At 35.7% G+C, this 115343-nt stretch carries 96 protein-coding genes and 10 tRNA genes (1 of these 106 running past the window's edge); 53 read left to right on the top strand and 53 right to left on the bottom strand.

Annotation, left to right across the window (positions count from 1 at the left end):
• Positions 1 to 208: 208 nt before the first annotated feature.
• Entirely contained in the window at positions 209 to 655 is a 447-nt protein-coding gene (locus tag LQV47_RS17575; protein WP_230039255.1) for a VOC family protein, read from the top strand.
• A 111-nt stretch (positions 656 to 766) separates the two neighbouring features.
• On the opposite strand, the gene LQV47_RS17580 is transcribed toward LQV47_RS17575, so the two are convergent.
• From LQV47_RS17580 to LQV47_RS17700, 25 genes are all read right to left on the bottom strand, one after another.
• A complete protein-coding gene (locus tag LQV47_RS17580) occupies positions 767 to 2116 on the bottom strand; it encodes an SWIM zinc finger family protein (RefSeq protein ID WP_230039257.1) in 1350 nt (449 codons plus the stop codon).
• A gap of 4 nt (positions 2117 to 2120) precedes the next feature.
• A complete protein-coding gene (locus LQV47_RS17585; protein WP_230039259.1) occupies positions 2121 to 4817 on the bottom strand; it encodes a DUF6493 family protein in 2697 nt (898 codons plus the stop codon).
• Positions 4798 to 7329, bottom strand: a complete 2532-nt coding sequence (locus LQV47_RS17590) for a DUF6493 family protein (RefSeq protein ID WP_230039261.1) — start codon at positions 7327 to 7329, stop codon at positions 4798 to 4800. The genes LQV47_RS17585 and LQV47_RS17590 overlap by 20 nt, the downstream gene beginning before the upstream one ends.
• A gap of 296 nt (positions 7330 to 7625) precedes the next feature.
• Positions 7626 to 9599: an AAA family ATPase gene (locus tag LQV47_RS17595; RefSeq protein ID WP_230039263.1), complete on the bottom strand. Its 1974-nt coding sequence runs from the start codon at positions 9597 to 9599 to the stop codon at positions 7626 to 7628.
• Between the two features lie 120 nt (positions 9600 to 9719).
• Positions 9720 to 10271: a 3'-5' exonuclease gene (locus LQV47_RS17600; RefSeq protein ID WP_230039760.1), complete on the bottom strand. Its 552-nt coding sequence runs from the start codon at positions 10269 to 10271 to the stop codon at positions 9720 to 9722.
• A 231-nt stretch (positions 10272 to 10502) separates the two neighbouring features.
• Entirely contained in the window at positions 10503 to 11516 is a 1014-nt protein-coding gene (locus LQV47_RS17605; protein WP_230039762.1) for an RNA ligase, Rnl2 family, read from the bottom strand.
• A gap of 4 nt (positions 11517 to 11520) precedes the next feature.
• A complete protein-coding gene (locus tag LQV47_RS17610; RefSeq protein WP_354961172.1) occupies positions 11521 to 11892 on the bottom strand; it encodes a cyclic-phosphate processing receiver domain-containing protein in 372 nt (123 codons plus the stop codon).
• Positions 11893 to 11952: 60 nt separating this feature from the next.
• Positions 11953 to 12438, bottom strand: a complete 486-nt coding sequence (locus LQV47_RS17615) for a ribonuclease H-like YkuK family protein (protein WP_230039765.1) — start codon at positions 12436 to 12438, stop codon at positions 11953 to 11955.
• A gap of 176 nt (positions 12439 to 12614) precedes the next feature.
• Positions 12615 to 12687: transfer RNA gene (locus LQV47_RS17620), tRNA-Gln, on the bottom strand.
• A gap of 45 nt (positions 12688 to 12732) precedes the next feature.
• Positions 12733 to 12805 (bottom strand) — tRNA-Phe (locus tag LQV47_RS17625).
• Positions 12806 to 13041: 236 nt separating this feature from the next.
• Positions 13042 to 13113, bottom strand: a tRNA-Glu gene (locus tag LQV47_RS17630).
• A 751-nt stretch (positions 13114 to 13864) separates the two neighbouring features.
• Positions 13865 to 13936 (bottom strand) — tRNA-Asn (locus tag LQV47_RS17635).
• Positions 13937 to 13941: 5 nt separating this feature from the next.
• A tRNA-Ile gene (locus LQV47_RS17640) sits at positions 13942 to 14015 on the bottom strand.
• A gap of 74 nt (positions 14016 to 14089) precedes the next feature.
• Positions 14090 to 14161, bottom strand: a tRNA-Pro gene (locus LQV47_RS17645).
• Between the two features lie 68 nt (positions 14162 to 14229).
• Positions 14230 to 14303 (bottom strand) — tRNA-Arg (locus tag LQV47_RS17650).
• A 4-nt stretch (positions 14304 to 14307) separates the two neighbouring features.
• Positions 14308 to 14384 (bottom strand) — tRNA-Lys (locus LQV47_RS17655).
• An 8-nt stretch (positions 14385 to 14392) separates the two neighbouring features.
• A tRNA-His gene (locus LQV47_RS17660) sits at positions 14393 to 14464 on the bottom strand.
• Between the two features lie 568 nt (positions 14465 to 15032).
• On the bottom strand, positions 15033 to 15161 hold the full coding sequence (locus LQV47_RS17665) for a penicillin-binding protein (RefSeq protein ID WP_167449355.1): 129 nt from the start codon (positions 15159 to 15161) through the stop codon (positions 15033 to 15035).
• A 246-nt stretch (positions 15162 to 15407) separates the two neighbouring features.
• The gene (locus LQV47_RS17670; protein ID WP_230039767.1) at positions 15408 to 16430 is read right to left on the bottom strand and encodes a soluble NSF attachment family protein; all 1023 of its coding nucleotides are present in this window, start codon (positions 16428 to 16430) and stop codon (positions 15408 to 15410) included.
• Positions 16420 to 18114: an APC family permease gene (locus LQV47_RS17675; protein WP_230039769.1), complete on the bottom strand. Its 1695-nt coding sequence runs from the start codon at positions 18112 to 18114 to the stop codon at positions 16420 to 16422. Before LQV47_RS17675 ends, LQV47_RS17670 begins: the two co-directional genes overlap by 11 nt.
• On the bottom strand, positions 18104 to 20482 hold the full coding sequence (locus tag LQV47_RS17680) for a hypothetical protein (protein WP_230039770.1): 2379 nt from the start codon (positions 20480 to 20482) through the stop codon (positions 18104 to 18106). Before LQV47_RS17680 ends, LQV47_RS17675 begins: the two co-directional genes overlap by 11 nt.
• Positions 20473 to 21216, bottom strand: a complete 744-nt coding sequence (locus tag LQV47_RS17685) for a hypothetical protein (protein WP_230039773.1) — start codon at positions 21214 to 21216, stop codon at positions 20473 to 20475. Before LQV47_RS17685 ends, LQV47_RS17680 begins: the two co-directional genes overlap by 10 nt.
• A complete protein-coding gene (locus LQV47_RS17690; RefSeq protein ID WP_230039783.1) occupies positions 21189 to 22322 on the bottom strand; it encodes an AAA family ATPase in 1134 nt (377 codons plus the stop codon). Before LQV47_RS17690 ends, LQV47_RS17685 begins: the two co-directional genes overlap by 28 nt.
• Complete coding sequence (locus LQV47_RS17695) at positions 22322 to 22969, bottom strand: hypothetical protein (RefSeq protein ID WP_230039785.1); 648 nt, start codon at positions 22967 to 22969, stop codon at positions 22322 to 22324. The genes LQV47_RS17690 and LQV47_RS17695 overlap by 1 nt, the downstream gene beginning before the upstream one ends.
• Before the next feature lie 211 nt (positions 22970 to 23180).
• Positions 23181 to 23570: a VOC family protein gene (locus LQV47_RS17700; protein ID WP_230039787.1), complete on the bottom strand. Its 390-nt coding sequence runs from the start codon at positions 23568 to 23570 to the stop codon at positions 23181 to 23183.
• A 317-nt stretch (positions 23571 to 23887) separates the two neighbouring features.
• Between LQV47_RS17700 and deoD the strand changes: the two genes are divergently transcribed.
• Entirely contained in the window at positions 23888 to 24598 is a 711-nt protein-coding gene (deoD, locus tag LQV47_RS17705) for a purine-nucleoside phosphorylase (RefSeq protein ID WP_230039789.1), read from the top strand.
• A 204-nt stretch (positions 24599 to 24802) separates the two neighbouring features.
• On the opposite strand, the gene LQV47_RS17710 is transcribed toward deoD, so the two are convergent.
• Both LQV47_RS17710 and LQV47_RS17715 read right to left on the bottom strand, forming a co-directional pair.
• Entirely contained in the window at positions 24803 to 25453 is a 651-nt protein-coding gene (locus LQV47_RS17710; RefSeq protein ID WP_230039791.1) for a hypothetical protein, read from the bottom strand.
• 3 nt (positions 25454 to 25456) lie between these two features.
• The gene (locus LQV47_RS17715; protein WP_230039793.1) at positions 25457 to 26170 is read right to left on the bottom strand and encodes a DUF434 domain-containing protein; all 714 of its coding nucleotides are present in this window, start codon (positions 26168 to 26170) and stop codon (positions 25457 to 25459) included.
• A gap of 190 nt (positions 26171 to 26360) precedes the next feature.
• Between LQV47_RS17715 and LQV47_RS17720 the strand changes: the two genes are divergently transcribed.
• The gene (locus tag LQV47_RS17720) at positions 26361 to 27221 is read left to right on the top strand and encodes a DUF4822 domain-containing protein (RefSeq protein WP_230039795.1); all 861 of its coding nucleotides are present in this window, start codon (positions 26361 to 26363) and stop codon (positions 27219 to 27221) included.
• A gap of 80 nt (positions 27222 to 27301) precedes the next feature.
• Here the strand turns inward: LQV47_RS17720 and LQV47_RS17725 are convergent, their stop codons facing one another.
• The 4 genes from LQV47_RS17725 to LQV47_RS17740 form a co-directional block, all read right to left on the bottom strand.
• The gene (locus LQV47_RS17725) at positions 27302 to 28348 is read right to left on the bottom strand and encodes an MBL fold metallo-hydrolase (protein WP_230039797.1); all 1047 of its coding nucleotides are present in this window, start codon (positions 28346 to 28348) and stop codon (positions 27302 to 27304) included.
• A gap of 11 nt (positions 28349 to 28359) precedes the next feature.
• Positions 28360 to 29940 carry a Na+/H+ antiporter gene (locus LQV47_RS17730; RefSeq protein WP_230039799.1) on the bottom strand — a complete coding sequence of 527 codons (1581 nt, stop codon included), beginning with the start codon at positions 29938 to 29940 and terminating at the stop codon, positions 28360 to 28362.
• Positions 29941 to 30283: 343 nt separating this feature from the next.
• Entirely contained in the window at positions 30284 to 32041 is a 1758-nt protein-coding gene (locus tag LQV47_RS17735) for an alkaline phosphatase D family protein (protein WP_230039801.1), read from the bottom strand.
• A 236-nt stretch (positions 32042 to 32277) separates the two neighbouring features.
• The gene (locus LQV47_RS17740; RefSeq protein ID WP_230039803.1) at positions 32278 to 34068 is read right to left on the bottom strand and encodes a helix-turn-helix domain-containing protein; all 1791 of its coding nucleotides are present in this window, start codon (positions 34066 to 34068) and stop codon (positions 32278 to 32280) included.
• Positions 34069 to 34264: 196 nt separating this feature from the next.
• On the opposite strand from LQV47_RS17740, the gene LQV47_RS17745 reads away from it, so the two are divergent.
• The 6 genes from LQV47_RS17745 (at position 34265) to LQV47_RS22605 (ending at position 40687) form a co-directional block, all read left to right on the top strand.
• Positions 34265 to 34462, top strand: coding sequence for a hypothetical protein (locus tag LQV47_RS17745; RefSeq protein ID WP_230039805.1), 198 nt, complete (start codon positions 34265 to 34267; stop codon positions 34460 to 34462).
• A 6-nt stretch (positions 34463 to 34468) separates the two neighbouring features.
• Positions 34469 to 36670, top strand: coding sequence for a prolyl oligopeptidase family serine peptidase (locus LQV47_RS17750; RefSeq protein WP_230039807.1), 2202 nt, complete (start codon positions 34469 to 34471; stop codon positions 36668 to 36670).
• The gene (locus LQV47_RS17755; RefSeq protein ID WP_230039809.1) at positions 36671 to 38914 is read left to right on the top strand and encodes a lantibiotic dehydratase family protein; all 2244 of its coding nucleotides are present in this window, start codon (positions 36671 to 36673) and stop codon (positions 38912 to 38914) included. It begins immediately after the preceding gene.
• 50 nt (positions 38915 to 38964) lie between these two features.
• Positions 38965 to 39813, top strand: coding sequence for a thiopeptide-type bacteriocin biosynthesis protein (locus LQV47_RS17760; RefSeq protein WP_230039811.1), 849 nt, complete (start codon positions 38965 to 38967; stop codon positions 39811 to 39813).
• A 356-nt stretch (positions 39814 to 40169) separates the two neighbouring features.
• Complete coding sequence (locus LQV47_RS17765; RefSeq protein WP_230039813.1) at positions 40170 to 40316, top strand: hypothetical protein; 147 nt, start codon at positions 40170 to 40172, stop codon at positions 40314 to 40316.
• Positions 40317 to 40477: 161 nt separating this feature from the next.
• Positions 40478 to 40687: an SIR2 family protein gene (locus tag LQV47_RS22605; protein WP_354961208.1), complete on the top strand. Its 210-nt coding sequence runs from the start codon at positions 40478 to 40480 to the stop codon at positions 40685 to 40687.
• Positions 40688 to 41138: 451 nt separating this feature from the next.
• Here the strand turns inward: LQV47_RS22605 and LQV47_RS17770 are convergent, their stop codons facing one another.
• The 7 genes from LQV47_RS17770 to mce all read right to left on the bottom strand — a co-directional run bounded on the left by LQV47_RS17770 (position 41139) and on the right by mce (position 52256).
• Positions 41139 to 41423, bottom strand: a complete 285-nt coding sequence (locus tag LQV47_RS17770) for a hypothetical protein (RefSeq protein ID WP_230039815.1) — start codon at positions 41421 to 41423, stop codon at positions 41139 to 41141.
• Between the two features lie 441 nt (positions 41424 to 41864).
• Positions 41865 to 48968 (bottom strand): RHS repeat-associated core domain-containing protein, encoded by a 7104-nt coding sequence (locus LQV47_RS17775; protein WP_230039816.1) that lies wholly within the window; start codon positions 48966 to 48968, stop codon positions 41865 to 41867.
• A 70-nt stretch (positions 48969 to 49038) separates the two neighbouring features.
• Positions 49039 to 49521 (bottom strand): hypothetical protein, encoded by a 483-nt coding sequence (locus LQV47_RS17780; protein WP_230039818.1) that lies wholly within the window; start codon positions 49519 to 49521, stop codon positions 49039 to 49041.
• A gap of 10 nt (positions 49522 to 49531) precedes the next feature.
• Positions 49532 to 50446: a hypothetical protein gene (locus LQV47_RS17785; RefSeq protein ID WP_230039820.1), complete on the bottom strand. Its 915-nt coding sequence runs from the start codon at positions 50444 to 50446 to the stop codon at positions 49532 to 49534.
• Positions 50430 to 51248: an FkbM family methyltransferase gene (locus tag LQV47_RS17790; RefSeq protein ID WP_230039822.1), complete on the bottom strand. Its 819-nt coding sequence runs from the start codon at positions 51246 to 51248 to the stop codon at positions 50430 to 50432. The genes LQV47_RS17785 and LQV47_RS17790 overlap by 17 nt, the downstream gene beginning before the upstream one ends.
• A 473-nt stretch (positions 51249 to 51721) precedes the next feature.
• Positions 51722 to 51795, bottom strand: a tRNA-Ile gene (locus LQV47_RS17795).
• Positions 51796 to 51857: 62 nt separating this feature from the next.
• Complete coding sequence (gene mce, locus LQV47_RS17800) at positions 51858 to 52256, bottom strand: methylmalonyl-CoA epimerase (protein ID WP_230039823.1); 399 nt, start codon at positions 52254 to 52256, stop codon at positions 51858 to 51860.
• A gap of 94 nt (positions 52257 to 52350) precedes the next feature.
• Here mce and rbfA point away from each other — a divergent pair, with 94 nt between their 5' ends.
• The 7 genes from rbfA to LQV47_RS17835 all read left to right on the top strand — a co-directional run bounded on the left by rbfA (position 52351) and on the right by LQV47_RS17835 (position 60511).
• On the top strand, positions 52351 to 52710 hold the full coding sequence (rbfA, locus tag LQV47_RS17805; protein ID WP_027373534.1) for a 30S ribosome-binding factor RbfA: 360 nt from the start codon (positions 52351 to 52353) through the stop codon (positions 52708 to 52710).
• 3 nt (positions 52711 to 52713) lie between these two features.
• Entirely contained in the window at positions 52714 to 53919 is a 1206-nt protein-coding gene (locus LQV47_RS17810) for an ABC transporter permease (protein ID WP_230039825.1), read from the top strand.
• An 80-nt stretch (positions 53920 to 53999) separates the two neighbouring features.
• Positions 54000 to 55784 carry an endonuclease gene (locus tag LQV47_RS17815; RefSeq protein ID WP_230039834.1) on the top strand — a complete coding sequence of 595 codons (1785 nt, stop codon included), beginning with the start codon at positions 54000 to 54002 and terminating at the stop codon, positions 55782 to 55784.
• A 61-nt stretch (positions 55785 to 55845) separates the two neighbouring features.
• The gene (gene aroE, locus LQV47_RS17820) at positions 55846 to 56583 is read left to right on the top strand and encodes a shikimate dehydrogenase (protein WP_230039836.1); all 738 of its coding nucleotides are present in this window, start codon (positions 55846 to 55848) and stop codon (positions 56581 to 56583) included.
• A gap of 77 nt (positions 56584 to 56660) precedes the next feature.
• Positions 56661 to 58463 carry a DUF349 domain-containing protein gene (locus tag LQV47_RS17825; protein WP_230039838.1) on the top strand — a complete coding sequence of 601 codons (1803 nt, stop codon included), beginning with the start codon at positions 56661 to 56663 and terminating at the stop codon, positions 58461 to 58463.
• 64 nt (positions 58464 to 58527) lie between these two features.
• Complete coding sequence (gene ribD / locus LQV47_RS17830; protein WP_230039840.1) at positions 58528 to 59553, top strand: bifunctional diaminohydroxyphosphoribosylaminopyrimidine deaminase/5-amino-6-(5-phosphoribosylamino)uracil reductase RibD; 1026 nt, start codon at positions 58528 to 58530, stop codon at positions 59551 to 59553.
• Positions 59554 to 59905: 352 nt separating this feature from the next.
• Entirely contained in the window at positions 59906 to 60511 is a 606-nt protein-coding gene (locus tag LQV47_RS17835; protein WP_230039842.1) for a YigZ family protein, read from the top strand.
• Here the strand turns inward: LQV47_RS17835 and LQV47_RS17840 are convergent.
• A complete protein-coding gene (locus LQV47_RS17840; protein ID WP_230039844.1) occupies positions 60508 to 61218 on the bottom strand; it encodes a zinc metallopeptidase in 711 nt (236 codons plus the stop codon). The genes LQV47_RS17835 and LQV47_RS17840 overlap by 4 nt on opposite strands.
• Positions 61219 to 61323: 105 nt before the next feature.
• Here LQV47_RS17840 and LQV47_RS17845 point away from each other — a divergent pair, with 105 nt between their 5' ends.
• From LQV47_RS17845 to LQV47_RS17985, 29 genes are all read left to right on the top strand, one after another.
• Entirely contained in the window at positions 61324 to 62457 is a 1134-nt protein-coding gene (locus LQV47_RS17845) for a GTP cyclohydrolase (protein WP_230039846.1), read from the top strand.
• 83 nt (positions 62458 to 62540) lie between these two features.
• Positions 62541 to 62717 carry a hypothetical protein gene (locus LQV47_RS17850; protein WP_230039848.1) on the top strand — a complete coding sequence of 59 codons (177 nt, stop codon included), beginning with the start codon at positions 62541 to 62543 and terminating at the stop codon, positions 62715 to 62717.
• 122 nt (positions 62718 to 62839) lie between these two features.
• Positions 62840 to 63211, top strand: coding sequence for an NADH-quinone oxidoreductase subunit A (locus LQV47_RS17855; RefSeq protein WP_230039849.1), 372 nt, complete (start codon positions 62840 to 62842; stop codon positions 63209 to 63211).
• A 99-nt stretch (positions 63212 to 63310) separates the two neighbouring features.
• The gene (locus tag LQV47_RS17860; protein WP_002983540.1) at positions 63311 to 63871 is read left to right on the top strand and encodes an NADH-quinone oxidoreductase subunit B; all 561 of its coding nucleotides are present in this window, start codon (positions 63311 to 63313) and stop codon (positions 63869 to 63871) included.
• Between the two features lie 5 nt (positions 63872 to 63876).
• Complete coding sequence (locus tag LQV47_RS17865) at positions 63877 to 64371, top strand: NADH-quinone oxidoreductase subunit C (protein WP_230039851.1); 495 nt, start codon at positions 63877 to 63879, stop codon at positions 64369 to 64371.
• A gap of 61 nt (positions 64372 to 64432) precedes the next feature.
• Positions 64433 to 65656 carry an NADH dehydrogenase (quinone) subunit D gene (gene nuoD, locus LQV47_RS17870; protein WP_047494369.1) on the top strand — a complete coding sequence of 408 codons (1224 nt, stop codon included), beginning with the start codon at positions 64433 to 64435 and terminating at the stop codon, positions 65654 to 65656.
• Between the two features lie 127 nt (positions 65657 to 65783).
• A complete protein-coding gene (locus LQV47_RS17875) occupies positions 65784 to 66293 on the top strand; it encodes an NAD(P)H-dependent oxidoreductase subunit E (RefSeq protein WP_230039853.1) in 510 nt (169 codons plus the stop codon).
• A gap of 78 nt (positions 66294 to 66371) precedes the next feature.
• A complete protein-coding gene (gene nuoF / locus LQV47_RS17880) occupies positions 66372 to 67730 on the top strand; it encodes an NADH-quinone oxidoreductase subunit NuoF (protein ID WP_230039856.1) in 1359 nt (452 codons plus the stop codon).
• 87 nt (positions 67731 to 67817) lie between these two features.
• Positions 67818 to 68609 carry a hypothetical protein gene (locus LQV47_RS17885; protein WP_306592650.1) on the top strand — a complete coding sequence of 264 codons (792 nt, stop codon included), beginning with the start codon at positions 67818 to 67820 and terminating at the stop codon, positions 68607 to 68609.
• A gap of 41 nt (positions 68610 to 68650) precedes the next feature.
• Positions 68651 to 69649 (top strand): 2Fe-2S iron-sulfur cluster-binding protein, encoded by a 999-nt coding sequence (locus tag LQV47_RS17890; RefSeq protein WP_230039860.1) that lies wholly within the window; start codon positions 68651 to 68653, stop codon positions 69647 to 69649.
• 87 nt (positions 69650 to 69736) lie between these two features.
• Positions 69737 to 70801 (top strand): NADH-quinone oxidoreductase subunit NuoH, encoded by a 1065-nt coding sequence (gene nuoH, locus LQV47_RS17895; protein WP_230039862.1) that lies wholly within the window; start codon positions 69737 to 69739, stop codon positions 70799 to 70801.
• Positions 70802 to 70952: 151 nt separating this feature from the next.
• A complete protein-coding gene (locus LQV47_RS17900) occupies positions 70953 to 71510 on the top strand; it encodes an NADH-quinone oxidoreductase subunit I (RefSeq protein ID WP_040996950.1) in 558 nt (185 codons plus the stop codon).
• Complete coding sequence (locus LQV47_RS17905) at positions 71510 to 72007, top strand: NADH-quinone oxidoreductase subunit J (RefSeq protein ID WP_047494349.1); 498 nt, start codon at positions 71510 to 71512, stop codon at positions 72005 to 72007. Before LQV47_RS17900 ends, LQV47_RS17905 begins: the two co-directional genes overlap by 1 nt.
• Before the next feature lie 3 nt (positions 72008 to 72010).
• A complete protein-coding gene (gene nuoK, locus LQV47_RS17910) occupies positions 72011 to 72340 on the top strand; it encodes an NADH-quinone oxidoreductase subunit NuoK (RefSeq protein ID WP_047494345.1) in 330 nt (109 codons plus the stop codon).
• Between the two features lie 2 nt (positions 72341 to 72342).
• The gene (gene nuoL, locus LQV47_RS17915) at positions 72343 to 74256 is read left to right on the top strand and encodes an NADH-quinone oxidoreductase subunit L (protein ID WP_230039864.1); all 1914 of its coding nucleotides are present in this window, start codon (positions 72343 to 72345) and stop codon (positions 74254 to 74256) included.
• 2 nt (positions 74257 to 74258) lie between these two features.
• Positions 74259 to 75752, top strand: a complete 1494-nt coding sequence (locus tag LQV47_RS17920) for an NADH-quinone oxidoreductase subunit M (protein ID WP_047494340.1) — start codon at positions 74259 to 74261, stop codon at positions 75750 to 75752.
• Positions 75753 to 75902: 150 nt separating this feature from the next.
• Complete coding sequence (locus LQV47_RS17925; protein ID WP_230039866.1) at positions 75903 to 77282, top strand: NADH-quinone oxidoreductase subunit N; 1380 nt, start codon at positions 75903 to 75905, stop codon at positions 77280 to 77282.
• Positions 77283 to 77425: 143 nt separating this feature from the next.
• A complete protein-coding gene (locus LQV47_RS17930) occupies positions 77426 to 78505 on the top strand; it encodes a hypothetical protein (protein ID WP_230039868.1) in 1080 nt (359 codons plus the stop codon).
• Positions 78506 to 78544: 39 nt separating this feature from the next.
• Entirely contained in the window at positions 78545 to 79048 is a 504-nt protein-coding gene (locus tag LQV47_RS17935; RefSeq protein WP_230039869.1) for a DUF4280 domain-containing protein, read from the top strand.
• 17 nt (positions 79049 to 79065) lie between these two features.
• Entirely contained in the window at positions 79066 to 82119 is a 3054-nt protein-coding gene (locus LQV47_RS17940; RefSeq protein ID WP_230039871.1) for a peptidoglycan DD-metalloendopeptidase family protein, read from the top strand.
• A complete protein-coding gene (locus LQV47_RS17945) occupies positions 82119 to 83138 on the top strand; it encodes a hypothetical protein (RefSeq protein WP_230039873.1) in 1020 nt (339 codons plus the stop codon). The genes LQV47_RS17940 and LQV47_RS17945 overlap by 1 nt, the downstream gene beginning before the upstream one ends.
• Positions 83139 to 83180: 42 nt before the next feature.
• Positions 83181 to 84152: a hypothetical protein gene (locus LQV47_RS17950; RefSeq protein ID WP_230039875.1), complete on the top strand. Its 972-nt coding sequence runs from the start codon at positions 83181 to 83183 to the stop codon at positions 84150 to 84152.
• A gap of 4 nt (positions 84153 to 84156) precedes the next feature.
• Entirely contained in the window at positions 84157 to 85998 is a 1842-nt protein-coding gene (locus LQV47_RS17955; RefSeq protein WP_230039877.1) for a M23 family metallopeptidase, read from the top strand.
• A 23-nt stretch (positions 85999 to 86021) separates the two neighbouring features.
• Positions 86022 to 86816 (top strand): hypothetical protein, encoded by a 795-nt coding sequence (locus LQV47_RS17960; protein WP_230039879.1) that lies wholly within the window; start codon positions 86022 to 86024, stop codon positions 86814 to 86816.
• A 213-nt stretch (positions 86817 to 87029) separates the two neighbouring features.
• Entirely contained in the window at positions 87030 to 88217 is a 1188-nt protein-coding gene (locus LQV47_RS17965; protein ID WP_230039881.1) for a hypothetical protein, read from the top strand.
• A 228-nt stretch (positions 88218 to 88445) separates the two neighbouring features.
• Complete coding sequence (locus LQV47_RS17970) at positions 88446 to 88859, top strand: hypothetical protein (protein WP_230039883.1); 414 nt, start codon at positions 88446 to 88448, stop codon at positions 88857 to 88859.
• Positions 88860 to 88862: 3 nt separating this feature from the next.
• Positions 88863 to 89369 (top strand): hypothetical protein, encoded by a 507-nt coding sequence (locus LQV47_RS17975; protein WP_230039885.1) that lies wholly within the window; start codon positions 88863 to 88865, stop codon positions 89367 to 89369.
• Positions 89344 to 89493: a hypothetical protein gene (locus LQV47_RS17980; protein WP_230039887.1), complete on the top strand. Its 150-nt coding sequence runs from the start codon at positions 89344 to 89346 to the stop codon at positions 89491 to 89493. The genes LQV47_RS17975 and LQV47_RS17980 overlap by 26 nt, the downstream gene beginning before the upstream one ends.
• A 122-nt stretch (positions 89494 to 89615) precedes the next feature.
• Positions 89616 to 91916 (top strand): GAF domain-containing protein, encoded by a 2301-nt coding sequence (locus LQV47_RS17985; RefSeq protein ID WP_230039889.1) that lies wholly within the window; start codon positions 89616 to 89618, stop codon positions 91914 to 91916.
• Between the two features lie 178 nt (positions 91917 to 92094).
• On the opposite strand, the gene LQV47_RS17990 is transcribed toward LQV47_RS17985, so the two are convergent.
• Positions 92095 to 93018 (bottom strand): bestrophin family ion channel, encoded by a 924-nt coding sequence (locus tag LQV47_RS17990; RefSeq protein ID WP_230039891.1) that lies wholly within the window; start codon positions 93016 to 93018, stop codon positions 92095 to 92097.
• A gap of 16 nt (positions 93019 to 93034) precedes the next feature.
• Positions 93035 to 94210 carry a Pycsar system effector family protein gene (locus LQV47_RS17995; RefSeq protein WP_230039893.1) on the bottom strand — a complete coding sequence of 392 codons (1176 nt, stop codon included), beginning with the start codon at positions 94208 to 94210 and terminating at the stop codon, positions 93035 to 93037.
• A 26-nt stretch (positions 94211 to 94236) separates the two neighbouring features.
• Between LQV47_RS17995 and LQV47_RS18000 the strand changes: the two genes are divergently transcribed.
• Complete coding sequence (locus LQV47_RS18000) at positions 94237 to 97956, top strand: BamA/TamA family outer membrane protein (protein ID WP_230039895.1); 3720 nt, start codon at positions 94237 to 94239, stop codon at positions 97954 to 97956.
• A 70-nt stretch (positions 97957 to 98026) separates the two neighbouring features.
• On the opposite strand, the gene LQV47_RS18005 is transcribed toward LQV47_RS18000, so the two are convergent.
• Positions 98027 to 100054 (bottom strand): M43 family zinc metalloprotease, encoded by a 2028-nt coding sequence (locus tag LQV47_RS18005; RefSeq protein WP_230039903.1) that lies wholly within the window; start codon positions 100052 to 100054, stop codon positions 98027 to 98029.
• A 92-nt stretch (positions 100055 to 100146) separates the two neighbouring features.
• Between LQV47_RS18005 and LQV47_RS18010 the strand changes: the two genes are divergently transcribed.
• On the top strand, positions 100147 to 100629 hold the full coding sequence (locus LQV47_RS18010; RefSeq protein ID WP_230039905.1) for a hypothetical protein: 483 nt from the start codon (positions 100147 to 100149) through the stop codon (positions 100627 to 100629).
• A 58-nt stretch (positions 100630 to 100687) separates the two neighbouring features.
• Here the strand turns inward: LQV47_RS18010 and LQV47_RS18015 are convergent, their stop codons facing one another.
• The 5 genes from LQV47_RS18015 to ruvX all read right to left on the bottom strand — a co-directional run bounded on the left by LQV47_RS18015 (position 100688) and on the right by ruvX (position 104728).
• Positions 100688 to 101560, bottom strand: coding sequence for a hypothetical protein (locus LQV47_RS18015; RefSeq protein ID WP_230039907.1), 873 nt, complete (start codon positions 101558 to 101560; stop codon positions 100688 to 100690).
• Between the two features lie 52 nt (positions 101561 to 101612).
• On the bottom strand, positions 101613 to 102380 hold the full coding sequence (gene mazG, locus LQV47_RS18020) for a nucleoside triphosphate pyrophosphohydrolase (protein WP_230039916.1): 768 nt from the start codon (positions 102378 to 102380) through the stop codon (positions 101613 to 101615).
• A 726-nt stretch (positions 102381 to 103106) separates the two neighbouring features.
• Positions 103107 to 103664, bottom strand: a complete 558-nt coding sequence (locus tag LQV47_RS18025; protein WP_230039918.1) for a DUF5606 domain-containing protein — start codon at positions 103662 to 103664, stop codon at positions 103107 to 103109.
• Between the two features lie 78 nt (positions 103665 to 103742).
• Positions 103743 to 104315: a peptide deformylase gene (def, locus tag LQV47_RS18030; RefSeq protein WP_230039919.1), complete on the bottom strand. Its 573-nt coding sequence runs from the start codon at positions 104313 to 104315 to the stop codon at positions 103743 to 103745.
• Entirely contained in the window at positions 104312 to 104728 is a 417-nt protein-coding gene (gene ruvX, locus LQV47_RS18035) for a Holliday junction resolvase RuvX (protein ID WP_230039930.1), read from the bottom strand. Before ruvX ends, def begins: the two co-directional genes overlap by 4 nt.
• Positions 104729 to 104843: 115 nt before the next feature.
• Here ruvX and LQV47_RS18040 point away from each other — a divergent pair, with 115 nt between their 5' ends.
• Positions 104844 to 105320: a histidine phosphatase family protein gene (locus LQV47_RS18040; RefSeq protein ID WP_230039932.1), complete on the top strand. Its 477-nt coding sequence runs from the start codon at positions 104844 to 104846 to the stop codon at positions 105318 to 105320.
• Positions 105321 to 105612: 292 nt separating this feature from the next.
• Here LQV47_RS18040 and LQV47_RS18045 read toward each other — a convergent pair whose 3' ends face one another.
• The gene (locus LQV47_RS18045; RefSeq protein WP_230039935.1) at positions 105613 to 107154 is read right to left on the bottom strand and encodes a serine hydrolase; all 1542 of its coding nucleotides are present in this window, start codon (positions 107152 to 107154) and stop codon (positions 105613 to 105615) included.
• 102 nt (positions 107155 to 107256) lie between these two features.
• Positions 107257 to 108531, bottom strand: coding sequence for a hypothetical protein (locus LQV47_RS18050; RefSeq protein ID WP_230039937.1), 1275 nt, complete (start codon positions 108529 to 108531; stop codon positions 107257 to 107259).
• A 149-nt stretch (positions 108532 to 108680) separates the two neighbouring features.
• On the opposite strand from LQV47_RS18050, the gene LQV47_RS18055 reads away from it, so the two are divergent.
• From LQV47_RS18055 to rsmD, 4 genes are all read left to right on the top strand, one after another.
• Complete coding sequence (locus tag LQV47_RS18055) at positions 108681 to 109178, top strand: metallophosphoesterase family protein (RefSeq protein ID WP_230039940.1); 498 nt, start codon at positions 108681 to 108683, stop codon at positions 109176 to 109178.
• 113 nt (positions 109179 to 109291) lie between these two features.
• Positions 109292 to 109786: a Smr/MutS family protein gene (locus tag LQV47_RS18060; RefSeq protein ID WP_230039941.1), complete on the top strand. Its 495-nt coding sequence runs from the start codon at positions 109292 to 109294 to the stop codon at positions 109784 to 109786.
• Positions 109787 to 109804: 18 nt separating this feature from the next.
• On the top strand, positions 109805 to 110521 hold the full coding sequence (locus tag LQV47_RS18065) for a DUF3822 family protein (protein ID WP_230039944.1): 717 nt from the start codon (positions 109805 to 109807) through the stop codon (positions 110519 to 110521).
• Between the two features lie 66 nt (positions 110522 to 110587).
• On the top strand, positions 110588 to 111163 hold the full coding sequence (gene rsmD, locus LQV47_RS18070; RefSeq protein ID WP_230039953.1) for a 16S rRNA (guanine(966)-N(2))-methyltransferase RsmD: 576 nt from the start codon (positions 110588 to 110590) through the stop codon (positions 111161 to 111163).
• Here rsmD and LQV47_RS18075 read toward each other — a convergent pair.
• A complete protein-coding gene (locus LQV47_RS18075) occupies positions 111160 to 111507 on the bottom strand; it encodes a helix-turn-helix domain-containing protein (protein WP_230039955.1) in 348 nt (115 codons plus the stop codon). The genes rsmD and LQV47_RS18075 overlap by 4 nt on opposite strands.
• A gap of 82 nt (positions 111508 to 111589) precedes the next feature.
• Between LQV47_RS18075 and LQV47_RS18080 the strand changes: the two genes are divergently transcribed.
• Complete coding sequence (locus LQV47_RS18080) at positions 111590 to 112192, top strand: nitroreductase family protein (RefSeq protein WP_230039966.1); 603 nt, start codon at positions 111590 to 111592, stop codon at positions 112190 to 112192.
• A gap of 94 nt (positions 112193 to 112286) precedes the next feature.
• Here the strand turns inward: LQV47_RS18080 and murI are convergent, their stop codons facing one another.
• The 3 genes in view from murI to hemW are tightly spaced (at most 47 nt apart) and all read right to left on the bottom strand, a layout consistent with a single transcriptional unit that may run on beyond the window.
• Positions 112287 to 113117 (bottom strand): glutamate racemase, encoded by an 831-nt coding sequence (gene murI, locus LQV47_RS18085; RefSeq protein WP_230039969.1) that lies wholly within the window; start codon positions 113115 to 113117, stop codon positions 112287 to 112289.
• 45 nt (positions 113118 to 113162) lie between these two features.
• Positions 113163 to 114755 carry a DUF4139 domain-containing protein gene (locus LQV47_RS18090; RefSeq protein WP_230039971.1) on the bottom strand — a complete coding sequence of 531 codons (1593 nt, stop codon included), beginning with the start codon at positions 114753 to 114755 and terminating at the stop codon, positions 113163 to 113165.
• Between the two features lie 47 nt (positions 114756 to 114802).
• Positions 114803 to 115343, bottom strand: the 3' portion of a protein-coding gene (gene hemW / locus LQV47_RS18095; RefSeq protein ID WP_230039983.1) for a radical SAM family heme chaperone HemW. The gene runs 584 nt beyond the window's last position; the window shows 541 of its 1125 coding nt (coding positions 585-1125); the start codon falls outside the window, past its right edge; it ends in the stop codon at positions 114803 to 114805.

Consider the following 115343-nt stretch of genomic DNA (forward strand, 5'->3'; position numbering starts at 1 on the left):
ACATTATACATTATACATTATACATTATACATTATACATTATACATTATACATTATACATTATACATTATACATTATACATTATACATTATACATTATACATTATACATTATAAAAACCTTCTATCATTCATTTCAAATTAAGAAATCACAGATACCGGCTTTTTAAATATCCGTTGTATAGCTTTGTGATGATTAAAAATGGGAACTATGATTACAGGATTATATGAAACGCATGTTCAGGTAAGTAATTTGGAAAACGCAGTAGAATTTTATACAACAATATTAGGATTACAATTAGCGCACAGAGATGAGACAAGACCTATCGCTTTTTTGTGGATTGGAGAGGAAAAGAAGTTCATGTTGGGATTATGGGAACAAAAAGAGAACCTTCAAACCAGACATTTTGCATTTACGGGCGATAAAGAAGATATCCTGAATTATTCTGTGGAATTTTTAGAAAACAAAGATTTACAACCCTATAATTTTTTAAAGAACGGCACCGTTCAGCCAATGGTTTTTGCATGGATGCCGGCACTGGCTATTTATTTTAATGATCCGGATGGCAACCAGCTTGAGTTTATTTCAATTCTGGAAGGTGAAGGAAAGCCAGAGCTGGGAGTACTTACCTATGAAGAATGGATGAATCTTCAATAAATCCGGTATAAATCCTGAAATCCTTTATATAAATATACTAATGATTTTCTGGCAGCTCTTCTAACGGACTCCGGCAAGCCCTTTGGGCTTGCCGGAACTATATAGTAAATCTTAATCGACCTGATTCACCATCTTTTTCACTGCCAGAACATGTTTACAGGGACCTCTCTCCCCCTGGTATTTACTGAACCATTCACAGGTACAGCGTTCTTTTTTATCTTCAATAATGACCGTGTGATGAACACCCGTTCCTTCCACTCTGGCCTCAGTTCTTTCTTGAGTATGATGTAAGATTTCAACTTTCCTTTCTTCAATGAGCTTTTCAGCATTTTTCAGACGGGGATTTAGTCCTGCAATACGGCTCAGTTTAAATGGCAATTTCCGGTAAAAAAATCCATTATCATCCAGATCATAGCCCAGCATTCCCATTGCGGCCAGCCTGCCTGTAAGATCAGCAACCTTTTTCAGGCTGACATTTTCTTCCAGTGCCAGAACTGTTGTATTAAAGGATTGATTGGCATAAGCATATTTATCCAATGCATCTATCCATTCATCAGCAACATCATTAATTAAATTCTCTAATACAGCTCCTTCTCCGGAAAACCCACGCCAGCTTTCTCTTGATAACGAAAAACTGAATTTTATATTCCCCATATAAAGCTGCCATGTGGTAGACTGCATATTGGGGTGGGCAAAAACCTTCATATGATCTATATAAGGAAGAAGAGGCTCAAGCAGCCGAAGCCTGTGAATACCTCCCACACAAACAGCGTCCATAGATTTCACAGGAGAAAACATGGGTTTATTTCCTCTTACGATAAGATAGTAGTCTGATTTCACTATTCCTTTCGGCATTCCTCTAAACAGCTGCTGTGTCTGAATTTTATTGAATGTATGCAGCCTTTCTGATTTGGATAAATAAACCTGAACGGTTCCCAATCCATTGATCCATTTTAAAGGCAGCGGAACTTTCCTTTCCACTACTTTTGTCTCTTCTTTATAGAGGCCAACTTCTTTTTCACCTACAGAAAGTACAATACTTTCATTAGGACGAATGCTTCCTAACGCATTAATCATAGGCTGGTTAAAATCCACATTTGTAGTACCACTTTCCAGAAACTCTCCATCCAATCCCTCAGGCAGAACATCTATACGTGCATACACTCCGGCACAGTGTGAAAATCCTTCAAAACGTAATCTTTCATTCCCGGCAGTCACAATAGGATCTTTAAGCAATGCCATTTGAAATGGAGAAAGATTAAAGCTGGACTTTACAATATTGGAAAGACTAATCAGACATCGGGCCAGGATAAATGGCTGTCTCACATTACCCCAGAAAAAACAGGGGGCATCAGTATTCTTCTGAATCTCGCTATATTTTGCAAGAAACAGTTCTTCCAGCGCTCCCTTTTTTACCAAAGATGATGATCTGGAATAGTTGTAAATAAGCGTATCTTCCATAAATTTATTTTTTAAGAAGAAGATTGCAGATTTTTTTCAGGCTTGAGTTTTCTTTCCAGTCGTTTAATTTTTGTTGTACCTCTTCATTAGCTTCCGACTGGTTTAAAGCTATGACTTCATGGTAAACCTCCAATAATTTTTTCAAATTAGTGACAGGCTCTTCCATTTGAAGTAATATATTTGATATTAATTCTTCTAATGCGTGATTGTGATTTTTACTGACATTCAGCATATGGTGCTGCATAAGATCAGTAAGCCTTTTAACAGGCGCCCATTCCAGTTTTTCATGCAGGCCGATTACTTTTCCTAACCGTGCATTATTGATCATTTGATGGGAAACATGTTCCAGCCATATTTCGGCAGCAATACCCCTGATTGTTTTATCGCCATCAAGGAAAATAGTTCCCAGAAAGAGATATCCCATTTCGTCCAAAGGTTTTTTGATCTGATAAAGGGTTTTGGCAGTATTCAGAACCAGATTTCTTTCATACACTTCTGCCAATCCTGAATAGAACAGGCATATTTTAATAACTCTGGCAAGAATATTGGCCTGGGCATTCGGGAAACTCCACATAAAAGCAGGGATTTCAGAAAAATCCTTTTGTTCCGCAATGAAATACTCCATAAGGAGCTGATCTTTTTTCTTTTCAAAGCGGTATTTGGGAATGCTGATGTTCAATTCAACAGGATAATATGAATTCTTATTACTGTCTATTGTTTTCCATTCATACATTCCGGAAAAAAACTCCTTAGGGATATTTTCATATCCGAATTTTTTAAATTCCTCAAAAGTAACATCCTGAGACCGTGTGATTCCGGCAGTCATCCACCAGGCAGGATGTTCAAATTTCCCTTTTGGAGTTTTATGTTTTCCAAACAAGAACAACAGAAGATCTTTATATTCTCCTTTCAGATTTTTCTCAGCCAGTGACACTGCTTCAGAAACATGGTCTAATCCACATCGTTGTAAAGCTAGCTGCACATCCAGCGGATTAGGCTCAATATTTTTATTTTGGTAGGTTTCAAATCTTTCCACCAGCTTCACCGGAGAAATCCAACAAGGTGTATGGGTTACCGTAGACAGCAACGGAGTTGTATCACCTGACCGGATTTTATGGTAAGCATCAATGGCAATTTCCTTGAACACTTTCATAGCAAGACCTCCTACTCCAACTCCTTCTATTGGGCCTATTTTTTTATAATAGCTTGAATAGGCTTCTCTTGAAACTTCATTCTCACGGGTTTTAGCATATATTTTTTCCAGGTTTTTCAGTTCGTCTGGGAATTTTTCCAATAAGCTTAATCCATAATTAATAACCAGGTTACAGAGGATCACATTAAAATAAGGGACCTCCCATTTCGCGATCGTTTTACAAGCTTTCAGAAATACAGGTTCTATTAATATTACAGATTCTGTATCCACCTCATCAGCAAAACGGATGAGCCCGGCCAATGCAATATCATAATAATAGCTTTCCGGATTTTCTATTGCCAAAGGAAGAAGGAACATTAAATCTTCAAAGCTTTGAGGCTCTTCAACCTCATTTTCTTTGGTAATTAATGTTAATCTTTCAGTCGTAATATTCTCCAGCTCGTGCGGTGTATCTTCAATATATTTTGCTAAAACAGGGCGTATATTAGCCAGTATATTATCTGAATAATGAGAAAGTGATTCTTTTATATTTTCAGAAACAGGAATATATTTTATAATAATCTTTGATGCTTTAGACTGTATCCCGTCATCCTTACTTACAAATGCTGTGCTTAAAGCCATTCCCAACATCTCCGGATTAATTCTTCTTCTCTGGAAAATTTTTTCCGTTAGGATAAGACTGGAGGCCACTACAGTTTTAACTTCAGAACTCAATAAATTAGGAAGATAATGGGAAAATTCATCTATTTTAAATTCAGGATTCTGAATAATTTTTTTCAAATGCACCAATATGGTGTTGATTGCTTTGGATTGGGCAGATGTTAACCCTGCCAATAATTCATTCTGAAGCTCTACAAGCTCTTCATCTGTTGGTTTTAATGCAGTAAATGCATCCATAAACCAACCCGTAACATTTTTATTAAAATTTCTGTTGGAAGCCAGAAGACATTCTCTCAAAAATCTTTTCCTGTCAATTTTCTTTTCTGCTACCAGCTTTTGAATGATAGGAAACCATTCCTTATGAAATGGTAATGATTTAGAAGGATATTCACACAAATACCAAAAATGGGTTTTCAATGTTTCAGGATGCTTATCCAGGTTTTTGGGATAATTACACAAATGATATCCCAGAAGTTCAGGCTTAGGCTGTATATATCCTTTCTCAGTCCATTCTAAAACATGCAGATAGTTAAATGTTGTAAATTCTGCCTCTACAGACTCATTGATAAAGTCTGAAAACCAGTCCGGGCATCCCCACTCCAGTATTTTCTCAGTCTGCTCTATATTTCGGAAAAGGTTCCAATAATTTTTACCGAAATTTTTCTGATCCATACAGGCAAGCGATGCAATATCTACAATAGAGTGCTGGTCTGCAGAGCCTGCAGTATGGTAGGAGTTTTTAGTCATGACGATCTTATTGATCTCCCTGTCCATTTTTTTTATCGTCGGTACAAGTGCTTTTCTTTCGTCAATAGAAAGCTGTTTCAAAAAAGGTACGATCTCATGTATTTTTCCCTCGTTAAGGATCTCATAAAGTCTTTCTTTCATGTGTTTTAATTTGATGAATAATTTTTTTCAGGTTATTTTCTCTTTCCCAATTCTGGAGCTTCTCAGCAATAGCTTCGTCCGCTTCAGATTGGTTCAGGTTTAGTAGTTCATAATAAAGCTCAAGGATTTTTTTCAGATTAAAAACAGGTTTTTCAATGGCTGCCAGGGTGGAAATCAGCAGTTTCTCAAAAAGCTGATTATGTCTGGAACTCAAATTGATACATCCAGCCAGTCCATCTGTCAGTCTTTTAACCGGAGCCAATTCAAAGTTGATATTTTTACCGATTAACATTCCCAGTTCCCGGGCATCAAAATCCTTTGAAAACGCCCTATTTATCAGTACTTCAAAAGCCATACCAGAGAATATTCTATCTTTATTCAGCAAGCCGGCAGATAGAAATAAATAATGTATGGGCTGAAAAGGTAAATTCAGCTTCATCCATGCATCAAGGAATTCTATATTTCCCTTAATATCATACTGATACACAGCATTGGACAAAGTTTCATTATATTTTTTGGCGAAAACAGAGCCTGAAAAATAGGGAGCTGTATATACAATACCAATCAGGTCATCATGATAAACGCCATGATAAGAATTGAATAAATAATCTAAAAGAGTTGAATCCTCCGTAATTTCTTTCCGGTTTTCAATACTTACCAATACTTGAGGAATTTCCTCTGTATTATTCCATTTATAGACTTTTCTGCGGCTTAGCTTCCAATCAAAATTACCATCAAGATAGGCATCCTCATACCTGTCTGTAAAATAATCCCCGTTGAAAACAGGTTTCAGAAAATTAAAATATTCTGCATCGAGCTGCTCTTTTGCATAGTGTTCAGCCTGTTTCAGGTTTTCTTTTTTCACCCTAAGGACAGCCATTTGCAGGTCGAAAGCCATAGGCCGTTCATCCTGATCCTGGTATATCTTTATTTTATCTATCAGCGTAAAAGCAGAAACCCAACAAGGGGTATGATCCGGAACTGAAAGAAGCGGAAGTTTCTTTCCTTCTTTTAACCCTTCGAAAATATCTAAAAAAAACTGTTGATAGGCCCTGAGAATTAAAGGAGTTCTTTTCTCACCCCAATTTTCCAATCGGGGAAACTCTAAACGGGCTTCCAGCAGAACATCAGAGGTTTTCTTTTGCTTTAGCAAGCCATAATTGATAAAAAACGTAGCTAATAAATGACGTAACCCTGATGTTCCTTTTAATTTATAGGCTGCTTTAAATGCGGGCTCAAGCTGATTAAAATGATCTTCTTCAAGTTCATTATTAAACCTCATCAAAGTTGCCAGAAACTGGTCGATGTGATAGGTTTCTTTATTATTGAACACCCGGGAAGCCAAAAATATAAAATCTTCGACTGTTTCTATAGTTGCTATTGGCTGTGGTACATACCACAAATTACTTATAAAATTCTGTTCTTCAGAATGTACAGGTTTTTCTTCATCAATCAGAAACTGTCCTAATAACGTATGGGTATCTGAAAGAAAATTCTCTTTATACCCTCTCAGTTCTTCTTTTATAGTATCAGATTCCGGGTTACCATATTTAGCAATAATTTTGGCTCCTCTCGTCTGTATCGCTTTATCTTTATTCAAAAATACGGGCATCATGAGAATACAGATCTTTTCTCTGAGCTCTTTATTGCTTTTTGCAATCTTTTCCAAGATCATCAGTACTCCATTTAAAACACTCTTTGTAGAAAGTGTTAACAGGCGTTCTACAGCATCTAAAAATGCTTCTGTTTTAAATTCTTTTTCTGTAATAACAGGATTTAAAGCCTTAAGTATTCCCGGAAATAATGAGTGTTGTGTAGAATGAAAAATTAGAAACAGCTCTTCCTGTAATTTCAAGATTTCGTTGTCTGCAGGCTCAAGATAAGCGAAAAGCTCCAAAAACCATGTGTTATGTTCTTTTGAAAAGTTAAAGTGAATAGCCTTCAGACTTGATTTTAAAACCCTGTTGCGGTCAATCTTATCTTTTTGAACAAGATTTTTTAGCAGGTCCTTCCAGTTTCTTTCGCCATAATGTTCCGTAATACAGGATTCATATTCAAATAAAAACCAGATATGCTTTTTCAGGGTAACAGGATAGGTGCATAGTTCGTCTTCTGAGAGAGATGATGTAAGCAGGGATGCGCATATTTCATTATCAACGGTAAGATAACCTTTTTGCTCCCATTCCAGCATTTTTAAATATCCAGTTTCTCTTAAAAATGAATAGCTTTCACCAATCCATTCGGGAACATAGGATTCAAATAATTCATCAATAAGTTCTACCGGCATAGAATAATATCCGGGACTTAGATTTTCGTATTCATTTTTGGTTTTACAGCACGCCAAAGCCGCCAACACAGAAATACTATTGTGCCCCCATTCTTTGTTTATAAATTTCTTTAAAAGAGCGGCAATTTCTTTTTTGTCTTTCGGTGTAAGCTTCTTCAGAAAAGGAACAATTTCCTTAATTTTATAGTTTAAGTATATGGCTTTAAACCCCTCCTCAATAAGCATAAATTCATTCTTGGCAGCTAAAATAACAAAAAATGCCTGACACGCAGTAAATTATCCCATAAAAGTGATTTTTTTAACAAAATATTAAGTTAATAAAAGCCATAGTATCACATATTTTAACTATTACACTAAAATCCCATAGTAAAGATATATGTTTAGAAAAGATCCATATATCTTACTTTTTCAACTTTAAATTAAACTACAGGGGATTTTATATAATACAGGGGATTTAAAAAACAGGCTTACATATATTTAAAAAGCAGAGTTCCGAAAGGATACTAATCTTGTCAGAGGCATTACATTTTAAAAGTTCTTTCAACTTCGGTTAAGCCAATTTTTGCCAGATGCCTGTATATTGTTGGCAGAGTAAGATTTCTTTTTTCAGCAATTTCAAAAGGAGGCATACCTTCATCAAATAATTGGAATGTAATCAGGTGGGTGGGCTTTTTTACAACAAGTACAGAGGTATCCATTTCATTTATTTTATCAAATAAAGGAACATCCAGTAAGCAGCATTCTTTCAGCCTTTGAATATAGTCTCCAAGATCAGACAGGAATATTTTAGTTTCTTCATTATAAGCTTTTAAGCCTTTGGTACCTATCGTTTCAGAGTAAAACTCTTTTAAAGGCAACAGGAAATCTTCAGCCACTCTTTTATAAAAAAAATCAACAGCTCCTTTGCATTTTTCTTCAATTTCGGACCATTGGCTATTTCCTCCCGTAAAGCTTCTGGCCATTTGCCGGATGACCCTTTTAAACCTTTCAGAAATCTTAAAAAGCTTTTCGCTTTCCGTTTTAAAATTTTTTGACAGCAATTCCAGTCTTTTCTGATCTGGTACATCTGCTGACCATGCAGTGCCTGTCCAAGTTATTACAGCATCTTTTATCCATTCTGCATCTATAGTCATCTGTACTTTATGAAGGCTATGGTCATATTTTTCCTGTTCCAGAAGCTCCTCTAAGATATCGTTAGCATTGGTAGATTCCTGAAAATCTTCAATCCTGAGATCTTTAAATATAGCTTTCTGCAGAATTTCAGACTTCAGAACAATTCCTTCCAGTGTACGGCAACGGCTTAATGCTACATACACCTGACCGCTGGCAAAAGATCTTCCGGCATCAATGATCACACGATCAAATGTCAGTCCCTGGCTTTTATGAATGGTAACAGCCCAAGCCAGACGGATGGGATATTGTTCAAAACTACCCACTATTTCTGTTTTGATATTCTTGTCAGCATCAAGACTGTATTTTTTATGTTCCCAAACCTCCCTGGTAAGCGTTATTTCTTCTTTGGTTTCGTGTAATATAGCTTTCACAATCTTATCATCCAGATAAGAGATTTCTGCAAGTTTACCGTTATAAAATTTTTTAGCAGGTGATGAATCATTCCTTATAAACATAATCTGGGCTCCTTCTTTTAACTCCAGAATTTCCTCATTGGGATATTGGGATTCTTTAAAATCACCAATCACCGTAGCTTTATACAAGTGTGAATCCTCAGCGAGCTCAGCCAGTTTTTTCTGATTAATATGATCTGCGATACGATTGTGTGAACACAAATGAATATAGGCTTCATTTTCAGGTTCAAATTCCGGGTTATACCTGGAATTCAGCTGAGCAAGTTTTTGACTGCTGATATCTGCATGCCGGACTGCGTTAAGAATATCGAGAAATTCTTCGTCCTGCTGACGGTAAACTTTCATGAGCTCTACTGTCACCAAAGAGAATTTCTGTAATGCTTTGGCAGAAAAGAAAAACGGAGTTTCATAGAATTGGGATAAGATTTGTGCCGCATCATCCCTCACTACCGGAGGCAGCTGGTATAAGTCCCCAATTAAGAGGAGCTGTATTCCTCCAAATGGTAGCTGATTTCTTCTGACCCGTCTCAGAGAATGATCCATCATATCCAAAAGATCTGCTCTTACCATGGATACTTCATCAATAACGATCAGTTCAATCTCGCGGAAAAGGTCCAGTTTATCTTTTCTGTATTTGAAATGTGGAAAAAGCTCATTGATATTCATTGCCAGGTTAGGATCAATGTGTTCTGTGGTGGGCACAAACGTTCGTGACGGGATAGCAAACAACGAATGAATGGTAACGCCACCGGCATTAATTGCAGCAATTCCCGTTGGGGCCACGATGATATGCTTTTTACGCGTTTTTTTTACAAAATCGTTGAGGAAAGTTGTCTTCCCTGTTCCTGCTTTGCCTGTCAAAAATACGCTTCTGCTGGTATGTTCGAGTAATTCGACGAGTGCCTCCACTGAATAAAAAGTTTTGATCAAAGTTAAATCATAAAAAACGATTCGCAATATTGTCCATAAAAAAACTCCCTTTTTCAAAGGAGCCAATGTTAATGGTATCGTCCGGTTGATGACTGTATTTTAATAGTTTTTCAGGCACCAATGGAGAATCTTTGCAATATTCTTAGCATCATCCACTCCCCGGTGATGGGTACCTTCCAATGTAAGTCCCAATTCACCTAAGGCCCTGTTCATTCCTACACTTTTTCTTATGGTAGGATGAATTTCTCCGAATAAGGTTTTCACATTGATGTGGTCATCACCCATGGGATAATCCAGATAAAATCTCCGTGCCTGATCTTTAAGCATATTCAGGTCGTAGTTTCCATAGCTGGCCCATGTCAATTCTTCGGAATCATACTCTGCTCTCAGGATATCGAATGCATCTTCCAACATGATTCCTTCGTTATCCAGCATGTTCTGGGTAAGGGTTGTAAGTTCCGTACAAAAGGGGCTTACTTTGGAGTATTGCGGCTTTACCAAAATACCTTCATTTTTGGAGATCTTTCCTGTCTTTGCATTCATAATACAAACCCCGATTTCGATGATCTCACTTTCCTGACCTCTTGGTGGACGGTCATTCCAACACGTCGCTTCAAGGTCTACAATTAATATATTTTCTGTTGTTTTCACTTGTTTAATTTTTTTAATTTGTTGTTTAACCACCAAAGGACTTCACAATAAATAGTCATCTGATCTTCTTTATTTGCTGTTGAGACTCCTACGGAATGACCAACTGGATGTATTTTCAAAACATGAGTGTTCTTCTCAACCGTTTCATCGTGACTAAAAAATAACTAAGTGCTTACCTTCTTTTGTGGTTTAGGTTTTATACATAAAAAGCTTCGGTAAAAAATACCGAAACTAGACTTTAACGGTCATCAATTCTTCTTTGATAAAATCAATGACTAATGCATTCAACTTTTTGTTGATTCTTTTCTGCTCTTCTTTTTCAATAGTTGTGAAAACTGCCGGAAAATCTTTTTCAAAATCTTCCAGAATATCCTGAGCAAAAAGACCGATAACTTTCCCTATGATTTTAGGTTCAAATTCACCAACCTTGCTCACTACATTATTCAGCCTGTTGACTGTTGCATACCTTTGTATTTCTTCCCAAATATTTTGAGCTGTTTCACTAAAATGGATTTGTTTTTGAACGGTTTTAGCCTGTTTTTTCACCATTTTAGATTTTTCAATCCATTTTTCATTCTTATTTTTTAGAATGACTCTTGCACCGTTTCCAAAATATTTCGTTTTCAAAGTCTTTACAATAGTTCCTTCACACATATTGTTCATTTCCGGCAATCCTAACCAGGCTGGGATTTTAGAATTGAAAACATTCGGGAACCTCAAAGCTTCTTCTAAAGTACCCTGAAACAACGTTTTAGCATAGAAAAATCCGGTTTCCTCAAAAATTGAATTGATCATTTCTGTATCCAGATAAGTGATTCCGTTTAACTTGATATCGAAAGCATAAAATTCATTGTAAGGGGCATACTCAATACCTTTTTGAACTTTTACAGCATCTTTTACCGGTTCTACATCTTTATGTTTGTAGCCACCACCGAATAATTCACCATAGATCACTATAGTTTCAACATCCGGATATATAGTTTTCACTTTCTGAAACACTTTAATTACATTTTTCCTGTAACGTTCCAACATCTGATGGGCATTGAAAAATTTTTCATCTTTTTCAATAAAAGCAGTTCTCTTCGCGATCTTAATTTCCTTTCCGTCGGTAAAGAATGAGAAATTGGCACCGTGAACTTTTTCCTGTACGATGAAAACCTCATCTCCAAAACCCTGCATCCTGATCTGTTCGATCACGCGGGCCTGGTAAGCATTTTCTATAGCGTTATATGTTTTGAAAATCATTTTTTTAGTTTTTAATAGTTTTAAAATTTTTTAAAAGGCTCATAATATTGTCCTTTCCTACAGGATTCATCGAGTGGCAGTAGAATTTGGGTAAGTCTAAAGAATTATCCATACAAAATTCTATCAGCCATTTAGCACACTCATATCCTGTTTTTTCAGCATATTCAGGCGAACCTGTTTTCAGATAATTTTCATCTGCAAGGTCGTGGTCAAAAGAGATCATTTCCGGAAGTCCTTTTTCCAAAATCCTATTGACAAACTGTTCGTAATTCCGAACGATATGCCAGTCTTTTCTGAGAAAAACATCCTGCTTGGTATAATGATATGCTTGAACAGGATACCTTATATCATCCAGAAATAATAATCTTTTTGTCATTTCCATAGTTTAATCTTTATAACCTCCATTTCCTGCTGCTTCAGTGGTCACAATATCTTCTTATACCATCATATCAGCACAGTTGGAACTTGCGAAAGCAAAAGGTTTTGCTTTGAATACATATCCCATCCCCAGAATATATCCCATCGCATCTTTTAATGCTACATTGGATTTAAAATCAGGATCGGTATTAATATCCGCGTGTACCTCCATTTCCACTCCATAGGTGTCCAATACAGAGCAAATTGTGTAGGCAATTTCCACAGATTTGTTGACTTCATTCAGCATTCTCTCTTTGATACTAATACTCTGTATTTCTCTTTCTTTTCTAATAAAGGTAAACGCTCCTTTTCCTTCACGAATAAATACTACTGCCGTAGCATAATTGACGGCTTCCCCATATACATGAGAATCTGATCCCACACATACTTTCAGACGGTGTCCGTTTGCCAATTCGCGAATGATGGCTTCTTCTACCAGCTGTGTGATAGACTGTTGGAAAATCTTTCCGTTCATATTCTGCCATGTTTGTTGTTGCGTTTCCATTTTTTCTACATATGTTTATTGATAATTAATAAATGATTACTGATTGATGAATAGCCAATAGTGAATTTTAAAACCGGATTGACTATCAGTTTTTTTGCACTCCGAACCAGACCCGAGCCTATACTGTCAGTTTTGGAGACTGAAATGCTGCCATTACAATATCGGAGTGGATGATGTTAATTCATTAGGATTCGAACCTAAACTACAAGAATCAAAATCTTGTGTGCTCAACCGTTACACTATGAATCAGGCTATGAGTAATAAGCAATACCATTACTTATCATTCATGTTTTGTGGAACAGACAGGAATTGAACCTGTACCTTTAGTTTTTCAGACTAACGTGCACACCTTGTACACCACTCTTCCGGCTTTTTATAAGTAATGATTTGTTTTTCAATGATTATTCATTACTTATTTAGGTTTGAGAAAGCTCTGTCTATTTAAAAACTATGCCTGTTAGTATTTGTAAAGATCAACTGCGCTTGACAAACCTTTCTCTTTTCCTAATTTCCATGTGCATGATGACTAGCCAAATGTATTTTCAAACTTGAATTTTCATGGTATTATTGTCATTCAATATTGACCAGTTCATGCATATCTTGTACTCTATAAGGGAATCGAACCCTTATTTTCTGCTCGAAAGGCAGGCGTCCTCACCATTAGACAAATAGAGCAATAAAACCAACTGATCAGGAATCGAACCTAAACAACAAGAGTATATTTCCTGCATGCTGCCATTACATTATCAGCGGTTGTGGAAGTAGTAGGATTCGAACCTACTCAGCAATGAAGCAACAGATTTTAACTCTGCCCTTTTCATTTTTTTAAGGAATCGTTCAATTCATTCCTCATGTCAGTCTACCCCGACTCTCCAACTTCGGCGTACTTCCATTTTCATGAGTAACCAGCAATGAGTTTCATTTTCCAAAGGAGGAAATAAAGTTTGTCTCTATTTTTTTGTTTGATATAAGAACTTCTACGCTCGACAAACTCTTATTTTTTCTCCTGAACTAATCTCATTTTAGTTATTTGAGATGGCTATGGGATTGTTCATAACATTCTTATTTTTTTATTTGAATTCACGAATGTTTCACATTTCAAAACCCACTCAGCATATGCAACGGTTTTGCAGACCGCCCCGACTCTTCCACTTCGGCGAACCATCAGATGATAAATGATGAATGGTAATGGATTGATTTTTACCACTATCATCTCGTTTAGATATTTAAAAACAAGAGCCTGTCATTATTTTTTATTTGATATAAGAACTTCTACGCTCGACAAACTCTTCTTTTTTTTATCAATGGCAATCAGTTTGTGGGAGAAGGAAAAAGTCTGTCTATAATTTTCGTGTTTGGCTTAAAGATCTTCTGCTCTCGACAAACTTTTACTTTTCTCCTGAAACAATTAACATTTTATTATCTGCGATTCTGGAAAGACTCGAACTTTCAACTTCCGGTTTAACAAACCGATGCTCTACCATTGAGCTACAAAATCTTTTGTAATTCCGGAAGGACTCGAACCTTCAACCTTCGGTGTATCAGACCGACACTCTAACCACTTGAGCTACGAAATCATTTTAATACGTGAATAGTAAATAATCAATTCACTTACACAGCAACATTTACCATTACCTTATTCACTTTTTTGTCTGGAAAGCAAGATTCGAACTTGCGACCTCCCACGTCCAAGACGGGTAAACAACCACCGTTATCTTTCCAGTTTTGCAGATTCACTTCAAAATTCTTTTCCGAGAGACAGTCGGAGCTGAAATTTTCCGTGAATCTTTGTGATCCCGAGAGGACTCGAACCTCTAACCCTGGGTTTAGAAAACCCATGCTCTATCCAGTTGAGCTACGGAACCGGTTTGGTAATCTCAGAAGGATTCGAACCTTCAACTCCCGGTTTAAAAGACCGGTGCTCTAACCACTTGAGCTATGAGATTTTATAATTTGGTATCTTCGGGATCGAACCATGTTCTCCGGTTCCACAGACCGGCGCTTTACCAAATAAGCTAAAGAAACCATAAAAAAAGCACCTCTTTTCGGGAGGTGCTTCATATATTCTAACGTAATAGATCATTCACTGACCCACGTATATAAGCACCTTTTATCCACAATTCCACGATCAATAATACACAGAGGAGATATCGGCTCTTGTCCGAATACTCTTGAATATAGATTGAATATGTTATGTAATTGTTTCATTTTATTTTTTGTTTGTTTTTAAATTATTTTTTGAAATCCTGAAAACCTGTTGCTTTCAATTTTCGGTTGCAAAGTAAATATGTTTTTTTGAAACCTGCAAATAAATTTCAAATACAACCCACTGTAAATCAAGTAATTAAGTTATTAATTAAGAATAAGAAATATCTGTCCGCAATGTTTTGCGGATATATTAATTACCTAAATGACTGTCTCTCACCGGGTTGCTTATCACTCTATTTTATCGTATTAAAGTTTCATTGTTAGTTATTAAATTTTCATGTTTATGGTTATTTTTTTTCATTCTAAATAATTTCTGACAAAAAAAACAAAAAACGCCTCGATTTTTCGAGGCGTTTTTGCAGTATTTTGATTAAATTTTTACGAGTTTACAGTAAATAATTTCCAAAGTCAGCACATTTTGCCTCATTCCATATCGTCCATTCATATCCGAACAACCCCTTTGTAGAAGGGCGTCCGCATAGTTCTGCATTGATATGTGCTCTTTGTATTGTCATAATTTTCTGGGGCAAAGATAAATATTTTTTGTAATTATTTTATAGTTTTCACAGGATGGAGTAATAAAACAATCGCTTTAAACACTCTTTTTTGCCACAACTGGCTTTAAAATTTCTACTATTTTTTCAATAGATTTTACATGGAATGTTTTAGGGCTAAAAGAGAATCAATTAAATTAATTCTGATGAAGCAGCCAGTCATTTTCAACCGTTTGTTTTTTTACCAATAGAGGTATTTCATTACTCTCAATTTCTAAACATCTTATTTCTGCCGGTTTTAAACCTGGAGATATCTTTCAGAATTATCTCATCATCAGGATTGAAATATTTTAGTTCGTTTACAATTTCTGAACGTATTCCTATTTTTTCTGCAATGATTTCATAGGCAATGTTTCTGGTTGTCGTTTGTAATTTCGGATCTTTTCTGAACTCATGTTTCATGGCATCCAGGTAGGTCATCTTTTTATAATCCGGAGTCTTTTCATATAAATTTCTAATTTCCGTTTCCAGTTTCTGAACATCATGGATATTGGCAAAATAGTTATTAAGGCAGTTAAAAGGATCTTTATTTTCTTCCCAACACTTTAACAACACTTTTTGTGCCTCTTCTCTATTTTCCATCTTTTTACGGTAGATCAGAGAAGCCTTTACCATCTGATTATTCGCAGTATAGTCATCTGCAACCATTTGGTAATAAGCGTGGGCATTTTTAAGATCATTAATTTCTTTATAAAGATCTCCTACCTTTTCCTTCTGCTCCATCTCTCTGTAAAGCTCAATTGATTTTTTATATTGTTTTGCCTTTTCATAACAGATGGCAGCATCGGATTTGTTGTTTAATTTCTTAAGATATACCGCAGCAGCTTCATTGTAAAATGCTCCATCTTCCAGGGTTTTTGCCCCTCTGTAATTGTCCTGAAGTAAATTCATGTAGACTTTTGCCGCTTTTTTATACTCTTTTTCGGCGATATATTTTTCTGCCAGTTCTTCATATTTACTTCTGATCCTGTCAAACAATGAACTTTCAAGATAAAAGCCCCCTCCTCCAGCACCTCTTTTCCCTGAGTTTTGTGCATTCTGTTCTTTATCTTTTAAAGCAGCGATGACGATAAGTATAATAAATGCTACCATTAAGAAAATCACCAATGTGCCCACCACACTCCAGAAACTTTCATGAAACAGCTGGGCTACGATTCCAATTACTTTAAACATTACTAAAAGGACAAAAGCAGCCATGAATTTGTCTGTAAATTTCTGTTTATTCATCATCTTCGGTGTTTAAAATGGTTTTATCTTCCCTGAACAAACGGTAAAGAAGCAGTATAACACAAATGATAAGAGCCCATACAAACCAGTTGTAACCGAACATTTTCACCAACGGATAAAACAGGTATATCAACATCGTCACAAGTATGGCAATTAAAAGAAATTTTATCCAGCCCGGCACATTATCACCTCCCAGATGTAAGGCTTTTTTCTTAAAGATAAAGAGATAGATTCCCACCGCACCGATCATAAAAATAATAAGATAAAGAATATCGGAAACCGCAGCCTTCTCTTCAGGCTTGCTTCCTCCTGGTTCCACACCTTTGATCTTAGATTTTCCAACGGGTGCTGAAGAAGCATCCACCAGATCTATGGTTCCATAAAGTCTTCCCAAAGAATCTGCCATCAGGACCTGTTTCTTTCTTACAAGGTATTTTACCACATCTCCATTGACAGGTTTCCCCCTGCTATATTGTTTCAGGGAATCCGAAAGCTTCCGTTTCAGCTTTTCAGTTCTCGCTTCAATATGTTTTTTGATTTTTCTGCTGTAGATTATTTTGAGGGAGTCCCTGCTTTGTTTCTCTTTGGCAACAAGCTTGTCTATATCCGGACTAATTTCATTAAGATTTCTTCCTCCTGATTTTCTGTACTGTTCCCTTTCTTTCTCTTTAGCTGATATCATTGTGCTTGCGACATGAACTTCTTTAGATAAAACGGCCCTTCTATCCTGATATATAGAATCAATCTTCTGATCAATTTCCGAGATTCCGGATTGGAAGGCAACCATATCTGAAGGGTCTTTTACTGCATCGGTGACAATACTTCCCGAAGAAGTACCAGTTTCTTCCTGTTCTTTTTTATCTTTATCTGAGGGTAATGCAAATCTTAAGATGACAGCAATCACCAACATTGCCCAAAATATCCGGCGGGAGTTTCTAGCCCTTTTAGTTTCAGGTTTTCCACCAGTGTTTCCAAATAAACCTTCAAACCAGGAAAATTTTTCAAAACCATTTCCTCTGGAAGTCCCCATAATATCCAAAGGAACTCCTAATTCGATTGCTCTTTCAGGATATTTTTCAATATATTTTAAATACTTTTCAATTTCTTTTTTATTTCCGGCCATTACCTTTTTAAGATCAAAGGGCAGGTTCTTCGTCCATTCTTCTTCAGTTTGCTTCGGCTGTAATGCTTCCAGGATTTTTTCATCATCCATTTCTACAGTATAACTCTCAATGTTCTGAGCAATGTGAACACCGTTTGCAGGTCTTCTGATTATTTCCTCTATTTTTCCGGGTTCCTGAATTAAAGCAATCCAATTGATTTCTTCCGATAGTTTGACCAATCCAAACTCAGGATGCATAATGATAAACCGGGAATCCAGATGTTCCCAGTCTTCCGGATTAATCTTAGGATAAAAGACTGTATGTTCCGGTATAAAAAATCTGTCATTTACCGACTGGAAGTAAGCATTTCTCCCAATCTCATGTGGAATTTGATCGTTAAAAATAAGAAAACACCCGTAGAGTATATTGGGGGTATCGGATGGAATAGCATAAGATTCTACCTGACTTAAGCTGATATCAAGATCTTCCATTTCCTGAAGCCATATGACCGGTGAAGAGCCTTTAATTAAAAGCCCTTTTTTAGGAAATTTATTTTTCGGAAAAGGTTTAATTCTAAGCTCCATAATCCAAGATCTGTTCTATAAATGCTTTTAAAAACCGGGAACACATTTCTTCCATTGTTTTCACCTTCAGCAAGGCATGTTCGGGAAGATAATATTCTGAACCTCCAAACTCTGTATACGTGGCCAGCGATAAAAATCCATAGGCAGTAGAGGGGATAAAAAACTCTTCAATTCCTTTATTACTGCTTCTGAAAGTCAATATTCCACGGGAATCCGTAATAATCTCGCTTCCATCAGGAAAGGTAAATTTATTTTTATGCTGTTCTGCAAAAATTATAATTTCCGATTTGTTTTTATAAAGATTTAATGAGTTTTCATAGAGACTGCTCAGTTCATTGGCTGAAACAACCAGGTTATGATTATCATTAATTCCGATTTTGTTAAAACTATTGATAATTTTCAATCCGCTTCTGTCAAGTTTAGCTACTTCGGCTTCCACTTTTGTTTTGTTTCTTTCGATTTCTTTTTCTTTACCGGAAACGGTTTCCAGCGAAATATTTCCATCAATGTTTATTTTGTAATGAACAGGATTTCCAGGATGGTACAGATAAAAGCTTTTACCAAAATACAGCAGCTCATAGGAATCCCCAATATTCATTCCGGTGAGATTCTGCTCAGAATATTCTTTGGTATTGATGTTAAGCTTGGAAATTAATTTTTTATCGGCCTGATATTGACACAGGATAAAATGCTGTTGTTTATTTTTTGCCAATGCAAACTGTCCTCTTGGTTTTATAGAGACCTTTTCGAATAAAACTTCACAGCCATGAAATGTTTTATAATAATCATAAGAATGTCTGTCATAATAATTATCTGACAGATACGTTTTCAGCAAATCCTTTTTTGAACTCAAAACAAAAAATTCTCCTTCATATAAAAACTGGGCAATTTTACCGGCAGGCATTGGAAATAAAATAGGATAGTTTTGGGGAAGATCTGTTTTCTTGCCGTTACTATTTTCTGAAGAATATTTTCTTCGTGGAGGATTGGCCCATAATTCCGGCAAAGGAAGTTTTATTTTCTGAATATGTTTTCTTGCCCCTTTATCATGTTTATAGAAATTGATCTCGCCATCTGATATGGTTGTTACCAGAAATTTGAGCCTTTCTCTATTTTCATGGATTACTTTCTGAACCTTTTCATCTTTTGTACTTTCCTGATGGGTAATAAAGAATACTTCAATATCTTTTTCAGAATGCGGCCCACTAAAAAAATTTTCCAGGGCTTCTGAAACTTCAAGAACAGAGCTCACTTTATTCAGGTTTTCAACAACTTCTTCTACCGTGTTAAGCGACATTGGAACACTATCCTGTCCTAAGGCAAAAACCCTGCATTCTGAATGGGCTTTGGGATGTTTAATAATGGCCAAAGCTGCAGCAAAAGCAAGCACTTTTGGAGTTCCCCAATTTCTAAGAGAGGTATCGATCAGGATCACCCGCTCAAAAATATTTTCTTCAGGTGGAATCTCTCTCTGAATATAAAGGGCTTCATTATTGGCCACACGGCTCATAAATATTTCATCCTCATTGGCAAATTCTGAAAGAAGCATCCTGTGAAAGTCGCCTTTATTGGTCATATCGGAAATTCCTCCAATGGGTTGCTCTCCCGGAGAAAGGTGACGCATCGGAATTTTCAGTCCGCTCCATATCCTTTTGATAAGGCTTCCTACCTGAAATGTTTTGGGCTCTTCCACCAATTCCCTAATGAAATCTTTATCGGTGTCTGAGGTTGTTTCTTCCTGTACAAGTTCATCATCCAGTTCGGGTTCTTCAACAAGTCCTTTCATTGCATCAATAATAGACTGAGCGGTAGGAAATTTTTCATTGAGATCTAATGCTTTTAAATCTCTGCTTAAAACAGATGGTCCGGCATATTTTTTTTCTGCACTTGAAGCCAGTTCGTGAGGCCTTTTATAATAGGCATTCAAATTAAGTTCTGCATTCACAGAAGACAGTCTGTGATGTACATCTTTAAAGAGAGTCTGCAAAAGTATAATTCTATTCTGCCCCTGTTTATAAGCTTTGGGAAGTGATTTTATTTTTTCAAGAAATTCAATTTCTCTTTCTGCATTAAACTCAAAATTCCCGACACTGTAAAATTCAGCTGTACGTTTCAAGGGACCTTCAAAATCGGTGTACCCTTCCTGCGTGGCATATAATACCATAAGCAATGCTCCAAAAGGTGGCCATCCCTGTGGCTGAAGCTCCTTCAGGATTTCCATTACATAAGGTCTGTAAGCAATGGCTCCCACTCCCGGGACAGAGAGCAGGTTATGATCATGATATCCGGAATCTCCGGGAACATCTTCATCGGTTTTCCATTCCCAGAAATAATTTTCATAGGACTGGAAGTATACCTTTAATTCCATTCTTTTGATTTTTCAGTAAGACGGAATGAGCTGACAGACAACTGACGGAAATCGGTATCCTTTAGGTAAAGATAATTTCCATTTTCATCCCATAAAAGCCACCCGTCTGATTCTTTATTATATTTCTGCTGTAAAAATATACTCATATTTTTAAACTCAAAATCCAATCCCGAAGGTAAAAGATGCTTGTCTTTTGTCCAATATGTTTTTCCCGGAAGGCCTAATAACGGTGTTCCTAAGAACAGTGCTTTATCCCCTATGATTGTCCAGTCTATTTTTTCAAGCTTAAATTTTGCTGTTCCGGCTATGCTTTCACTAATATCTGATATTAGGCTCAGTAAAGCAATTACCGGCTGTTCTTCATTGTTTTCCTTTAAACGGATCTGAATTTTTTCACTAATTCCGAAATAATTTTGATTGGAAGCCGGAAATGTAAGACGCAATGCCTTATCTATCGACGTCCAAAGTAAAGCAGAGCGCATTTTTTTACTCGGAACCAATGCATCTTTCCGGAATAAAAGACCATCATGCAGCTCATACAGTAAAAAATCTGGAAACTGATGAATTTCCGAAGCTATAATCTGTTCATCGGTAAAACCTTTGAGCCAAATCGTTTCGTCGTCCACTGCAATCAGTACATTTTTCCAGTCTCTGATTGACCCCAGGAAATCTTCATTCCTGCGGGGAAGTTCTGCCCAAAATTCTTTTATATACTTTGAAGGATCTTCTGCCATAAGCTTTCAATTTCTTGCCGGATATATTCTTTCTGTTCAGGATTCCTGATCCAGTCACAACGGGTCTGCAGGTATCTCAGTTTATCTTTAATCACATTCTGTTCTTCAAAACTCAGTGTTCCTCCATTCCATTTGTCTGTAAGGATCTTCACATCTTTCATTACTTCTTCAGGATTCGGCGTTTTGTTGTGCATCGCCTGTGGGTGGGAATTCGGGTGGTCATCTTTTTCAATGATCCTGTTGATGATTCCTTCCAGGATCTCAATCTGCTCTTCTGTATCCCAGATATGTTTCAGAACCCAGAGATCGGAGAGAATGGCTTCCTTTCTTCCACAGATCAGGGCACTAGCAGCAATCAGGTTTTGAAGTTTTACAGCTCTACGGTCTGAAATGGCAATTCCTGTATTTCGTAGATTTATAATAGTATTCAGATACACCTCATAAATAGGTTTAAGATCTATGGTTCTGCATAAATTCTGAAGCTCTCTGATCTCATGCACCTGAATTTCAGGAGTTTCAGTTTCTTCTTCATTTTCAAGTTTCCTTCCGGCTAAAAGAACCTGATGGAGTAACTCGGGATTTACATAATCTACATTGATTCTCACCAGGAAACGGTCAAATAATGCATTTAATGCTTCATCTTCGGGAAGAACATTACTTGCACCTACAAACATCAGCGCCGGCAACTGTTTAGTTTCTTTTCCTCTTTTGAATATTTTCTCGTTGAGAGCCATCAACAGTGAGTTCAGAATAGCGGAATTGGCATTGAAGATCTCATCCAGGAATACCATGGACGCTTCAGGCATCATTCCTTCTGTATTGGTAAGAAGTTCACCTTCTTTTAATTTTCTGATATCAAAAGGTCCGAAGATCTCATTGGGTTCTGTAAAACGGGTTAATAAATATTCAAAGTTTTTCCCATCTTTTACCGTTTTGGACAATGTTCTGACAATGGCTGATTTTGCAGTTCCCGGGGGACCGTATAAAAAAGCATTTTCTCTTGCCAAAAGACAGATTCCCAGTAGATCGACTACATCATTTTTACCTACAAAAGTATCTTTTACGTAGGTAAGGACTGTATTAAGTTTATTGATATTCTGAGTCATTAGTTTTCTTCAGTTATTATTTTTAGTTCTCTCCAGAATGCGTCTTTATGCATTCCCAATTCTGCAATAAGCATTGTATTGATCGCCGGAATTTCTGCCCGTTTATAATCTCTTTTTTCAAGAATTCTTTCGAGATATAGCTTCCGGTACGTACGGTCTTTTAATTCTTCTTCCCAGCTTATATGCTTCAGATCAAGATCATATCCTATTCCCGAATAATGAAATTCTGTCAGAATATCTTCAAGCATCCCAATCAAAACATCTTCCGGATCCAGTGTATTCAATGCTACCATGATCTGTGGAAGGAATCTTAAAGACATATCCGCAGATAGTACAGAAGAGACATCTTTTTTTCCTTTAAACCTGGAAATAAGGCGGTCTATATTTTTTGCTGTGTTTTCCCTGATCAGATAAAGCTGTGCACTGTGATACAGTATTTTTCCTGCCCACACTGCTGCTGCTCTGTCACATGGCATTCTTCCAGATAAAAATTCAAGCCTTTCCTTTTCAAATTCTGTTTCAAAATAGTCCTCTGCCTCTCCTTCTTCTTTGGGAGAAATCTCCTGTAAGTCTGAAAAAAGGGTAATGCATTCAGTTTTTCTGAGCAAAAAGATCGTATCTAAGAATGGTGATTTGGCTTCCATCATTTAACAAAAATAGAATTATTTCGTTGAGAATAAAATTTTTAACTCAAGGATTGATATCAGATACTGAATCTTTTTTTGTTTTGATGTAACAGTGAAGATGATCTAATTGATGTAATGAAACTCTACAGGTTGTACTTTGCAACTTTATATTTTCCAACATTCATGAAATTTCATGAGTGCGTTATTGCTAAAAGCTTTTGCAATGATCATATCAGGCTACTATTTCAACAATATTGTCTTCCGGATCAAGAATAACACTTTCATAATAGCCGTCACCTGTAGTTCTTGGCTCTCCGGCGATGGTATAGCCATCTTTTCTCAAGAGTTCTGTAAGTTCATTTACCTTTTCTTTAGTTTCGACAGCAAATGCCATATGGATAATTCCAAACTGTTGGGAATCATAAGATCCTGTATTTTCTTTAATATCGGGTCTTGTCATAATTTCAAGACGGCAGCCAGTCTCAAAACTCAGAAAATACGATTCAAAATTTTTGACAGGATTATGGTATTTTTCGTTGGAAACAGCTCCAAAATATTTCTGATAGAATTCTTTAGTTTTTTCAAGATCTTTTACCCAGACGGCAAGGTGTTCAATTTTCATTTTTCTATATTTTACTATTGTATGGCAAAATTAGCTGGCTCCACGTTGACATATCTGCTCTCTGTTATTCTATTCTTGTTCTGTATTTACAAAAGGCAAAAACTCATGTTGAAAATCATTAAAAGCTCATGTTCTAATGAATACAGGCTCACTCAATATGAAGTTTTCAACAGACGTTATACAAAACTGCATTCAAAAACACGTATATATACCATTTTATGCATTATTTTTTTCATGAGAAGGCTTCGTTGTTTCACTCATAGTAATATCACATACAATCTAAAAGTTATTATCTTTGCATCTGTCAAAATAAAATTATGAGTATTCACATCAGTGCCAACAAAGAAGAAATTGCTAAAGTAGTATTGCAGCCGGGGGATCCGCTTCGTGCACAGTATATTGCTGAAAATTATTTAGAAAATGCAAAACTGGTAAGTAAAACCAGAGGTATATTTTATTATACAGGTCTTTATAAGGGTAAAGAAATCACGGTAGGAGCAAGTGGAATGGGCTTTCCAAGTATTGGAATCTATTCTTTTGAGCTATTCACAGAGTATGAGGTAGATACTATAATCAGAATTGGAACTTGTGGTGCTTATACTACAGATCTTAAGCTTTTTGATATTTTAAATATTGAAAACGCAGCCAGCGAAAGTACGTATGCTAAATATGCATGGGGAATTGAAGATGAGATTCTTCCTCACCAGGGAAATATCTTCAACACCATTAATGAAACTTCTAAAGAATTATCCTTAAACGCAAAAGCAATCAATATACACAGTAGTGATATTTTCTACAGAAAAGATCCTGAGACTCCTGCTATTGCCACAAAATACAATTGTCCGGCAGTGGAAATGGAAGCTTTCGGATTGTTTGCAAATGCTCAGCATTTAGGAAAAAATGCAGCTACTATCCTTACGGTAACTGACATTATCCCAACGCATGAAAAAATTTCTGCTGACGAAAGAGAGAAAGCCCTGAATCCAATGATGGAACTGGCTTTGGAATCAGCATTGAAAAGCCTATAAAAGCGAATTCGCTTATAAAATAAAAAAAGAGCTTTACTGTATCTGTAGAGCTCTTTTTTATAGTTTAAAAAAATTCCTGGCAGCTTCTGTGGTTTCATCTGCAACTTCGGAAATACTTATTTTTTTTCAGATGGGCAATGGTTTGCGCCACATAGGGTAAAAATGAAGGTTCGTTCCGTCTGTTCTGAATTCTCGGCATATTCTTTATTCATTGATAAATTTTTCCAGAAAGCCTATCAGTTTTGTTCCGCCATGGCACCATCGTATTCCGTAGCCTTCTTTTTCCCTGACTTCAAAGACCAGACCGTGTTTATAATGAAAAAATACATTCCACCAGGCTTGGTTTTCGAGAATATAGCAGATTTTCTTCATTACATTCTCCTGCTTCTGTTGGTTGTTCCCTTTGACTTCGCCCCAAAAATGATCATCCATTCTTCCGGTGTGTTTTTCCCAGGCTCTCTGGGCAATGGTGATTTCACTGTTAAAAGGCTCTCTGCATGCTTTAATCAATACATCCTGAAAAGGAGGAATGGCATTTTCATCACGGATACTCGCCGGGGTAAGTCTTTGTCCTAAAACAATAAGCCAATCTTCAAAAGGAGTTTCTTCTAATTTTGTTGCTTTAACCTCAGCAGGATCACTGCTTTCTAATAAGTGAATAAACCTATCAAAAATTTTATGACGGTTAATTTTTATTTCTTCATTAAAATAAGGTAAATCCCAATCCAGCCTATTTTCTTTATAGGCCCGGATATTTTTTTCCAGGCTTTTCAAATGTTCTTCTCCTAAAATAACCTGATATTTTTCTTTCCAGGAATCTGAAATAAGGGGAATATATTTTTCAAACACATTCATTCTTTACGATGTTTTTATAAGATTGACGGAAAGAGACTCTTCTTGAATAAGATGTCCAATAAGATTAAACCATTGTTTACAGTGATCCAAAATCCATGCATCGGAAGAAATAATAATTTCTGAACTTTCTGCCAGAAATTTATCCGGATTGAACTGAAGTTCACACTCCCAATTCAGGTTGTTTTCGGAAGCAAAATCGAGGATCATCTGTTTTACTCTTCCACTGTTGGATACCGGCTGGTCAAAAACCCAGATCAGCTTTTGGATTTTATTTTTTTGAAAGAAAGAAGCTACCAATTCTACAGCTTTCAACGTCTGATTAACTCTTTTATAAGTTCCGTGAATTCCGGAAAGGTCTCGAAAACAACCGTCTGCGCCTTCGAAAATATAAGCTTCGGAAAGCAGGCTTTCCAACAAAATCAATACATTAAACCCATCAAGATAAATTATTCTGTCTTGTAATGCTGAAATCTTCAGTTGTTTTAAATTTCTGTCATGGATCTGCATATCGGAAGCTGATGCACCGCGTAAAGCCTGTATTTGTCTGGTCTTTAATCTATATCTGTTACCTACAAGTTCTGATCCTGCTTTTTCCGCATAACCTCTTGTCAGCAAATACTGCATATCCTGAACAGCCATTTTCAGCTTACTGAGTTGCTTTTCTGAACCGAACAGGTTATCATCACCTGTATTTTTGCCCCGGTTTCTGTTATTCATACTCAAAAATAGAATTTTTAAAGGTTTTTCACCTATAAACTTTTCCAAAAGAATCTTTAGCAGCACCACAATAATATCATTTTGTTCATTTTATCATTTATCTGTTATATTTCCTACAACAAAAGAGATACTTTATACAATGTTTTGGTGTTGATTAGGGATAAGTTTGCAAAGACTTAAAAATACCCTTATGAATACACTGAAAAAACTATGTTATCTGTGTGCAGCAATACTTTTAACAGCATCTTTTGTATCATGTTCTGATAACGATGACGAAATTATTATAGAACAGCAGACTCCCTCGCAGGTTCTGTCTTCTACTCCATGGGAAACTACAGGAGCTAAAGATAAAAATGGAAATAATATAGCATTAACTGATGCCAGCGTAGCCGGATATGTAGGTTTCGCTTACTTCAAAGCAGATGGCAAATTTGCTATTTACGGACTGGATGATATCCTGAGGTCAAGAGGGACCTGGTCTGTAGATGCACAGGGTAAAAAAAGAACTATTGCAGCGCTTAATCCTGACGGCTCTACTATTTTCACCCGCGATGTTGATATTCTTGTCCTTAATAAGAATGAATTCACCTACAGAATATATCCTAGTTCAGCAGATCCATCTCTTTATTATGACATCATCCATACAAGCACATCTCATGCAGAACCGGACAACGGACAGCTTACTTTAGCTTCTACTCCGTGGGAAACTACAGGTGCTAAAGATAAAGACGGAAATAATGTAGCATTAACCAATGCCAGTGTAGCCGGATATGTAGGATATTCTTATTTCAGAGCCAATGGAACATTCAAAATTGTAGGATTGGATGATGTTTTCAGATCCCAGGGAAAATGGTCTATTTCTGCTGACGGGAAGAAGAGAACACTTATTGGAATCAATCCCGCTACCGGAGCAGTTACTTTTACCAGGGTGGTAGATATTCTTACCCTGAATGAGACTACTTTCACCTACAGAATTATTCCTGATGCGGCCAATCCGGCAGTATTCTATGATATTATCCACACTAAGGTTACCCATAGTGAACCTCAGTAGTAGTTATTTTTTTGATAATTAAGGAAGAACCTGCTCCATATGGGCAAGTTTTTATTTTAATAAATGATGTACAGGAAATATCAGATATAGTCTTCCCACCATTTCTTCCAGTCTGTTGTGTCCAGCTTATCTAAGTTCACTTTTTCACCCATAACAGGCAATGTAATTGGCTGCTTATTTTCTTCGGCATATTTTGAAACCTGCTCAAGCGGTTCGTACCAGGCGTGCTGAGCTAATTTAAATTTTGAATTGTGTACAGGAATGAAATTTTTTGCTTTCAGCTCTTTCACTTCTGTAATGATCTGTTCGGGTAAGGAGTGAATATAGGGCCACTTTTCATTGTATTGTCCACATTCCATTACTGCTAAATCGAATGGTCCGTATTTTTCTCCAATTTCTGTAAAATGGCTGCCATAGCCACTGTCGCCACCTAGAAAAAGGTTCTTTGTAGGTGTTTTCAACACAAAGGAGGTCCAGAGTGAGATATTACGGTTCAGCAGCCTTCCTGAGAAATGCCTTGCCGGAGTGAGAGTAATTCTGAAACCTTCTGCAATATCCATACTTTCCCACCAGTTTTTTTCCACAATTTTCTCTGGTGACCAGCCCCAATATTCAAAGTGCTGGCCGGTTCCCAAGCCACAGATTACTTTTCCTGCTTTATTTTTTAAAGCCTGAACGGTTTTATAATCCAGGTGATCCCAATGATCGTGGGAAATAATAAGGAAGTCTATATCCGGCATATGTTCCGGTTTATAATAATCTGCTCCCGGAAATGCTTTTATAGACCCCGGCATGGGAGAGGCATTTCCACTGAAAACAGGATCTATCAAAAATTTTTTGCCATCAATCTGTATGAAATAAGAGCTGTGCCCAAACCAAACGAGAACATTTTCGTCAGGCTGCAGGTTTTTAAGATCTGTTACTACAAACGGAAGTGCAGTGCCGGGTGAGGTGTTTTCTATTTTACACAGACTTCCGAGAAGAGCTTTGGTCATACTTTCCCCTTCCAATAAAGCCGGTGTTATCAGTATATTTTGAAACTTTCCATTGTTATAATTGGAAAGTGTACTGAAATATTCTTTTCTTTTTTCATCGGGGAATTGCCCCAGTTGTTTTACTAAGTTCATTGTATTTTTTTTTACATCCTAAGTCTTTCTTCTTCCATATCCAATCTTGTCAGATAATGTCTTATATATTCTTCATCAATATTCGGGTTACGTCTGTTTTCTTCCCGAAGCCAGATTCTCTGTTGCTCCAAAGTTTCAAAATAGATTTCTTTAGCTTCATCAGACAGCTTATGAACAGAATCTTCCTTATCTTCCTGCTCCCAGCGATCCATCAGTTTATTGAAGTATTCATTTTCATTTCTCTTTTCTTTATAGTTTTCATCCAGATACCTGAAGGCAACTCCGCGCATTTCTTTTTTCAAAAAACGTTCTGATTCCTCTTCAGACATATATCCTCCATTGGAATCGGATAAATTCAGTTTCTTTATCAGTGCCGGTAAGGTCAGTCCCTGAAGGATTAAAGTAACCAAAATGACTACAAATGTAATGAACAGGATAAGGTCACGATGAAGAAAAGGCTGTCCATTTTCCATGACAACGGGAATAGATAATGCCGCGGCTAAAGAAACCACACCCCTCATACCGGTCCATCCCATTAGAACCGGGGCTTTCATTCCGGGATCTCTGTCTGCTACATTGATAAAATTCCGCATAATCAAAGTTATAAATACGGCACCAAAAGAAGCCAGGAAGCGGACAATAATCAGTACTGCTGTAACCAGCAATCCATAGCTTACTGCTTCGGACAGGCTTATTCCTTCTTTATTCAGGCCTACCATAATTTCGGGAAGATCCAGCCCTATCAGCAGAAAAACAATTCCGTTAATCAGGAATACAAAGCTTTCCCATACATTGGAGCCTCTCAGTCTGGATTCTGAAGTTCTGAAAACTTCATGTCTTCTTACAGAAAGAAACAGTCCGCCACTCACTACAGCCAGCACACCGGAGGAGTGCACTTCTTCAGCAGCAATATATATAACATAGGGTGCTACTAAACTGAGTATGGCATCCATATTGACATCGGTAGGGAATATTTTTTCAATTTTAAGAAAGATAAAAGCCAATACAACGCCTATTCCGAGGCCTCCAAATACCATCCATCCAAAACTGAGTACAGCATCCTGCCATATAAACTGCCCTGTAGCTACCGCTACCATGGCAAATCTAAAAATAATCAGTGAAGAGGCGTCATTGAACAGGCTTTCTCCTTCCAGCACAGTGGATACATTTTTAGGGACTTTTACAAATTTTAAAATAGCTCCTGCACTTACAGCGTCCGGTGGTGAAACAATTCCTCCCAAGACAAAACCCAAGGCTAATGAAAACCCCGGAATATATGAATTGGCCACAAAAGCCACAGATATTGCAGTAAGGAAAACGACAATAAAGGCAAAGCTGGTAATGATGCGCCTCAGTTTCCATATTTCTTTCCACGAAACCGCAAACGCTGCTTCATATAAAAGCGGAGGCAGAAAAATGATAAATATAAGCTCGGGATCAATCTTTATAGCGGGTAATCCGGGAATGAAACTGATCAGCAATCCTGCAATAACCAATATAATAGGATAGGCAACTTTTAAACGATTGGCCAGCATTATCGCACCGATAATCACCAGAACCAATCCTAAGTAATAAATAAAATCTTCCACCATTGTTTTTTAATTATTTGTAATCCAAATTATATCATTTTTGAGGAATATAATGTCTCTAATTTGATTTTAAAATAAATATAAGCATTCAATATGGAAATTTCATACTGCCATACCAAGAAATGTTCGAATATAAAATCTACAGGATTATACAGAATAAACCCGGGGGTCTATATGCAAGTTCGGTCTGAAGTTTAGAAATCAGGGGGTAAAAACTCTTCCATTATATCCTCTTGCATCTGTTCAGGATACAAAAAACATTAATATAAAAGAGCTACAGTAGCATGCTGCAGCTCTTAATACAAAATTGAAAATAAGATTTGTTCTACTAAAACTATGATTAAAATTATACGATTGTAAATGTTTTTTCGGTAACAGTATTGTAAGTATCGGAAATTATATTGTCTACAAATCTCCATTCTGCCAGAGAACTTCCGGAAGTAAATTTTACATGCAGATATCCTCTTTTATAAAGATTGGCATAATCCAGATCGTCTATCAACATTGAAAATGCCTGAGCCAATTCTACAGCTTTTGCAGGGTCAGATGAGATTCCCAGATATCCTTCAAGCCCCGGAGAAGAAACCGAACTGCAGGCCAGCTCTGTCCCAATGTGATTTCCCTGCACATCTTTCAGTGTTCCCAACCATGCATTATGAGTATCCCCTGCCAGTACCACTACTTTTTTCCCGGCAAGAAGAGAATATAATTGTTCTCTTTCCATAAAATATCCATCCCATGCATCTAAATTATAAGGTAGTGTAGTAGTAATTCTTGCAATTTCCTGCGGTGTAAGGGTTGGGTCCTGTTGTTTGTATCTTGTTTTCAAAACAATCAATTGGGTAATTGTAGTCTGAAGTGCCAGCATGGTTGCCGGCTGTGCACTTCCGTGCTGTTTTATTTCTGCAAGAATCTGGTTCAGTAACATCAGAAGTTCGGCAGGAACTATCATTTTTGTCATAAGGATCTGCTGCCCCAATACCTGCCATTTTGCAGTGTTACCATTGATCTGAGAACTCAGCCATGACATCTGTTCGCTTCCGATCAGTTTTCTGCCGGTGCTCAAAAAATCTGCTGTAAACTGGGCCTGATTAAAATTTCCGGCATTATCCAGATAATCCGAATATTCCATCTGTTTATCTCTTGCGATTACCCTTGTATCCATCATGTAAAGGGAAACAATATTTCCGAACTGGAAACTTCTGTAAATTTTCAGATCTTTTCCTGTTTTCAAAGGAATATACTCACTGTAAGCCTGGAAAGCTGCCATTTTTCTGGCCTGGAAATCCCCTTCATTAGGCTGATGATTTTCAGCTCCGGATTTGTAGGTGTCATTCGCAAATTCATGATCATCCCAGACGCAGATAAAGGGCTTTTTCTGATGAAGAAGCTGAAGATTTTTATCTCCCCTGTACTGTCTGTATCTTTCCCTGTAATCGTTAAGACTCAGGATTTCTCTGGCCGGTTTATGGGCTCTGTCAAGTTGGTTGGTATAAGGATTGGTACCATATTGTCCCGGAGCATATTCGTAAATATAGTCTCCAAGGTGTACCACTACATCGGCTTCTGATTGGGCAATAGCACCGTACACATTAAAAAGCCCTGCAGGAAAATTAGAACAGGATACCACCGCCATTTTCACTTCGTTTACAGTATCTGTTTTTGATGGTAACGTAAGGGTTTCTCCAACAGCAGAAGCTTCTTTGGTTGTAATATTATAAAATCTATAGTAAAACTTAGTATTTGACGGAATATTCTGTACGTCTACAGCTACAGTAAAATCATTAACAGATGTAGACATCGCCTTGCCTCTTCTCAATACTTCCGAGAAACTGCTGTTTTTACTTATTTCCCAGGTAATTTCAGCATCAATGCCTGTAGAGTATCTTGTCCAGATAATAATTCCTGCTGCAGTAGGATCGAAACTGGCTACTCCGGATTCAAAGCCTGCATTTTTAAGATCGGTGGGAGCATTTTCATTGGTATCGGTAAAATCATTATCTGTACAGCTTTCAATTAAAGGAGCGATAAAAATTCCTCCTGCTGCCAGTAATGAATTTTTAAGAAATCTCCTCCTGTTGATCAGGTTGTTGTTTTCCATCATTATTTTTTCTGCAAAACAACATTATCTGAGCAAGAAGGCTGTTAACTCAGTTTTAATTATTCTTTATGGTTTTTTAAACATACGTTTAATTCGAATTTTATCTGTTTCAAGGAATGATAACTCCATTAAAAAAATAACAAAGCACTCACATTTCTGTAAGTGCTTGTTTTTTTCGGGGTCATTTCTTCAAAAGTTGAATCTATGAATGCTGAATCGCATACATTCCAAAAGGTTTATTATACTACATCTGAATTATCCTTTGTTTCATTTACCGTCTTTTCAATTTCCTTTAAATAGATGGATAGCGGAGTTCCCGTTCTTTTTTTGAAAGCCAACGTGAAAGCCTGCTCATTGTTGTATCCTAATTCTTCGGCAATAAAAGGTATTTTATAAGACCGGAATCTTCTGTCCCTTGCCAATCTGCTGATCGCGTAATCAATACGGAGATCATTAAGATAAGCTGCGAAATTTTTCCCTTTATGGGTATTGATTACTTCTGACAAATATTTAGAATTTGTCTTTATTTTTTTTGCCAGCGTTCCCAACGTGATTCCCCTGTTTAAAAACTGTTCTTTCTTTTCAAAAATATCGAGCTCTTTCAGAATACTTTGTGTTATATCCTCGGAAATTGTTTTCGTTGTTCTATCTTCTGTATTTTCTACATTTTCTGTATTTTCTGTATTTTGTGGTAAGACAATATCCGGTACTACTTCTTCTTTTTGTATTTCTGCCTCTGGTTCTTTCTTATTTTCGTTAACGGACTGAATTAAATCCTGAGCAATCTTTCTGTATTTTTTTTCAGCATTTTTATATTTAAAATAAAAATTCACAAATAATAAAAGAACTATCACTAAGATTCCCAGCACTATATAAAGGAATATTTTTCTCTGTTTGAGTTCTTTGATAATACTCTCTTTTTCCTGTAACAGATTAGGGGTATCATACCGTCTTGGCAGCTCTCTTGAAATGTACCGGAAACGGGTATCCAACACCTTGTCGACATCTAAAAATCTTTCAACATAATAAAGCTGTTTCTCCTTATCTTTTTTCTCTTTATAATGATCAATAAGGTAGGTATACACTTCTCTGAGCTCAGGAAAAACATAGTTTGTTTTAAGCACCATAGAGTCTATTTTTGCAAAATTCTCTATTGCTTTATTGCTTTCCTGTAATCCCGCATAGGCCTTTCCTAAGTTTAAAAGTGTATAATTTTGATTTCTCTTGCTTGGATAGCTTGCAGTGAAAAAGAAGTTTTTACACTTCAATAAGTTTTCAATGGCTACGTTATATTTTTTTAATTTTAAATTATAATAGCCCAATAAACCCAAATTCTGATGATAAGCATATACGTTTTTGCTTTTCTTAGCGGCCAGTAATCCATCCTGTATCAACATATATGCAGAATCCATTTTATTGATTTCTATATAAGCATCTGCTAAATTTAGTCTGAGAATGGTATGCTCACTCTCATTCATATAATCAGCATTATACAGATAATATCTAAGGGTTTTAGCTGTTTCAGCATGCTTTCCAATATAATTTTTCAAATAGGCAATACTGATCTCAGCCATGGCAATCTGCCTTTTATATCCCTTTTCTTTCGCGTATTTCAGACCCAGGACGTAATTATTCAATGCAGCCTGCAGGTTATCAGATTTAAAATATAAATTCCCTCGTAATAAATACGTTCTGGCGGGATAATAAATTTCTTTGGATTTTTTGGTAACAGACTGCAGACTATCCAGATACTTTAATGCATTGGGTAAAGATTCATCAACATGTAACATGACATATGCCTCCGCAATCTGAACTTCATCTTTTTCTTCTTTGGCTTTTTGGAGATAGTATTTTGCTATATCTCTTTTACTTTTTACATCTTCAGGTTTAGTTTCATAGAATTTTTTTTCCAATTCCTGATAGGTATAATCTTTTAAAACACTCTTTTGAATATTCTCAGCATTACCCGTCTGTGCATACATTACATTACACACCACACTTAACAATAAAAGCAGCTTAATTTTCAACATCTGCATCCCATTTTTTACAAAAATATTATTTAAAAATGAGAGTCTTATAAAAATTTAAAAAAATCATCATAAAACACTATAAATCAAATAATTAAAATAAGTATAGAAATTATAAATTCATGAATTTATGCATACTTTTTCCCAACATAGAGAAAAAATAGCTTTATTTGTAAACAGCTACATAAACAATTTTAAAATGAAAAATAAGAAAGAAACAAAAAAGAAACTATCTTTAAAAAAATTACAGATGGCAAAAATTGACAATCTCAACAAAATACATGGCGGCTATGGTAACAACAGCCACCTGCAGCACATTGACGGTTGTGTGAATGGCGATGATGGAAGCATCATTGATGATAGCTTGGGGATACCACCACCTGTTCTTACAAAATAATTTCTTATGCAATATAAAATATTTCTCACTTCTATTCTTTTAACAACATCTTTCAAAGCACAATTAAGTAATCTGGCTCCGTCTGTTCCTGCTACAGACAATTATTTTGGCACAAAAATAATAGATGAATACAGGAATTTAGAAAATTTACAGGATCCTAAAGTAATTGGCTGGATGAAATCCCAGTCAGATTTTACAGCTTCAGTATTAAGCTCTATTCCTAATAGAAATTATTATCTAAATAAAAGGTTAGAGTTTGATAAGAGAGAAGGATATTCCTTATATGATTTAAAAGTAACGGAAAATGATAAATATTTTTATTTAAAAAGAAATGTTGGAGAAAAAACCGCTAAGGTTTATTACAGAAATGGATTTAACGGGCAAGAAAATTTACTTTATGACCCCGCCAATTTTGTTTCCTCCAGGAAAACGACAGACACCCCCAAGACGGGCAATTTTGTCATCAATCTTGCAAGTCCCAGTTGGGATGGAAGTAAAGTGGCCATTTCTTTAACCCAGGGAGGTAAAGAATTATCTGAAGTAATTGTGATGGATGTGGATAAAAAAACTATTTATCCACAAACCATCACTAATACAAATCCTGCCAGCATTGGAGGAATAAAATGGCTTGATGATAACAGTGGATTCTTCTATACCTATTATCCGGTGGTAGATCTGCAGTCTAAAGATTTCAGAAAAAACACCCAGGCTATACTTTATAGAATTGGCGAAGATCCTAAAAAGCTTAATGATGTATTTTCAAGTACCCATAATCCTGATCTGAAAATCAGCAGCACAGATTATCCTGCCATCCTTTCTTTCAACCGTGAAGATCAGCATTACATAGGAATATTGGTAGATGCAGAGAATTTCAGGAAAACATTTTTTATTGAAAAGAAAGAATTATTACAGGGAAAAAATAATTGGAAACCTTTGTATGATAAAGAAAGTAAAGCATTTTCAATAAGACTAGCAGGAAATGACATTTATTTTTTATCAGGATATAACTCATCCAATTATAAGTTGTGTAAAACCAATATGACCACCAGGGATTTTAAAAACCCTGAAATACTGGTTCCTGAAAAAAAAGATGAAGTCATAAAGCAGTACACTATTACAAAAGATGGTATTTATTATGTAACCACCAAAAATGGGGTGGAAGCTAAATTATATTTATATCAAAATGGAAAAGATATTGCCATCAAATTACCCTATGTTTCCGGCAGCATAGATCTACAATCCAAAGGAAAGAATTTTTCTGATATATGGATCAATTGTTCGGGATGGGCTAATGAAGAAGAGCGTTTTAAGTATACCTTATCTACCAACACTTTCACTCAGGAAAATCTTGTTCCTAACATAGATTTCCCGGAATTTAAAGATATTACTGTAGAGGAACTTTCTATAAAATCCTATGATGGAACGGAGGTTCCCTTATCCTTAATTTATAACAAAAACACTAGGAAGAACGGCAAAAATCCAGTGCTTATAGATTGCTATGGAGCTTTTGGAGAGTCTTCAAGACCCTTTTTTGCCAAGAGTTACTTATTGTGGGTTAATCAGGGAGGTATTGTTGCTATTCCCCATGTAAGAGGAGGTGGAGAAAAAGGAGCACAATGGCATACTGACGGACAGAAAGATAAAAAACCCAATACCTGGAAAGATCTGATTGCCAGTGCAGAATATCTTATTGACCAGAAATTCACGTCACCGGAAAAATTGGCAATCTGGGGAGCCAGTGCAGGAGGCATTGCAATAGGAAGAGCCATGACCGAAAGACCAGAGCTGTTTAAGGCTGCCATAATAGAATCCGGAGTATTAAATACGATCCGGTTCGAGAACAATGGAATTCAGGCAACCAGCATCAAAGAATATGGAAACCCAAGTGATCCGGCTGAGTTTAAAGGACTATTAGAAATGGACTCTTATGAACATATTAAAAAAGGTAAAAAATATCCTGCTGTTTTACTTTGTGCCGGAATTAATGATCCAAGAGTGTCACCGTGGCAATCTACAAAATTCGCATCTAAATTATTAGCAAGCAGTACTTCAAAAAGACCTGTGTTATTAAATATAGATTATGAAGGAGGCCATGGTGCAAATATTCCGGTAGCCCAGCGATATTCTAACCTGTCAGATATTTTTGCATTTGCATTCTGGCAACTGGGACATCCTGATTACCAGCCTCAAAAAGATAAAAAGAAGTAGATGTCTCGTTTTCCTTACCATTTTTTTGATGAGTATGTTTTTCGTACGCCCTTATTTTCACGGAAGCAATTCCTTGAAATGGCAGGTAATGATGAAATCCAAAAGAATGCATTGAAATCAATCTATGCGGATCCTGTTTTTCAGGAAGCCATTTATCTGGCATCTCCCTATCTTCATAAAAAACTGAATGACTGGCTCAGCTTCAATCAGCATAAATCACAGAAAGAAAATCAGAAACTGGAAAACAGTTTTCTAAAATATTACAGCCGGATGAGCACCCGTTCTATTCCTTTTGGTTTGTTTACAGAAGTGGGTGTAGGACAATTCGGTACAGGCCCCAACCCGTTTTATGGGAAAGATCAGTTCACAAGTGAGCATCTTGTGAGAGAAACTCAGCTGGACATGCACTTTCTGGTTGGCCTCGCCGGTCATTTGGTAAAAGCTCCGGAGATAAGAAATAAGTTATTATTTTATCCTAACAACAGCATTTATACAGTCAGGAATAGAATCCGCTATGTTGAATATGAATATACCCACGGAAAAAGAGAGTATATCATCTCATCAGCTCAGCTTTCTGATGAATTACAGGATGTATTAGATTGTGCAAAAAAAGGTAAAACAATACAGCAGCTTTCAGACATTCTGATCAATGAAGAAATCACATCGGAAGAAGCTACGGAATTCATCAATGAATTAATTGATAACCAGGTTCTGGTAAGTGAATTGGAACCTAATGTATCCGGAAAAGATTTCTTAGATATCATCATCGGAACTTTACAAAAAACAGGCATCAGTAATGAAGCTGAAATTCTGAGTTCTATACAAGCCAAACTGGATATCATAGATACCACTATCGGAAACCCTGTTTCTTTATATGCTGAAATTGAGGGTTTAATTACATTATTCAATACAGAATATGATCAGAAATACCTGTTTCAGACCGACCTTTATTTCAAAGAAAAATTCATTTTACCTCCATACTGGAAAAAGGAATTAAAAGAAGCAGTTAGTTTTTTAAATAAAATTAAGTTTCCCCAAAAGGACAGCCATCTGGAGAGGTTTAAAAAAGCATTTCATGAAAGGTTTGAAAAGCAGGAAATGCCATTGGCCTATGTATTAGATACAGAGATTGGAATCGGTTACAGGCAGGATATTGCTACAAAGGGATTACATCCTTATATTGAAAACCTGGATTATTCTTCGTCTCATCATCACTCAACCCTTAGAATTGAACTGGATCCTCTTCAGCAAATTCTCAATGAAAAAGTACAGGAAGCCCTGCTCAACAATCAATACAAAATTAATCTGTCTGATAAGGATTTCGAAGAATTTGAGGAAAACTGGAGTGATCTGCCGGATACAATTTCTTTTGTCACAGAAATTATCTCTGAAAACAATCAGGAAAAGCTCTCCCTAAGCAGCGGAGGCGGAGGCAGCGCAGCCAATCTTCTGGCAAGGTTTTGTTCTGAGAAATCTGAAGTTCAAAATTTAACAAAATGCATTGCACAAAAAGAACAGGAGCTTAATGCCGGTTATATCTCGGCAGAAATTATCCATCTTCCCGAAGCAAGAATAGGAAATGTAATCCGAAGGCCTACACTGCGCCCTTACGAAATCCCTTTTCTGGCACAATCCGTTTTGCCGGAAGAAAATCAGATAAGTGTTGATGATTTATACATTTCCCTGAAAAATAATAGAATTGTTTTGCGTTCCAAAAAACTGGATAAAGAAATTAAACCATACCTGACCAATTCACATAATTACTCCGCCAATCCATTGCCGGTTTATCATTTTTTATGTGATCTTAATCGTCAAAATATAAGATCTTCCATTAGTTTTAACTGGGGAGATTTAAAAAGTATCTATCAGTTTTTACCGAGAGTGGAATATAAAAATTCAATTCTCTCAAAAGCCTGGTGGAAAATTACCGAAAAAGAGCTTACTCAGTTTTCAATATTGAGCAGCTATGAAACAGGAAATAAAGAACAATTATTATCCGGCATAAAATCCTGGAGAAATAAAAGGCAAATACCCCAGTGGATTCAATGGGTACAGTCTGATAATAAGCTTACTATTAATCTTGATAATTATGATCTGGTGATCGTTTTTATTGATACCGTTAAAAAATTAAAATCAATCGTTATTGAGGAGTTCCTTTATAACGAGAATACTGACTTTGTGCACCAGTTTATTTTTTCAATGTATAGGGAGGGTGAGAGCCAAGAGTTGAGAGTTAAGAGTTAAGAGTTAAGAGTTAAGAGTTAAGAGCAAAGATAAAACATGTAAGATAAGGGATGATGGTAAAAAGAAAGTTTGTTCCCGGAAGTGAATGGCTGTATTTTAAAATATATACGGGAATAAAAACAGCAGACATTATTTTGGAGGAGTCTATTGAACCGCTAGTGGCCTGCTTCAAAGAAAATAATTTAATTTCACAATGGTTTTTTATCCGTTATAATGATCCACAGCCGCATCTGAGGCTCAGATTAAAGCTTACTCAAGCTGAAAATTATACTGAAGTTGTCCAAAAAATCAATAATGCTCTCACTGAATATATTAACAGCGGAGAAATTTCAAATATCCTTATCGATATTTATCACCGGGAAATGGAAAGGTATGGCAGCAATACGATAGAAGAAGCTGAAACCTTATTCTGGAAAAACAGTGAGTTTACGTTAGAATGCCTTCATTACAGCGATGAGGAAAAGCTTATGATCAGTCTCTTTTATATTGATGAACTCTTACATCAGCTCAACCTTCCGATCCAGGAAAAACTGAAATGGATAAAAGATTTCAATGAAGTATTTAAACAGGAATTTAAAGCCGATAAAAAACTTAACAGCCAGCTGGATAAGAAATACCGGGAATTTAATCCCCTATTCTTAGATTTTATCCAGTCTGAAGAATTTTCAGAGGAAAGAAGTACCATAATTTCCACCATCAGTGAAAGTACTTCCGCATTACAAACGATTCTCAACCATCATGAAAGTCAATCTCCAGAATCCTCATTGCAAACATTCTTTCAAAGTATTTTTCATATGAATGTCAACAGAATGTTTATTTCCAATCAACGCCTCTTTGAAATGATTGTTTATGATTATTTATTCAGGTATTACAAAACGGTTGCGTTCCGGGCTTTGTAGGAGAACTGATTTGTAGCTTGGCTCATACCATTTCAATACCTCTCTGAACTTCTAAAATATAGAATGCAGTACAATCTTTTTTTTCTCTTTTTTTAGTTGATAATTGTAACCATTGTTTCTTGATTTTTGAGTTAGATAAAGTACCAGGAACAAAAGAATTGTGAGCAATAGTACATTAGCTATCATCTTTTATATTACTGCCTGCGAAATTTTTGTTATCATATTGCTGGTGGGGGAATTTTTCTTTCCTAAGGATGGATGGGGGCTTTTACAAGGGGATTCGCTCTTGAATAATTTTTCTAAAATTTTTTTTTCAAAAAAAAATTATCAGTAAATTAGCAAAACACAAAGCCTTTATGAATAAAAAATTTTTAGCAGACGTACAAATAATTAAAAATGCAATCAATACAAATAAACTTGTAATTTTTGCCGGTGCTGGAATTTCAATTGATGCCAATGTTCCAAGTTGGAGTAGTTCAATTGATAAAATAAAAATGGATTAGATCTGCCAGAAAATGAAAAATATTTTCTAAAAATTGCCCAAATTTATTTCAATGATAGACGAGAAAAAGAATATATAGATAAAATAAGAAGTGCACTCGGTCATGAGAAATTAATATATAATGAAATACATGAAGAATTATTTGAACTAAATCCTGAACATATTTTAACTACAAATTTTGAAGATCTATTAGAACAAGTAATTACAAAAAATTCTTTACCGTATTCTATTATTAAGGAAGATAAAGACTTACCATATTCAAATAACACAAAGCTATTAGTAAAAATACATGGCGATTCAGAGACGGGTAATTTTGTTTTCAAAGAAGAAAAAACAGGGAAGTTTACCACAACAGCTAAACAATTTGTATGAATTTATGAAGTTTTGTATTTTTAGAGAAGAACATGATATTTCAAAATTTAAAGTAGAATGGCTTTATTTATTTGATCATGAAATATTTTATAATGAGTTCAAAAAAGATAAAAGCTCTTAAAAAATTATTGAAAATTCATTAAAAGAAAACTACGATGAAGAGCTTGGTAATTACACAAAATATTTCCTTTAGAACTGTATAAAATATTTTCATCAGTATAAAAGCACCATATGTACAAGATTTTGATCTATTTAAAACCGCTTTAAAAGATAAAGAGGCCGTCTCACAACTCGTGAAAACGGCCTTTTTTATGAAATTTTCCTGTACTCCTATATGAGAAGGGCTTTCGTTTAAACGATTCTCAACCCACATCGTTTAGTTGTGAGACGGCTTCTTTGTGATATTTTAGGTATTTACTTCAAAAAAAATGATTGTTATACTTTATTTATTTCATTTGGATCTAAAATGTTTTATAATCAAATAGCTCCCAGGGATACAAGCTATTAAAAAAAACAAATAGAAACCTATTCCAAGATCTAGAAAAATAGATACTATCAAGCTTAGAAAAGGAATAGTCAAAAATAAAATTCCAATTATTAAGCGATTAGGATTTTTAACAAAGAAAGGTGTTTTATTCCCGAATCTATAGTCATCACTATATTGGCGGGAATGCCAATCTTCAAATTCATCCATAAAATCATTTTCCTGATCTTCTTTACAATCTTTATTACCCATTTATAAGTGATTTTATTTTTTCTGCAATTATATCAGAAAATTGAAGTAACAAAAAAGAAATAATAATACTACTCAATTTTCCTATTATAATACTAAAGTCAATTCCATTAGTAAAAAAAATATTACTAACCAGAGAAAAACCTGTTGTAAAAATAATATAATATGCACAAATAATGATTGAAATTTTAATTATTGATAAATAATCTTTATTAATTAAATAGTTCTCTTTCTTCAGAAAAACTTTATCTACTACATAATTATTAAATCTAAGCAGTAGAAAAATAATTATAAAATTTAAAAGAAGGTAGAATATTACATTATTCATCCAGTTTCCTTTTAGAAAAGATTCATGAATCTTTTCAGGAACGATAGAAATGCAATCTACAAACAGTTTTATTGCAATAAAGTTTATGCTTATTTTAAATAAATTTTTATATATCATCATTGAAATATTGGATATTGATTAAGTCCCACTCCTTTGCCAAAATGATAGTTATAATCCGTTGTCTTTGGAAAAGGTGTTCCTACTCCATAACCAGGTAAATTAAAGATGTATCCAGCTTTAACTCTAACATCAACATTACTAGTTCCTTTCGGAAGGGTGTATTTTGCTGTTCCTACTTCTCTATAACCAGATTCTATAGCACTATAACCATAACTTCTGGATAAAGGTATTGTAACATTAAATGTAGATAACCCATATGGACTACTTCCGGTTATATTAATCTCTCCAAAAAAGTAAGGACTAATTTGTAAGTTTGTTGTAGCACCAATTGCTGTTACTGTTAATTCATTACCAAAAAGTGTCATAGTACCTTTAATAGTATACACATCCATGTCCAATACACTTCTACTATCTTTTTGAATAAATAGTGCCGCACCTTGTTCTACTTTAAAACTCACCGTTGTTCTAGGAATTTTATAGTTTGAACCTTTCTTTGGTTTATCATCTCCTGGACCGTCCATTTCATGCAAACCATGATTTAATCCCGCTACAATTCCTCCGATCACCGCACCTTGCCAGAAATTACCTCCGGCCAGTTCAGAACCGATACCTCCTGCTATTGCCCCAAAAGTAATTTTTCCTAATGCAGAGTTAGCCACATCTTTTGCAACTGCCCCAAATGCGCTAGCTCCTAAGCTTCCCAATGCTCCAGAAATAAGAGCTTGATGAAAAGATCCTCCTTGCATTAGAGATAATGTTCCTTGTGCAATACCATGGGCTGTAGCCTGTACGAAGATGGTACCTACTTTTCCTAAAGTATCTGCCAACGCAGTCGTCATCTGTACCCCTTCTTTGACGACAGAGAATATATTTCCTATCCCAAAGGTTACTGCTCCTGATATCGCTCCAAATATAGTGGATTTGAAAATCCCCAGCAAAGTAATACTTTGACCTGTAATTAAAGAACTTACAATATAAGCCACTGTTCCTATAAATGCCCCAATAATCACAGCTGACAATAATGGCACCAATCCGAAAATTTCTCCACTAGGATCATTGTATAGTAAGGGATTGTTCATTACATATCCATACTTATTATAATTTTGGGTATTATAAGGATCCTGAATATTCTCATCTGCATTTAAAAATCTTCTTAATAATGGATCATATAATCTTCCGTTCATGTGGATGATACCCACTTCCATAAAATGTTCATGAGAAGTATACCCTCTTTCCAATACTAATCCTCCGGCATTTACTATCTCTTTGATCCTGTTAACATCGGTTTCTATCGGTCCGTTTCCTAGCTTAAGATGGGTGAAGTTCCCCCATGCATCAAAATGCCTCTGTTCTAATTTATTTCCTGCTTCATCACTGATAGCTAAGATACTTCCTAAATAATCTTTATGTAAGAATTTATAAGAACCATTGCTTTCGGTATAGTTCTTAACAAAAATAATATTACTCTCATACGGAGTTCCACCAATATAAAGAACATGTTTCTCTTTACCTGTTGTATTATCTCTTACAACTTCAAAGCTTCCATCTTCATTATAGAATTTAGTGAATTTACCATCTGCATCAGTACTAAAATTACCTCCATAAGTAACCCTTTGTCTCATGGCTGTTAATCCGTACTGGAATGCTACATCTCCTTTTTCTCCATCAATAAATATAGGGTCATTATTTTCATTATAAACAATACTTTGAATTAGATCATTAGTATAATTCTGAGTTCCTGCTGCGTTAAGCGTCATTCCTGTCGGTTGATAAATCTTCGCAGAATTCCCGAATTTAATTTTTCCAACCTGATCATTTTCAAGAATTCTTCCTTTAGCATCATAAACGTTAAGCGTTGCGTTTTGTGTCTTAACTCCTGTCACAGGATTCGTCCAGTTGACCAATCTATTGTTGTCATCATAATCAAATGACTCAGTAATATTAAAGTCTCCTCCTGTAACTCTGCTTTTTAATTCATTTTTAATAGCATCAAATGAATAAGTTAATTGTAAAATGTTTTGTTTAACCTGTGAAGAATGATTAACGCTTGCTAAGAAATTATTATTATCATACATATTGGTAACATCTGCCGCTCCCAATTTAGATTGAAGAACTTGTCCTTTTGCATTAGTTCCCTTCAATTCCCATAATACCTTACCTGAGTTCTTATCTTTTACCTGATATAAATCTCCACTCCAAGCACTATAAGCATTTTCAAGATTTACTTTTGTAAGGACTCCTGAAGAATACAATTGCTTTTCATAAGACATCACTCTTCCTTTATCATCATATGTCATCCCTTTCTGAATGAAATATTTTTCATTATTGCTTTCTGATGATGACAGAACTCTTCCCTGAGGATCGTACGCTATATTCGAACTGTAAGCCTTTCCCTTGGAAGTTCCCGTTTTAGAAATTAACCTTCCTTTTTCATCATAAACAAAAGAAATTACTTTATTAGTAGCCTGCCCACCATCTATGGTAGAAATTTCCTTCTGAGAAATAAGTTGCCCTAAATTGTTATAAGTATACTCCTTGGTTCCTTTAGGACTGATAATCTTTTTTGTTTGACCAAAACCATTATACTCATATTTATATACACCATTAGATGGATCATTGAATTCTATTTTCCTGCCCCAATCGTCATACTTTGTTGTTACAAGGTTTTCCGCATACTGGGCTTTGATCTGCTTCCCGGACGCATTATAAGAGAATTTAATAACTCCACCTTTATCAGAAGTAGAAGCTACATTTCCAAGAGCATCCAGTGTTTTGGTTGCTGTTCTAGAATACCCATTATCCTCTTTAACGGTAGTTATTAATCCTGCAACAGTACTGATTACTTTTTTACCATTGAATGAAGTAACAGTAGTCTTAGCAGGAAATACAGAGTCATCGTATTCTATGGTATTCCATTGAGTAGGAGATTGTGCTTCAAAATACGGTTCTGTTTCTCCTACTTTTCTTCCCAGGATATCATATTGAATATCTTTAGCAACGTATTGTCCTTGCCCAAAAGCCTTTGTTACAATCTTAAAATCCTGTCCTAGTTTATTGGTTGTTTTCTTTGAAACATTTCCATTAGGATCATATTGGATAATCGTTGTATTTTCATACTCATCTTTAGTATACTGATAATTGGTTATACCATTCAAACTTGTTTTTGCAGTCAGTATTTTACCCCATTTGTCATAAGTGTTTACTGATGTATTTCCAAGTGGATCTGTTTGAGTAAGAATTTGCCCCCAATCGTTATAAGTTATATTGATTTCTAAGCCTAAGTTGTCTGTTTTCTTTATAACAAATCTTCCTAAAGCATCATATTGGGTTTTATTGGTTTGAACCAGGGCGTCATTCGATGTAGTCTTTTTCTCAACCACATTTCCAAAGGCATCATAAACATAATCCTCCAACATATAGTTATTGGAATCATTTCCAACACTCGTCTTTATAGTCCTAAGCTTATTATCTTCATATGCATATTGTTCAATATTCTTAGCTATACCGGAATAAGCTGCATTCTCCTCCGTTTTTTTAGATAAACGGCCAATGTAGTAATCTTTTCCTATTCCACTTGGATTGTGAGAATATTCAAGTTCTGCTGTTTTTGTTGCAAAACCGTTATTGATATTTGATACCGTTTGTGAAGCAAGATAATAATCTCCATAAGAAATAGCATTAGTTGTCAGCACATTGGTTAAAAAATCTTTAATTTTTGTAGCAATAGGGATAGTAGCCGTTACCACTTTAGATTTATCTGCTGAAGTCACAGCAGCTACCACCTGATTATTGATCAGCTGATCTGTTTTATACGTAGTAGATTTAAAACTTAGCAATTGTCCATTATTCTCCGAAAGATCATCCGGGAACACTTTTGAGTCTTCATTAGTTTGTATCGACCATTCTTTAACAGGTATTCCATCATTCAGTGGATCTATTTCTTCACCGGTCCATATTTTTGTATTTTCTTTACCAATCGCATACAAAGAAGAGCGAGCCGACTGGCGGAATCCAATAATTCCTTTTCCTGTAAAATGAGTTAGAAATCCTCTGTATCTGAAATCCTGAATCAATACTCCTGCAGTCGTGTATTGCTTCAGCTGTGATATCGCCAAGGACAACGGCATTTGTTCCAATTCATAATAAGGATACAACTCTTTTTTGATAGGTTTATAGAAATTAGCATCAGTTTTTGAATTCAATTCCTGATAAACCAGCTCTGTAGTGATTCCTCCTTGCTTGATATTTTTAACTCTGGCAAGAGCCGGAACATACGGATAATTGTATTGGATAACATGATTATAAGGACATCCTACCACACCGGCACAGTCATCCGGTCTTCCCATTAAGATAATCTGTTGATTATCCCTGTTTAATGAGAGATTACTAAATGGAATTACTTTTTCATTGAAGTTTTTCTTCCAGTCTCTGGTTCTGTAAAAATTAATATTACTATTCGTTTCAATTATAGCAGTATTCTCTACATTATCATTAGAAGGAAGTAAATTCCAAGGCCAGCTTGTTCCCACAGGTGGATTATAAACAATGCCCTTATTGGATGCTCCCGGCAGTTTATTTACTGAATAGACTGTAACATGAGTTTTAGTCCATTCCTGATCATGGTGTGCATTCCATTGATGATCGTTGATAAGAACATTAGAGACCAATACTTCAGATTTACCATCTCCATCTAAGTCAGCCGTATTGTATTGGAAATATCTGTTGACTCCGCTGGTACAACTTTTTTCAAACCACGTATTATGAGTATCCTTACTGATGGTTTCTGTGCCTGAATAATAAAAAATAAAATTATTAATATAGGACTGTTTCAACTGATTTCCATCAGAAACAAATAAATTCCAATTGTAGGATTTATTAGCCTGCGGAACCAATATGTCTACTTTACTATCCCCATTAAAGTCTCCATATAAAGCTCCATGGAAAAACCCTGCTAATGTCTGACCAGTAAAATTCCCAACATTAACGGTTGTATAAGCTCCTGTTTCCGTTTTCTGAACATTAAATACCCTGGTCATCTCTCCATTTGATAAATTAAGCCAGATGATATCCTGTATTCCATCTCCATTAAGATCAGCAAATTGTACTTTTCTGTTCACTGTACCGTACCTTTCTTCATATTTATAGATACTTTGATCTGAACTTAAATTCTCATCAAGATCAAATAAAATAGAAGAACCATATTGCGTCGTGGTAATTCCTCCTCCCGGATTTATGATCTTCACGTTGTCAGCATTCTCCGGTTGAACACTACTTGCAAACTCTGTATTCGTAGAGTCGATAGACGGTTCTAAAATATGAGCACCTACGTCCTCTGTTGAGATATTTCCTGCTTTTAGAGGATTAACAGGATTTAGTATATCTGGATCCGTACATGTCTTTGATCTTGAAAAACTAATCAGCAATTCTGATATTCCGTCTCCATTATAATCATAACTTGTAAATTCAGGCATCATGATTCCTGAATATTTGCACCAATATCCCGGATCATCTTCATCACCATCATTCATTGTATACTGGTCATAAGAAAGTACCTTTTTATACTCAAGGTTAAATTTAAAATTTTGCAAATCCACAGAATATACCTGTAGCTCATAATCAGGTTTGGTTGCACTTGGTGTATTTAGTTTATGCGGAATTACAATTCCCACACTATTTTTCACCATATTACTTTTCTTAAAAACAATAGGTGCACCTTTAGCAAATTCTGCTTCGGTAAAGCTTCCCAATGGATATTGTAAAGGAACCGGAGGTACAGATTTATATACGGAACTTCTAAAAATAAGCGATCCTACCGGTCCTGATGGTGTTGATCCTGGATTGGGTAGAAACTCTAAATAATCAGTAATCCCATCCATATTAAAATCCCCATATTTTTTTGTATTTGTGGTAGCTACATCACTTTCTTTACTATTCTCTTCATTTCCAGCAGCCGCCGGCTCGTACACAATTTCTACGGGATTAGCGGCTTCATCAGCTGCATTAAATTCAGTAATTTTACTAACAAACTGATAGATTGTACCATTATCAGTATACTCTACTCCATATTTCTTAAATGGATTTCCATTAGAAGTGACAATAATCTCTTTTAATATCTTATTCTGGGTATATTTATACCCTTGAAGATAATTCACTTCATTGAATCCTCTGTCACTATAGTTGAACTGAATTCCATTATAATGAGGTTTATTTAATGTTTCATTTCCTCCCCAAGCAATATAAGATATTCTTGATACGCCGCCTGTTAATTCTCTGAAGCCTCCATTACTAGTATGATATTCATAATTGTAGGTAATATAATTTCCCTGTGCATCTTTCCATTTGGTTATATTGTAGTCTAAAGTTGGAGTAGATCCTCCTCCTCTAAATCCATCTGAGAATGTTCTTTCATATTTGGCCTGCGAACCATCTTCAAAAGTTACCTCCCAGTAGTCCGGGCCGGATATTCCTAACGTATTTCCTACAGATCTGATTTTAGCATTAGAATATTTTTCTGTATAATATTCTGCTCCATCTTTTCCATATTCTCCAGACTTTAAAATTAATCTTTGCCCATTAAAACTATAGACATCCGAGTAATTCAGTTGGATTCCTTTACTAGCTCCATCTCTTTCAATATTCTTTGAAATTCTTGAAATTGCCGTAATTCCAGAAATATTCCAGCCATACCCCGCAATTCCATTTCCTGAACCACTGGTATACACCAAATTTACTTGTGGAGCTACACTTTTCACTCCCGGAGGCAAAGCAATAGGCAAAGTAAATTGTAGCTGCCCTGCTCCGGTAACCTCAATATTTCCTTTGGTATCATGGAAACTTTGTCCTGATGGTACTGTAGTACCAGAAGGATTACCTGCACCAGCTTCGGAATCTACTGGTCCTCCTCCCGGATTTTCTGTTGCAGGTCCAATCTTAGCTATAAAAGGATTAGAAACATCCGATTTAGCATAAAATCCCTGTGCAAGAACCACTGTCTGTGGGTCCTCAACTGTACGGGATGTACTTTCTGCTTGGTACAATATGGTCTGTGAAAAGCCCAATACTGAGCCTAACGACAATATAATTGATGAAATAAATTTCATATTTGTATTTTTTAATAAAGATTGATAAATAATATTCAAAATGACCTCAGCTATAAGCTGAAGCCTAATATTATCGTTTCGTAATATTTCGACCAAAAACTCTTCCGTCTTTCAAGGTAAAACGCAAAATATAAACACCCCAATCATATCCAGTCATATTGATCTTCAACTGCTTATTCAGATTGGGTAAATTTTGTTGCTGAAATTTCCAATGTACAGTACTATGCTGATAAAGAGAGACAGATTCTATTAATCCATCTGCTTGTTCTGTCCAGTCAATGGTTAGCACATCATTAACCGGAACAGGATATAGTCTTATTTGCTTCCAGAAAGTGGCTTCATCCATAATTTGAGATTGAGGATCAAGCTGACTTGGGGCTACAGAAACAATTTTAGCTTCTGTTTTTAAAGGTTCTTGTGCTGTTTTTCCTGCGGAATTTGTTCCCCTGTATCGTTGGTTTCCGGCTTCATCGTATTTGAAATACACTTCAGTTTGAGAAAAACCGAAGAAGCCTATAAATAAAGAGAATATCGAAAGTAATTTTGTTTTCATTGGTGTCTTTTTATTTCTTTGTTGATAATAATTGCTGAACTTGTTTCTTTAGCTCTTTTATGTCTTCGGATTGAGATTTCAGAGTTTTATTTTCTTCCTGCAAATGTCTAAGTTGTTCTTCCTGAAACTTTAGCTGCTTATTTTGTTCTATTGAATAGAGGGTAAGCTCTTCAATTTTTTGTAACAATTTAATCTGGAATTCGCCTATATTGACTCCTTCTTTTTCCATTTCTTTGGCAGAAGCAACTTCCGGAAGATGTTTCTTTTCTCTGATATGCTTTTCAATTTCCTCTAATTTTGGCAATTGATAGTCTTCTTCAAACACAAAATCAGCAGTTGGAATGGCAGTAACCTTTACTTCTTTAGCTTCTACTTTACCTCCCACTTTCATATTATCACTAAAAGAAGATTTTCCTAATACATCAAGTTTATATTGAGGATTATGTATTCCTACTCCAATGTTTCCATTCGCTCGTATGTTAAATAAAACTTCATATTTGGAAGGCTCGGTCAATCCAGATACTGTCATTACACTGGGATTGTTTGGCTGGTATTTTCCATATCTGAGAAATATAAGATCATTCCCGTTTCCAACATTATCAGAATCATTTCCAACAAAAAACACATCACTATCTGCATTCGATACTATTTGCGATCTCCCATGCACTTTTAAATTGATTTCAGGGTCTACCGCACCGCCTATTGCAATTTTACCGTCCGAATTTATCCTTACTCTTTCAGTATTGTTTGTTTTAATAATAAAATCTTTATTATCAGATGTTCCTAAAAAATTAGTGCCAGGATTCGTTGCAGAGTTTCCTGTCAAATTCCATGTTTGTCCGTAAATGGTTAACGATAATAAAAGACTTGTAATCAATAAACTTTTTTTCATAATTGTATATTTAATATTATTTTTTTGTTGCATAAATCATTTTTAACCCTTTAAAAGAATCGGAAGTTAAGACTGTAAAACCAAAAGACAATAAATCCTGTTTTAACTCATCTAAACTATATGGATCATGTAATTCTATTATTATATTATCCACCTTGTTAAGCCATTCATTATTATTTTTCAGGAGTGATTGCTCTAAGCCTTCAATATCTATTTTTAGCAAATCTATATGGTCAATTTCCAATAATTCCATGTAACTTTTCATGCTATACGCCTGAACTCTTTCTCCAGTTTCTGTTGCTATATCTGAAATTTTAAAATTATAGGATAAATCAGGAGAAGAAAGAAATACGATTCCATCTTTTGTATCAATAGCTCCATGTTTTGAGATAATATTCTTAGAGAAAGAGACATTTTTTTTAAGGATTTTGTAATTCTCTTCTTCTGCTTCTAAAGCATATATTTTTGCATTTGGATATTGTAAAGAGAAAAAGATAGATGTAAACCCAATATTTGCTCCTAAATCCATTATAACTTTATTCCCGGATGAAAAAAGCACTTCGGGAATATGATAAGTTTTCTTCCAGAAAATCTCATAAAATATGTCAAAATCACCCGAATAAGTTCTGATAGAAAGAGGAACTTTTTTTCTTGATAAAAGAAGATTATATTCTACAAGTTCTTTATTTTCCGTTCCTAAAAGTTTATTTTTTTTATATGTTGAACTATATCTTTTAGAATTTTTTATAAATAGAGCAGTTTGAAAAAAAGAAGAATTTATCTTAAAACAAAATAAAGCTTTAGAAAGGATTGTATTTAGTTTATTTATAAGCATAATATTAGCTGTTTTTGATTTAATTTGGTAAAGTCAAATCTGATCAAGAACCAATGCAAACCATTATTTTTTTTTAATTTTGCAAATATAAAATTTTATAATCACATAAGGGAGAGATATTAAGTTTATTATTATAAAGTAATCTCTTATTCTAAATTGTTACGTTGTAAAGATATTTTCCGCAAGCGTCAAAATTAGACGTATTAAAAGTAAATTTTATTTTTTCTATTCAAACCTCATCGCATCGTACAATAAAATCCGCTAGGATAAACCTCTAGCTCAAAATCCAACGATAATTTAAATTACAAAAAAACAGGTAACATTTTACTTTCAGGTTTAGATAAATACTAATATAACCTCGACCTGTCTATAAACTAGGTGAATGATAAAATATCTATTAAAAAAATGGCAGTATTGTTGCAGTCAAAAAATAAAAAAAGACACTCACATCTCTGTAAGTGTCTGATTTTATGTGGTCCCACCTGGGCTCGAACCAGGGACCACCTGATTATGAGTCAGGTGCTCTAACCAACTGAGCTATAGGACCTCAAAACTTGGTTAAAATTTGTGTTTGCAAAAATAGTAAAAATTCTTTCACCACAAAATTTTTTATTGCTTTTCTTGACAAAGTTCTACCAGCACGCCGTTTGTAGACTTTGGATGAAGGAATACAACTAATTTGTTATCAGCACCTTCTTTCGGTTCTTCGGAGATAAACTGAAATCCTTCTTTTTTTAATCTTTTTACTTCTTCCAGGATATTTTCAACACCAAATGCCAGATGATGGATGCCTTCGCCCTTTTTTTCGATGAATTTTGAGATGGGACTTTCAGGATTACTGGCTTCCAGCAGCTCAATTTTACTTTCTCCTGTTTCGTAGAAAGAAGTAACTACCCCTTCCCTTTCCACAGTTTCTTTTTTATAGGATTCCTTTCCTAATAGTTTAGTAAAAAGCTCGTCAGAGATTCCTAAAGATTGTACGGCAATACCGATATGTTCTAGCTTCATAAATACAAATAAAATATAATTAAATCGTAAATTTGATACTGTAGCTGAATTTGAAAGTATCAATTCAAACAAAAGTACTAAATTTGCATAAATTATGGAAAGTAACAGACAAAGAAAAGTAGCACAGATTATTCAGGAAGACTTCGCAGAGCTTTTCCGCAAACAGGCTTCAGAAAGTAAGCAAAGCATATTGGTATCCGTATCAGACGTAAAAGTAACTGCTGACTTAGGAATTGCTAAAATTTATTTAAGCATTTTCCCACAGGAATTCCGTACTGCAGTCATGAAGGAGATTGAAGAAAACAAACCTCAATACAGAAACTTCATTGGCCAGAAAATGGCAAAACAGGTACGTATCATCCCACAGCTTAACTTTTATCTGGACACCGCGCTGGATGATGTTGAAAAATTAGAAAGAGAATTAAGAGGCGAAGGCGACAATCCTGTTTTATAGATCTTGAAGAATATTGCATTTTACATAGCATCCAGATACCTTTTGGCTAAAAAGGGAAGTACTGCCGTTACGTTTATTACGTGGCTTTCGGCAGGGGCTATGACGGTTGCAGTAACTGCAATGTTCGTCATTATTTCTGTTTTTTCAGGTCTTGAAGATCTTAATAAAGACCTTATTTCCAATCTTCATGCAGATCTCACTGTACAGAGTACTGCCGGAAAGACGATCAAAGACCTGGATAAGGTTAATAAAATACTGACCAATCAAAAAGAAATCAGCAGCTTTTCCCGTGTTATTGAAGAAAAAATATACATCAGTTTCAATGGCAAAGGAGATATCGCTTACTTAAGAGGTGTTGATTCCGCTTATGTAAAGGTTAACCCAATCAATAAAGATGTATTCTACGGAACTTACCCAAGCTTCAAATATTCTAATGAAGTATTAATGGAAAACAGTCTGAATAACAGGCTTTCCATTCCGGTAGATTCGTCCAATCATTATGCAACGGTCTTTATGCCGAAACCGGGAACGGGTATCATCACTAAGGAAGAAGACATTTATAATAAAAAAGACATTCTGGTAACGGGAGTTTTTCCGGGAAAAGATCAACTGGACAATTACATTATTTCTCCTATTGAACTTGCTGAAGAACTGCTTAGCTTACCTAAAAAATCTGCATATCAAATTGTTATTAAACTAAAAAATCCTGAGAATGCAGATGCAGTAAAACAAAACCTGCTCTCTGCTCTCGGAAAAAATATTGAAATAAAAACCAAAGAAGAGGAAAATGCAGCTTTCTGGAAGATGATCAACACAGAGAAAATGTTCATTTATTTAATTTTCGCATTGGTTATTTTCATTACTACCTTTAATCTTGCAGGGGCCATTATTATCCTGCAGCTTGATAAAAAAGAACAGGCAAAATCATTGATATCACTGGGCTTTCCTTTAAGCCACTTAAGAAGAACCTATTTCTACACCGGAATTCTCATTGTTATTTCAGGAGTTATCACCGGATTGATTGCGGGAACAGCACTTTGCTATTTCCAGCTTTATACAGAATTTTTCAGAGCTAATGAAGTACTTCCTTTCCCGGTGAAAATTGTAGGAAAGAATTATTTCATCGTAGCCCTTACCGCTTCCCTGTTTGGAATTGCAATTTCATGGTTCTTCTCAAAAATCAGCAAAGAATATATTACTAAAAATTAATATACTAAGCTGCTAAATTTAACAACACCAATCTTTTCGGATTTCATTTTTTCATACCTTTACGCCCCAATTTAAAAAAAATGAAACGAATTCTATCTTTTTTGCTATTAAACCTGGTATTCATCAGCGCTCTAGCACAACCACCTGCCAATTATTATAATGCAGCTGCAGGTTTAACAAATGCACCTCTTAAATCGGCACTGAGACAAATCATTACCACCGGACATGCCTCCAATCTCTCTTATAATGATTTGTGGACAGCATATCAAACCACTGACCGTGATTATGACTACGATAACGATGGAACTATATTAGACATCTACTCGGAGTTCCCTATTGGTCCGGATAATTATAGCTATCCTTATGGATCTTCACAATGTAGTGGAACCAGTGGTCCTGAAGGGCATTGCTACAACAGAGAACACATCGTTCCTCAAAGTTTATTTAATCAAGGGTTACCTATGAGATCTGATGCTCACTTTGTAAGAGCTACAGACGGAAAAGTAAATGGAGATAGAGGAGATTTACCTTTTGGAAAAGTGGGAATTGCCAATTATAATTCACAGAATGGCTCTAAAAGAGGAAATTCTGCATCACCAGGCTTTACAGGAGTAGTATTTGAACCAATTGACGAGTTTAAAGGTGATGTAGCCCGAATGATTTTCTACTTTGTAACAAGATATGAAACTCAACTTTCCGGATTTGGTACAGGAAATATGCTGGGCGGCTCTGCTTATCCTGGACTTCAGGATTGGGAACTTAATCAACTTATCATATGGCATACACAAGACCCTGTATCATCTGCTGAAATCAGAAGAAACAATGCTACCTATGCATTTCAGGGAAATAGAAACCCATATATTGATCATCCGGAATATGTAAATATGGTTTGGGGAACTCCAGTTCTTGATACGGAAGCTCCTACCATTCCTACCAACTTAGCAGCCACAAATCCTACCTCAAGCACTGTTGCATTGAACTGGACGGCTTCTACAGACAATATCGGAGTAATCGATTATGATATTTATGCCAATGGAGTTCTTAAAACAACTGTATCTGGCACATCTGCCACCGTTACGGGATTGTCTCCGCTTACAGCATACAATTTCTATGTAATTGCTAAAGATGCTTCCGGAAATGCTTCTACACAAAGTAATATAGCATCAGCAACTACCCTTGACGGACCTGTAGGTGGAAGCTGTGGAACTGAAGACTTCACCAACATTCCAACTTCTACGACTCCAGCCTATGATACAAGAGTATGGACTAATAATAGTATAACATGGACTGCAACAGACGCCAGAATTGATCAAACCATTAATGGTAAAGCAATTACAATAAGAAATGGGACTTTAACCAGCTCTATTGTTTCTGGAGGAATCCAAAGCTTAACTTTAACAACTCAGTTAAAGTTCTCAGGAAATGCTGGTACTATAAATGTTTTTGTAAACGACGTTAACGTAGGAGCAATTCCTTACAGCTCAACAGCTACAACCACTACGATAAACAATATTAATGTAAGTGGGAATGTTACCATTAAATTTACAAACTCCTCTACAACTGACAGACCTGCTTTAGATGACTTAAGCTGGACATGCTTCAATACTTTGGCAACTTCTGAAATCAAAAAAGATAAGTCAGAATTTACCATCTACCCTAACCCGGTAAGAAATAATGAAGTGTTTGTAAAAGGAGAAAACCTTAACAAAATTTCAAAAGCTGAAATTTATGATCTTTCAGGAAAACTGATAGAAACGATTTCAAGTCCTTTCAAAAATTCAAACAAGATCAATCTTAAAGGATTGACAAAAGGAAATTACATTCTGAAAACAGATCATTTTACTACTAAATTCATTGTAGAATAAATATTAAAAATATTTCAAATCAAAGGCCGGATTTATCCGGTCTTTTTTTTATTTTTGATCAATGGATTCCAATAAAAAATTAGGATTGATAGGACGGAATATTTCCTATTCTTTTTCTAAAAAATTCTTCGAAAATAAGTTTCAAAAGCTTATGCTTAAAGGCTTTACTTATGACATATTTGACCTGAACGAAATTGATGAAGTGGAAAACCTTTTTTCTTCTCCCGAGCTTTTAGGATTCAATGTTACGATTCCCTATAAAGAAAAAATCATCAACTATCTGGATGAGCTTAGTGATGAAGCTGAAAAAATTGGAGCAGTGAACTGTGTTCTTATTCGGGACGGAAAAAAAACAGGTTATAATACGGATGCTTTTGGTTTTGAAAAAACTCTTTTTCTACACAAACAACCTTCCCAGAATAAAGCTTTAATTTTAGGAAACGGAGGAGCTGCCAAAGCTGTACAATATATTCTGAATAAAAATAATATTCCTTGCCAAATAATCTCCCGAAACACAGAAATTAATTTTGAAAATCTGGACCATAAAACGGTTAAGGAACACAAAATCATCATTCAATGTACTCCTGTGGGTACATTTCCAAATGTTGAAGACTGCCTGAGTTTTCCGTTCGAAGCAATCTCTTCGGATCACCTGGTAATCGATTTAATATATAATCCGAATTATACGAAGTTTATTATCAATGCCGCAGAAAAAGGAGCGAAAACAGTAAACGGTTATTATATGCTTGAACAACAAGCAGAAAAAGCCTGGGAAATTTGGAATTTTCAAAAAAAATAACATAAATTAGTGCTTTAATTGGCTTTATAGCTATATTCAAAGGATATTATTAACGCCACTCACATAAAAGATTTGCTATGACTACAGAAAACAATCTTTCTGAAAACGAAGAAAAGAAAAATCCGAACGAAGTATCTCAGGAAACATCAGAAAATAAAGATTCTCATGATGTGATTCCCCATGAGGATGATGCTGAGCACCTGGAGGACCATGAAGCTGTTGAAATTTCCCTGACAGACGCTCTGAAGGAAATGGAAAAAATCATCAACACTCCCAATGCCGGTGAAAACTTCAAAAGATTCAATCTGCTGAAGGAAAAAGCAAGTCATTACATTCATGATGAAGTGGAAGATAAAAAACATGAATATACAGAAGGTGGAAATGCCTCTGAAAATTTCAGTTATGAACACCCTTTACAAGCTAAGTTTTCTGCTTTAGTTAATATATTCAGAGAAAAGCACGATGATTTTCAAAAAGGACAAGAAGAAGAACAGAAAAACAATCTTGAACACCGTCAGAATATTATTGAAAGACTTAAAAATCTCTACACCAATTCTGAACCGGGAGTTAATCTTTTCAAATCCATCCGTGAGATCAAAGAAGAATGGACGAAAGCAGGGCAAGTTGCAAAATCTGAGTTTAAAATCCTTAACAACAATTATTTCCACCATTTGAACCAGTTTTATCAAATGCTGGATCTTAACAAAGAATTTTTGGAGCAGGAATACAGCCATAACTTAGAAAAGAGGCAACACATTATTGCCCGTGCCAAGGAGCTGGAAAATGAGCCCGTAATCCAGAAAGCTTTAAATGAGCTGCAGTATCTTCATAAACTTTGGAAAGAAGAAGCAGAACCGGTAGCAGAAGAATTCCGTGAAAAGACATGGGAAGAATTCAAAGAAATATCCAATAAAATTCACGAAAGAAAATCTGAACTTTCCGCAGTGATCGAACAGGAACAAAATGTTAATCTTGAAAAGAAAAATCAGATCATTGCTGAGATCAAGAAACTGTCTGAACCTGCTGAAACTCCCAATCACAACTATTGGCAAAATGCTATCAAAAGGGTGGAAGATCTTCGTTCCGAGTTCTTAAAAACAGGAAGTGTTCCAAGGAAACTTTCGAATCAGAACTGGAATGATTTTAAAACTATACTGAGAGGTTTCAATACAACAAAAAACAACTATTATAAGTCTTTAAAAGGTTCTCAACAGGCTAATCTTGAAGAAAAGTTAAAACTGATTCAGACAGCCAAAGACAATATGAATAATGAAGAATGGGATATTGTAGTTCCGTTATTCAAAAAACTTCAGGAAGACTGGAAAAAAGTGGGCCATGTTCCTAAAAGCATGACCAATAAGATCTGGGACGAATTCCGTGATGCATGTAATGCTTTCTTCAATAATTACAGAGAAAAAAGCAATACGTCTACCGACAACTGGAAGGAAAACTATAAAAACAAGAAAGCCCTTCTTGATGAACTGAAAATGGTGACTGATGAAGAAGGCAGTATTGAAAAAATAGAGCAGATCAAAACTTCTTGGAATAATATTGGAAAAGTTCCCAGAGATAAAATTTCAATTAATTCTGAATTCAATAAGACCTTAAGAGAGAAATTAAAAATCAATAAGATCAATGAGCTTGAGTTGAAAGAAGAAGGACTATCTGAAAACCAGCTTACCGACAAGGCAAGAAAGATCAAAAATCAAATTTCAGATCTTGAAGGCGAAATCGTTAAACTTGAAAATAACCTGGCCTTCTTTACTAAGCCATCAAGAGAAAATCCTCTTTTAAGAGATACTTATAATACTATTGATGAAAAGAAAGCTCATCTGGAAACATTAAAACAAAATCTCCACAATATCATTACCGGAGATTAAATTGTAATACAATAAATAAAGGCGGAGCAAAGCAATTTGTCTTCGCTTTTTCTTTTCTACACCTATGAATAACGACGAATTTTATATTAAAAGATGCATTGAACTGGCCCAAAAAGCATTAGGCAAAACCTACCCTAACCCTCTGGTGGGAAGTGTAATTGTTCATAATGGAGAAATTATTGGGGAAGGCTACCATCATAAAGCTGGAGAAAACCACGCTGAAATTAATGCCATCAATTCCGTTAAAAACAAAGACCTTATTCCGGAATCTACCATTTATGTTTCCCTGGAACCTTGTGCCCATTACGGAAAAACACCTCCATGTGCTTTAAAGATTAAAGAATTGGGTTTTAAAAAGGTAGTTATCGGAGCTATGGATTCCCATGATAAAGTTAATGGAAAAGGAAAAAAAATCATTCAGGATGCCGGCATCGAAGCCATTTCAGGAATTCTGGAAAAAAAATGCATTGAGCTGAATAAAAGGTTTTTCACGTATCATGAAAAGAAAAGGCCTTACATTATTTTAAAATGGGCAGAATCCGGCGACGGTTTTCTGGATAAAGACTTTAAACCTACGGCTGTTTCAAATCTTTTAGTAAATCAGTTTGTCCATCAGCTGAGAGCTGACGAACATGCCATCCTGGTAGGAACCCAAACCGCTTTAAATGACAATCCCAGCCTTACCGTAAGAAATGCAGAAGGGATAAATCCTGTAAGAATATTAATTGATTTTGATCTGAAAATTCCGGAGAACTTTAAAATACACAATAAGGAAGCCAGAACATTGGTTTTGAATTCTAGTAAAGAAGGAACTGAAGACCATATTCAGTTTATCATGATTAAGAAAGAAAATTTTCTGCAGAAACTCATGGAGACACTTTATAAAGAACAGATTCAATCTGTTATTATCGAAGGAGGACGTTTTACTTTACAGCAGTTCATTGATAGCCAACTTTGGGACGAAGCTATTGTCATCAAAAATGAGAATTTGAAATTGGAAAATGGGACCAAAGCTCCTAAGTTTAATTATACAGCTAGTAGAATTGAAAATTATAGAGATAATACAGTTTCTTTTTTTGAATTAAAATAAAGTATTTTATCACGTAGAAATGAAATAATTACTTATATTAGTTTCTACAAATAAATATTATATGAAAAATTTAAAGAAAATCTCAAGACAGAGTTTAAAAAAATTAGCAGGAGGTAGCGCACCTGAATGTTGCTCTTATTACCCACCTTCATTACAACATTGTTGTCCTACTCCTTCCAGCATGAGCTGCCCACCACCATGGCTTGACGGATCCTTCCCATGCTAGAATATGGAAACAATATATAAGATTAAAAGAGCGGAAACGCTCTTTTTTCATTCATTAAATTTTTCGTTAATATACATACATAGTGAATTTTAAAGTTTTAAATTTGCACCAGCAATTGTTGAGAGGATGACGTTTGAATACAAAACCATAGAAAAACCCATAGAAAACACTTTATTAAAAGAGAAAGGAAGTAAATTCATAGGATTTGCTTATCCTGTGAATAATGAAAGTGAGCTGAAAACTGCATTGGAAAAAGTAAGGGAAGAACATCCAAAAGCAACCCACCATTGCTATGCATTCAGGATAGGAATAAATGGAGAAAATTATCGGGCCAATGATGATGGTGAGCCTTCAGGAAGTGCAGGATTACCTATTTACAATCAATTATTAGCCCATGAAATCACCAACATACTTGTTATTGTTGTGCGCTACTATGGAGGAACTAAGCTGGGGGTGTCAGGACTGGTAAAAACGTACAAGGAGTCTGCAAAGATGACTTTAGAAGAAGCCAGTATTATCATTAAAGAACTGGAAACACAAATCGAAATTCAATTTAATTTTAATCAGCAAAATATCATATTTACGCTGCTTTCAAGATTTGATGCTAAAGTTTTGAATTTTGATGCCAATGAAAACTGCATCCTTACCGCTTCACTGAAACTTATTCAAAAAGAAAACATCTCGGAAAAATTATCCGAGATGCAATATGTTACCTTTGAATTTAAAGATTAATCCCTTCTTCCACCAAGAAGTAAGGAGCCCCAATAGAGAAGCTGTGCTAAAGAGCCTAAAGCTGCCACTACATAAGTTCTTGCTGCCCATTTCAAGCTGTCCTGTACGCCAACGAATTCTTCCGTCGTTACAGTTCCTGTATCTTTAAGCCATTTCATCGCTCTGTTACTTGCATCATATTCCACAGGGAGTGTTACAAAAGCAAAAAGCGTTGTCATGGCAAACATAGCCACACCAATTGCCAAAACGGTTGTATTTCCATTTGGATTCTCTATGCTTCGGGATGCTGCCATTACCGCAATACCTGCGATAAGGACAAACTGCATCAAATTAGAACTTATATTAACAATAGGAACCAGTTTTGAACGTAAATTCAACATTGCATATCCTACAGCATGCTGTACAGCGTGCCCACATTCATGAGCTGCCACTGCCGCTGCTGCTGCATTCCTCTGCATATAAACCCCTTCAGAGAGGTTTACTGTTTTATCTGCCGGATTATAGTGGTCCGTCAACTGCCCGGGAACAGATATTACCTGAACATCATTAATCCCGTTATCTCTCAACATTTTTTCCGCTACTTCTTTCCCCGAAAGACCATTTCGAAGATGTACATTGGAATAATATTCAAATTTAGATTTCAACCTTGATGACACCCACCAGCTCACCAGCATTGAAATACCAATAATGATATAATAACCCGTCATTTTATATAGATTTTGTGTTTAATTTTTATTCATAATGATATAAAAACTGTGCCAAAGTATATGATATTATTATTTATATTTGCCCTTAAATTACCATCAAAAATTATGTCGAAGGTTTCAATTATTGAAGTAAAAACAGCCGGTCAGCTCAAGCAGTTCGTAAGATTCCCAATGGATCTGTACAAAAATAACCCATACTATGTTCCATCTTTTATTAAAGACGAAATTAAAATCTGGGATGCAAAAGAGAATCCAGCCCTGCAATATTCAGAATCCAGACAATTTCTGGCACTAAAAGACGGCAAAGTGGTTGGAAGAATTGCGGTAATGATTAATCATAAAGAAGAAAAGGAATTAGGCATTAAAAAAGTACGTTTCGGATGGATAGATTTTATTGACGATACTGAAGTTTCAAAAGCTTTAATCCAGACTGCTGCCGATTACGCCAAAGAGCACAATTTTGATATGATTGAAGGCCCGATGGGCTTCACCAATCTTGATAAAGCAGGAATGCTGACGATGGGATTTGATAAACTGGCGACAATGATAGGAATTTACAATCATGCCTACTATCCGAAGCACCTTGAAAATCTTGGCTTAACCAAAGAGAAAGAATGGGTAGAATATGAAATGAACTTCCCGAAAGTACTTCCTGAAAAAGTAGAAAAATTCAGTGGCTTAATCGCTCAGAAATATAAACTTAGTGTTCTTAATTTCAAATCAAAAGAGGAGATCCTTCCTTATGTGGAACCTATGTTTAAGCTATTAGATGAAACCTATAAACATCTATCTACCTATACTCCGATTTCGGAAGAGCAGATCAAAACATATAAAGAAAAATACTTTCCTTTTATTGATAAAAATTACGTAATCTGCGTAGTAGATGAAAATAAACAACTGGTATCTTTCGCCATTACAATGCCTTCCTATTCAAAAGCTTTACAAAAGTCAAAAGGAAAACTGTTTCCTTTCGGATGGTGGCATTTTTTACAGGCGGGCAAAAAAAATGACCGTGCCAACTTTTACCTTATCGGAATTCACCCTGAATATCAGAGACGTGGCGTAACAGCTATTATCTTCAAAGAAATTTTTGTACGGTTTACAAGCATGGGAATCAATTTCGCAGAAACAAATCCCGAGCTGGAGGAGAATAAAAGCGTTCAGCTTCTTTGGCAGGATTACAACCCGGTCAACCACAAACGAAGAAGAACGTATTCGCTAACTATAAATAATAATTAGTTATGAATGATAAGTTTTGAGCTATGAATGATTTCATTCGAAAATTAAAACTTATCATTCATAACTCAAAACTTATACCTTTCATGAAACCGCAACTTATTATTTTTGCTATTCTCATCTCCGGCTTTATTGGTTACAACTTCTTTTTTCAGTCGCCGGATGACAGAACAAACACAATAATTAATATCGTGTTTGCCAGCGTTCTTTTTGGATATATTTCATTCATGGCATATGCTCTTCTTAAAAAAATGAAGAAATAACTCCTTATTTTTATTGATTCTAAATTGTAATTTTTCTCTATTTTAATCCTACTTTTAAGCTGATTAATTTCATGCTTTCTTGTTTATTCGCTAAATTTGCAAATTGAGATAATAATGCAAAAATGAATTTACCTGAAAGTTATATTCCAATCCTTATCCAGGCAGGTGTAGCAATAGCATTCGTAGCTGTTTCCTTACTTGGAGCACATTTCCTAGGTCCAAAGCAGAAAAAAGGAGATTCTGTAAAAAACCAAAGCTGGGAATGTGGAGTTCCTAGTGAAGGAAATGCAAGAACACCGTTTTCTATCAAGTACTTCCTGACTGCGGTATTGTTCGTACTATTCGATATTGAAATCGTATTCTTTTATCCTTATGCAGTAAACTTCAGAGAATTCGGCATGGAAGGATTCCTGGCTGTACTTACGTTCGTTGCGATTTTCTTCGTAGCGTTTTTCTATGTTTGGAAGCGTGGTGCACTGGATTGGGATAAATAAATTTTAACATTAAAAGATTGAATGACTTAATTTATAAAAAATCAGCAGTGGTTTCAAATTTTTTAAATGCTTTAATCTTTAAATATTTAATCAAACAAAATGTCAGATAAAAAACCAGTAATAAGAACAGATGCACCTGCTCCCGAAGGATATGAAGGAGAAGGGTTTTTCGCAACAAAACTGAGCAGCGTAATCGGTATGGCTAGAAAGTTTTCACTTTGGCCGTTGCCATTTGCAACCTCTTGTTGTGGTATTGAGTTTATGGCTACCCTGAACCCTACTTATGATGCTTCAAGATTTGGTATGGAAAGAAACTCTTTCTCTCCAAGACAAGCAGATATGCTGATGGTTTGTGGAACTATATCAAAGAAATTAGGACCAGTCCTGAAAGAAGTATACACTCAGATGGCTGAGCCTAAATGGGTAGTGGCAGTGGGAGCCTGTGCTTCCAGTGGTGGTATTTTTGATACGTATTCCGTACTTCAGGGAATTGATAAAATTATTCCGGTTGACGTTTATGTGCCCGGATGTCCTCCAAGACCAGAACAGATTATTGAAGGGGTAATGCAGGTACAGGCTCTTGCTGAAAGTGAAAGCATCAGAAGAAGAGATATGCCTGAATATCAGAAATTATTAGATTCTTACAATATAAGCAACTAACGGAAATGACAAACGAATTTGTATTAGAAGCGATCACCAGAGAATTTCCGGAATCTGTTATTTCAAGTTCAGAACCGTATGGAATGCTGACCATTGAGGTAAAGAAAGAAGATATCAAAAAGATTATCCACTATCTTAAAGATTCATCATTAGAAATCAATTTCCTTACTGATATCTGTGGAATTCATTATCCTGAATTCCCGGACAAAGAAATAGGTGTTGTATATCATTTACATAATATGATGGCCAACTTCAGATTACGTCTGAAAATCTTTATGCCCAGAGAAAATATCGAAGTGGACTCTCTTGTAGAATTATATGCGGGAGCTAACTGGATGGAAAGGGAAACTTTTGATTTCTATGGAATTAAATTTAAAGGACATCCTGATCTCAGACCTATCCTGAATATGGAAGATCTTGGATACCACCCCATGTTGAAAGAATATCGACTTGAAGATGGTACAAGAACCGACAAGGACGATAATATGTTTGGAAGATAAAAAGCGAATGGCCAATGGCAGCTAGCCAATAGCCTGAAGCAAATAGCTAAAAGCAATCATTATGAAAGATAACTCATTATCTAATATACTAAACCAGTACGAAAGTAAGGAACAGATTGACGGACAACTATATACCCTCAATTTAGGACCTACTCACCCTGCAACTCACGGAATTTTTCAGAACATTCTAACAATGGATGGGGAAAGAATTCTTCATGCTGAGCAAACGGTAGGTTATATCCACAGAGCATTTGAGAAAATTTCTGAAAGAAGAAACTATTCTCAGATTACTACTCTTACTGACCGTATGAATTACTGCTCTGCCCCTATCAATAATTTAGGCTGGCATATGACAGTAGAGAAGCTGATTGGTGTAGAAGTTCCAAAACGTGTAGACTATATGCGTGTTATCCTAATGGAATTAGCCAGAATCGGTGATCACCTGATCTGTAACGGGGTAACCGGAATGGACTCAGGAGCTATTACAGGTCTTACGTATATGTTCATTGAAAGAGAACGTATTTACGATATGTACGAGCAGATCTGCGGAGCAAGGATGACGACTAACATGGGAAGAATTGGCGGATTTGAAAGAGATTTCACTCCAAAATTCCATGAGCTGTTACAGGATTTCTTAAAAACCTTCCCGGCAAGATTTAAGGAATTCGGTACTTTATTAGAAAGAAACAGAATTTTTATGGACAGAACCATCGGTACGGGAGCTATTTCTGCCGAAAGAGCATTAAGCTATGGTTTCACAGGTCCAAACCTGCGTGCAGCTGGTGTAGATTATGATGTAAGAGTTGCACAGCCTTATTCTTCCTACGAAGACTTCGACTTTATTATTCCTGTAGGAACTTCAGGAGATACTTACGACCGTTTCATGGTTCGTCAGCAGGAGATCTGGGAATCACTTAAAATTATCAAACAAGCATACGAAAATCTTCCTGAAGGGCCATTCCATGCGGATGTTCCGGATTTCTATCTTCCTGAAAAGGCTGATGTATATCAAAAAATGGAGGCATTGATCTACCATTTCAAAATCGTAATGGGAGAAACTGATGTACCAAAAGGAGAAGTTTACCATGCTGTGGAAGGTGGAAACGGAGAATTAGGTTTCTATCTTGTGAGTGACGGAGGAAGAAGCCCATACAGACTTCACTTCAGAAGACCATGTTTCATCTACTATCAGGCATATCCTGAAATGATTACAGGTTCTGTAATTTCAGATGCCATTGTAACGATGTGTAGCATGAATATTATTGCGGGAGAATTAGACGCATAATACATTAGACAAAAAGATAAAAGAAGAAAGATAAAAGACTTTCTTCAACCCAAAATAAAACGAATTTAGAATAACGGACTTTAGAATCTTTTTTCTTTGTTCTTTACTCTTTAATCTTAGATAAAAAATGAGCGAAACAATAGCTTTTAAACCGGAAAGTTTAGCACAGGTACACAAAATTATCGCAAGATATCCTGAAGGAAGACAGAAATCTGCCCTTCTTCCTGTACTTCACTTAGCACAGAAAGAATTCGGAGGATGGTTAGATGTTCCTGTGATGGATTATGTTGCCGAACTATTAAGTATTCAGCCGATTGAGGTATATGAAGTGGCTACTTTCTATACGATGTTTAATATGAAGCCGGTAGGTAAATATGTTTTGGAAGTTTGCAGAACCGGACCTTGCATGGTGTGTGGAAGCGAAAAAATCCTTAATCATATCAGAACCAAACTGAACATTAAGGATGGGGAAACTACTGAAGATGGTATGTTTACATTAAAGCCTGCTGAATGTCTTGGAGCATGTGGATATGCACCGATGTTACAATTGGGGAAATTCTTTCATGAAAATTTAACGATAGAAAAAGTAGATGAAATCCTGGATCTTTGCAGACAGGGGCAAGTTGCTTTAGACTAAATAAATTTTAACAAATTAAAAATAGCCATAAGCTAAAAGCCATAGGCCAATAGCTGACCGCTAAAAGCATAATAAACAATGAGTAAAAAACTTTTACTTAAAGACGCACATATAGAAGGTATTCGCTACTTTGAAACATACCGTAAACAGGGAGGTTACACTGCTGCAGAAAAGGCCTTGAAGATGACTCCGGACGAAATTCTTGAAGAAGTAAAAGCTTCAGGATTAAGAGGACGTGGTGGAGCAGGATTCCCAACAGGAATGAAATGGAGCTTTTTGGCAAAACCTGAAGGCGTTCCAAGACACCTTGTTGTGAATGCGGATGAATCTGAGCCCGGAACATTTAAAGACAGATATCTAATGGAGTTCCTTCCTCATGTATTGATTGAGGGAATGCTTATTTCATCATTCTGCTTAGGTTCCAATGTTTCCTATATCTACATCCGTGGAGAGTATTCGTGGATTCCTGATATTTTAGAAGAAGCTATTGAAGAAGCTAAAGCAGCGGGATTTTTAGGTAAAAATATTTTAGGAACTGGCTTCGACTGTGAAATTTATGTTCAGAGAGGAGGTGGAGCATACATCTGCGGTGAAGAAACGGCATTGCTTGAATCCCTTGAAGGAAAGAGAGGTAATCCAAGGCTAAAACCGCCATTCCCTGCTGTAAAAGGTCTTTGGGAAAGACCAACAGTGGTAAACAACGTTGAGTCTATTGCCGCTATCGTTCCAATCATTGATATTACAGGTGCTGAATATGCTAAAATTGGTGTGGGAAGATCTACCGGTACGAAATTGATTTCTGCTTGTGGAAACATCAATAAACCAGGTGTATACGAAATCGACATGACGATTACAGTAGAAGAATTCATCTACTCTGACGAATATTGCGGTGGTATTGCCAACGGAAAAAAATTAAAGGCTTGTATTCCCGGAGGAAGTTCCGTTCCTATTGTTCCTGCTAACTTATTGTTGAGAACAGTAAATGGGGAGCCTAGATATATGAACTACGAATCATTGGCAGACGGAGGTTTTGCTACCGGAACTATGATGGGTTCAGGAGGTTTCATCGTTTTGGATGAAGACCAGTGTATCGTAGAACACACGATGACTTTAGCAAGATTCTATAATCACGAAAGCTGTGGTCAATGTACGCCTTGCCGTGAAGGTACAGGATGGATGTATAAAATCTTAAAAAAAATAGAAAACGGACAGGGAAAAATGGAAGACATCGATCTACTTTGGGATATCCAGAGAAAAATCGAAGGAAACACAATCTGTCCATTGGGTGATGCCGCAGCTTGGCCAGTTGCAGCAGCAATCCGTCACTTTAGAGATGAATTTGAGTGGCATGTAAAAAACCCTGAGTTATCACAGACTCAAAATTATGGATTGGCAAATTATGCAGATCCTATTCCGGCCGTAGAAAAAAACGCATAAATGAAAAATTTGTTGGTTGTCGGCTTAATGATGTCGAGTTTTGTTTTCGGACAAAAAAAAGAAAAAGATACTTTAATAGACAGAAGTATGACGGATTCGTTTGCAGCGACTCCTAATCAGAAACCTGAACCTTTAAGCAAAAAGGGACAGATGTTTGTTTTTTTTGGATGGAACAGAGCCGCCTTCAGTAACTCTGACATCCGTTTTAAGGGAAATGGCTATGATTTTCAGCTGAATAATGTATCCGCTCAGGACAGACCTACAAAGTTTGGAATCGTTTACATTAATCCGGGATGGTTTACCGTAGTTCAGTATAATTTCAGAGCGGGATATTTTATCAAAGATAATTTAGCACTTGTTCTTGGAATTGACCATATGAAATATGTGATGGATCAGGATCAGACAGTTAATTTCAAAGGGCATATTTCAGATCCTGAATATGCAGGAATGGTACAAAACGGACAGGTAAACCTGGCAGATGAGAAGTTCCTTACTTTCGAACATACGGATGGACTTAATTATGAAAACCTGGGTCTTGAAAGATATCAAAACCTTATCAACAAGAAAAACGTTGATTTAGTTTGGTCTTACGGAGCAGGAATCGGAGTCATGTTTCCTAAAAGTAATGTAAGACTTTTTGGAAATGAAAGAAGCGACCGTTTTCATGTTGCAGGTCTGGGGACCGACGTAAGATCCAGTCTTAACCTTGTTTTCTGGAACCACTGGATGGCAAGACTGGAAGTAAAAGCAGGTTATATCAATATGTGGGATATAAAAACTACATTAAATAATAAGCCTGACAAAGCACAGCAGGATTTTGTTTTCGGGCAGGTCCTTGCAGGAGTTGGATATACATTTAATACGAAAAAATATAAATAACAAAGCCTATTGCTTAATGCATAAAGCTTAAAGCATACGATATGAGCGAAGAAGTTAAAAAATTCACAATAACGATAGACGGACAGACTACTGAAGTTTTGCCTGGTACTTCTATTTTGGAAGCCGCAAGACAAATTGGTGGAAAATCTGTACCTCCCGCGATGTGTTATTACAGCAAATTGGAAACCAGTGGAGGAAGATGCAGAACATGTCTTGTAGAAGTATCTAAAGGATCTGAAGCTGATCCACGTCCTATGCCAAAATTAGTGGCTAGCTGCAGAACGAATGTAATGGACGGTATGGAGGTAAAAAACCTTACTTCTGAGAAAGCTCAGGAAGGAAGAAAAGCGGTTACCGAATTCTTATTGGTAAACCATCCGCTGGACTGCCCTATCTGTGACCAGGCAGGAGAATGTCATCTTCAGGACTTAGGTTATGAACATGGTGTAGACAGTACAAGAACAGAGTTCGAAAGAAATACTTACGAAGCTGATGATCTTGGACCGAACATCAAATTGAACATGAACCGTTGTATTCTTTGTGCAAGATGTGTATTGACAGCAAACCAGCTTACAGATACAAGAGAACACGGTATTCTTTTCAGAGGAGACCACGCTGAAATTTCTACCTATTTAAATAAAGCTTTAGACAATGACTTCATCGGAAACATTATCGACGTTTGTCCTGTAGGAGCATTAACAGACAGAACAGCCCGTTTTGCAAGCAGAGTATGGTTTACCAAACCAATGAACGCTTCCTGTAAATGTGATAAGTGTTCAGGAAAAGCTGTGGTATGGATGAAAGGTGATGAGATTGTAAGAGTAACAGCAAGAAAAGACCAGTGGGGAGAAGTTGAAGAATTTATCTGTGATACCTGCCGTTTCGAAAGAAAAGCATTATCAGACTGGAACATCGAAGGTCCTAGACATATCGACAGACACTCCGTAATTTCATTGAACCACTACGAGAAGCCTAAAGATGAACTGAGAGTTTTAGACAATCCAATGGCTAAAGAAATCAGTGAAAAAGACGAAAAATAATTTTAATTAAAAGACATCAGATTTCAGACATTAGATCACAGACTTTCTAATTTCTAACTTCTAATATCTAACATCTATAACAAAAAAATGGATTTAATAACATTTAAACTTATACTTGTACTAGCGCTTTTCCTGCTGTCGTTAACGATTGCAGCCTACTCTACCTGGGCAGAAAGAAAAGTTGCCTCTATCATGCAGGATAGAATTGGTCCTAACAGAGCAGGACCCTTCGGACTATTACAGCCTCTTGCTGACGGTGGAAAGTTTTTCTTTAAAGAAGACTTTACTCCGGCCAATGCAGAAAGATTCCTTTTTGTATTGGGGCCTGCTTTAGTAATGTTTATTTCATTAATCACAGGAGCAGTTATTCCTTGGGGTAAAAGTTTAAATATTGCAGGTACTTCTTTTGATCTTCAGGTAGCCAACATTGATGTGGGAGTACTTTTCATCATCGGAATGGCTTCCATTGGGGTGTATGGAATTATGATCGGAGGTTGGGCTTCGAATAACAAATATTCATTATTAGGTGCTATCCGCGCTTCTTCACAGATGATTTCTTATGAATTGGCGATGGGACTGGCACTGCTTTCTATCATTATGATGTCAGGAAGTTTAGACTTAAAGGAAATTACTGAAAGCCAGACTACTGGGAAATTATGGGGAGTAATTCCTTGGGGTTCTGGTATGAACTGGAATATTTTCTACCAGCCAATTGCCTTCCTTGTTTTCTTTGTAGCAGCTTTAGCAGAAACAAACCGGCACCCGTTCGATTTACCTGAGTGTGAATCTGAATTGGTAACAGGATACTCTACGGAGTACTCTTCCATGAAGTTAGGGTTATATATGTTCGGAGAATATGTGAACATGTTTATCTCCAATGCTTTCATGGTGGTTCTTTTCTTCGGAGGTTACAACTACCCTGGTATTGAATGGGTAACTCAGAACTGGGGTGAAAACATTGCAGGTATTTTGAGTATTGCAGCATTCTTAACGAAGACGGTAATTGGAATTCTGATCTTTATGTGGATCAGATGGACACTTCCAAGATTCAGATATGACCAGTTAATGCACTTAGGGTGGAAAACACTGATCCCAATGGCATTGGTAAACCTATTAATTACAGGAGCTGTAATTTTAGCATTTGCAAACTAAGAAATTTGAAAATGAGCTGATTTGAAAATTTGATAATGAAATCAAAGCTTTATCTTTAGCGTATCATATTCAATCATCAATATTAAATAATTAAGATAACAGACAAGATTAGTCTAAAATCTAATGTCTAACATCTAATATCTATAATTAAATGAAACTTACAAACAGATCAAAAGTTGTTTCCAATAAAGAGATGACCCTTGCTGAAAAAATCTATCTCCCTGCTATTTTTACAGGGATGGGGATTACATTTAAGCATGCTGTAAGAACCGTGATAAAAGGTGCTCCCGCAGTATATTCGTATCCGGAAGTACAGAAGCCAAGAACTACCATCTGGAGAGGTCAGCACGTTTTGAAAAGAGACGAGGAAGGCAGAGAAAGATGTACGGCCTGTGGACTTTGTGCGGTAGCTTGTCCTGCAGAAGCCATTACAATGACTGCTGCTGAAAGAACCAAAGAGGAAAAAGGCCTTTACAGAGAGGAAAAATACGCTTCAGTATATGAAATCAATATGCTGAGATGTATCTTCTGTGGAATGTGTGAAGAAGCCTGTCCTAAATCCGCGATCTATCTTACAGACAGATTGGTGGATGTGGAAACCAACAGGGGTTCTTTCATCTATGGAAAGGATAAATTAGTTGAAAAAATAAATGAAAGGATTGACATCACAACAAGACAATCCGAGAAACAAAAAAATGCGGTAAAATAATGGATCAGTTTTTATTTTTCTTGGTGGCGTTTTTAGCAGTGGCAAGTGCTGTTTATTTTGTATTTGCCAGAAATCCTTTATATGCTATTTTGTCATTAATCGTCACGATGTTTTCAATTGCAGGAATGTACATTCTTTTGAATGCACAGTTCTTAGCCATTATCCAGATTATAGTGTACGCAGGTGCCATCATGGTACTTTTCCTTTACATCCTAATGATGCTTAACCTTAATAAAGGAGACGAAAGTAAGAAGAACAATACTTTAAAATTTGTTGGAGTTTTTACTGCAGGTCTTCTTTTAGTAGGGGTATTAGGGGTATTCAGAGGAGTACAGGACAACCACATTGTGGTGGAGAATGTAGACAGAGGAGTGGGTCTTACTAAAAATCTGGGTAGACTTTTGTTTAATGAATATGTTTTACCGTTTGAGCTTGCTTCCATCCTAATTCTGGCAGGTATTGTAGGCGCGGTATTAATCGGTAAAAAAGATTTATAAATTATGGGAGAAGTAAATACATTTATACAAAGCATCCCCTTAGAGTACTTCATCATTCTTTCTTCGGTATTATTCTGCCTGGGAGTGATGGGTGTATTGCTAAGAAAAAATGCTATTGTGATTCTGGGCTGTGTAGAGCTTATGCTGAATTCTGTAAACCTTTTATTGGCAGCTTTTTCAGCATATAAAGGCAACGGCGACGGACAGCTTTTAGTTTTCTTCATTATGGTAGTGGCTGCTGCTGAAGTAGCGGTAGGTTTGGCAATTATTGCTATGCTGTATAGAAATACCCGTTCTGTAGATGTGAGTATATTTAATAAATTAAGAGGATAAGAATGGAGAATTTAGTATATGCAATAGTACTTTTACCACTTTTAGGGTTTCTTATTAACGGTTTATTCGGGAAAAATCTTCCAAAAATATTGGTTGGATCTTTGGCCACTGCAGCAGTATTCGGATCTTTCTGTATCGCTGTAAGTCTTTTCATGAATTTCAATTCTGAAAGCCAGCCTGTAATCGTAAAAGCTTTTGAATGGTTTAGAGTCAATGGTATTCAAATTAATTTTGGATTCCAGATCGATCAGCTTTCTTTAATGATGGTGATGATCATCACGGGTATCGGATCATTAATCCACCTATACTCTATCGGATATATGAGTCATGACAAAGGATTCTATAAGTTCTTTACTTACCTGAACCTTTTCATTTTCTCGATGTTACTTTTAGTAATGGGAAGCAACTACCTTATCTTATTCATCGGATGGGAAGGGGTAGGTCTTTGTTCTTACCTGTTGATCGGATTCTGGTACACTAACGAAGAATACGGTAAAGCGGCAAGAAAAGCTTTCATTATGAACAGAATTGGTGACCTTGCATTATTGATCGGTATCTTTATGATTGCTGCTCAGACCAATGCTGTAGATTACCTTTCCGTAGCAGAAAATGCTTCAAAATTTGAATTAGACGGAACTGTGATCATCTTTATCACCGCCAGTTTATTTATCGGTGCTACCGGTAAATCGGCTCAGGTTCCTTTATATACATGGTTACCGGACGCAATGGCCGGTCCTACTCCTGTATCAGCGTTAATCCACGCGGCAACGATGGTTACGGCAGGGATTTATTTGGTAGTAAGATCAAACTTCTTATTTACTTTAGCCCCTACTGTACAGGGAGGAATTTTATTAATAGGATTCTTAACGGCAGCTTTAGCAGGATTCTATGCACTTCGTCAGAATGATATCAAAAAAGTATTGGCATACTCTACAGTTTCACAGCTTGGATTCATGTTCATTGCTTTAGGTCTTGGAGCGTATACAACAGCTATGTTCCACGTAATGACGCATGCATTCTTTAAAGCTTTACTGTTCTTAGGGGCAGGTTCTGTAATCCACGCAATGAGCAACGAGCAGGATATGCGTTTCATGGGAGGTCTTAAAAAATATATTCCTCTTACACACGCTACCTTCCTTATCGGAACATTGGCCATCTCAGGTTTCCCTTTATTATCAGGGATGATCTCTAAAGACGAAATTTTAGTAGCAGCTTTCGCTAAAAATCCGGTGTACTGGGTAATTTTATTTGTTTTAGCGGCAATGACTGCAACGTATATGTTCAGATTATACTATTTAACATTCCACGGAGAGTTCAGAGGTACTGAAGATCAAAAACACCACTTACACGAAAGCCCGTCAAATATGACCTTACCATTGATCGTATTGGCTATTCTTTCTGTAATTGGAGGTTTTATCAACCTGCCACACTTCATCGGTCACGGGCATTATGCTAAACTGATGGAATGGTTGAAGCCGGTTCTTACGGAACAAAGCTACAACCAAATGGAAGCTACCCTTTCGGGAGTACCTTTCAATACTGAAATGATATTATTGGCAGCTACAGTGATTATGTTCTTTACGGTATGGTTTATCGTTAGAAACACTTATGTAAGTAAGAAAAAAATGGCTGTTGCAGAAGAAAGCTATACCGGATGGGAAAAGCTTTCTGCCAAGAAATTATACGTTGACGAACTTTACAACGCATTGATTGTAAAAACTGTTGAAGGATTAGGACGCGGAGGAAAGATGTTTGATAAGGGTATCTTAGATCGTTTTGTAAACTTTGTAGGTGATGGTGCTGAGGACAGCGGAAAAGCTATGAAGCGTGTTCAAAACGGAAATGTAGAGACGTATATTCTTATCATGTCTTTAGCTGTGGGAATTATATTAATTGTTAACTTTTTATTACAATAATAATGTCTTGTTTATTATTAACATTATTACTTTTACCTCTAGTAGGTTCGGGATTAGTTTTTGCATGGAAGAGTAATTCCAGCAAATATTTGGCACTGGGAATTGCACTGGTACAAATGCTTCTTACATTTTATATACTTTCGGATTTCGATTTTACTCCGACGGTAGATAGTGTATTGCAGCATGAGATCAATTATCCCTGGTCACAATTTATGAAGAGTTCTCTTCACTTCGGTATCGATGGGATGAGCATGCTTCTGCTATTGCTGACTAATATTTTAGCGCCAATCATCATTTTATCTTCTTTCAATGAAAGTGTAAACTACAGAAATACATTCTACGGTTTGATTCTGTTGATGCAATTTGGTCTTGTAGGAGTTTTCACTTCTTTAGACGGATTGTTGTTCTACATTTTCTGGGAAGTAACATTGATTCCAATTTGGTTTATCGCCGGACTTTGGGGGCAGGAAAATAAAAGGTTTGAATTCACTACGAAATTTTTCGTATATACATTCGTTGGATCTTTATTTATGCTGGCCGGATTGATCTATGTGTACAACCACTCTGCATCATTCGCCTTAACAGATCTATACAATGCGCAACTTAACGAAGTACAGCAGACGGTGGTATTCTGGTTTATTTTCTTTGCATTTGCAGTGAAATTACCGGTATTCCCTTTCCATACATGGCAGCCTGATACCTATACCTACTCTCCTACTCAGGGATCGATGTTGCTATCAGGGATCATGCTTAAGATGGCAGTGTACGGGGTAATGCGTTATTTACTTCCAATTACTCCACTTCCTATTGCTGGGATTTCAGGACAGATTGTGATCATTCTTGCCATTGTAGGAATTGTTCACGGAGCACTGATTGCCATCATACAGACGGATATGAAGAGAATCATTGCGTATTCATCTTTTTCTCACGTAGGGTTAATGGTGGCAGGGATCTTTGCTTCAGCAGTGGTTACTTTAAGAGGTAATTTCAATGTTGAAGGTGCTGAAGGAGCTTTGGTACAGACTTTCGCTCACGGTATCAACGTGGTAGGATTATTCTACTGTTGTGATATTTTATACAAGAGATTTAAATCAAGAGATATCAGACAGATGGGAGGTTTAGCAAAAGTAGCTCCTAAATTTGCGGTATTATTCCTGATCATTATATTAGGTTCAATGGGAGTTCCATTAACCAATGGATTTATCGGAGAATTTATTCTATTGAAATCAGTATATGATTTTAACGGAACAGCAGCGGTAATTGCTGGTCTTACGGTAATTCTTTGTGCAGTGTACTTATTGAGATTCTACGGAAAAGCAATGTTTGGAGAAGGAGATGAGGCAGTTCTAAGCACAGCAAAAGATTTATCAGGTGTAGAATTTTCTGTATTGGCAAGTTTAGCGGTTTTTGTGATTTTACTTGGTATTTTCCCACAACCGGTAATAGACATGGTGAGCAGTTCAGTGAAGTTTATCTACACGGCGATGGCCAACTAAAAATTAAAAGATTTAAAAATTAAAAAATTAGGAGATTAGAGAAAAGTAAAAGACAGGAGACCGAGAGATTAGAGACAGGAGACTAAACCTGGAACTTTACGTCTTACATCTTAAGCTTTATCTTCAAATCTCACATCTCAAATCTATATTATGAGTGTTTTAATTATTGTTTTCCTAACGGCAGTTATTGCGTTATTTTCAGGAGTTTTTGAACAAGGAAAATTCGCAAGATACATTGGGATTTTGGGATTAATCATCGCATTGTACGTAAGTTTTATGCCGGAATGTTCGTTCTTCGACCATTACAAGCATATGTATGAGTACAGTGCCAATACAGCATTATTCACAAAAATATCCATTGTAACAACCTTATTGTTATTCTTCCTTGGAGGTTTTGCATTCAGCAATCACAGAAGCCACCAGTCGGAATTATATGCTTTAATGCTATTTGCATTATGTGGAGGGATCATCCTTTTCGGATACCAAAACCTGGTGACGATGTTCCTGGGGGTGGAGATTCTTTCTATTCCACTTTATGTAATGGCCGGAGCCAACAAAACTGATTTAAGATCAAACGAAGCTTCTATCAAATATTTCTTAATGGGTGCATTCGCAACAGGTTTCCTACTTTTCGGAATTGCGTTCATCTATGGAAGTGCAGGAAGTTTTGACCTCTATAAGATCCATGATTTTGGAGTAGCAAACACTGGTAATGTAATGTTTATCTTAGGGGTATTACTCATCCTTTGTGCATTGGCATTCAAAGTCGCTTTGGCACCTTTCCATATGTGGAGTCCTGATGTATATGCAGGTTCTCCTTCATTAATTACAGCTTTCATGGCAAGTGTAGTAAAAATCTCAGGATTCTTCGCCCTGTTCAGATTAATGACCATTGGTTTTGCCGGGGTTACCCATGAATGGATCAATGTTTTAGGGGTATTCTTAATTATTACTTTGCTTTTGGCAAACGTTATGGGTCTTGCCCAGACGAATGCAAAAAGAATGCTGGCCTACTCTTCAGTTTCTCACGCCGGATACATCGGATTGGTATTCTTCGGAATGACCAGCCTTTCTACTTATAATTTAGCATTTTATTTATTTGCGTACTCATTATCTACAGTAGGAGTTTTTATGTGCTTAATCTGGGTAGAGAAATTAAAGAGAGAAACTTCTTTCGGAGCATTCAAAGGATTGGCAAAAACAGAACCTTTATTAGCTACTGCGGCAGCAATCTCTATGCTTTCTATGGCAGGAGTTCCGCTAACAGCGGGTTTCATGGGGAAATTTGCTTTATTCTCCCAGGCTATGAACGGTGCAGCTTTCCTTGTATTGGTAGCTGTGTTAGGTTCTGCCCTATCTATCGCTTATTATTTAAGACTGATTGTAGCCATGTTCTTCTTTAAAGAATCAACATTCAAGTCATCAGAGAAAGTAACGCTTACTTATAATATCATTGCAGTAGTTGTTATTGCCTTGATTATCATTCTGGGAATTTTCCCGGACCTGTTTGCAAGAATATTCGGACTGTAAAAGTTATCTATTATTATATCAAAAACCTTCCAGGGATCTGGAAGGTTTTTTTTTGTCAAAATTTTTATAAATTTCAGACAACAAAATAAATTTTACTCTCTATCATTATAACCCCAACTCACATTATTAAACACATCAATCACATGATCACGTATATGACTCTTCCAGGCGATACTCTGGAGAAAATTGCTTCCGACCTGAAAGTAGAAAACCCCAACTATATCAAAGAGGTGCATAATAAATGCTGCGCCCTGCACAACAGACTGGTAGAACCCGTACAGCTGAAACCCGGAACACTTCTTCATATTCCGTTTGGGGATGAAATAAAGAATCTCAATACTAAAATTAATAAAAATGGAGACAGCTTCTACTATCATCCACCCCATGGAAAAATTCCGTTTCAGATCCCTTTATTGGAGGGCAGCTATAACATGAAGCATCAGAAATATCAGGACCACAACATGCAGGCAGATTATCAGTATCAAATGGAACTTAAATACCTGAAAACGGAAAACAATCATCACTTTTTTTCAATGCAGCTAGTAGACTCAAGAAAGGACGGAATGGAATCAGACAGTAAAATTTCCAGCCTGGCGAAAGCCTGCACAACAATTATTTACCCATTACAAATAAGGACAGATGAAAAAGGCAGACTTATAAGTGCCAAGTTTATGCATTCAGAAACGGTGATTAAAGAGGAACTGGAAGCGTTGAAAAAATACTTTACAGATGAACTTTCAGCATCTTACATTGATCAACTAAAAAAAAAGACGGGAGATAAAAAACAGATTCTTGGAGATGTAAGACATACGCTTCCTGTACAATTCCTGTTTGGATCTTTTTACAGAGCGCAATATGGAGACTGGACCGACTCCAAAATCTATCATGAGTTTCTTCCGTGGATTGCCCATGCTTCCCCGATACGTTTTGAACTTTATAACCGGATCTTACCAAAAGATTCAGCTACAGATAATGAAGTTCTGAAAATCATTCAGAACGGCAGCTGCTGTGACTACCGTAATCTCAATCAGCTGTATGATAAAAACTATATTTATTCTGAGCAAACTCCCATTAATGAAAACTCTGTACACTGCCGCCATGAAGCAGAATATATTTTTAACAGAAAGGATCTGGCAGTTCAAAAAATCACAGGAAGTTTTGAAATTCAGATTGGTGATGTGACAGAAAAAGATGTTTTCATGATCGAAAAAGCAATAAAATAAATTAGTATCTTTGAGACAGCACCATCAAAAACGCAAAATATGTCCGAATCCGCATCACCACATGACGGAAAACACTTTGTCATACAGAAAGGAAAAACCCAGTGTAATCAGGGAGACCTCTTTCCACAGTTTAAAGTCACTTCCCATCAGAAACATTACTGGAATAATGAAGAAGGTAAGGCTGATTATCTGGCTGTTACCGAAGATGACCTTCAGTTTAATCCCCAAGGCCCAAGTTTCGGAAAATGTAAACTGAAACCTACTCCCGGTGGATATCTTCCCTGCGCATATGCTCCCGCAGGAAAATGGCAGAAAACTTACGAAAAAGTAAAAGTAATGGGTAAAAGCTGCGTTACAGAAATCTCAGAACTTATGTGCTCTACAGGTGGAAAAATCACCATCATGGAACATGGGCAGACTGCTGCTATGGCTCAGCAGAATGTTAAAAATGCAGACCCTCAGGAACAGCATCATATCAATCCTTTTATTGATTTCAAAGAATTCCAGAAGGAAACGGATGATCATGAAGCAGATGCCTATTAACCATACACTTTTCGGCCATGTCAAAACAAGGAATTTATAAAATATCGGGAAATACAAAACCAAAAGTTGGCGAACAGGTTACCTACAAAATTGATGAATGGTATCCTGCCACCCCCAGAGAAAAAAGAAATCCGGCGCTCGTTACCTGGCATCTGTTCAAAAAGGTGAACGGGAAATTTGTTCCCACCACTATTAAGAAAAAAGGAATAAGCAGCTTTACTTTCAATACAAACGCCTACAAAGATACTTTCAGGATAGAAGCTTATCTTCATAATCCGGAAGGAAAAACTCCAATGGCACTTGAGATACAGCCCCAGCCCAGCGATGTTCCCCGGATCAACAAAGTTGAACTAAAATACATAGACAATACTCCGGGAACTGTTTTCAGCTTTACGGAAAAAATGGTGGCAGAAGCTAAATGCATGAATCTGGAAGCCCAGTATCTGCAATTTACTCTTTGGGAAGATGATTCCAGAGACTCAGGTCATAATGCTCAAAATCTGCCTATAGATAGTAAAAAAGAAAAGGTAAAAAACGGAATCGCCAGGGCAGAATTCATGCTGACAAAAGCACTTATGCGAAAAGCAATGCAAGGTGAAACAAACCCTCAGCAGCTTGAATTCTATGTAACCGTAGAATATTATGCCCATAAAAAGCATGCAACGGATAATGTAAATATCAATACTCCAACAGAATTACGCCCTTCATCCGGCCAACCTCAACCTCAGCAGCCCCAACAACAACAACAACAACAACAACAACAACAACAACAACCTGCTCCGTCACCTCAACAACATCCCGAGCCACAAACAGCCCATGGACAGATCAATAATACCCAGCCGGCAACACCCCCACCATCGGGAGGAGTCTCTCCTACCGTCATCAATCAGGTAAAGGTTGAAGACCTTCTGGATGCCTATTTTGCAAAAAAAGAATATACCAGGAAAACAGGAGAAGAGGACGGAACTCATACCTATACTTTCGGAGGTAGCAAAAGTGGCAACAAAACAGCTACTGCTGAAGAGAAAAATAAAGTGGCACAAACCATTCTCAATAAAATTAAAGAGAACCTGAAATCCTCAAAGAAATATACCACTCCTGAAGTGATTGCTGCGGCATTAACCGCCGAAGCTTATGGAAAAGATACAACCAGTCAAAAGACTGTAACTTTTAAAACCTTCAAGCTGGGAGTGGATTTTAAAAAGGTTGACAGTGCCCCACTCGATGATAAACTGTACCTGGTTGCCAGAACCATGCTTCTGGATGGGAAACAGGTCACCATATCCATTAAAGAAAAAGATGGTATCATCAAAGGTTCAGCAGATGCTGTTCTCCCTGTTCTGGAAATTACTGAAGAACAGATGGAACAGAAAACACCTGCCGGAGGAGAAGTTCCGGGAACAGAAAAAACAGAATTCTCAGGAACTGTAAAAGACAATCTCGTCAAAATTCCTATTCACCTCCGCCCGAAATCCGAAGAAGAGCTGAAGCAATGGAAAGATAAGATCAACAACGGAAAAGAAGATGGAAGCTATACCTATACATTCGGAGGTCCTACAAGTATAAAAAATGCTGCCGATAAAAAATCTATCGCCGGAAATATTCTCAACAACGCCAAAGGCGGTAAACGGGGGAATCCAAAAATAGAAGACGGCAAAACCTCCAGTGTAGAAGAAATAGAAAAAGCTTTAGCCATAAAGGATTACAAAGCCGGAGATACCATCACCTTTAAACTTCTGAAAAAGGTCCCGGAATTCTTGTATCTTCATGCAAAAGCCCAGGGTGAGAAACAGCATGATAAGAAGTTCTTGAATAAGGAGGGTGTATACTTTAAGATAGGTAAGAAGTGTGCTTGCGAAGAAAGAATAAGAGCCTTCATGAGAGTAATTAGAATCGCAGAAGGAACAGGAGAATATGTTAAGGGGACCAAAACACCTCGTAACTCTGAACTTGGTTATACAACTTGGTTTTCAGGAGGTGGAAATAATTTTTCAGACTTATCAACCCACCCTCAAACAATAAATTGTAATAGCACAAAAACATTATGCTCTTCCGCATCAGGAGCTTATCAAATAATGGGTTGGAAATTTGATGAACTTAATGGTTATTTAATACAAGAACATAATGATACATATAAAACAGTAAAACCACTTGTTTATAATGAGGATACTGATCTGGCTAAAAAATACAATGCAAAAGGGTTTAGCCAAGTCTCACAAGACAGATTATGCCTGATAATACTAATGAAGAAAAACATTATTCCAAGTATTATAAAAGGAAATATTGAACAAGCAATTGATAAAGCAAAAGGGATATGGGTAAGTCTTCCAGGAGCAACAGCAGGGCAACCAACTGCGAAAATGCAAGAAACCTTAGACTATTACAATGAATTTTTTGAAAAAGAAAATTCTAAACAAACTAACTTGCATGTATTACCTGGGTTTTTAAAAGAATTTGGATATACATGTCAATGTGACGAAGGAGATGATTCGAGTAGTTGGCATGATCCAATTGATAATCCTGAAATTACTCTGTATAATTATTATGGCAATTATAACCCTGCTGGCTCTTCATTTGGCAAAGTTCGAAATAACGGAACAAAAAATCATCAAGGTTTAGATATCTTTGCTCCATCTGGAACTCCGGTTAAAGCTTGCCTTGACGGAAAAGTCGTTATAGCAGATCAAAATGATGGTAATTGGGGAAAATTAGTAGTAATAGAAATTAAGAAAGAAGATTTAGATAATGCAAGAAGGGATTACAAATTACAATATAATGGAGAAATAGAAAAAGGCGCCAATTATGGAACTTCAAGTCAAAGGTTTTTACGTTATGCACATTTAAGTGAGATTTTAGTTTCAGACAATCAACTTGTAAAAGCTGGAGACGTAATTGGAAAAAGTGGAAAAACAGGAAATGCAGCAAATCAAAACGTTCGTGCAAGACATCTGCATTTTGATATTGCAAATGTTAAAAATGCAGGAACAGGAACAGGTGAAAGAGAAAACCCTGCATTTTATGTTCGATTAGTTCCGGCAAATGATGAAAGACAAAAAAATAATACAGACTAATGAAAAAGATTATAACAATACTAATTACATTAACACTTCTTTGCTCTTATAATTGTAAACAGCACTCAAATCAAGTTGCTAAAGTGGATTATAAGGAAGCTCAAGTCAGCCAAACTCAGCCCTTAGCTAAAAATGAATCCTATTTTATTTATGAAAAATGGAATAAAATAAATGAATCAGAAGAAATTTATCAAAACCCTGGATGTGTCATACAATTAAAAAGTTACTTGGATGAAGCTAAAAATATTGGTGGAAAAAAAATATATGTTAATAATAAAGAAATTGATTTTATTATATCGGATGCATATGTTTTTACACCTTTTATATTTGTTGATGGTGCTGAAAAAATACTTTTAATTCAAGAAGAAGATGAATCCGGCATTTACGGGTATAGACTATATTATCTTGACAAGGAAAAGTATATAAAAAAGGAATATTTAGAAATAGCCCCTGAAAAACCACTTGATGTTGATAAGTTTATAAAATTTAAGAACCATGCTAAGAGCATAACAGCAATAATTCTAACTGATAAGTATTATGATACAAAGCTTGATAAAATTAAACCATCTAAAGAAACACTCACTATAAGTAAAACATATATTCAAGAAAACTACTCGAAAGATTCTTTTAACAATAAAGTAAATATCAATAGTTTAAGTTTTTCAGGAATATGGAAAGCTGAATGTACTACTAATGACCATGTAAGTAATATCTTATTTTATAAAAAAGATGAAGGGGAACTGAGTATATATTATAAAACAAAGCTCATAGTTAAAATGATGGTTGAAGTAAGTTCCGACAATAAATCATTAAAGTATATTGGAACAAATATTATTGGAGAAGGAGTAGATGTAAAAAAAATAACTACCCTTACAAAAGGAGATGTGCTTGCAAAAATTGATATTATTAATAAAAATAAAATATCAGTTAATTGGCTGGACATTATAAAAGAAAAAATATTTATTAAAAATTTATTTGGAAAAGAAAACTCTATAATCCTAAGTAAATGTAGTGAGTAATATAAGAAAATCATTATACTCTCAATAATGTACCTAAACAAAATGTTATATACAATCGGATTTTTATTATTACTTTCCTGTAAAGAAAAAAAACAGGAAAGCATCCAATTTGAAAAATCAAAATCTAATACTTCAAGGGATTCTTTATCACATAAGAAGGATTTCTCTCAACAATCAAAAATATTAACTGATCCAAAAAATGAAGCAACAAATAAACAAGAAAAACAGATTTCAACTGCTACTAATAATGCAAATGATAATTCCTTTGTATTGAGCTGCGGGTCTGGTTGTGCCATGACATATATTCCTGAAGTGGTATTACAAGATAAACAAGTCATCAATGTTAAATTCAAAGTTGAAACATATATTAATGATAAATTATCAGATATTCATTATGAGAAGTATTATTTCGTTTATAATAATTCTGGTCAGATAGAAAAAATAAATCCGGAAGGAGAAAATGATAATATCTTACAAAATCTTATGCCAGATGCTCAAGCTGAATTTAAAAAATATAGTAAGGTTTTATTAAAAAATAAGAATATAGATATCTCCAAGTTTTCTAAAACAGAAAAAGTACGTACAGATGCTGATAATTTTAAGATTTGTGCTTTGCCATTTGATTTTAATAACTACTATGATGTTTGTGTTGAAGATGATAAAAATTGTGAGAATAAATATCCTTCTTATGTATATTCAGAAAATAAAGAAATCCTTGAAACTTTTGGTATAAAAGAGCAGCCTTCTGCATTTTTCTTACTTCCTAAAATTAATAATTTACAACCAATAGTTTTAGCTTATACCGATTCCGATGTCGAAGGTTATTTTCTTAAAATTATTGATAATAATGAAGTTGTTTCCTCATTACAAATTGGAAAAATGAATGGAGAGACAATTGAAGATTTTGTGATTAAAGAGAATTATGAAATTGAATTGTATTCAAGAAAAAATTCTGATGAGAAAAGAATTCTAAAGAAAAAGTATAAACTTCAAGATAACGGCATGATAAAATAAGCATTTGCAATTGCCAAAAAATCTGGTCACTCCTGAAGTGATTGCTGCGGCATTAACCGCCGAAGCTTATGGAAAAGATACAACCAGTCAAAAGACTGTAACTTTTAAAATCTTCAAGCTGGGAGTAGATTTTAAAAAGGTTGACAGTGCCCCACTCGATGATAAACTGTACCTGGTTGCCAGAACCATGCTTCTGGACGGGAAACAGGTCACCATATCCATTAAAGAAAAAGATGGCATCATCAAAGGTTCAGCAGATGCTGTTCTCCCTGTTCTGGAAATTACTGAAGAACAGATGGAACAGAAAACACCTGCCGGAGGAGAAGTTCCGGGAACAGAAAAAACAGAATTCTCAGGAACTGTAAAAGACAATCTCGTCAAAATTCCTATTCACCTCCGCCCGAAATCCGAAGAAGAGCTGAAGCAATGGAAAGATAAGATCAACAACGGAAAAGAAGATGGAAGCTATACCTATACATTCGGAGGTCCTACAAGTATAAAAAATGCTGCCGATAAAAAATCTATCGCCGGAAATATTCTCAACAACGCCAAAGGCGGTAAACGGGGGAATCCAAAAATAGAAGACGGCAAAACCTCCAGTGTAGAAGAAATAGAAAAAGCTTTAGCCATAAAGGATTACAAAGCCGGAGATACCATCACCTTTAAACTCCTGAAAAAAGTGCCGGAATTTTTATATCTTCATGCAAAAGCCCAGGGTGAGAAACAGCATGATAAGAAGTTCTTGAATAAGGAGGGGGCGTATTTCCAGATTGGGAAAAATAAATACATAATTTTCCCATTAAGAGCAAAGCCTCGAAACGATGTGAATGGGGCTAATAAAAAAGATTACTGGGCTGAAAACAATAATAATCAAACAAACTTTGGATATAGCAGAGGAACTCGCAAACATGCAGCAAGAGATTTAGAAACTGAAAGTAACGAAACGGTTGTAGCTATTGCTGAAGGAGTAGTTTTAGAGGCCCAGGCTTTTTACAGAGGAACACATCAAGTTACAGTACATCATAAAGTTCCGGATGGAAGAGAGTTTATAGTAAGGTATGGTGAGCTTGATCCAAATAGTCTTAAAGTAAGTAAAGGAGATGAGGTTATTAAAAATCAAGAATTAGGGAAAACTGGTAAAATGACAGGTATCAGCAGATATATGGTACATTTTGAATTATATACAGGTTCCGAAGGTTTTGAAGTTGTAAATTACAGGCTTACCCAAGATAATAATCCCCCATTTAAAAGAAGAAAAGATTTAGTTGATTCTTTAGAAATATTACAGGAAGGTTACAAGAATACTTTTGGTGAAGAAACAGGAAGTGTTTTGTTTACTGTTGAGGATGGGAAAAAAGCAATTGAAGAATTATACAGTCGTTATAAAAATGAGAAATGGAACTGGAAATGGGAGGGATCAACGGAAGAAATAGAAATAAAAGGTAAAGATTTAGTTGCAATAGTTGAGAAAATGTATCGATTAGAAACAGATCATTTTAAATCTAAACAATATAAGAATTGTGGAACTGGAGGTATGGAAGTATTTGGACCTGCACCCTATTATGGCTGGGATTCGGCTCTTTTTACAGAACAGCCTATAGGAACTTGGAGTAGCTTCGAGGGGGCAGGTCTAAGTGGAACTGGAGGAAATGCTCAAGTTACAGATAAAAAGAAAGAATTTGTTAAACTACCATCAGTAATTGCGGGAATGGAATATAAAATTAAATACATTATAAAGTATAATGGAGATTATGCAAGATGGTTCAATAAGACTGATCAAACAGCACGAACTACTTATATTAATACCTTAAAAAACATCAAAGCCAGATTTGTTGACGCGTTGTAATTATAAAACATATTAAATATCAAATGAATAAAATATTTTTTTTAACGATACTGCTACTTTTCAGTTGTCAAAAATCAACAATAACTGCTGAAATAACTAAAACAAAAACTCCACCGGAGAATAAGAGAGTAGTAAATCATTTGCAAAAAAATTTAACCTGTGAAGAATTTTTTCGTGAGATTGTTTTGTCCAGTGATTTACCAATTATAAAAGATATAAAAGATATTTATATTCGTATTGAGGATGTTTCTGATAAGAAAATCATCTTAGAATTATACACTGTAAATAATTTATCTGAGTCATCCGAAAAGCTTCAAAATGTAGAAAATGCAATTGCATGGCTTGAGTTTTCACCTCAAACGTTGAAATTATTAAACACAACATTTGCCCCAGATAATCCAACTGAACTGAATTACAAAAAAGAGTTACTTTCAAAATTTGATTATAAAAAAAACTGTGGTTTAAAGAGTAATATCACTGAAGATTATAAAGATGATTTATCAAAAACAAATTGTAAAAAAATAACAAGTGAAATGTTATCTGGTGAAGAATGTAATATATCTTCAATCAATATGGATCTTGTTTATAAACAAATCATCAATGAAAAATTAGTTGATGATTCTAATTATTTATTAGAAAGTATTCCACTCAAAAATCAAACTCTAAAAATCAACCAAAATGGCTTGCTAAGCATAAACTATCGTATTAGTAAAGAAAAAATTGAAATTGAATTATCATATGACGGTGGTGTTACTAATGTAATACTCACAAAAGAAGCAAATCATATTGTCAGAAAAATTATCTATAGTGCAGATTAAATATTACATATACGAAAATTTTATTAAAAAATAGTTGTAATTTTAGGCCTGTAGATAAAATTACATTATATAAAAAAGATAAAGAATTTTATGGAATATCTAATGTTATAGAAGACTCCGAACAATATGATAATTCTGCAAGAATAAAAAGTAATACTCCTTATCAATTTTATAAATTCTCTCTAGAAGAAGATAAAGATTAACAGATAAAAGATGAAACTCAATAATTTATTCCTCATTTTAGTTTTATTTTTTTCAACATTTCTTTTCTCGTGTAAAGAACGGGATAAAGAAAAAGGAGTGTCTACAGAAATACCGAATCTAATAGGGCAAGAATTTATCATTGAACAGCTTATTCCCAAAGATCAGAAAGTAGTAAGCAAAGAAAAGATTGATATTGATGGTGACAATGAACAGGAAACAGTTATAACAACCTCAGATGCTGATGCTACAACATCTTATGAGTATTGGTTTAAAAATGGTAAACTTTTGTATCAATTCTCTTATCCATGGGGTTCTATCAACAAAAAATGGTTGATAAATATAGATAATGATAAACAATATGAAATCATCAGAGCTATTGGGTATGAAGATGGAGTTGACTACGCCATCTATGACATTCAAAATGGAAAACAAATTCCCCTGCTCTACTTTAACCCAGCCCTACAGGATACCCGATATCCGGGAAAAACATTTTGGGGATATCCTGGAGATATAAAAGAATTGGTAATAGATGCTGACAAGGAAATCCTGGTTTCATTAAACAACAATTTTGAAAGGGATGGCGATTATACAATGCCTAAGGATCAACGTGAATTACCATTCATTTATTTTAAGGGAAGTACAGCACAGCCTGAAATGATCATCAAAGAAATTCATGCGCCACAGTATAAAAGCTTGGACGAAATTCGTGCTCTTGTAAATATAGCAGGCTCAACCCCAGGACAGGCTGTCTTTAACGCTAATGCAAGCTTCAATAATGACCAGATAAAATACAGAATTGAAGTTTTAAAAAACAATTCAGATAAAGATGCATATGACCAGAAGCATTTTAATTTGCCTGTAAAGATCTACAAAGGGAATACCTTATGGAAAAGCAATGACCACTTGGTTTTTGATAAACGAAACACTTGTATTTCTGAGGGTTTTAGTACAGTGGCGGTGAAAAATAATTACTTTACGATCGAGCACCAGGACTGCTCAGATTATAATGTATTGGTGAGCGCATATATCACCTTTAAGGTTATCGGAAATGAAATTTTCCTCCATAAATATGGGGAAAGCTATTTCGACAAGAGCAATCATGAGAGAAGTATTCCAATGAAGGTCTGGACAGAAAAGAACTTCGGAAAAATTAAATTTGAAGATGTAACTGCTGAATTTTTTCAAAAATTGAAATAGCTTTTCTAAAATAATTAAGGTTTCTAATGATAGTAAAAACATATTTTCCTTAAACGATGTGCTCACATAAAATACTATATACAATTGGATTTTTATTACTACTTTCCTGTAAAGAAAAAAAACAGGAGGTTGTTCAAATTAAAAAAACAAAATCTGATACTTCAGTAGCATATTCAATACAGGAAAATGATACTTTACAACAATCAAAAGGCCCAATAAATATAAAAAGTGTTGAAGATAAAACCTCCCAAAAAAAAGAAGAAGAATACTCTCCTGCAGGTAGACTGTAAAAAAGGAGCCGGAAGCATATCTATCGATGGCAAAGAGGCATCACTGACGGTTTTATACAATCAAATTTATATCGATATGAAAGAACTCAAGAGATATGATTTTGAAAAAGGTATTGCCTATACACTAAAAGAAGTTCCGGAAGATATTGGAAATATTGGAAGAGGGCTCAACTGGAAAGAATATGTAAATAATGAACCTATAGCATATCTGAAGATCATTGATAAAAATACTATGCATTTTTACTGGTATGGGTTTTACAACAGAAAAACAAAGAAGAGAGAATGTAAAGAAACTAATTTCCAGCAGGAAAGCAAAACCAAAGAAATCATACTAAAGAAATGCTCTCCATAAATCATGAATTTAAACACAATATTTTACACAGCCGGGATTCTGTTATTATTTTCCTGCAAGGAAAACCAAAGCAATAAAAACACTCCGGAACCCAATTCCAGTCTAAAGCGTGAGAAGATTGTCACAGGGCAGCAAATACAGAAAACAAAAGCGGAAGAAGATCCAGGTCAAGCTTCTGTACAGGAAACAGGATCTATCTGGAACGGGAAATATTCAGGTTCATTTTTAAGATTAAAAGATGAAACTGCAGATCCCAGAGCCTGGGGACAGATTCATCTACACATCCATGGGAAAAGTGCAACACTTTCTATCGATTCTTATGTGGAGAATGTTCAAAAAAAATTAAAATTATTCAGCGAATCAAAAGATGAACTCAGACTAAAAGACATTTCCGATGGGAAATCTCTTACCCTATCTAAAAAATTCGGTACAATCACTATGGAAGGTAACTTAATGGAATCAATAGTCGGAATCAGTGAAAAATATGAAATTGAAAAAACGGTCAGATAAAACGTATGATGAAGTTTATAATACGGTAACCTTTAATGGCAGATATCAGCAATCCAGCTATGATGCCCAGCATTTCAATATCTTCGGAACACAGTTTATACTGGGATATAATATAAAGTTCTAATACTCATCATAAAAATCAGAAGCCCTGACCACCAAACAATTACTATATTTTTAAAATAATAAAAGTTGTCCCAGACCTATTGGAGACAACTTTTTTCATAACTTTACTTTAAATTTCAGCTCTTGGCTAATCTTTACAAAAAAGACTCTCCCTTTCAGGTTTATATATCGTTCAAAAAATATTTGGATGTATTGGAACATATCCGCTATAATGACCGCCTGGAATACAGGGTCAACTATGCTGAATCCCTGATTGACAGAACAAAAAAATTTACAGAGCTTAAAGAAGGCTTTCAGGATATCACCTTGCTGGAAAAACATGAAGACCTCATCAGGTTACTTCTTGCCGACCTTTTCCCTACCGGCCTTACCCATAATGAAATAAAGGCAGCAAGTATTCCCCTTTCCAACATTACTTTTAATTATACCGAAAGGTTTAAAAACATCCTTAAGGACGCCGGTAAAGATTTTGAAATAGAACTCAGAAATATTAATGACGATGAGTTTTATGTATTCTGCTGCTGTCTGATTCTTCAGAGCTACTTTAAGAAAGATATCAAAAGTACAATCCCTTTTTATTATGATATCCCGAATCAGCAGGGAATCATGAAACATTATAAAATAACAGTAAACTCAGACTTTACTGAAATTTATCCTACAGAAGATGCAAAAATACCATCGGATGATATTCTGGATGTGTTGTTGGAAAATCTTGATGACTTTAAATTGTGGAAAAAATATTTTCCTTCGCAATCCTGGATATTAAAGGGGTTTACAATTATTTCATTGGTAGACTGTACTTCCGAAGTCGCACTATCTGATCTGAAATCAAGCATGATAGAGATTGATCCTGAAGATTTAAATCCGGATGAAAACCTGACTGAAATTTTCAAATCCTATTTTGATGTATCAGAGCTTAATTTTGGATTGATGACCTTCAATAAGAAAGAACAGAAGCTTGATAAACTTCCTATTTACGAAAGTCTTCTAACCAATCATATCCTTGATTTCTGGATCAATACATTTGACGAAGAAACCCGTAAAAATACTTTCAACAACTTAAACCACAACTCAAAACCCATTGTCGTTTCCAATGTCGATAATCTGGATGAAAATGTCAGACAGCTTCCTTCTTTCAGCATATTAAAAGACAATAACGTCAACAGCTTTATGGTGATTCCCATCATGAAAGATAATGAGCTTCTTGCTATCATGGAATTTACGTCTCCCCTGGCTGGAAGTTTTAACGGCTTAAAACTCAAAAAAATGGAGTTTTTTTCCGATATGATCCTTTTTTCTTTAAGCAGATTCTACTTTGAGAAAAATTACCAGATAGAAGCTATTATCCAGCGCGAGTATACATCTATTCATGACAGTGTGGTATGGAAGTTCAGGAATGAAGCTGAAAAATATTTTACGGCATCGCTTGGAAAAAAAATATATACTCTAAAGGAGATATCATTTAAAAATCTAACCCCTTTATTTGGAGTCTCAGACATCCGTTCTTCTTCGGAAAAACGTTTTAACCTCATGCTTCAGGACCTCAACCAGCAGATTGAATGGTTAATCGATATTTTAACAATAACCAATTCTGATTCGGAAAAGTTTATGCTCGCATTAGATGTTTTTGAAAATGAACTGAATAATGAGATCAAGGCTGATACTGAACAGCGTCTTCAAAGATTATTGAGAGAAGAAATTCATCCGTTCCTACAGGGAAAACTGGAGGTAAGATCATCCAGAGAATTAAAAACTAAAATTAAAGAGTACTTTTTGCAGGTGCGGGTTCAAACTGACCTGTTTTATAACCACAGAAAAAAACTGGATGATTCTATAACGCTTGTCAACAGGAAATTGGCAGATATGCTGGATGAAAGCCAGGTGAAAGCTCAACAGATCTTTCCACATTATTATGAAAGGTTTAAGTCTGATGGAGTGGAACACAACCTGTACATTGGTACCACTATAGCTCCGGAGCTTCATTACACTTCAAAAGTAGTCCATAAGCTAAGATACTCGCAGCTGAAAACCATCTGCAAAATGGAAATGGAGTTTCAGTCTTTTAAACAGCAGCTTCCGATTCAGCTGGATATAGCTTCACTGATCTTTGTATACAATGAAAAAATAGACATCCGATTCAGAATGGATGAAAAGCGCTTTGATGTAGATGGGGCTTATAATTCCTATTATGAAATCATAAAAAAGCGTCTTGACAAAGCTCATGTAAAAGACTCTTCGGAAAGAATTACCGCTCCCGGAAAGATTACCATAGTCTATTTCGGAATGGAAAACCAGAAAGAATATCTCGAATATATCTCAAAACTTCAGAACAAAGGAATTTTACAACCTAACGTAGAATTTCTGAAAGTTGAAGACCTTCAGGGGATCACTGGGTTGCTGGCGCTGAGAGTGACGTTGATATAAATTGTGGACTCAATAATTTTATGATTTTTTCATTTTTACTTAATAACTACTGCCTTATTATGGGTAGATAAGCATTTTTTTTCATAGTGAGAAGGTATATCTTCCGACTTACATCTTGATGTGCTTTCAGGTAACTAATAAACTTTTATTCTTAAAACCAATCATCAGCCAGATTATCCTAATCTATAAAATAAGTATCCGGCTTCTTCAGCTCACCCTGCGGTATTTCAGCCTGCTCAAAAATAGAAAACTCAATAGTACGGCAGATGCTGTTCAGGGCCAGATCATTTTCTTCTTCCCCAAAAGGTTCCCCAATTTCCTGGATTATAGCATCCAATGCAATAAAGGTATAACTGATCAGCAGGACAATTAAAGGCATCATCCATCCCAGGGAATCAACTAACCCAAAAGGAAGCCAAAAACAGTATAGGTATACCGTACGGTGCAGCAAAACACTGTAGGCAAATGGTAACGGTGTATTATAAATTCGCTCACAGCCTCCGGAAATATTAGAAAACTGATTCAGCTGATGGTCCATAGAAGTCAGTACAATGGTATCAATATTTCCTTTTTTCTGCTGTTCATTCAGCCAGTCGGCAATAAAACCCAGGATTATACTTGGAATAAATTTTTTATCCTTCAGCTGCTCCACCTGCTCCTGAGAAAGTAACCGCGAAAGGTGTTCAGTTCCGGATTTATCTCTGAGCTGATGGTTCAAAGACCAGCAGAATGCAGAGATCATTTTGATGATTTTCTGTTTTTCTTCTTTAGATTCAGGAGAAGAATCATTTACCAATGAAAAAATTTGCCTTGTTAGCGATCTTGTTTCAATAACAAGCAGTCCCCAAAGCTTGCGGCCTTCCCAAAAACGATCATAGCTTGCGGAATTGCAAAAACCCATGAAAATGGCTAATGCCAATCCTATTAATGTAAAAATCGTAGGATTAAGATGTACTTTATAATCAAATATTTTTCCTTTAAAATAATAAATAGCCAATGAAAACAGCGTAATAATGATTAGCTGAACTACAATTTTCTTTAACACAGAACCTCTCCATATAAATAGCATTTTCAGCCAGTTTGTGCGCTGCCTAACAATCATTGTATCTGTTTTTTAATTAAAGACTAAGAAATGCAAATCCAAAAGAAAGTACTGAAATAATAATTCCAGCCATAAAAATCTTATATGTTATGGATAGAAGCTTATATTTTCTGTCCAGGACTTTTCCCAGGTAATACAAATCCTTTACCATAGAGTCGTAAATATAATCCCTGTCCTTAATAAGGTCTTTCATTGCATTATGATAATCATCAAACAGCATCTGCTGAAAGTTCCCGAAAAACAACAGGTTTACTTTTCTGTTAGCAATATCCTGAGGAGTAAAAGTCGTTTTGGTTACATTGGGTTTTGTAGACAGGATGGCAAATATAATTGTCAGCACACTTGAAAGCAGTAATATAAAGCTAGGAAGAATCAAATGTGAATTTTTAGGGGTATCCAGCTTCGGAATTAATACAGACAGGCATACTGAAATAATAATAGCATTTACAGATAACAGAATGTTCGCTTTACTGTCTGCAATATCACTCAGTCTTGTATGATTATTAAGCGTCACTCGAAATAAAGTATCGACACTTCTGTCAGATTTTTCTTTTTCTTTTTTCCCTTCAGAGTTATCTTTTTTTTCTTCCTTCTTCTCAGCTTCTTTCTCCAGCTTTTTTTCAATCTTTTTGATATTCTTATTCTTTAAAGGTTCCCAGTTTTCTTTGGCATAATCTGTATAAAAAGTATGCCTGTTTTTCAGCATATCCAGATTTCCGGCATTCCATTCGTCGTTAGAAAAACATTTTACATTGGTAAGCTCCCATTCTTTTCTCAAGGCATCAGAAATATCATTATAATCATGACCTGCAAAATGGCTGAAATCAGCATCTTTCACTATTTTCTCAAGTAAATTCTGAGGCTCATAAGTAATTTTTGTGGCCATGATCAGTTTTTCAACATCTCCGATATAGTCTTCAGGGTAATTTTCCTGATGCAGAAAATCCTTCATAATTTCCACACCCCTCTCTTCATGATTCATCGCACATTCTATGTAGCCGGTATCATGGAACCAAAGTGCCACAAGTACCTTCTCCTGATCCGCTTCGGAAACAGGAGTATTTTTCATGATTTCTTCTGCCTTGTTTACTGTATAGGCAGTATGAATAAAATTATGATAAAAATATACCGAAGATAACTTATCTTTGAATAAGATTTCAACATAATTTTTAGCTTTGTGTAGAATGCTCATTCCTGAATTTTTGTTATTGTAAATTTATGAATTTATCCTTTAAAACTCATCTAAAAAATACTTCTATTGTTCTAAGGACAGTATTATCCGCAGGAGCCCTTTACTCTTGTGCAACCTATAACGTACAAAAAGGCAAAAACTTATTTGAAGTAAAAGATTCTGATATAAAATCTGAAGCTGATTTTAAGCTTTTCCTGATCGGTGACGCCGGAAATGCAGATGAAGTTCAGGCACAGAAAACCCTGAATTTACTGAAAGGCAAGCTTGATTCTGCAGACAGCAAGTCTATGCTGATCTTTTTGGGTGATAATATTTACCCTAACGGAATGCCTAAAGAAACGGATAAAGACTATAATCTTGCCAAACAAAAACTCGAAAATCAGCTTTCTATCACCAAAAACTTCAAAGGAAAGACACTGGTGATCCCCGGAAACCACGACTGGTACAGCGGTGTGGACGGATTAAAAGCCCAGGAAACCCTGGTAAAGAATTATTTCAATGATAAAAAGCCCTTTTTACCTAAAAGCGGCTGCCCTATTGATGATATCAACATATCTCAGGATATTAAATTAATTGCCATTGATACGGAATGGGTGATCGCCAACTGGGATAATTACCCGGGAATCAATAAAAACTGTAATATAAAAACCCGTGAAGATTTTTTCACAGAGTTTAAAGACCTGGTCATCAAAAATCAAGGCAAAAGAATTATTGTGGCCCTGCATCACCCTATTATCAGCAGCGGAACTCATGCAGGATTTAACTCTGCAAAATCTCACCTTTATCCTCTTAAAAGTAAAATTCCTGTTCCTGTTGTGGCCAGTGTTATCAACATATTGAGGAGCTCGTCAGGGGCAAATCCTCAGGATATCAACAATCAGCATTATGCTGATCTTGCCAACCGGTTAAAAAGTATTGTTCAGGATAAAGAAAATATCATCTTTGTTTCAGGACATGATCATAATCTTCAATATCATGAAGATGGAAATATAAGACAGATCATCAGTGGTGCAGGTTCCAAAACTGATCCGTCTACGATTGTCGAAAAAACAGATTTCTCTTACGGCGGAAATGGTTTTGCTGTTTTAAATATCAGAAATGACCAGAGTACCGATGTTGAATTCTTTTCAACAAAAGATACCCAGCTTCAGAGGCTGGCCCAGATCTCTGTCATTTCAAAACCGGACGTATTTGTGAATAACTTTCCAAATTCTTTTCCGCCAGCCATATCTTCTACTATCTATCCGCTACAGCTTACCCAAAAAAGAAAATTTTACAGATGGCTTTGGGGAGATCACTACAGAAGATATTACGGAATCCCTGTTGAAGCTCCTACAGCCAACCTTTCGGAGCTTAATGGCGGCTTTATCCCTTTCAGAGAAGGAGGAGGAAACCAATCCAACAGCTTAAGATTAAAATCTTCAGACGGACAGGAATTTGTAATGCGCGGCATAAAAAAAAGTGCCATTCGTTTTCTCAACAATATGGCTTTTACCAAAAGTACATTTGGAGAAGAACTTACCGATACCTTTCCTGAAAAGTTCTTACTGGACTTTTATACCACGAATCATCCTTTCACTCCTTTTTCCGTTGGAAATATGGCCGATAAACTGGGAATTTTCCACAGCAATCCAAAATTATATTATATTCCTAAGCAACAGGCTTTAGGCAGGTACAATCAAAACTACGGTGATGAAATGTATATGATTGAAGAGCGTTTTTCTTCAGACCCCAAAACCTTAGCTTCACTGGATAATGCAAAAGATATTCTTTCTACTGATGACGTACTGAAAAACCTCATCAAAAACTATAAATATTCTGTTGATAAGGAATCCTATATGAGGGCCCGGATTTTTGATATGCTGATCGGAGATTGGGACCGCCATTCGGATCAATGGAAATGGGCTGAATATGAGAAAGGAGATCAAGTGGTTTACAAACCAATTCCCAAAGACCGGGATCAGGCTTTCAGTAAATATGACGGAGCTGCATTCAAACTTATTATGAATGTCCCGGCGATCCGTCATATGAAAACATTCACAGAAGATATCAGCAGTGTAAAATGGCTGAGTATGGAACCTTACCCAATGGATTTGGTCTTTTTAAAAGGATCTACTCAGGAAGAATGGGTAGCACAGGCAAAATACATCCAGGAACACCTTACCGATTCCGATATTGATGAAGCATTCAAAAATCTTCCCAAAGAAGTACAGGATGAAACCATTGCCGATATTCAGAAAAAACTGAAAATACGAAAAACCAAGTTACAGGATTATGCCTTCGACTATTATGATGTGCTTCAGAAAAAAGTTCCATTGGCAGGAACTATAAATCCTGATAAATTCGTCATTACAAAAAATGGAAAGTCTGTACTTGTACAACAATATGAACTCGGTAAAAACAAAGATAAAAATGAACTGGTTTTTGAAAAAAAATATGATGATTCAAAAACAAAAGAACTCTGGATCTATGGGCTCGAAGATGATGATATCTATGAAGTAACAGGAACCGGAAATCCAAAGATGAATATCAGACTGATTGGTGGATATAATCACGATGTATATAATGTTGCAGACGGAAGAAAAGTGAAAATTTATGATTTTAAATCACAGAGGAACACTTATAACAATGCCGGCAATGCCACAAAGAATATTTCTGATGATTATGACCTCAACAGCTACAATTATAAGCACCCGAAATACAATTCATTTGCAGGATACCCCAACTTTGATTACAACCCTGATGATGGAGTAATTGTTGGTGTTTTAGCAAATTATACCGTGAATAACTTTATTCGCGACCCTTATACTCAAAAACACAGTTTAAAAGCCAATTTCTATACTGCTACAGCGGGGTTCAGTCTTACTTATAAAGGGATTTTCAAACAGGCAATTAAAGGATGGGATTTCAATGTGGATGCTGCCTATACCACGCCAAGGTTCTCTCAGAATTTCTTCGGTTTATCCAATGAAAGCCCTTATGATAAAGAAAATACGGAGAGAGAATATAACAGAGCCCGGATTTCCAAATTCAATGTTGCTCCTTCCATCTCCAAAAAAAGCTGGATGAATCTCAATCATCAGATTCAGCTTACCTTTGAAGACAATAAAGTACAGGTAAAGGAAGGAAGATTCATTAACGAATCTCCCGATGTAAGGCCTGAAGTCTTCAGTAGCCAGCAGTTTGTAGGGGCCAATTATACATTCAGTTATAAAAATTCAGATAATGTTGCCTTCCCTACTCTTGGAATGGAGTTCATGCTTAATGCCGACTGGAAAGCAATTTTATCAAATTTTAACCGGAACTTCCTTACTCTGAAAGGTAAGCTGGCTATTGACCACAGAATTGATAAAAAAGGAAATTTTGTTTTTGCCAATTCCAGTCATGCCATGTGGATTAATAATGACAGCTTTGAGTTTTACCAGGCGGCAACTATTGGTGGAAACAATGGAATGAGAGCATTCAGAAATGAAAGATTTTCCGGTAGATCATACTTTATCAACAATTCAGAAATCCGATGGGATTTTGGAAGAATCAGAAATAATATTATTCCTGCCAATCTTGGAATTCTGGTAGGCTATGATATTGGGCGTGTATGGAATGATGGCGAATATTCAAGAAAATGGCATCAATCTGCTGGTGCTGGTATCTGGCTAAGTCTTGCAGAAATGATCTCCGCAAGGTTAAATTATTTCTATGGCTCAGATGGCGGAAGGATTTCAGCAGGCATTGGTATGAAATTTTAAATTAACAAAGTGAGTAAATAAAAAAAACTCAGGGTGACCTGAGTTTTTCTTTTATGTATATATGTTTGTATTACTTCTTAATGAATTTAATACTTTCAGAAACTGTACGATCTTGTATTGTAATAACATAAGTACCTTTCACTAAATCAGCTACACGGATCTGGCTATTTTCAATTTTACCTTTCTTAATAAGCTGTCCGACAGCATTATGAATTTCAAATTGCGCTTCTCCGGAAACAGATGAGATAGTAAGTATATCATTAACCGGATTAGGATATATTCCGAAATTATTTTTCTTATCCGTTTCCTTGGTTCCCAGCGTCTCTCTTGTTGTAAATGTTTTAGTTTCATAAACAAACTCACCATCTTTATGAAATACAACCTGCCCTGAGCTTGTAGATAAATCAACATAACCATTTGTTAAGCCATCCCCAAAATCATCGGAAATAGTAAATGCATAACAATCTTGAGGAAGCGTCCATGTTTGTGTAATAAGTGTTGGATTCGGCTGTCCCGGTTGTGTGTTAGAATAGTTTCCGGACTTAACAATCTGGCCAGCACTATTTCTCAGGTTCCATCTTGTCTCATTTCCATATCGGTCTCTCAATAATTTAAAAGTAAATGTAGTGGTACCAAAATACTCAGGTATTATAGGTTTCACATAATTACCGTTTGAGGTATTATTTGTACTTCTTTCATCTGTTGTTCCGTTGACTGAGACAATCGCTAATGAAACAGGAGAAGAAGCTACAGCTCCATCAACAGGAATATTGATAACGCTTGATTTATCCTGAGTTAAATTACCTGTCCAGTTATAATTTTGAACAGCACCACCATTGAATGAATAAGAAATAACAGCTGACGTTAAATTACTTGTCCCTCTATTATTAAGAATAAGACGTACTACTCCTTCCCCACAATTCACCACACCAATTGAACAGCCTCCGTCAAATTTGATCTCAGCATCATTAGCAAACAGAGGAATAGGCTGATCTCTATTAGATGTCTTCAGCTCTACCCTTCTTGGAGAGTTATCCATTACTGTTCTGATTCTTGTTTTCTGATCATTCGTATAAATGTTCATACAGGTATCATTGGTATAATCCATATAGTTCTGAACCATCTCATAGGCTGGTGGATTATCACAGCTGGCTATTGCAGCATTACATGTATAATTTGCAGTATGTGCTGTTGGAGTATCTGCACAATAGTCATTTCCACAGTTAGCATCTCCCCAGATATGTCGTAATCCTACAAAGTGTCCTACCTCATGAGTCATTGTTCTCCCTCTGTCATAGCCCGCCTGCATCAGAAATGTTCCATCATTGTAATCCATACTCCCAAAAGTAGAGAAACCTGCAACAACACCATCTGTATTGGCGAGCCCACCATTAGCAGCCATCCCCGGAAGTCCGGAATTAGATGGAAATTGAGCAAAGCCCAGTAAGCCACTGTCTGCAAAATTTACACTCCACATATTCATGTATTTTGTAGGATCCCATATTGTTGTAGGCTTTACCGTACTGTTAATAAAGTTTTCGTAACCATCTGCTGGGGATCCGTTAGCCCAGAACTCCCGGCAAAGATTTACCCTATCAATACCATTGGTGGGATTTCCGTTAGGATCTACCTTTGCAAGTACAAATTGTATTTCAGTATCTGCTCCTACAAGGCTGGCATTAAATCCCGGAGTTCCCGTCATTCGTCTAAAGTCGTTATTCATTACTGTAATCTGTGACATTACCTGGCTATCTGTAATATTGGGAGCAGTTCCTATATCCTGACCATTGTGAATAACATGTACTACAACCGGAATAGTAATGACATTCCCGTTCTGGGATCTATTCAATTTATTTTTTTCAATTAAAGGGGCCAGCCATTCTTCAAATTGTTCCGTTGTAAATCTCTCAGGAAACTGTTTCCTAAGACCTTCTTCATACGCAACAGTTCCACATCTTTCAATTCCCCGGGGATCCCTATTTCCTTCTGTAGAGCGTTTTGAAAATTTTGAACCTTCTTTATTCTGAGCATTGGTAAATACAGCTCCGGAAAATAATAGAGGTACCAAAAAAAATTTCGAAATAGTAGTTTTTCTCATATTCTTTTTTATATTTTAGCAAATATATAAACAAAAACAAAAAACCAAATAATAATAGATAAAAAAAACACCAAATACATAAAAATAATTCAATGAAAAAACATTTTATATTAATTAATTCCGTATTCATATTTTCAATTATAGGTTGTATTAATCAAAATAAAAGTGAAAACAACGGAAAAAATTCAACAATAAATACAAAACAAGGGAAAATTGAAAAAGTACAATTAATCGAACAAACAAGAGGAGTTAATGATAGTGTGACTTTCACAGCTACCTCTAAAATCTACACCTCCAATAATGCAGACCCAACCAATTCTTCTATCTCCCCCTCTGAATGGGCAAGCATTTCCAAACAGGCAGAAGCGCTTGATTTATCTGCAATATCCAAGCTTCAATCTCCCACAACAGGAAGATATTCTGACCGAGCTCTGGCCGCTACCATTATTATTACTTCGGGCGGTACAACCTATACCTCAGCAACTTTTGACTCGGGCCATCCACCAAAAGAATTAGAAGCTTTGTATAATGAAATTCAAAAACCTACCAGAAATCTTAAAAAGAAACCTGAATAAACCAATAAAAAAACCACAGATAATTTCTGTGGTTTACTATTTATAAATATTGATTTGTTTAAAAAGCAAGCTGATATACATTTCCACCTTCTTCTTTAGCTTTTTCATCAGCAATAATTAATGTTTTGTCATTAAGGAAAACAATCGCTTCTTTCTGCGAATTGTGGTCTAATGGTATTTTCTGAATTTTGGCAGAACTGAAATCATCTGCTGTAAACCCACTGAGAACATGAATGTTTTTATGGGTAAGCAGTACAATCTTATCTTTCGTACTGTTGATGGTTGCAGAAGTAATAGCAGCATCATTATACCCTCCGTCAAGCTTTAATCTCCCTATTAATTTAGCTTCAAAATCTCCTTCTTTATTAGGAACCTGAAAAACAAGGAAAGTTCCGTCAAAACCTTTGCTTCTGTTTTTGGTAAAAAGATAGAAGTTACCATCCATCTCTACAAAAGCCTCACAGTCATACAATAAGTTAGATTTTTTTGGAGGAAATTCAGTCTGTCCCTGATAATGAAATTTTGTGGTTTGAATCACCTTGGTTGTTGCCTGAGTGGCATCTTTCAAATCTGTCTTCAAAATAGCAAGGTCCTGTCTGCTATTATCATTATTTCCAAAATTTCCGATGTAAATATTTCCTTGTGTATCTGAGATAATATCTTCCCAGTCTGTATTTTCAGCATTTTCAACCGGAATAGTGGCCAGCAATTCACCTTTATCATTAAGCCCATATACAGCATTTTTATTTCCACGGTCTTCTATGACCCAGGCTGTCTTTTTATCCTGAGACAAGGTAATTCCGGAAACCTCCTTTAGCTTTTTAGGTAAGGTATACTGTACTTGTAATTTATCATCATTAGTGGGTTGATTCTGTGCCTTAGGATTACAGCTCAGTAAAAGTGAAACAGGTAAAATAAGAAATCGTATCATATGTATTTTTTTTAACTTAAATTAAGAAGCATTAATCGTTCCAAATACGACTTTATGAAAGAAGCTTTGCTTTTTCCCATAAAATATCCATTTCTTCCAGGGACATATCAGCAAGTTTTAAACCTTGCTCATTGGCAAGTACTTCCATCTTTTGAAATCTTGAAATAAACTTCAGGTTTGTTCTTTCTAATGCAGAATCAGGATTAATTCCTGAAATCCTCGCATAATTGATCAATGAGAAAAACACATCTCCCAGCTCCTGTTCTTTTTTAACAGGATCCGTTTCCTCATGGAATTCCTGGATCTCCTCATCTACCTTTGCCCAGGCATCTTCTGCATTATGAAACTCAAACCCAATCCCTTTTACCTTATCCTGAATCCGGTACGCCTTTACCATACTTGGAAGGCTTTTCGGCACTCCTCCCAGGATAGAGGTATTACCTTCTTTCAATTTCAACTTCTCCCAGTTCTGCTTTACCTCTTCTTCATCCTTCACTTCAGTATCACCATAAATATGGGGATGGCGGAAAATCAACTTTTCATTGAGAGAATTGATAACATCTGCTATATCAAAGCTTCCTTTTTCAGATCCTATTTTAGAATAGAAAACCAGATGAAGCAATACATCTCCCAGTTCTTTTTTTATTTCCTGTAAATCTTCCTGAAGTATGGCATCTGAAAGCTCATAGGTCTCCTCAAGAGTCAGGTGGCGAAGCGACTCTAAAGTCTGCTTTTGATCCCATGGGCATTTTTCACGCAGATCATCCATAATATCCAGTAGTCTTCCGAAAGCTTCCAGCTTTTCCTGTTTCGTATTCATAGTAATGGGAAATTCAAAATTATACAAATGTAAGGGTTATTTTGACTTTAGCGCAAGCCTTGGAGTTGAAAGTTGAGAGTTGAGAGTTAAGAGTTGAAAGTATGAAGCAGGAATTGTGAATCGTCAATCTGCTGCGCTTATCAATTTTCACAGATCTGATACAACCAATCACTATTCACTGGCAAAGAAAAATTCAATCTCTGACTTAAAACGGCATTGCAAATTGTGAATCGTAAATCCGGCTGCACTTATCAATTTTCACAGATCTGGTACAGCCAATCACTATTCACTGGCAAAGAAAAATTCAATCTCTGACTTAAAACGGCATTGCAAATTGTGAATGATCAATCCGCTGTGCTTGTCAATTTTTTGCAGATAAAAAATTCACTATTCACCAGCAAAGAAAAATTCAATCTCTGACTTAAAACGGCATTGCAAATTGTGAATGATCAATCCGCTGTGCTTGTCAATTTTTACAGATCTGGTACAACCAATCACTATTCACTTGCAAAGAAAAATTCACTTTAACTTAAAGTTGTATTTCAACCTTCAATATCTGAAATCTAGCATCTCGGCTCTTAACTTTTAACTCTCAACTCTTAACTCTCAACTCTTAACTTTCAACTTTCAACTCCAATCCTTGCCTCCCCCTCTTATCCCCACAAAACAAAAAACCTTGTTAAGAAAGTTCTCAACAAGGTTGTATTGTAAAATCCGGTGACCGGATTATCCTTTTTTAGTGTGTGTACTTTTCGGAGCTGACTTTGCAGCTGAAGTAGCCTTTACTTTAGGAGCAGCAGGCTTTTCTGCTTTAGGCGCCGCTTTTTTAGTTTCTTTTTCAATGCTTACTTCTTCTGCAGGCTCACCTTCCAAAGTTTCAGGTTCTGCTTTTACAAAACTTTCAGGAGTGATATATCCAGCTTTGTGAAGAATATTATACCATTGAGCCAATTTCTTGATATCAGATGCATATACTCTTTCTGTATCATAATTAGGAAGAGAAGCCAACATAAAATCTTTCAGTTCAGCATCAGAAGCTTTGTGAGAAATAGTTTCTTTATAATCATTGTTTTTAGCAACATTTTCAAAAACTTCGAACAAAGGAACTTCTTTATCAAATGTAAACATTGCAATATTATCCAATAAGCTTACCTGGCTAGAGTTACCAATGCTTACTTTTTTCTTGTTGGTAACATCTTCAATAATAAACCCGTTTCTTAATTGAGAAACTAATTTGAAAAGTCCTGGTTTTCCAGAAATTGAAATTATTTTTTCTAACAGCATAATTTTATTTTTTGTAAATTCTGCAATCAGCTTTCAGCTTTTTGCCTTTTATTATTCTTTTTTTAATCCTTGTTTACATTATTTTGGAAATCTCATTTTGTAGCCGATGCTTACATCACCCTGAGAAATCTTTGTCAGTTTTCCTTTTACCAGTTTCTTCTTCAGTGCACTCAGATGGTCGGTAAATAAAACCCCTTCAATATGATCGTATTCATGTTGAATTACGCGGGCTCTAATATCGGAAAAAGTTTCTGTATGTTTTACAAAATTTTCGTCATAATATTCAATGACGATAGTTTCTTTTCTTTTCACATCTTCTCTTACATCCGGAATAGACAGACAGCCTTCATTAAACTTCCATTCTTCACCCGATTCTTCAAGAATTCTGGCATTAATGAAAACTTTCTTAAATTCTGCCAGCTCATCTTTGATATCTTCATAATCCTCATCATCTGCAAGGGGGGTCACATCTATTATAAACAGACGGATATCCAATCCTATCTGAGGTGCAGCAAGACCAATGCCATTTGCGCTGTACATCGTTTCGAACATATTATCCAGTAATTCCTGTAATTCAGGATAATCTTTATCTATATCTTTTCCTACTTTTCTCAAAACAGGATCCCCAAAAGCTCTTATCGGTAAAATCATCTTAATCTTTGTTCTAAAAAATTCTGCAATATGATGGTTGCACTTACTTTATCTATTAATCCCTTTTCCTGTCTCTTTTTTTTGCTCTTTCCACTTTGGGAAATAAAAAACGAGGCCATTTTGGAAGTAAATCTTTCATCCAAACGGTGGACTGCAATATCCGAAAATTCTTTTTTAAATTCTTCAATGAATTTTAAAATATCAGTTTCCACTTCTGAAATATTCCCTTTCAAATCTGTGGGAAGGCCAACTACTACTTCATCTACCTTATTTTCGCTGAAATATTTTTTTAAAAATTCCATCAGAAAACGGGTCTCCACAGTATCCAGCCCACTGGCTATAATCTGCATATCATCTGTTGCAGCAATGCCACAACGTGCCTTTCCATAGTCTATCGCAAGGATTTGTCCCATAATTTTGCAAATTTAGTAAAATTTAATGATTTTATTCATAACGCAGTTTTTTTATATAAATCATGTTTTATTCCATTATTTTTTTTATAATTTTAATCCTCCAAAAAACAAATATATGAAGAAACTCATCCTCGTAAGACATGCAAAAAGCGACTGGCCGGAAGAAACGGAGGATTTTGACAGACCTTTAGCAGATAAAGGTTTAGAAGACGCTATGAACATGTCCCGGTTCCTGAAAAGTCATCAAATTTCTATTGACCATTTTATTTCAAGCCCGGCCGTCCGTGCGCTGAATACATGCAAAATTTTTAACCAAACCTATCAGCTTAATTTTTCTACTGATGAAAAACTCTATAATCCTTCGGAAAGAAATTTTGAGTCTGTAATTTATGATCTGGATGACAACCTTAGCTCGGTTGCCTTTTTCTCCCATAATAACGGAATCTCGAATTTTGCCAATTCTATCTCTGAAGATATTTTTCATTTTCCGACCTGTGGTGTCGCAGGTTTTGAAGTAGACTGCACTTCATGGTCTGAATTTGACGGAGCCCAAAAGAAACTTCTATTCTTTTATGAGCCGGGGAAAATTTAGCTTCATTTCAATAATTCTTTATTCAGTATGGTAATAAAAAACGGCTGCTTAAGTTAAAAACTTTTTTTGAAAAACATCATCCTAATTCAGAGCTTTCAAAAGCTGAACAGGGCTTAAACCTGTTTCAGTAAACCAGTATATCTTTTGCAGACTACATATTTCCCTTCACTGGTGGGGTGGCAAAAAATTTATTTTTGACAGGGTGGTTAAACTTCAGCCAAAAAAACTATCCGTTGTATACAAAAAAACGGGCTAAAGCCCGTTCTGTTGAATATTTTTGCAATTATGCCACTTATTTTCTCTTCAGATCAAGATCATCAAAATCAAAACTGAAATCTGTAACATCGGAAATAGCTTTTAATTTCGCTGACTGTGCTTTTCCATTCTCATCATAGCTGAAAATAATAAAAGCATCCGCATCATAGCTTCTGTCATCCCATTTTATAATGAAAGAATTGTTGGAATACGGAAGCAGCTCGCCTTTCAATCTTGGAGAATTTTTGCATGATATCCTGTAGGTATTTCCTTGTTGAGTAATGTCTACATCTCCAAACCAGATGTCATGATAAGTTCCGGTAAACTGTTCTGCTTTTGGTTGAAGTCCTTTATCTTTCTTAAAAGTTTCAGATTTTACATAAGCTTCTTTCTTTTGCTTATCATATTCTGCATTTATCTTAGACATTCTCTCACCATATGTTTTCAGCCAGTTTCTGTCTGCCACCCCCAGATAAGAATCTTTCACTGTATTGGTAATGGTGTTGAAGGCAGCTCCTGATTGCTGGTTAGTTAAGACCACAATTCCAAGTTTCAGATCAGGAATCAGGGTAAATTGTGTCACCGTACCAATAAGCCCGCCGGTATGCTGAACCTGCTTATAGCCTTTAACATCGCTTAAAAACCATCCCAACCCATATCCGTAGAAGCTGGTATCATATGGATTTTTTGCAGCTACTCTATCAGGGATCTGTAAACTCCAAAGTTGCTGAACATTTTTATCAGACACTAATTTTTTACCGTCTTTCGTTGTAAAATTATTCAAAAGACATTCTGCCCATGTGGTCATGTCTTTGATATTACTCATAATTCCTCCTGCTGCATTGCCAGTTTCATTCCAGTCATGGGGAACAGCAATTGCTTTTCCATCTACAGGGGCATGTGCATCAATTTTATTGGAGATAGCTTTTGCCCTGTTGTAGCTTCCAAAACTCGATGTCATCCCTACCGGCTTCATAATTCTCTGCTCAATAAATTCGGCCCAGCTTAATCCGGAAACTCTGTGGATAACTTCTCCGGCAACAATGAACATGATATTATTATAATCTAATTTCGTTCTGAAAGCGTTTTCAGGCTTCAGATATCTTACATTGTGAACAATATCGTTAACGGTCAGGTTTCCTCCTTCCGGAAAAAACATCAGATCTCCCTGCCCCAACCCTAATCCGGCTCTATGGGTAATCAGATCCTTTATGGTTATATTTTGAGAAACGTATGGATCGTACATTTGGAATTCAGGAATATATTGAGAAACTTTATCATCCCAGTTCAGCTTTCCTTCATCTGTCAAAATAGCCAATGCTACGCAGGTAAACCCTTTGGAGTTGGAAGCTATACCCACCAGAGTATTATCATCCATGGGTTGTTTTGTGGTAAGAGAACGTAGTCCGAAACCTTTTGAATAGGTTACTTTTCCATCTTTTACAATACCTACTGACATTCCCGGAACATCGAAGGTTTTTAATGTATTCTGGATTAATTCATCCAGTTTTTTTTCTTCAACCTGGGCAAAGGAAATCAAAGAAAAAAGAATAAAGAACAAAGAGAAATTATGCTTCATTATTACAAATTTTCTGTGAAGATAAGAAATTTGGGGTATGCCACTTACATTTACTTATCTAACAAAAAAAGAAACTTATCAAATTTCCTTTTTTGTACAAATCTAATTTTGAGTCAGATTATTTCCATGATCATAGTAATTAAAATCCTTAATATGAAGATGTCCATTATTTCCCCATAATGATATGGGTGGGTATGTGTCCCATTCTGTAAATTTAAAATCATCCCTGAAAGCATTTCCCATCATATTTAAATAATGCTCGTGATTGGTATATTGTACCTCTTGATCATAATATCTGAAATCTATGACAATATTATGTGTAGCTCCTTGATACACTCTGCTAAAGCTGTTGCCTATCAAATTTATTGTGCCTCCGGTATAAGGAACGTAAAACAAATCAACTCCATTTACTGTACCCTCAAAATAGCAGTTAATTAAGTTTAAAGAATTTTTGCCATTTTTACCGATATATGAGCAGACGAGAACATCTCCAAAATTACCTTCAAAATCACAAGTGTCAAATTTTACATTATGCGCGCCTTCCAAGTGAACTCCTAAAGTTTCATTAGAATTAAATACACAGTTCACAAAATTTAATAGATTAGGGTTTGTGACATTGTTATCCGGATTAGGATCTTTACCGATATCAGCTTTAAAAGCTTCTTTACAATAATCTATTTTTAAATTTTTAAAATAAGATACACAACAGTCAATTAATGTAAATCCTCTTGTAAATCTGAAAATGTGTATTTCCTCAATATTTAATAGAATTAATTTTTCAATTTTTATAGCTGTTCCACCAGTTGCAGTAGTTGTATCGGCCCTTTTTATTGAAAAATATTTGGCATTAAATCCACTAATATGATCAGGATTACTTCCTTTTATATCAAAAACAACATGTCCATCATCGCCTTCATCATAAATCTGAGTCAAATTTATTCCTCGTCCTATTAATTCAAATTTCCGATCTTTACCGTTGCTATTTCCATCATTATTATTAGTTGTAAAATCAATAGTTATTGTTTTTGATACTTTTATTTTGCCCGCCGGCAACGTAATATTCCACCCTACTCTAACTCCAAAATTTACAGCTTTCTGTAAAGCATCGGAATCATCAGTAATATAATCAGCTTTTACACCAAATCTTTTCGCCGATATTTCTGAGCCCACCAGAATACTGGTATCCACATAATATTCACCATTTCTTTTTCTATAAATAATTCCATCCACTTTAGAATCGTCCATTAAATAATTATTAATCCAATGAGTAATCTTTTTAAAATTTACATTTTCGTGGGTGTAGCTATCAACTAACTGTACTAAATCATCATTTTGATAAGTACTTCCGGCTGTAAAAAAATCTTCTGTATAAATCATATTTTTTAATTTTGTTTCATAAATATAGGATACATCAGCGCCAAAACTTGACGCATTAAAAAAATAGATATCTTATAGTTGCAAAGAAGTTTTTTTTGCGCATAATTCTTTATTAATTTTGCAGAAATAAAATATATCCCCCTTTCTGAATGACAAAAATTCTTCTTCTTTCCGACTCCCATTCTTATATTGATGACCGAATCTTAGAATATGCATCCCAGGCAGATGAAGTCTGGCATTGTGGTGACTTTGGAAGCATGGATGTTATAGAACAGCTGGAAAAGATAAAACCACTAAAAGGGGTTTACGGGAATATAGACAACGCTCAGATCCGTTCTGAATTTCCGGAAGTAAACCGTTTTCTTTGTGAAAAACTGGAAGTTTTGATGATCCATATTGGCGGTTATCCCGGAAAATACACTCCCTTAACAAGGAATGAAATAACCAACAAGCCACCGAAACTGTTTATCTCAGGGCATTCTCATATTTTAAAAGCCATGTATGATGAAAAGAACAGTCTTTTACACCTCAATCCGGGAGCTTGTGGTAAGCAGGGCTGGCACAAGATGAGAACCATGATGCGGTTTGTAGTGGATGGAGAAGAAATAAAGGACCTTGAAGTTATTGAATTGGGCCCGAGAGTATAAGGAGTTTGAGAGTATGAGGGTTTGAGGGTTTGAGAATAAAGGGGCTTGCCTTCAATACATTTTACTTTTTACCTTTGTACAAATTAGTGGATCCAGACAAGTCTTAAAAAATTATGAAGATTGGTGATAAAGTTTCTGTAGTGGATGAAGATTTAAGCGGAGTGGTAACTTCCGTGAAGGGAAATATTGTGGTATTTAAAGATGAATACGGCTTTACTCATCAATATCCAAAAGAAAAACTGGTTCCCAAAGATGCTGATCTTTATGAAAATATAAGAATCATACGAAAAGCAGAACCTAAAAAGATCATTTCGAAGAAACATCAGAAAAATCATTTGGTTGTGGACCTTCATTTTCATAATTTAGTAAAGAATCCCAGTGATTATGACAGTTTTGAAAGGCTGTTCATTCAAAAGGAGAAATTAATAAACGTCTTGGCATTCTGCAGGAAAAACAATTTGAAAAGGCTTGAAATTGTTCATGGTATCGGGGACGGCACTTTACAGAGGATGGTACGGGATGTTTTGGAAAGCCAGGTGAATATTGATTTTTATAATAAGGAAATACTTCACCACCAATCGGGTGCGGTAATGGTAGAATTTCACTAAATTTGCAGCAATTGAAATATGAACGTACTTAATTTACTTTTTACCAAAGACGGATTGATCTACCAGATTGTGAAGAATAAAAGCATCCTGGAGGAAAAATCTTATTTCGTTACAGAAGAAACACCAGCCAATCTTATTGAAGAAAAGCTTGATGATATTCTTATCAAACAACGTTTTGATGAAATCCAGATCATTTCTGCCCTGAATCATTTTACTCTGATGCCGGAAGGATTTTCAGAACATGAAGCCGGATTTGACCTGATAGCCTTCAATGCTCCGGCTGACAGGAACAAAGAAGAACTGATGCTTTCGATCAATAAAAAATTCAATATCCAGTTTTACTATACTTTTCCCAAACATTATTACAAAAAAATAAAAGAGCTGGCTGTTCCGGTACATTTTAATTTTTCCGGAGAGAAGTTTTTAAGTTCTCTCAACAATAAAAATAACAAGGAAATTCACATCAATCTTTATCATAATCAATGTGAGTTTTTTGCTATCGATCAAAAAAAGGTAATCCTGTACAATAACCTGGATGTCAATTCAGAGGTTGATTTCCTTTACTTTATTATGTTTACGCTAAGCAAATTAGGTTTTGGAATCAATGATACGAACTTTTTCGCTTATGGAGAAACAACGGAAAATGAAACATTTATTTCCGAACTTCAAAAATTTGTCAGAAATCTAAAGATTGTTTTTGACAATGTTCCTAACAAGAATTTTATACTTAATTAGATTACAGCCAGGTATATCAGAAATTTATATATGCTTCTATAATCTACCACATAAACCCTAAAAAATATGTTCAGAATAATATCCGGAAAATGGAAAGCTAAAAAAATTGCCGCTCCAAAGAACTTCGATGTAAGACCCACTACGGATTTTGCGAAGGAAGCTTTATTCAGTATTCTGGAAAACAAATATGATATGCAGTCCATTTCCGTCCTTGATTTATTTGCGGGAATAGGTTCCATTTCATTAGAATACGCTTCCAGAGGATGCAAGAATGTTACATCTGTAGAAATGAACCCCAAACATACAGGCTTCATTAATTCTACAGCATCTGAATTGGATATGTCACTTCAGATCAATGTACAGAGAGATGATGTGTTCGACTGGCTTAAAAAGTTCAGAAATAAAAAATCTTTTGAAATTGTTTTTTCAGACGCCCCATTCGAAATGGAGGAGAAAAAATATTATGAACTGATTTCTTTAGTATTAAATAATAAATACTTAAAAGCAAATGGAGTTCTTATTGTAGAGCATCAAAGCAGAATGAAACTTGAACATCCCAATCTGACAGATACCAGAAAATACGGAAATGTAAGCTTCAGTTTTTTTGAGCCTAATAAAGAAAATGATAATCAGGAAATTTAATTCCTGATTATTTTTTTTGATATCTCAGGTGCGTTTTTTCCCCATTTTGTAATTGCTTCCAAAACAGGCAGCAGGGTCCTCCCAAAATCAGTTAAGGTATATTCTACCATTAAAGGTGGCTTTTCCGTGAATACTTTTCTGTCAATAATTCCATCTTCCTCCATCTGTTTAAGCTGAAGGCTCAGTGTTCTTTCTGTAATGGTCGGAATTTCTTTTCTAATTTCATTATACCTTTTGGCACCCTGAATCAAGTGGTGCAAGATGACTGCCTTCCATTTCCCTCCTATAAATCTCATTGTTACACTTGTGCAACAAGGATATGATTTGTTATCTACTGTATACATTTTATACTATCCTTTTTTACCGTTATTGCAAAGTTAATAAACTTAAATTAATTTTGTAACTATAAAAATGATAGTATAAATTATGAGTTTTTTAGAGAAAATGAAAACAAGGTATACTGTAAAAAAGTATAACCCACAGGGCCATATCAGTGAAGAAAAAATTAATGAATTGAAAGAAATTCTAAATCTGAGCCCATCTTCAATCAACAGCCAGCCATGGAATTTTATTTTTGTTAATAATAATTCTAAAGTGAAAGATCAGCTAGCGGAAGCTTCTTACTGGAATAAAGAAAAAATTGTACAAAGCAGTCACTTGATTGTCTTCCAATCTCTTAAGAATTCAGAAGATTTTGAAAAACAGATTGAAGGAGTTTTGCCTGAAGGGTCCGTGAATTATTATAAAAATTTTATAAAACCTAAAGGAGAAGACGGAATCAGGTCATGGCTAAAGCATCAGGTTTATTTATCTTTGGGAGTCTTTCTTTCTGCCTGTGCTGATATGGGAATAGATTCTACTCCTATGGAAGGAATTGAACCGGAGCGCTACGATGATATTCTGAAAAATGAAAAGTATGAAACGCTTTTTGCCGTAGCAATCGGTGAAAGAGATGAAGCAGATACCAATCAGCCAAAGTTCAATCCAAAAACAAGACTAAAGACCGGAAAAGTGATTGTAGAAGCATGATTTGGAAAGCTTTAAACTTTGTATTTCCCAATACTTTTACTTATCTGTATGATACAAGAAAAAAGTCTGCCTCTATATGAAGCAGACTTTCAATTTATAGTACTTTCAATTCCAAATCAATGGTTTTTCCGAAAAACTTCTTAGAAATTTTTTCAAAATTCTTAGTAAGATCCGAAAGGTAAAAATGATAATTCGGTTTGGGATTATGATCATTCAGAAGATGATATTTATCCAGGATAATTTTAAGATGGTTGGCAACGATATTCGGAGAGTCAATAACACGGACCCTGTTTCCATAATACTGCTTGATCTCATCAATTAAAAGTGGATAATGGGTACATCCTAAAATTAATGTTTCAATATTTTTCAGCTTATTGTTACTAAGATAATTGTAAATAATAGCATGGGTAATCGGATGATTCTTAAATCCTTCTTCAATAGCAGGAACCAGTAATGGGGTTGCCAATTCATCTACCTTGATCCATTTATTCTGTTTTCGGATGCTCTTTTTATACAATCCCGAATTTACAGTAGCTTTAGTAGCAATTACTCCAACGTTGTTATGGATTTCGTAAGCTACTTTTTCAGCAACAGGATTAATAACATCTATCACTGGAACTTTACCTGCCACAGACTGCATTACTTCGTTCAAAGCATTTGCTGTAGCCGTGTTACAGGCAATGACTATGGCCTTGCAATTCTGTTCCATCAGAAAATTGGTGATCTTTGTAGAATATTCAATAATGGCTTCCTTAGATTTTTCTCCGTAAGGAAGGTGCTTGGTATCCCCAAAATAGATCAGATCTTCGTGAGGAAGAAGCCTTTTAATCTCTTTAGCTACGGTAAGTCCTCCCACCCCACTATCAAAAATACCGATAGGCTGGCTGGGCGAAAGATGCGAATAATCTTGTTTTTTAGTTTTCAAATTGTGAACTGAAATTTTATACAAAAATAGTGAATAATCTGTTACTTATTTAAGATTACTAACTGAAAAATCTTTCGGATACCTTACTTTATAACTTACTCTAAATTTCTTGGTTTCCGACGGAGAGATTTTAACATTCCAACTCAAGAAACCTTTCTCTTTATCAAAATCTGCATTATCACTCTGAAGAAGCTCAATTTTGATCGATTCATCTTTACTTAATGGGATCTGATCTTTTATATCAATATTGATCACTTCCTTTTTATTATTGCGTACAATAAGATCATAGGTGAATGTTTTCTCCTGATAGGAAGAAAAGAATTTCTCATTGCCTTTATCATTCACCATTTCCTTTCGTATGCTTATTCTTTTGTCATCACCAAGAGTAATGCTCATTTTATCTTCCGTCTGATTGGGATTTATTCTAGTTTCCCCAACATACATATTTTCAAAGATCACATTAGCAGAACCGGAAATCAGATCGTATGTATTAAAATCTTTAATATCAGCTACCAGATAAGCGGTAGTATTATACTTCGGTACTGTATAATATTTATAATCTGCAGGAATTTTTATTTGCTTTAAATTGATGAAATGATCTTCATTATTAGACAAAATATCATACGGAATATCAACATCGAAGCTTATATTCAATTGGTTATCATTGATTTTAAATCCTCCATACCCTGTCACTACCACTTCTTCAATTTCCCGGGTTCTAGCAGTATCTTTCCCGCGGGAATAAGCCTGAGTAGGTCTTTCCTCATTTTTGTAAGAATTCAGAAACCATGGATTCATTACCGGAGCATTATTATTTCTTGACGATCTTGCATTGATCAGGGAAAGTTTTACTCCTTTCCAGTCAAGTCCGGTATCCTGTCTTAATTTTGCTTTAAAAATCACATCCAAAGGCTCTGTTAATTTATTGCCCTTTACTTCGTAAAACGGTTCCCAGGAAACATTTTCAACCAGATATCCCAAATCCATTTTTACATTCCCGGCTACGCTGCTTGCAACTTTTAAAACAAGGACACCGTCAGAAAATGTCTCTTCAGATTCTGTATTGGCTTTCAGCCTGTTTTTAAGCTTTGCAAGTTTTGATGCAGCTTCCGTATATTTTTTATTGATATCAAGCTGGGCAATACTAATCTCATTCCTTTTGGTTTTATAATATTCCGTCAATTGCATGAGCTGCGCTACGCTGGAGGTATTGCTTCCTACTAATAGAGCCTGATTTTTATCTAACAGCTCAAGGGTCTTTTCATTCGTCTGACGCTCGATATTGATTTTCGTGCTAAAATTTTCTAAAATGACTATGCTGTCTTTAATTCTCTTCCCGCTTGGGTTATTATTTTCAAAATAATTGGAGCTGTAATCATCTCTGTACTGTACAGAAAGAATTGAAATATTCTTGTTGTTGGTATTAATCTGTATTGATTTCTCTACAATTTCATCTGAAACATTGGTAATCACAACTTCAGAATTACCGGAAGGAAGGGAAATATTTACCAGATTTTGTAACTCAGCAGAAGTTCTGTATACATTTACTGCATGCACTTTCGCTTTAGTAAAAATTGGTTTTTGAGAAAAGTATAAAGCATTTGAAAAAAGGAAAAAGAGTAATAAGCTTCTTCTCATGGTTTTAGTTTATTTAAAGTCTGGCTTCAAATATACACTAATAAACATTATACCAGAAATAAATCCGAAGCAATACCATCTGCCATAAACCAATGCTTTTCAGGAATTTTCAGGTGATCTTTTTCAATAATTAAAATGCCTTCTTCTAACTTAGGTTTTACCTCCGCCTGAAAATGATCCATTATCTTATCGGAGAACTTATTTTTTAAACTCGTAAGGTCTACACCCCAAATGGTTCTCAGGCCAATCATAATCATCTCATTAAACTGGTCTTCCTGAGAGAGCAATTCTTCCTCTTTGGCAAGGTCTTTAACTGCCAGTTTTTTAATATACTGTAGATTGTTGGCAACATTCCAGCTTCTGACATCAAATCCGTTATAGGAATGTGCTGATGGACCTATTCCAAGATATTCCTGATATTTCCAGTATGCTGAATTGTGTCTTGAATAAAATCCCGGTTTTGCAAAATTGGAAACTTCATAATGTTCAAATCCATGATCCTTAAGAAAATCTGAGAGATAGTAGAACTCTCTGTTTTGCTCTTCTTCCTTCGGACTGATCACTTTTCCTTTTGATATCCAGTTTTCC

Source organism: Chryseobacterium sp. Bi04 (assembly GCF_918698085.1).
Taxonomy (GTDB): Bacteria; Bacteroidota; Bacteroidia; order Flavobacteriales; family Weeksellaceae; genus Chryseobacterium.

Excerpts from the sequence above, each read along its gene's own strand:
- LQV47_RS17575 (WP_230039255.1), top strand. The coding sequence starts at position 209 with ATGATTACAGGATTATATGAAACGCATGTTCAGGTAAGTAATTTGGAA.
- LQV47_RS17580 (WP_230039257.1), bottom strand. The coding sequence starts at position 2,116 with ATGGAAGATACGCTTATTTACAACTATTCCAGATCATCATCTTTGGTA.
- LQV47_RS17585 (WP_230039259.1), bottom strand. The coding sequence starts at position 4,817 with ATGAAAGAAAGACTTTATGAGATCCTTAACGAGGGAAAAATACATGAG.
- LQV47_RS17590 (WP_230039261.1), bottom strand. The coding sequence starts at position 7,329 with ATGCTTATTGAGGAGGGGTTTAAAGCCATATACTTAAACTATAAAATT.
- LQV47_RS17605 (WP_230039762.1), bottom strand. The coding sequence starts at position 11,516 with ATGATTTTCAAAACATATAACGCTATAGAAAATGCTTACCAGGCCCGC.
- LQV47_RS17610 (WP_354961172.1), bottom strand. The coding sequence starts at position 11,892 with ATGACAAAAAGATTATTATTTCTGGATGATATAAGGTATCCTGTTCAA.
- LQV47_RS17615 (WP_230039765.1), bottom strand. The coding sequence starts at position 12,438 with ATGGAAACGCAACAACAAACATGGCAGAATATGAACGGAAAGATTTTC.
- LQV47_RS17665 (WP_167449355.1), bottom strand. The coding sequence starts at position 15,161 with ATGACAATACAAAGAGCACATATCAATGCAGAACTATGCGGACGCCCT.
- LQV47_RS17670 (WP_230039767.1), bottom strand. The coding sequence starts at position 16,430 with ATGATGAATAAACAGAAATTTACAGACAAATTCATGGCTGCTTTTGTC.
- LQV47_RS17675 (WP_230039769.1), bottom strand. The coding sequence starts at position 18,114 with ATGGAGCTTAGAATTAAACCTTTTCCGAAAAATAAATTTCCTAAAAAA.
- LQV47_RS17680 (WP_230039770.1), bottom strand. The coding sequence starts at position 20,482 with ATGGAATTAAAGGTATACTTCCAGTCCTATGAAAATTATTTCTGGGAA.
- LQV47_RS17685 (WP_230039773.1), bottom strand. The coding sequence starts at position 21,216 with ATGGCAGAAGATCCTTCAAAGTATATAAAAGAATTTTGGGCAGAACTT.
- LQV47_RS17690 (WP_230039783.1), bottom strand. The coding sequence starts at position 22,322 with ATGACTCAGAATATCAATAAACTTAATACAGTCCTTACCTACGTAAAA.
- LQV47_RS17695 (WP_230039785.1), bottom strand. The coding sequence starts at position 22,969 with ATGATGGAAGCCAAATCACCATTCTTAGATACGATCTTTTTGCTCAGA.
- LQV47_RS17700 (WP_230039787.1), bottom strand. The coding sequence starts at position 23,570 with ATGAAAATTGAACACCTTGCCGTCTGGGTAAAAGATCTTGAAAAAACT.
- deoD (WP_230039789.1), top strand. The coding sequence starts at position 23,888 with ATGAGTATTCACATCAGTGCCAACAAAGAAGAAATTGCTAAAGTAGTA.
- LQV47_RS17710 (WP_230039791.1), bottom strand. The coding sequence starts at position 25,453 with ATGAATGTGTTTGAAAAATATATTCCCCTTATTTCAGATTCCTGGAAA.
- LQV47_RS17715 (WP_230039793.1), bottom strand. The coding sequence starts at position 26,170 with ATGAATAACAGAAACCGGGGCAAAAATACAGGTGATGATAACCTGTTC.
- LQV47_RS17720 (WP_230039795.1), top strand. The coding sequence starts at position 26,361 with ATGAATACACTGAAAAAACTATGTTATCTGTGTGCAGCAATACTTTTA.
- LQV47_RS17725 (WP_230039797.1), bottom strand. The coding sequence starts at position 28,348 with ATGAACTTAGTAAAACAACTGGGGCAATTCCCCGATGAAAAAAGAAAA.
- LQV47_RS17730 (WP_230039799.1), bottom strand. The coding sequence starts at position 29,940 with ATGGTGGAAGATTTTATTTATTACTTAGGATTGGTTCTGGTGATTATC.
- LQV47_RS17735 (WP_230039801.1), bottom strand. The coding sequence starts at position 32,041 with ATGATGGAAAACAACAACCTGATCAACAGGAGGAGATTTCTTAAAAAT.
- LQV47_RS17740 (WP_230039803.1), bottom strand. The coding sequence starts at position 34,068 with ATGTTGAAAATTAAGCTGCTTTTATTGTTAAGTGTGGTGTGTAATGTA.
- LQV47_RS17745 (WP_230039805.1), top strand. The coding sequence starts at position 34,265 with ATGAAAAATAAGAAAGAAACAAAAAAGAAACTATCTTTAAAAAAATTA.
- LQV47_RS17750 (WP_230039807.1), top strand. The coding sequence starts at position 34,469 with ATGCAATATAAAATATTTCTCACTTCTATTCTTTTAACAACATCTTTC.
- LQV47_RS17755 (WP_230039809.1), top strand. The coding sequence starts at position 36,671 with ATGTCTCGTTTTCCTTACCATTTTTTTGATGAGTATGTTTTTCGTACG.
- LQV47_RS17760 (WP_230039811.1), top strand. The coding sequence starts at position 38,965 with ATGATGGTAAAAAGAAAGTTTGTTCCCGGAAGTGAATGGCTGTATTTT.
- LQV47_RS17765 (WP_230039813.1), top strand. The coding sequence starts at position 40,170 with ATGAATAAAAAATTTTTAGCAGACGTACAAATAATTAAAAATGCAATC.
- LQV47_RS17770 (WP_230039815.1), bottom strand. The coding sequence starts at position 41,423 with ATGGGTAATAAAGATTGTAAAGAAGATCAGGAAAATGATTTTATGGAT.
- LQV47_RS17775 (WP_230039816.1), bottom strand. The coding sequence starts at position 48,968 with ATGAAATTTATTTCATCAATTATATTGTCGTTAGGCTCAGTATTGGGC.
- LQV47_RS17780 (WP_230039818.1), bottom strand. The coding sequence starts at position 49,521 with ATGAAAACAAAATTACTTTCGATATTCTCTTTATTTATAGGCTTCTTC.
- LQV47_RS17785 (WP_230039820.1), bottom strand. The coding sequence starts at position 50,446 with ATGCAACAAAAAAATAATATTAAATATACAATTATGAAAAAAAGTTTA.
- LQV47_RS17790 (WP_230039822.1), bottom strand. The coding sequence starts at position 51,248 with ATGCTTATAAATAAACTAAATACAATCCTTTCTAAAGCTTTATTTTGT.
- mce (WP_230039823.1), bottom strand. The coding sequence starts at position 52,256 with ATGAAGCTAGAACATATCGGTATTGCCGTACAATCTTTAGGAATCTCT.
- rbfA (WP_027373534.1), top strand. The coding sequence starts at position 52,351 with ATGGAAAGTAACAGACAAAGAAAAGTAGCACAGATTATTCAGGAAGAC.
- LQV47_RS17815 (WP_230039834.1), top strand. The coding sequence starts at position 54,000 with ATGAAACGAATTCTATCTTTTTTGCTATTAAACCTGGTATTCATCAGC.
- aroE (WP_230039836.1), top strand. The coding sequence starts at position 55,846 with ATGGATTCCAATAAAAAATTAGGATTGATAGGACGGAATATTTCCTAT.
- LQV47_RS17825 (WP_230039838.1), top strand. The coding sequence starts at position 56,661 with ATGACTACAGAAAACAATCTTTCTGAAAACGAAGAAAAGAAAAATCCG.
- ribD (WP_230039840.1), top strand. The coding sequence starts at position 58,528 with ATGAATAACGACGAATTTTATATTAAAAGATGCATTGAACTGGCCCAA.
- LQV47_RS17835 (WP_230039842.1), top strand. The coding sequence starts at position 59,906 with ATGACGTTTGAATACAAAACCATAGAAAAACCCATAGAAAACACTTTA.
- LQV47_RS17840 (WP_230039844.1), bottom strand. The coding sequence starts at position 61,218 with ATGACGGGTTATTATATCATTATTGGTATTTCAATGCTGGTGAGCTGG.
- LQV47_RS17845 (WP_230039846.1), top strand. The coding sequence starts at position 61,324 with ATGTCGAAGGTTTCAATTATTGAAGTAAAAACAGCCGGTCAGCTCAAG.
- LQV47_RS17850 (WP_230039848.1), top strand. The coding sequence starts at position 62,541 with ATGAAACCGCAACTTATTATTTTTGCTATTCTCATCTCCGGCTTTATT.
- LQV47_RS17855 (WP_230039849.1), top strand. The coding sequence starts at position 62,840 with ATGAATTTACCTGAAAGTTATATTCCAATCCTTATCCAGGCAGGTGTA.
- LQV47_RS17860 (WP_002983540.1), top strand. The coding sequence starts at position 63,311 with ATGTCAGATAAAAAACCAGTAATAAGAACAGATGCACCTGCTCCCGAA.
- LQV47_RS17865 (WP_230039851.1), top strand. The coding sequence starts at position 63,877 with ATGACAAACGAATTTGTATTAGAAGCGATCACCAGAGAATTTCCGGAA.
- nuoD (WP_047494369.1), top strand. The coding sequence starts at position 64,433 with ATGAAAGATAACTCATTATCTAATATACTAAACCAGTACGAAAGTAAG.
- LQV47_RS17875 (WP_230039853.1), top strand. The coding sequence starts at position 65,784 with ATGAGCGAAACAATAGCTTTTAAACCGGAAAGTTTAGCACAGGTACAC.
- nuoF (WP_230039856.1), top strand. The coding sequence starts at position 66,372 with ATGAGTAAAAAACTTTTACTTAAAGACGCACATATAGAAGGTATTCGC.
- LQV47_RS17885 (WP_306592650.1), top strand. The coding sequence starts at position 67,818 with ATGACGGATTCGTTTGCAGCGACTCCTAATCAGAAACCTGAACCTTTA.
- LQV47_RS17890 (WP_230039860.1), top strand. The coding sequence starts at position 68,651 with ATGAGCGAAGAAGTTAAAAAATTCACAATAACGATAGACGGACAGACT.
- nuoH (WP_230039862.1), top strand. The coding sequence starts at position 69,737 with ATGGATTTAATAACATTTAAACTTATACTTGTACTAGCGCTTTTCCTG.
- LQV47_RS17900 (WP_040996950.1), top strand. The coding sequence starts at position 70,953 with ATGAAACTTACAAACAGATCAAAAGTTGTTTCCAATAAAGAGATGACC.
- LQV47_RS17905 (WP_047494349.1), top strand. The coding sequence starts at position 71,510 with ATGGATCAGTTTTTATTTTTCTTGGTGGCGTTTTTAGCAGTGGCAAGT.
- nuoK (WP_047494345.1), top strand. The coding sequence starts at position 72,011 with ATGGGAGAAGTAAATACATTTATACAAAGCATCCCCTTAGAGTACTTC.
- nuoL (WP_230039864.1), top strand. The coding sequence starts at position 72,343 with ATGGAGAATTTAGTATATGCAATAGTACTTTTACCACTTTTAGGGTTT.
- LQV47_RS17920 (WP_047494340.1), top strand. The coding sequence starts at position 74,259 with ATGTCTTGTTTATTATTAACATTATTACTTTTACCTCTAGTAGGTTCG.
- LQV47_RS17925 (WP_230039866.1), top strand. The coding sequence starts at position 75,903 with ATGAGTGTTTTAATTATTGTTTTCCTAACGGCAGTTATTGCGTTATTT.
- LQV47_RS17930 (WP_230039868.1), top strand. The coding sequence starts at position 77,426 with ATGATCACGTATATGACTCTTCCAGGCGATACTCTGGAGAAAATTGCT.
- LQV47_RS17935 (WP_230039869.1), top strand. The coding sequence starts at position 78,545 with ATGTCCGAATCCGCATCACCACATGACGGAAAACACTTTGTCATACAG.
- LQV47_RS17940 (WP_230039871.1), top strand. The coding sequence starts at position 79,066 with ATGTCAAAACAAGGAATTTATAAAATATCGGGAAATACAAAACCAAAA.
- LQV47_RS17945 (WP_230039873.1), top strand. The coding sequence starts at position 82,119 with ATGAAAAAGATTATAACAATACTAATTACATTAACACTTCTTTGCTCT.
- LQV47_RS17950 (WP_230039875.1), top strand. The coding sequence starts at position 83,181 with ATGTTATATACAATCGGATTTTTATTATTACTTTCCTGTAAAGAAAAA.
- LQV47_RS17960 (WP_230039879.1), top strand. The coding sequence starts at position 86,022 with ATGAATAAAATATTTTTTTTAACGATACTGCTACTTTTCAGTTGTCAA.
- LQV47_RS17965 (WP_230039881.1), top strand. The coding sequence starts at position 87,030 with ATGAAACTCAATAATTTATTCCTCATTTTAGTTTTATTTTTTTCAACA.
- LQV47_RS17975 (WP_230039885.1), top strand. The coding sequence starts at position 88,863 with ATGAATTTAAACACAATATTTTACACAGCCGGGATTCTGTTATTATTT.
- LQV47_RS17980 (WP_230039887.1), top strand. The coding sequence starts at position 89,344 with ATGAAATTGAAAAAACGGTCAGATAAAACGTATGATGAAGTTTATAAT.
- LQV47_RS17990 (WP_230039891.1), bottom strand. The coding sequence starts at position 93,018 with ATGATTGTTAGGCAGCGCACAAACTGGCTGAAAATGCTATTTATATGG.
- LQV47_RS17995 (WP_230039893.1), bottom strand. The coding sequence starts at position 94,210 with ATGAGCATTCTACACAAAGCTAAAAATTATGTTGAAATCTTATTCAAA.
- LQV47_RS18000 (WP_230039895.1), top strand. The coding sequence starts at position 94,237 with ATGAATTTATCCTTTAAAACTCATCTAAAAAATACTTCTATTGTTCTA.
- LQV47_RS18005 (WP_230039903.1), bottom strand. The coding sequence starts at position 100,054 with ATGAGAAAAACTACTATTTCGAAATTTTTTTTGGTACCTCTATTATTT.
- LQV47_RS18010 (WP_230039905.1), top strand. The coding sequence starts at position 100,147 with ATGAAAAAACATTTTATATTAATTAATTCCGTATTCATATTTTCAATT.
- LQV47_RS18015 (WP_230039907.1), bottom strand. The coding sequence starts at position 101,560 with ATGATACGATTTCTTATTTTACCTGTTTCACTTTTACTGAGCTGTAAT.
- mazG (WP_230039916.1), bottom strand. The coding sequence starts at position 102,380 with ATGAATACGAAACAGGAAAAGCTGGAAGCTTTCGGAAGACTACTGGAT.
- LQV47_RS18025 (WP_230039918.1), bottom strand. The coding sequence starts at position 103,664 with ATGCTGTTAGAAAAAATAATTTCAATTTCTGGAAAACCAGGACTTTTC.
- def (WP_230039919.1), bottom strand. The coding sequence starts at position 104,315 with ATGATTTTACCGATAAGAGCTTTTGGGGATCCTGTTTTGAGAAAAGTA.
- ruvX (WP_230039930.1), bottom strand. The coding sequence starts at position 104,728 with ATGGGACAAATCCTTGCGATAGACTATGGAAAGGCACGTTGTGGCATT.
- LQV47_RS18040 (WP_230039932.1), top strand. The coding sequence starts at position 104,844 with ATGAAGAAACTCATCCTCGTAAGACATGCAAAAAGCGACTGGCCGGAA.
- LQV47_RS18045 (WP_230039935.1), bottom strand. The coding sequence starts at position 107,154 with ATGAAGCATAATTTCTCTTTGTTCTTTATTCTTTTTTCTTTGATTTCC.
- LQV47_RS18050 (WP_230039937.1), bottom strand. The coding sequence starts at position 108,531 with ATGATTTATACAGAAGATTTTTTTACAGCCGGAAGTACTTATCAAAAT.
- LQV47_RS18055 (WP_230039940.1), top strand. The coding sequence starts at position 108,681 with ATGACAAAAATTCTTCTTCTTTCCGACTCCCATTCTTATATTGATGAC.
- LQV47_RS18060 (WP_230039941.1), top strand. The coding sequence starts at position 109,292 with ATGAAGATTGGTGATAAAGTTTCTGTAGTGGATGAAGATTTAAGCGGA.
- LQV47_RS18065 (WP_230039944.1), top strand. The coding sequence starts at position 109,805 with ATGAACGTACTTAATTTACTTTTTACCAAAGACGGATTGATCTACCAG.
- rsmD (WP_230039953.1), top strand. The coding sequence starts at position 110,588 with ATGTTCAGAATAATATCCGGAAAATGGAAAGCTAAAAAAATTGCCGCT.
- LQV47_RS18075 (WP_230039955.1), bottom strand. The coding sequence starts at position 111,507 with ATGTATACAGTAGATAACAAATCATATCCTTGTTGCACAAGTGTAACA.
- LQV47_RS18080 (WP_230039966.1), top strand. The coding sequence starts at position 111,590 with ATGAGTTTTTTAGAGAAAATGAAAACAAGGTATACTGTAAAAAAGTAT.
- LQV47_RS18090 (WP_230039971.1), bottom strand. The coding sequence starts at position 114,755 with ATGAGAAGAAGCTTATTACTCTTTTTCCTTTTTTCAAATGCTTTATAC.